General features: G+C 57.4%; 75 protein-coding genes and 5 tRNA genes (1 of these 80 only partly in view). 27 read left to right on the plus strand and 53 right to left on the minus strand.

Annotation, left to right across the window (positions count from 1 at the left end; all coding sequences use genetic code 11):
• Together infC and uvrA are read right to left on the minus strand one after the other, a co-directional pair.
• Positions 1 to 326, minus strand: partial view of a translation initiation factor IF-3 gene (gene infC / locus ACXIUA_RS05990; RefSeq protein ID WP_083290943.1) — the 5' portion only. The gene continues 223 nt to the left of window position 1, outside the view; the window shows 326 of its 549 coding nt (coding positions 1-326); its start codon is at positions 324 to 326; the stop codon falls past the left edge of the window.
• A gap of 260 nt (positions 327 to 586) precedes the next feature.
• A complete protein-coding gene (uvrA, locus tag ACXIUA_RS05995; protein WP_457976366.1) occupies positions 587 to 3,439 on the minus strand; it encodes an excinuclease ABC subunit UvrA in 2,853 nt (950 codons plus the stop codon).
• A 108-nt stretch (positions 3,440 to 3,547) separates the two neighbouring features.
• Here uvrA and ACXIUA_RS06000 point away from each other — a divergent pair, with 108 nt between their 5' ends.
• The 3 genes from ACXIUA_RS06000 to ACXIUA_RS06010 all read left to right on the plus strand — a co-directional run bounded on the left by ACXIUA_RS06000 (position 3,548) and on the right by ACXIUA_RS06010 (position 7,559).
• A complete protein-coding gene (locus ACXIUA_RS06000; RefSeq protein WP_070479114.1) occupies positions 3,548 to 4,168 on the plus strand; it encodes an MBL fold metallo-hydrolase in 621 nt (206 codons plus the stop codon).
• Positions 4,169 to 4,250: 82 nt separating this feature from the next.
• Positions 4,251 to 5,291 carry a DoxX family protein gene (locus ACXIUA_RS06005; RefSeq protein WP_256001392.1) on the plus strand — a complete coding sequence of 347 codons (1,041 nt, stop codon included), beginning with the start codon at positions 4,251 to 4,253 and terminating at the stop codon, positions 5,289 to 5,291.
• 72 nt (positions 5,292 to 5,363) lie between these two features.
• Positions 5,364 to 7,559, plus strand: a complete 2,196-nt coding sequence (locus ACXIUA_RS06010) for a HelD family protein (RefSeq protein ID WP_457976367.1) — start codon at positions 5,364 to 5,366, stop codon at positions 7,557 to 7,559.
• Positions 7,560 to 7,605: 46 nt separating this feature from the next.
• Here the strand turns inward: ACXIUA_RS06010 and ACXIUA_RS06015 are convergent, their stop codons facing one another.
• The 7 genes from ACXIUA_RS06015 to ACXIUA_RS06045 form a co-directional block, all read right to left on the minus strand.
• Positions 7,606 to 8,049: a universal stress protein gene (locus ACXIUA_RS06015; RefSeq protein WP_070362531.1), complete on the minus strand. Its 444-nt coding sequence runs from the start codon at positions 8,047 to 8,049 to the stop codon at positions 7,606 to 7,608.
• Between the two features lie 107 nt (positions 8,050 to 8,156).
• Positions 8,157 to 8,615 carry a universal stress protein gene (locus tag ACXIUA_RS06020; RefSeq protein WP_070362532.1) on the minus strand — a complete coding sequence of 153 codons (459 nt, stop codon included), beginning with the start codon at positions 8,613 to 8,615 and terminating at the stop codon, positions 8,157 to 8,159.
• An 18-nt stretch (positions 8,616 to 8,633) separates the two neighbouring features.
• A complete protein-coding gene (gene uvrB / locus ACXIUA_RS06025) occupies positions 8,634 to 10,733 on the minus strand; it encodes an excinuclease ABC subunit UvrB (RefSeq protein ID WP_457976368.1) in 2,100 nt (699 codons plus the stop codon).
• A 31-nt stretch (positions 10,734 to 10,764) separates the two neighbouring features.
• On the minus strand, positions 10,765 to 11,379 hold the full coding sequence (coaE, locus tag ACXIUA_RS06030; RefSeq protein WP_457976369.1) for a dephospho-CoA kinase: 615 nt from the start codon (positions 11,377 to 11,379) through the stop codon (positions 10,765 to 10,767).
• A gap of 67 nt (positions 11,380 to 11,446) precedes the next feature.
• Positions 11,447 to 12,910 carry a 30S ribosomal protein S1 gene (gene rpsA, locus ACXIUA_RS06035; RefSeq protein WP_070362535.1) on the minus strand — a complete coding sequence of 488 codons (1,464 nt, stop codon included), beginning with the start codon at positions 12,908 to 12,910 and terminating at the stop codon, positions 11,447 to 11,449.
• Between the two features lie 636 nt (positions 12,911 to 13,546).
• The gene (gene polA / locus ACXIUA_RS06040) at positions 13,547 to 16,216 is read right to left on the minus strand and encodes a DNA polymerase I (protein ID WP_457976370.1); all 2,670 of its coding nucleotides are present in this window, start codon (positions 16,214 to 16,216) and stop codon (positions 13,547 to 13,549) included.
• 41 nt (positions 16,217 to 16,257) lie between these two features.
• Positions 16,258 to 16,331: transfer RNA gene (locus ACXIUA_RS06045), tRNA-Leu, on the minus strand.
• Between the two features lie 144 nt (positions 16,332 to 16,475).
• On the opposite strand from ACXIUA_RS06045, the gene ACXIUA_RS06050 reads away from it, so the two are divergent.
• The 3 genes from ACXIUA_RS06050 to ACXIUA_RS06060 all read left to right on the plus strand — a co-directional run bounded on the left by ACXIUA_RS06050 (position 16,476) and on the right by ACXIUA_RS06060 (position 18,133).
• A complete protein-coding gene (locus tag ACXIUA_RS06050; protein ID WP_457976371.1) occupies positions 16,476 to 17,225 on the plus strand; it encodes a TSUP family transporter in 750 nt (249 codons plus the stop codon).
• A 165-nt stretch (positions 17,226 to 17,390) separates the two neighbouring features.
• Entirely contained in the window at positions 17,391 to 17,780 is a 390-nt protein-coding gene (locus ACXIUA_RS06055; RefSeq protein WP_070479193.1) for a TetR/AcrR family transcriptional regulator, read from the plus strand.
• Positions 17,777 to 18,133, plus strand: coding sequence for a hypothetical protein (locus tag ACXIUA_RS06060; RefSeq protein WP_457976372.1), 357 nt, complete (start codon positions 17,777 to 17,779; stop codon positions 18,131 to 18,133). The genes ACXIUA_RS06055 and ACXIUA_RS06060 overlap by 4 nt, the downstream gene beginning before the upstream one ends.
• A 57-nt stretch (positions 18,134 to 18,190) precedes the next feature.
• Here the strand turns inward: ACXIUA_RS06060 and ACXIUA_RS06065 are convergent.
• The 3 genes from ACXIUA_RS06065 to ACXIUA_RS06075 all read right to left on the minus strand — a co-directional run bounded on the left by ACXIUA_RS06065 (position 18,191) and on the right by ACXIUA_RS06075 (position 19,711).
• Positions 18,191 to 18,264 (minus strand) — tRNA-Leu (locus ACXIUA_RS06065).
• 57 nt (positions 18,265 to 18,321) lie between these two features.
• Positions 18,322 to 18,579, minus strand: a complete 258-nt coding sequence (locus ACXIUA_RS06070; RefSeq protein WP_070362538.1) for a HypC/HybG/HupF family hydrogenase formation chaperone — start codon at positions 18,577 to 18,579, stop codon at positions 18,322 to 18,324.
• A 7-nt stretch (positions 18,580 to 18,586) separates the two neighbouring features.
• Positions 18,587 to 19,711 carry a nickel-dependent hydrogenase large subunit gene (locus ACXIUA_RS06075; protein ID WP_457976373.1) on the minus strand — a complete coding sequence of 375 codons (1,125 nt, stop codon included), beginning with the start codon at positions 19,709 to 19,711 and terminating at the stop codon, positions 18,587 to 18,589.
• A gap of 51 nt (positions 19,712 to 19,762) precedes the next feature.
• Between ACXIUA_RS06075 and ACXIUA_RS06080 the strand changes: the two genes are divergently transcribed.
• Positions 19,763 to 20,098: a hydrogenase maturation nickel metallochaperone HypA/HybF gene (locus ACXIUA_RS06080; RefSeq protein ID WP_256001086.1), complete on the plus strand. Its 336-nt coding sequence runs from the start codon at positions 19,763 to 19,765 to the stop codon at positions 20,096 to 20,098.
• Here ACXIUA_RS06080 and ACXIUA_RS06085 read toward each other — a convergent pair.
• The 6 genes from ACXIUA_RS06085 to ACXIUA_RS06110 form a co-directional block, all read right to left on the minus strand.
• Positions 20,076 to 20,627 (minus strand): hydrogenase maturation protease, encoded by a 552-nt coding sequence (locus ACXIUA_RS06085; protein ID WP_083290945.1) that lies wholly within the window; start codon positions 20,625 to 20,627, stop codon positions 20,076 to 20,078. The genes ACXIUA_RS06080 and ACXIUA_RS06085 overlap by 23 nt on opposite strands.
• Positions 20,628 to 20,630: 3 nt before the next feature.
• On the minus strand, positions 20,631 to 21,863 hold the full coding sequence (gene cybH / locus ACXIUA_RS06090; RefSeq protein ID WP_084028583.1) for a Ni/Fe-hydrogenase, b-type cytochrome subunit: 1,233 nt from the start codon (positions 21,861 to 21,863) through the stop codon (positions 20,631 to 20,633).
• On the minus strand, positions 21,860 to 23,599 hold the full coding sequence (locus ACXIUA_RS06095) for a nickel-dependent hydrogenase large subunit (RefSeq protein WP_457976374.1): 1,740 nt from the start codon (positions 23,597 to 23,599) through the stop codon (positions 21,860 to 21,862). Before ACXIUA_RS06095 ends, cybH begins: the two co-directional genes overlap by 4 nt.
• A gap of 38 nt (positions 23,600 to 23,637) precedes the next feature.
• Positions 23,638 to 24,879: a hydrogenase small subunit gene (locus tag ACXIUA_RS06100; protein WP_457976375.1), complete on the minus strand. Its 1,242-nt coding sequence runs from the start codon at positions 24,877 to 24,879 to the stop codon at positions 23,638 to 23,640.
• Between the two features lie 167 nt (positions 24,880 to 25,046).
• Positions 25,047 to 25,865: a hydrogenase nickel incorporation protein HypB gene (gene hypB, locus ACXIUA_RS06105; RefSeq protein ID WP_070362542.1), complete on the minus strand. Its 819-nt coding sequence runs from the start codon at positions 25,863 to 25,865 to the stop codon at positions 25,047 to 25,049.
• 16 nt (positions 25,866 to 25,881) lie between these two features.
• Entirely contained in the window at positions 25,882 to 26,226 is a 345-nt protein-coding gene (locus ACXIUA_RS06110; RefSeq protein WP_070362543.1) for a hydrogenase maturation nickel metallochaperone HypA, read from the minus strand.
• Between the two features lie 47 nt (positions 26,227 to 26,273).
• Between ACXIUA_RS06110 and hypF the strand changes: the two genes are divergently transcribed.
• Positions 26,274 to 28,571, plus strand: coding sequence for a carbamoyltransferase HypF (gene hypF, locus ACXIUA_RS06115; RefSeq protein WP_457976376.1), 2,298 nt, complete (start codon positions 26,274 to 26,276; stop codon positions 28,569 to 28,571).
• Positions 28,572 to 28,594: 23 nt separating this feature from the next.
• On the opposite strand, the gene hypE is transcribed toward hypF, so the two are convergent.
• Positions 28,595 to 29,689, minus strand: coding sequence for a hydrogenase expression/formation protein HypE (gene hypE, locus ACXIUA_RS06120; protein ID WP_256006551.1), 1,095 nt, complete (start codon positions 29,687 to 29,689; stop codon positions 28,595 to 28,597).
• 240 nt (positions 29,690 to 29,929) lie between these two features.
• Here hypE and ACXIUA_RS06125 point away from each other — a divergent pair, with 240 nt between their 5' ends.
• The 6 genes from ACXIUA_RS06125 (at position 29,930) to ACXIUA_RS06150 (ending at position 34,710) form a co-directional block, all read left to right on the plus strand.
• Positions 29,930 to 30,199 carry a HypC/HybG/HupF family hydrogenase formation chaperone gene (locus tag ACXIUA_RS06125; RefSeq protein WP_457976377.1) on the plus strand — a complete coding sequence of 90 codons (270 nt, stop codon included), beginning with the start codon at positions 29,930 to 29,932 and terminating at the stop codon, positions 30,197 to 30,199.
• 36 nt (positions 30,200 to 30,235) lie between these two features.
• Positions 30,236 to 31,375: a hydrogenase formation protein HypD gene (hypD, locus tag ACXIUA_RS06130; RefSeq protein ID WP_070362547.1), complete on the plus strand. Its 1,140-nt coding sequence runs from the start codon at positions 30,236 to 30,238 to the stop codon at positions 31,373 to 31,375.
• Between the two features lie 87 nt (positions 31,376 to 31,462).
• Positions 31,463 to 32,017 (plus strand): hypothetical protein, encoded by a 555-nt coding sequence (locus ACXIUA_RS06135; protein ID WP_320072645.1) that lies wholly within the window; start codon positions 31,463 to 31,465, stop codon positions 32,015 to 32,017.
• 84 nt (positions 32,018 to 32,101) lie between these two features.
• The gene (locus tag ACXIUA_RS06140; protein ID WP_071573944.1) at positions 32,102 to 32,968 is read left to right on the plus strand and encodes an ABC transporter substrate-binding protein; all 867 of its coding nucleotides are present in this window, start codon (positions 32,102 to 32,104) and stop codon (positions 32,966 to 32,968) included.
• A gap of 6 nt (positions 32,969 to 32,974) precedes the next feature.
• Positions 32,975 to 33,916: an amino acid ABC transporter permease gene (locus tag ACXIUA_RS06145; protein WP_070362549.1), complete on the plus strand. Its 942-nt coding sequence runs from the start codon at positions 32,975 to 32,977 to the stop codon at positions 33,914 to 33,916.
• 2 nt (positions 33,917 to 33,918) lie between these two features.
• A complete protein-coding gene (locus ACXIUA_RS06150; RefSeq protein ID WP_457976378.1) occupies positions 33,919 to 34,710 on the plus strand; it encodes an amino acid ABC transporter ATP-binding protein in 792 nt (263 codons plus the stop codon).
• Positions 34,711 to 34,763: 53 nt separating this feature from the next.
• Here the strand turns inward: ACXIUA_RS06150 and coaD are convergent, their stop codons facing one another.
• From coaD to ACXIUA_RS06180, 6 genes are read right to left on the minus strand one after another with little or no spacing between them, the layout of a single operon-like run.
• Positions 34,764 to 35,273 carry a pantetheine-phosphate adenylyltransferase gene (gene coaD, locus ACXIUA_RS06155; RefSeq protein WP_457976379.1) on the minus strand — a complete coding sequence of 170 codons (510 nt, stop codon included), beginning with the start codon at positions 35,271 to 35,273 and terminating at the stop codon, positions 34,764 to 34,766.
• Positions 35,274 to 35,276: 3 nt separating this feature from the next.
• The gene (locus ACXIUA_RS06160) at positions 35,277 to 35,861 is read right to left on the minus strand and encodes an RsmD family RNA methyltransferase (RefSeq protein ID WP_457976380.1); all 585 of its coding nucleotides are present in this window, start codon (positions 35,859 to 35,861) and stop codon (positions 35,277 to 35,279) included.
• Positions 35,862 to 35,877: 16 nt separating this feature from the next.
• A complete protein-coding gene (locus ACXIUA_RS06165) occupies positions 35,878 to 37,980 on the minus strand; it encodes an ATP-dependent DNA helicase RecG (RefSeq protein WP_457976381.1) in 2,103 nt (700 codons plus the stop codon).
• A gap of 3 nt (positions 37,981 to 37,983) precedes the next feature.
• Positions 37,984 to 39,546 carry a DAK2 domain-containing protein gene (locus ACXIUA_RS06170; RefSeq protein ID WP_457976382.1) on the minus strand — a complete coding sequence of 521 codons (1,563 nt, stop codon included), beginning with the start codon at positions 39,544 to 39,546 and terminating at the stop codon, positions 37,984 to 37,986.
• Positions 39,547 to 39,557: 11 nt separating this feature from the next.
• On the minus strand, positions 39,558 to 40,202 hold the full coding sequence (locus tag ACXIUA_RS06175) for a uracil-DNA glycosylase (protein WP_457976383.1): 645 nt from the start codon (positions 40,200 to 40,202) through the stop codon (positions 39,558 to 39,560).
• Entirely contained in the window at positions 40,199 to 41,164 is a 966-nt protein-coding gene (locus tag ACXIUA_RS06180; RefSeq protein ID WP_457976384.1) for a thiamine-phosphate kinase, read from the minus strand. Before ACXIUA_RS06180 ends, ACXIUA_RS06175 begins: the two co-directional genes overlap by 4 nt.
• Positions 41,165 to 41,195: 31 nt before the next feature.
• Here ACXIUA_RS06180 and ACXIUA_RS06185 point away from each other — a divergent pair, with 31 nt between their 5' ends.
• Positions 41,196 to 42,167 (plus strand): DUF3515 domain-containing protein, encoded by a 972-nt coding sequence (locus ACXIUA_RS06185; protein WP_457976385.1) that lies wholly within the window; start codon positions 41,196 to 41,198, stop codon positions 42,165 to 42,167.
• Here the strand turns inward: ACXIUA_RS06185 and ACXIUA_RS06190 are convergent.
• Positions 42,164 to 43,237 carry a D-alanine--D-alanine ligase family protein gene (locus ACXIUA_RS06190; RefSeq protein WP_457976386.1) on the minus strand — a complete coding sequence of 358 codons (1,074 nt, stop codon included), beginning with the start codon at positions 43,235 to 43,237 and terminating at the stop codon, positions 42,164 to 42,166. The two genes, ACXIUA_RS06185 and ACXIUA_RS06190, sit on opposite strands and share 4 nt — an antisense overlap.
• A gap of 12 nt (positions 43,238 to 43,249) precedes the next feature.
• Complete coding sequence (locus ACXIUA_RS06195; protein WP_070479202.1) at positions 43,250 to 44,248, minus strand: NAD(P)H-dependent glycerol-3-phosphate dehydrogenase; 999 nt, start codon at positions 44,246 to 44,248, stop codon at positions 43,250 to 43,252.
• Positions 44,249 to 44,376: 128 nt separating this feature from the next.
• Here ACXIUA_RS06195 and ACXIUA_RS06200 point away from each other — a divergent pair, with 128 nt between their 5' ends.
• The 3 genes from ACXIUA_RS06200 to ACXIUA_RS06210 are packed head-to-tail and all read left to right on the plus strand — an operon-like array spanning position 44,377 to position 46,328.
• Positions 44,377 to 45,384 carry an NUDIX hydrolase gene (locus ACXIUA_RS06200; RefSeq protein WP_457976387.1) on the plus strand — a complete coding sequence of 336 codons (1,008 nt, stop codon included), beginning with the start codon at positions 44,377 to 44,379 and terminating at the stop codon, positions 45,382 to 45,384.
• A gap of 35 nt (positions 45,385 to 45,419) precedes the next feature.
• On the plus strand, positions 45,420 to 45,866 hold the full coding sequence (locus tag ACXIUA_RS06205; protein WP_070976395.1) for a YbjN domain-containing protein: 447 nt from the start codon (positions 45,420 to 45,422) through the stop codon (positions 45,864 to 45,866).
• Complete coding sequence (locus ACXIUA_RS06210) at positions 45,867 to 46,328, plus strand: hypothetical protein (RefSeq protein ID WP_256006542.1); 462 nt, start codon at positions 45,867 to 45,869, stop codon at positions 46,326 to 46,328.
• On the opposite strand, the gene leuD is transcribed toward ACXIUA_RS06210, so the two are convergent.
• Together leuD and leuC are read right to left on the minus strand one after the other, a co-directional pair.
• Positions 46,312 to 46,908 carry a 3-isopropylmalate dehydratase small subunit gene (gene leuD / locus ACXIUA_RS06215; protein WP_070362561.1) on the minus strand — a complete coding sequence of 199 codons (597 nt, stop codon included), beginning with the start codon at positions 46,906 to 46,908 and terminating at the stop codon, positions 46,312 to 46,314. The genes ACXIUA_RS06210 and leuD overlap by 17 nt on opposite strands.
• A gap of 19 nt (positions 46,909 to 46,927) precedes the next feature.
• Complete coding sequence (gene leuC, locus ACXIUA_RS06220) at positions 46,928 to 48,370, minus strand: 3-isopropylmalate dehydratase large subunit (RefSeq protein ID WP_457976388.1); 1,443 nt, start codon at positions 48,368 to 48,370, stop codon at positions 46,928 to 46,930.
• Positions 48,371 to 48,430: 60 nt separating this feature from the next.
• Between leuC and ACXIUA_RS06225 the strand changes: the two genes are divergently transcribed.
• A complete protein-coding gene (locus ACXIUA_RS06225; protein ID WP_070362563.1) occupies positions 48,431 to 49,123 on the plus strand; it encodes an IclR family transcriptional regulator in 693 nt (230 codons plus the stop codon).
• Here the strand turns inward: ACXIUA_RS06225 and ACXIUA_RS06230 are convergent.
• The 7 genes from ACXIUA_RS06230 to gltX all read right to left on the minus strand — a co-directional run bounded on the left by ACXIUA_RS06230 (position 49,104) and on the right by gltX (position 53,670).
• Positions 49,104 to 49,403 carry a hypothetical protein gene (locus ACXIUA_RS06230; protein ID WP_070362564.1) on the minus strand — a complete coding sequence of 100 codons (300 nt, stop codon included), beginning with the start codon at positions 49,401 to 49,403 and terminating at the stop codon, positions 49,104 to 49,106. The genes ACXIUA_RS06225 and ACXIUA_RS06230 overlap by 20 nt on opposite strands.
• A gap of 30 nt (positions 49,404 to 49,433) precedes the next feature.
• Positions 49,434 to 50,234, minus strand: a complete 801-nt coding sequence (locus ACXIUA_RS06235) for a carbonic anhydrase (RefSeq protein ID WP_457976389.1) — start codon at positions 50,232 to 50,234, stop codon at positions 49,434 to 49,436.
• A gap of 128 nt (positions 50,235 to 50,362) precedes the next feature.
• Positions 50,363 to 50,435, minus strand: a tRNA-Glu gene (locus tag ACXIUA_RS06240).
• A 39-nt stretch (positions 50,436 to 50,474) separates the two neighbouring features.
• A complete protein-coding gene (locus ACXIUA_RS06245; protein WP_457976390.1) occupies positions 50,475 to 51,734 on the minus strand; it encodes an alpha/beta hydrolase in 1,260 nt (419 codons plus the stop codon).
• Positions 51,735 to 51,817: 83 nt separating this feature from the next.
• Positions 51,818 to 51,890 (minus strand) — tRNA-Glu (locus ACXIUA_RS06250).
• A 28-nt stretch (positions 51,891 to 51,918) separates the two neighbouring features.
• Positions 51,919 to 51,990: transfer RNA gene (locus ACXIUA_RS06255), tRNA-Gln, on the minus strand.
• A gap of 180 nt (positions 51,991 to 52,170) precedes the next feature.
• Positions 52,171 to 53,670: a glutamate--tRNA ligase gene (gene gltX, locus ACXIUA_RS06260; RefSeq protein WP_070976385.1), complete on the minus strand. Its 1,500-nt coding sequence runs from the start codon at positions 53,668 to 53,670 to the stop codon at positions 52,171 to 52,173.
• Between the two features lie 91 nt (positions 53,671 to 53,761).
• Between gltX and ACXIUA_RS06265 the strand changes: the two genes are divergently transcribed.
• Positions 53,762 to 54,877 (plus strand): isochorismate synthase, encoded by a 1,116-nt coding sequence (locus ACXIUA_RS06265; protein ID WP_256001098.1) that lies wholly within the window; start codon positions 53,762 to 53,764, stop codon positions 54,875 to 54,877.
• Between the two features lie 6 nt (positions 54,878 to 54,883).
• Here the strand turns inward: ACXIUA_RS06265 and ACXIUA_RS06270 are convergent, their stop codons facing one another.
• From ACXIUA_RS06270 to ACXIUA_RS06300, 7 genes are all read right to left on the minus strand, one after another.
• Positions 54,884 to 55,675 carry a fumarylacetoacetate hydrolase family protein gene (locus ACXIUA_RS06270; RefSeq protein WP_083329507.1) on the minus strand — a complete coding sequence of 264 codons (792 nt, stop codon included), beginning with the start codon at positions 55,673 to 55,675 and terminating at the stop codon, positions 54,884 to 54,886.
• A 36-nt stretch (positions 55,676 to 55,711) separates the two neighbouring features.
• Entirely contained in the window at positions 55,712 to 57,175 is a 1,464-nt protein-coding gene (locus ACXIUA_RS06275; RefSeq protein ID WP_457976391.1) for a cell wall-binding repeat-containing protein, read from the minus strand.
• Positions 57,176 to 57,239: 64 nt separating this feature from the next.
• Entirely contained in the window at positions 57,240 to 58,256 is a 1,017-nt protein-coding gene (locus ACXIUA_RS06280) for a 3-isopropylmalate dehydrogenase (protein WP_256008511.1), read from the minus strand.
• A gap of 72 nt (positions 58,257 to 58,328) precedes the next feature.
• The gene (serA, locus tag ACXIUA_RS06285) at positions 58,329 to 59,915 is read right to left on the minus strand and encodes a phosphoglycerate dehydrogenase (RefSeq protein WP_070362573.1); all 1,587 of its coding nucleotides are present in this window, start codon (positions 59,913 to 59,915) and stop codon (positions 58,329 to 58,331) included.
• Between the two features lie 56 nt (positions 59,916 to 59,971).
• Positions 59,972 to 60,886 carry a hypothetical protein gene (locus ACXIUA_RS06290; protein ID WP_256008510.1) on the minus strand — a complete coding sequence of 305 codons (915 nt, stop codon included), beginning with the start codon at positions 60,884 to 60,886 and terminating at the stop codon, positions 59,972 to 59,974.
• The gene (locus ACXIUA_RS06295) at positions 60,852 to 62,735 is read right to left on the minus strand and encodes a DUF262 domain-containing protein (RefSeq protein ID WP_256008509.1); all 1,884 of its coding nucleotides are present in this window, start codon (positions 62,733 to 62,735) and stop codon (positions 60,852 to 60,854) included. Before ACXIUA_RS06295 ends, ACXIUA_RS06290 begins: the two co-directional genes overlap by 35 nt.
• A gap of 21 nt (positions 62,736 to 62,756) precedes the next feature.
• Positions 62,757 to 63,665, minus strand: coding sequence for a cation diffusion facilitator family transporter (locus ACXIUA_RS06300; RefSeq protein WP_070362575.1), 909 nt, complete (start codon positions 63,663 to 63,665; stop codon positions 62,757 to 62,759).
• Positions 63,666 to 63,764: 99 nt separating this feature from the next.
• Here ACXIUA_RS06300 and ACXIUA_RS06305 point away from each other — a divergent pair, with 99 nt between their 5' ends.
• A complete protein-coding gene (locus ACXIUA_RS06305; RefSeq protein WP_070362576.1) occupies positions 63,765 to 64,169 on the plus strand; it encodes a hypothetical protein in 405 nt (134 codons plus the stop codon).
• Positions 64,170 to 64,240: 71 nt separating this feature from the next.
• On the opposite strand, the gene ilvC is transcribed toward ACXIUA_RS06305, so the two are convergent.
• The 3 genes from ilvC to ACXIUA_RS06320 are packed head-to-tail and all read right to left on the minus strand — an operon-like array spanning position 64,241 to position 67,709.
• Complete coding sequence (ilvC, locus tag ACXIUA_RS06310) at positions 64,241 to 65,254, minus strand: ketol-acid reductoisomerase (protein ID WP_070362577.1); 1,014 nt, start codon at positions 65,252 to 65,254, stop codon at positions 64,241 to 64,243.
• 60 nt (positions 65,255 to 65,314) lie between these two features.
• Complete coding sequence (gene ilvN / locus ACXIUA_RS06315) at positions 65,315 to 65,833, minus strand: acetolactate synthase small subunit (RefSeq protein WP_070362578.1); 519 nt, start codon at positions 65,831 to 65,833, stop codon at positions 65,315 to 65,317.
• A gap of 1 nt (position 65,834) precedes the next feature.
• On the minus strand, positions 65,835 to 67,709 hold the full coding sequence (locus tag ACXIUA_RS06320) for an acetolactate synthase large subunit (RefSeq protein ID WP_256008507.1): 1,875 nt from the start codon (positions 67,707 to 67,709) through the stop codon (positions 65,835 to 65,837).
• 241 nt (positions 67,710 to 67,950) lie between these two features.
• On the opposite strand from ACXIUA_RS06320, the gene ACXIUA_RS06325 reads away from it, so the two are divergent.
• The 3 genes from ACXIUA_RS06325 to ilvD are packed head-to-tail and all read left to right on the plus strand — an operon-like array spanning position 67,951 to position 71,777.
• Positions 67,951 to 69,384 (plus strand): mechanosensitive ion channel family protein, encoded by a 1,434-nt coding sequence (locus tag ACXIUA_RS06325; RefSeq protein ID WP_457976392.1) that lies wholly within the window; start codon positions 67,951 to 67,953, stop codon positions 69,382 to 69,384.
• Between the two features lie 23 nt (positions 69,385 to 69,407).
• Complete coding sequence (locus tag ACXIUA_RS06330; RefSeq protein ID WP_070362581.1) at positions 69,408 to 69,935, plus strand: PH domain-containing protein; 528 nt, start codon at positions 69,408 to 69,410, stop codon at positions 69,933 to 69,935.
• A gap of 3 nt (positions 69,936 to 69,938) precedes the next feature.
• Entirely contained in the window at positions 69,939 to 71,777 is a 1,839-nt protein-coding gene (gene ilvD / locus ACXIUA_RS06335; RefSeq protein ID WP_457976393.1) for a dihydroxy-acid dehydratase, read from the plus strand.
• 13 nt (positions 71,778 to 71,790) lie between these two features.
• On the opposite strand, the gene ACXIUA_RS06340 is transcribed toward ilvD, so the two are convergent.
• Positions 71,791 to 72,606, minus strand: a complete 816-nt coding sequence (locus ACXIUA_RS06340; RefSeq protein ID WP_070362583.1) for a DoxX family protein — start codon at positions 72,604 to 72,606, stop codon at positions 71,791 to 71,793.
• A 165-nt stretch (positions 72,607 to 72,771) separates the two neighbouring features.
• Here ACXIUA_RS06340 and ACXIUA_RS06345 point away from each other — a divergent pair, with 165 nt between their 5' ends.
• Positions 72,772 to 73,233, plus strand: coding sequence for a MarR family winged helix-turn-helix transcriptional regulator (locus ACXIUA_RS06345; RefSeq protein WP_457976394.1), 462 nt, complete (start codon positions 72,772 to 72,774; stop codon positions 73,231 to 73,233).
• Positions 73,234 to 73,581: 348 nt separating this feature from the next.
• On the plus strand, positions 73,582 to 75,015 hold the full coding sequence (locus ACXIUA_RS06350; protein WP_070976366.1) for a YkvI family membrane protein: 1,434 nt from the start codon (positions 73,582 to 73,584) through the stop codon (positions 75,013 to 75,015).
• A gap of 77 nt (positions 75,016 to 75,092) precedes the next feature.
• Here ACXIUA_RS06350 and gatB read toward each other — a convergent pair whose 3' ends face one another.
• The 5 genes from gatB to gatC all read right to left on the minus strand — a co-directional run bounded on the left by gatB (position 75,093) and on the right by gatC (position 80,727).
• Positions 75,093 to 76,592, minus strand: coding sequence for an Asp-tRNA(Asn)/Glu-tRNA(Gln) amidotransferase subunit GatB (gene gatB / locus ACXIUA_RS06355; RefSeq protein WP_070479176.1), 1,500 nt, complete (start codon positions 76,590 to 76,592; stop codon positions 75,093 to 75,095).
• Positions 76,593 to 76,614: 22 nt separating this feature from the next.
• On the minus strand, positions 76,615 to 77,619 hold the full coding sequence (locus tag ACXIUA_RS06360) for a bile acid:sodium symporter family protein (protein WP_457976395.1): 1,005 nt from the start codon (positions 77,617 to 77,619) through the stop codon (positions 76,615 to 76,617).
• A gap of 90 nt (positions 77,620 to 77,709) precedes the next feature.
• The gene (locus ACXIUA_RS06365) at positions 77,710 to 78,741 is read right to left on the minus strand and encodes a 6-phosphofructokinase (RefSeq protein ID WP_457976396.1); all 1,032 of its coding nucleotides are present in this window, start codon (positions 78,739 to 78,741) and stop codon (positions 77,710 to 77,712) included.
• A 202-nt stretch (positions 78,742 to 78,943) separates the two neighbouring features.
• Entirely contained in the window at positions 78,944 to 80,425 is a 1,482-nt protein-coding gene (gene gatA / locus ACXIUA_RS06370) for an Asp-tRNA(Asn)/Glu-tRNA(Gln) amidotransferase subunit GatA (RefSeq protein WP_457976397.1), read from the minus strand.
• A gap of 2 nt (positions 80,426 to 80,427) precedes the next feature.
• Positions 80,428 to 80,727, minus strand: a complete 300-nt coding sequence (gene gatC / locus ACXIUA_RS06375) for an Asp-tRNA(Asn)/Glu-tRNA(Gln) amidotransferase subunit GatC (protein WP_457976398.1) — start codon at positions 80,725 to 80,727, stop codon at positions 80,428 to 80,430.
• A 189-nt stretch (positions 80,728 to 80,916) separates the two neighbouring features.
• On the opposite strand from gatC, the gene ACXIUA_RS06380 reads away from it, so the two are divergent.
• Complete coding sequence (locus tag ACXIUA_RS06380; protein WP_457976399.1) at positions 80,917 to 81,582, plus strand: amino acid-binding ACT domain protein; 666 nt, start codon at positions 80,917 to 80,919, stop codon at positions 81,580 to 81,582.
• Here the strand turns inward: ACXIUA_RS06380 and ligA are convergent.
• The gene (gene ligA / locus ACXIUA_RS06385; RefSeq protein ID WP_457976401.1) at positions 81,579 to 83,615 is read right to left on the minus strand and encodes an NAD-dependent DNA ligase LigA; all 2,037 of its coding nucleotides are present in this window, start codon (positions 83,613 to 83,615) and stop codon (positions 81,579 to 81,581) included. The genes ACXIUA_RS06380 and ligA overlap by 4 nt on opposite strands.
• Positions 83,616 to 83,677 lie beyond the last annotated feature (62 nt).

Below are 83,677 nucleotides of genomic sequence, written 5' to 3' on the forward strand. Positions count from 1 at the left end.
TGGTAGTCGTGCTCATCGATCTTAGGACGGAACTTCTGTTCCTTCACTACGGTCTGCTGCTGGTTCTTGCGGGCCTCGCGAGCCTTCTGATCCTGCTCATACTTGTATTTGCCGTAGTCCATGATCTTCGCCACGGGCGGCTTCGCCTTTGGCGCAACTTCGACGAGGTCAAGATCGGCCTCGTAAGCCAGTTTCCGAGCATCGTCGGTACGGACGATCCCTACCTGCTCGCCGGACGGGCCGACCAAGCGGACTTCCGGGACGCGGATACGATCGTTAATCCGAGCTTCAGCGCTGATGAGAACTCCTAAAACATAGAAACCAATGTGTGATCGCTACCAGACCACCAGTGATTCTGCGCAAAAGCACAAAACCCGCGCTATTACTAATAACGCGGGAGCTTTCCGTAGGCAACCAAAAAATGCTTTGGCTACCTTGACCCGTATCCTGATCACTATCGACCGGCATGGGGTGGGATTCACTCCACTTGTGGCCCAGGCACCTTTGTAAAGAATGCTCTGGGCGGTAGTGGTGAGAACTTTAATACATGAAGTTTATTCAAGCAAATCATGCATTCAAGCTGGATCTATTGCAATATCTCCTTCAAGAAAGCACCTGTATGAGACTTGCCATTACGTGCTACGTCTTCTGGCGTTCCCTGCGCGACCACCGTTCCACCGCCTGATCCCCCCTCAGGCCCCATGTCAATCACCCAGTCCGCCGACTTGATAACGTCCAGGTTGTGTTCGATCACCAACACAGTGTTGCCCTTTTCCACCAGGCCATTCAGCACAAGCATGAGCTTACGAATGTCTTCGAAGTGCAGCCCCGTAGTGGGCTCGTCGAGGATGTAAATTGTTCGGCCGTTAGTTCGCTTCTGCAATTCTGCCGCCAGCTTCACCCGCTGTGCCTCACCACCGGATAGCGTTGTCGCAGCCTGCCCAAGACGTACATAGCCCAGGCCGACGTCTACAAGCGTGTTGAGGTATCGATGGATTGACTGAATTGGCTCGAAGAACTCAGCTGCTTCAGAAATCGGCATATCGAGAACTTCGGCAATGTTCTTACCCTTATAGCGCACTTCGAGGGTTTCACGGTTGTATCGTGCTCCCTGGCACACCTCACACGGGACGTATACATCCGGTAGGAAGTTCATCTCAATCTTGATAGTGCCATCACCACGGCACGCTTCACAGCGCCCGCCTTTGACATTGAACGAGAATCGGCCAGCCTTGTAGCCGCGAACCTTTGACTCTTGTGTTTCCGCGAATAGGTTGCGGATCTTGTCAAACACCCCTGTATATGTCGCGGGGTTTGATCGTGGTGTACGTCCGATGGGACTCTGGTCGACTTGGACAAGTTTATCGAGATGGTCAAGGCCACTGACTTTCTTTACCCGTCCCGGGACTTGTCGAGCTCCATTGAGCTCATTCTGGAGAGTCTTAGCCAGAATCTGGTTTACCAGCGTAGACTTGCCAGACCCAGATACCCCAGTAACAGCTACCAACACTCCCAGTGGAATATCCACTGATACGTTCTTGAGGTTGTTCTCTCGCGCGCCCTCAATTCTCAGCTTGCGGTCTGCGTCTACCGGTCGACGCTGATCCGGGACCTCAATCTTTTTCCTGCCCGCAAGGTAGTCTCCGGTAATGGAGTTCTCTACTTCACGGATACCGTCGGGTTCTCCCTGGTAGACCACTTCCCCGCCGTATTCTCCGGCGAGCGGCCCGATGTCTACCAACCAATCAGCCTCACGGATCGTTTCCTCATCGTGTTCAACCACAACCAGCGTGTTCCCAAGGTCGCGAAGTTTCTTCAGAGTCTTAATCAGCCTCTGGTTATCCCGTTGATGCAAACCGATTGACGGCTCATCAAGCACGTACAGTACACCGGCAAGGCCAGACCCAATTTGCGTGGCCAGACGGATGCGCTGCGCTTCACCGCCCGACAGGGTGCCGGCTGACCGAGCGAGCGAGAGGTAACTCAGTCCTACGTCCAAGAGAAAGTGCAGCCGAGCTTGGATCTCTCGAAGTACCGCACCCGCGATCATCTCCTCGCGGTAACCAAGTACCAAATTATCAAGGTATTCGGACGCATCCTCAATGCTCAGTTCCGTAAGCCCGGCGATGGAGCGTTCACCATGCGTTGTTGAGTCGAGGCGAACGGCGAGAATCTCGGGCTTCAACCTAGCGCCCTTGCACGAAGGACACGGTACCTCTCGCGTATAAGCAAGCAGTCGGTCTTTCTGGGTATCGCTTTCGGCCTGCTCGAGCTTACGCTCCAGGTACCCAATGACGCCTTCATAAGCTGCGCTGAATGACCGCTGCCTGCCGTAGCGGTTCTTGTACCGCACGCTGATCTTGGTTTTGGAACCATTTACCAAATGCTTCTGCTGCGTTTTCGTCAGCGAGCTGAACGGAGCGTGAGCATCAAAGCCCTCCTCTTTTGCTAACGCTTCAATCAACTTGACGAAGTATCGCTTGTTCGGGCTGGAGTTCCATGGCTGGAAAGCATCAATTGCTGGTGCGTCTGGATCTGGAATAACGAGTTCTTCGTCAATCTTCTTCTGCGTCCCGAGACCGTCACACGTTGGACAGGCACCAAACGGTGAGTTAAACGAGAACGCGCGCGGCTCGTACTCCTCAACGTTAAGTTTGTGCCCGTTCGGGCACGCCATTTTTTCAGAGAAGATCTGGATCCGATCAGGGTTGTCCTCATCGAAGTCAACGAATTCGAAGCCAACGAGGCCGTCGGCAAGCTTAAGTGCTGTCTCCACCGAGTCGGTGAGACGCTGCTTTTGGCTTTGCTTCACTTGAAGGCGGTCGACTACCACCGAAATCGTGTGTTTGACCTGCTTCTCAAGCTTCGGTGGATCGCTGAGCTGGTACAACTCGCCGTCCACGCTCACTCGAGAGTAGCCCTGGGCGGCGAGATCCTTAAACAAGTCAACGAACTCGCCTTTACGCTTTCGTACTACCGGAGCAAGGACTTGGAACTTGAGACGCTCTTCCATCCCCAGCACGCGGTCCACAATCTGTTGCGGCGTCTGCCGTTCAATCACAGCGTCGCACTCTGGACAATGAGGAGTGCCAGCCCGCGAATAGAGTAGGCGGAGGTAATCGTAGATTTCGGTGATGGTACCTACAGTCGAACGGGGGTTACGGTTCGTCGATTTTTGGTCGATTGACACCGCGGGCGATAGCCCGTCAATGTAATCGACATCGGGCTTATCCATCTGTCCTAAGAACATCCGAGCATAGGACGAAAGAGACTCAACGTATCGACGCTGCCCCTCCGCAAAGATCGTATCGAATGCCAGCGAGGACTTACCCGATCCAGACAGGCCTGTAAATACGGCCATCTTGTCCCTCGGCAGAGACACATCGACGCCCTTCAGGTTGTGTTCCCTTGCTCCACGTACAACAAGACGGTCAGCCACCTAGATACCTCTTCCAGAAGATCGGTTCATTTTGTTCCGAACATACCAGCGTATACCACTTCGGTAATCACTGTTCTGGCGAAGAAGGAATTGACTAGGGTAGGCACCATGAATTCAGAATCAACTCCACTGCCCCAATTAACACTGCACCAGGTTTCCGTCGGCTCGATGGACAACAACTGCTATCTCCTCTGCGCAGATGGCCAGGGCCTGCTAATCGACGCCGCTGACGACGCGCCGGCTATCCTCGCCATGGCCGAACAGGCCGGAGTCAAGATCACGGATGTATTAACGACGCATCGCCACCACGACCACGTGCGTGCATTGGCTACAGTCCTGGAAGCAACGGGCGCTACACACTGGGCACCGTTCCTCGAGGTACCTGCCCTGCCTGCTCCTGTCGACCGCGAAATCCACGACGGCGACTCGATTTCGTTCGCAGGCCACGAGCTCCCAGTGGTAATTCTGCGTGGACATACCCCAGGTGGCGCAGCCGTGCGCGCCGACCTCAAGGGGGTGCCTAACCTCTTTGTTGGTGATTCTCTTTTCCCTGGTGGGCTTGGGAAAACAAATTCCGAAGGCGACTTCGTGCGACTCTTCCGCGATGTCAAAGAAAAACTCTTCGACGCATATCCGGATGAGACAATTGTGTGGCCGGGCCATGGTAAATCCACTACGCTTGGTGCAGAGCGTCCAGATTTAGATGTTTGGTGGAACCGTCGCTGGTAAAAGCGTAATCCGAATGTCGGACGTCACATAGAACATATATACAGCGACCGGTACGTTGCGAAAAGAAAAGAGGAATGCATTTATGATTCGAAAACTCGCAAGGCCAATGCTCGCGTCCGTCTACATCGTTGACGGTGTTCAGACGCTGCGTGACCCAAATGCCAATAAAGAAAGCACGAAGGCGCTTTTAGATAAGGTCCGCGGTGCCGTTCCGAGCGAGTACCGTGGTCTGATCCCGAGCAACCCGAAGACGGCCGCTCAGGTCGTTGGTGGCATTAAAGCAGGTGCAGGCAGCCTCTTCGCCATTGGCAAGCTGCCACGCACTTCCGCTGCACTGCTCGCTGCGACTGCAATCCCGTCGATTATCGGCCGTAATGCCTTCTGGGAGGCCGACGAGGCGAATGAGAAGCAGCGTCGTCAGACTGGCGCGCTGACCGATGTCGCTCTCGCCGGTGGTGTGCTCCTCGCGACTGTGGACACTGCTGGCAAGCCAGGGCTGCAGTGGCGCGCCCAGCAGGCTGCCCGCACCGCGAAGAAGAACGTACAGCAGGCACTGCCTACCCAATCTGAGACCGAAAAGGCTCTGGGTAAAGCAAGTAACTGGCTGTCCGATACTGCAGATCAAGTGGTCGACTACGTCGATAACAACAAGGATGACTGGAAGAAGCAGGCCTCTAAGTTTGCGGACCAGGCATCTGACGCAGCTGAGGGCTTCTGGCAGGATGCGCGCAAGCAAACCTCCTCGTTCCTCTCTGATGCGGGTGACTGGATGGAGGATGTTTCCGATAGCGCTCAAGACACCTACAAGGACTTGAAGCCAAGCAAACTCCAGCAGTTCAAGGCAAAGCGCAAGGTCAACAGCGTTGTTGGGGATCTCCAGGACAAGCTGGAGAGCCTCGAGCCAAGCAAGTTGGACCAGTTCAAGGCAAAGCGCAAGGTAAAGAAGAGCACCGCGAAGCTGCAGGACCGTGCCCAGGACGCGGTTGACTCCCTGCAGGATGCCTTCGACAACTTGGATGTTGCGCCGTCAAAGTGCAAGCAGTGGAAGTGGAAGCGTAAGGCTAAGAAGGCCGAAAAGCGCGCGAACAAGCTGGTAAAGAAGGTTCAGAAGAAGCTCAGCTAATCTGACTTTCTGTAGTACACCCCGTGGCCGCATAGTTGTGGTTGCGGGGTGGCTTTTACTTTGAAGGAGATTATGTTCACCGTGTCAGAGCAAGAGGTTGCTCGCGAACAGCACTACGTCGACGGTCTATTTTCTCGTCTTGACGATGAAGTATCGAAAGCCCAAGCCAAACTGGAAGCGGTGCAACGAGATGTCGACCCTGACAACCCAGATTCTGATGCGCTCGTCAGGCGCGAAACTGAATATCATGGGCTGAATGCAAAACTCGATGCACTCAACCTGGCAGAAGTTGGCTTAGTTTTTGGCCGAATTGATGTGGAGGACGAGTCTCCGGAGAATCTAGTCCCTAACAGCGACAATCTTGACCGACGCTATATAGGCCGGATGGGCATCGACGCCCCCGAAGACAAGTACCGGACGCTCCTCATCGATTGGCGGGCGCCCATGGCACGGCCGTTTTACCTCGCGACGACGGCGCACCCTTCAGGCGTGCAAACCCGGCGAAACATCCGTATGAGGGGTCGCACGGTGGAAACCATTGACGACGAGGTCCTCTCCGGCACAGGTACGGGTGTTGAAGCCTCGGGTGTCGGATCCGAGGCTGCGCTGCGGCGCGCCATGAATCGGCCACGCACTGCGCACATGCAATCCATCGTTGAGACAATCCAGCGTGAACAGGATGCCGTCATTCGTGACGCTACGCGTGGAGTGATGGTTGTCGAGGGTGGTCCAGGTACTGGCAAGACTGCAGTCGCTCTCCATCGTGTTGCGTATCTGCTCTATACTTGGCGAGCGCAGCTGGCGAAGACCGGCGTCTTGGTTCTTGGCCCCAATACCGTCTTTTTGGACTACATCTCGCGAGTTCTTCCGGAGCTCGGCGAGACCGGCGTAGTGCTTTCCACAATCTCAGACTTAATCCCCGGTTTTACCCCGGAAGGTAGCGAGTCGCTTGCTGCACGGGAAGTCAAAGGCTCGATTGAGATGGTCACGATTCTCAAGCGGGCTGTGCAGTCATATGAGACGGTTCCGGAGCGCGCGGTAACCCTTTCAATTGAGAACGTTCCTGTCGCTGCGACGCCAGCCATGGTGAAGGCAGCCAGAACCAAAGCACGACGGTCACGTCGTCCTCATAATGAAGCACGAGCCGTGTTTGCGGAACATCTTTGCGAACTTCTTGCGCAAGCACTTGCCAACACCATTGGTGCGGACCCTCTAGGCGGTGAGAATCTGTTGTCTGCTGCAGACGTCGATCAGCTCCACGATGACCTGGCTGAAGAATCCCAGGTCCGAGACTTTATTGACGCCCACTTCCCCACTCTGTCGCCTACAGAGGTACTACGTAATTTGCTTGAAGACCGCGACGCAATCGCAGCTGTCGCGTATGACTACGACGACTACACACAAGATGCCCTCTTTCGGGAGCCTGGTGCGGCAACGGCCCCGTCGGATGCAGCATTACTCGACGAACTGTCGATTCTTATTGGTAGTAGCCCAGCGGAGGGTATTCGTGACTCCGTTGACGATGCGTGGCAACAGCAGGTGGCCGAGGCAGAGGACGCGTTGGACGTCTTGGCTTCATCCGAGTCCACTGACAACGATGACGACCAGTTCGAGGCTGAGATCCTCTCTGCATCAGACGTCATTGATGCGGAAACGCTCGCGCAGCGCCAGGCGAGCACCGATATCCGTTCGACCGCAGAGCGCGCACGCGCAGATCGCACATGGGCCTATGGGCATGTGATCGTGGATGAGGCACAAGAGCTCTCACCGATGGAATGGCGGATGGTGTTTCGGCGCTGCCCATCAAAGTGGATGACATTAGTTGGAGACACCGCGCAGACTTCTTCGCCTGCGGGTTCAGACGACTGGTCAGCAACGCTGGAACCGTTTGTTGGCTCGCGTTTCCGCACGCATACCTTGAGTGTGAACTACCGGACTCCGTCGGAGATTATGGAGTACGCCGCGAAAGTTCTTCACGCGATCGACTCAGAGGCAGCGGTCCCTGAGAGCATTCGAAGCACTGGGCAACCCGTCGAGTTTTGGCCTTCCGGCACCACCCCAGAAACTGTCGCAACATACGAGGATGGGCGCACGACAGCGATCATCGACAAGTCAAATGTCGATGCGATGAAGGGACTCGAATTTGACCATGTAGTACTAATAGAACCCCAAGAAATTATCGACGCCTCTCCGCAAGGTTGGCAAGACCTCTACGTGGCGATGACCCGAGCAACTCAAAGCCTCGCTGTCATCGGTGAGATGCCATAGAACAACCTCCGGCCAGGCAGTTGGCCGGAGGTTGTTATATGAAGCGTTAGCTGACGGTATGTACGATCATGACGTCGCAGTCCGATTGGCGAGCAACGTCTGCTGGGACAGACCCCAGCAGGCGACCTGTCAGAGAGTTGATACCGCGGTTACCGACCACCAGCAGTTCCGCATTGTTGTCACGAACAATCGCCATCAGAGCCTCTACTGGAGTACCCGGACGGGTCGCAGTCTGCACGTCTTTTGCTCCGTGCTGTCGCGCATGTTCTGCTGCCGCTTCAAGATTTGCCAACGCGTCCTTGTCACCGAGGATGGTGACCGAATCTTGTCGCAGGCTCTTCGTCGCGTCCGCTTCCGTTTCGTAATACGCGGTACCGATCACTAGCGTGGCACCAAATGCACTCGCCATTTTTGCAGCACGCTCGACGGCGAGCAGTGAAGACTTGGACCCGTCGGACCCTACGACGATGGTCTTGTAGTAATTGGCCATAGCTGTATTCTTGAGACCTTTCCTGATTCAGCTGTCGCTCGCTGGATAACGGTGGCGCCAACAAGCACGGTCAAATTTATAGTACCTGGTTCTCGCGCGGATGAAGGCTAGTCATGGCCTTCAGCTCGGGTGTCAACGAGCATGACATCAACCGGCGCCTTCTTTGCCACGCTACCTGGGATGTTGCCGAAGACTCGACCGGCGAGGGACCGCATTCCTTTGTTTCCAACCACGAGGAGATCTACGCTGTATTCCTTTACTGATTCCAGCAGTACATTCGCAGGCTGGCCGCCACTGGAGACCAAGTTAATCTCTGGTGCCTGTTCTTCGACTGCGATCGCCTTCGCACGCCTCAAGATATCCTCGGCGCCCGATTCCGTCACGATATCGATCTTGCTCAGCTCCGCGTTGGTTGCGTTCAGCATCGAGCCCGACGCTGTGTAGTGAGCACAGATGACTGTGAGCTTCGCGTCATACACGCGGGCCAGGCTCGCAGCAGCACGAACCGCAACAAGCGAAGTTGGTGAACCGTCAGTACCGACAGCAATCGACTTATAGGTATGCATAGATTCCTCGAACCTTTCTTAGTTTCCTGTATCTTTCATACCACGAAGTTCCTTTCGGAGATCAGCAATTTCATCACGCAGTCTGCCGGCGAGCTCAAACTTCAACTCGCGAGCTGCTGCACCCATTTGCTTCGTAAGGTCGTCGATCAATGCTTGTACCTGATCAGAGGCCATCTCGGACACGTCTGGCTTCGATACAACTGCGGTATCCGAGGCAACGCCATTTTCAGCTTCACCGTCAGTGTTCTCATATACCTGATCCAAAATGTCGGCAATCTTCTTGCGCAGCGGCTGCGGATCGATCCCATGTTCTTTGTTGTACGCCAACTGAATTTCGCGACGCCGCTCTGTCTCACTGATTGCTTCCTCCATCGACTCAGTGACCTGGTCGGCGTACATGATGACCTCTCCAGATACGTTACGAGCTGCGCGCCCGATAGCCTGAATCAGCGACTTGGTCGAACGCAGGAACCCTTCCTTGTCGGCGTCGAGAATTGCAACAAGTGAAACTTCCGGCAAGTCGAGACCCTCTCGCAGCAGGTTGATGCCAACGAGGACGTCGAATTCTCCAAGCCTCAGCTGGCGGAGCAGCTCAACGCGCTGCAACGTATCAATGTCAGAGTGCAGGTAGCGCACCTTTACCCCGTTATCCAGGAGATAATCAGTCAAGTCCTCAGCCATGCGCTTCGTCAAGGTAGTGACCAGCACGCGCTCGTTCTTCTCCACCCGGACGCGAATCTCGTCAATCAGGTCGTCGATTTGTCCCTTCGTCGGTTTCACCGTGACCTTTGGATCGACGAGGCCTGTTGGGCGAATAACCTGCTCAACAAACTCGCCGTGTGCTGCCTCGAGCTCGTAATCGCCCGGTGTCGCGGACATGTACACCGTCTGCCCCACGCGCGATTCAAACTCATCGAAGGTCAACGGACGGTTGTCGACGGCACTCGGCAGCCGGAATCCGAATTCCACGAGGTTGCGCTTCCTCGACATATCGCCTTCAAACATTCCTCCAATTTGCGGGACGGTCACGTGAGACTCGTCGATAATTGTGAGGAAGTCTTCCGGGAAGTAGTCGATGAGCGTCGCCGGCGCCGATCCTGCCTCGCGCCCGTCCATGTGACGAGAATAGTTCTCAATGCCTGAGCAGAAGCCAACCTGCTGAATCATCTCGAGGTCATACTCGGTGCGCATCCGAAGTCGCTGAGCCTCAAGTAGTTTTCCGCGGTTCTCAAGGTCCTCTAAACGGTCTGCAAGCTCTTCTTTGATGGATTCGATCGCCTTTTCCATTCGCTCTTCAGTGGCCACGTAATGGGTAGCAGGAAAGATCCGAAGCTCATCTTCTTGGCTCAGCACGTCTCCCGTGAGCGGATGAATGTAATACAAGCTGTCAATCTCGTCTCCGAAGAACTCAACCCGAACCGCGACTTCCTCATACGCAGGAATGATATCGACGACGTCGCCCTTTACTCGGAACGTACCGCGTTTGAAGTCAATATCGTTGCGCTCGTACTGGATATCAACGAGTAATCGAAGGAAGCGGTCACGCTCAACCTCTTCCCCCACGCGCAGCACCACAGAGCGATCAAGGTAGGACTGCGGCGTACCAAGGCCGTAGATACAAGAGACTGACGACACCACCACTACGTCACGACGCGACAGCAATGCGGAGGTAGCTGAGTGACGCAGGCGTTCCACATCATCATTAATGGAGGAATCTTTTTCGATGTATGTATCCGTCTGAGCGATATATGCCTCTGGTTGGTAATAGTCGTAGTACGAGACGAAGTACTCAACCGCGTTATTTGGGAGGAGCTGCCGAAGCTCATTTGCTAGCTGCGCAGCGAGCGTCTTATTCGGAGCCATCACGAGCGTTGGGCGCTGCTGCTTTTCGATCAGCCACGCTGCCGTCGCCGACTTGCCGGTGCCGGTGGCACCCATGAGGACGACGTCTTCTTCTCCCCGGTTGAGACGTTCATCTAGCTCTGCGATCGCTTTAGGCTGATCACCCGATGGCTCAAACTCCGAGACGACTTCAAAGGGCTTTTCTCGACGCTCGATCTCGCCTACTGGTCGAAACTCCGAATGTGCCAGGACCGGATGTTCTGCTGCAAATGCCATGCAGCTCAGTCTAATGACTCAACCTGATTCCTCAACGTTGATGCTGCAACAATTCTCGTTCGACATAGTCGACCAAAGCATCCACCTGCGGAGCGAGCTCAGACAACGGACCGTTGTTGTCAATCACGTAGTCAGCGGCCGCGAGTCGATCGTCGTCATCAATCTGCCGTGCTATACGGGAACGGGCGTCTGCCTCCGCTAGACCGCGCGATTGGACCAGTCGCCTCACTCGCTCTTCCTGATTCACGTCGACTACAACGGTGAAGTCCATCTGACGGTGCAGCCCAAGCTCTACAAGCAGTGGCATATCGTACGCAGCAACCCGGGCTCCTTCAGCTTCAGCGGCGTCGAACTGCCGTGATGACTCCTTGCGAATCGCAGGATGCGTAATCGAATTCAGCTTCTGCGTCTGTTCCTCCGAGGCAAACGCCCGCTGCGCCAGCAACTTGCGGTTCAAAGCGCCGGAAGCGTCCACCAGGTCATCGCCGAATGCAGCAGCCACCTCTTTTAGCGCATCGCTTCCTGGTTGCAGAACATCGCGCGCGATACGGTCAGCATCGACTACGACGAAGCCACGCTCACGTAACAACGCGGCAACGGACGACTTTCCGCTTCCGATTCCTCCGGTAAGCCCAATTCTCAACATGCGTCACATAATAGGCGAAAACCCCTTCCTGGATTCCAGGAAGGGGTCGTCGATTAGCTAGTAAAGACTAGTTGCCAGCGAGCTTGTCGCGAAGTGCTGCGAGCTGCTCGTCAGATGCAAGCGAGCCACCTGCGCTAGCGGTCTCATCCGCTGCCGGAGCTGCAGCGTTGGACTGCGAGGAGTAGTTCGCCTGGTCACCCGCCTGCTCTGCCGCCTCGGCAGCAGCAGCGCGATGACGCTCGATCTGTGCAGTGTGCGCCTGGAAGCGGCGCTCGGCCTCTGCGTAGCGAGCCTCCCACTGCTGACGAGCCTCGTCGAAGCCCTCCATCCACTCGTTGGTCTCCGGATCGAAGCCCTCTGGGAAGATGTAGTTGCCCTGCTCGTCGTAGGAATCAGCCATGCCGTAGCGGGACGGATCGAACTCTTCGTTGTAGTCCTCGTCCGCCTGCTTCAGCGACAGCGAGATACGACGACGGTCGAGATCGATGTCGATGACCTTGACCATGACCTCTTCGCCAACGTTGACAACCTGGTCCGGTACCTCGACGTGGCGCTGTGCCAGCTCGGAGATGTGAACCAGACCCTCGATGCCCTCTTCGACGCGAACGAACGCACCGAATGGAACAAGCTTGGTGACCTTGCCCGGCACGATCTGGCCGACAGCGTGGGTGCGTGCGAACACGCGCCATGGGTCCTCCTGGGTCGCCTTCAGCGACAGGGAAACACGCTCACGGTCGAGATCGACGTCGAGAACCTCAACGGTAACCTCATCGCCGACGGTGACAACCTCAGATGGGTGGTCGATGTGCTTCCAGGACAGCTCGGAAACGTGAACCAGGCCGTCTACGCCGCCAAGGTCCACGAAAGCACCGAAGTTGACGATGGAAGAAACAACGCCCTTGCGTACCTGACCCTTCTGCAGCTGGTGCAGGAAGTCGGAACGAACAGCGGACTGCGTCTCTTCGAGGTATGCACGGCGGGACAGGACCACGTTGTTGCGGTGCTTGTCCAGCTCGATGATCTTTGCCTCGAGCTCCTGGCCAATGTATGGATCCAGGTCACGGACGCGACGCATCTCAACGAGCGACGCAGGCAAGAAGCCACGAAGACCGATGTCGAGGATGAGGCCACCCTTGACAACCTCGATGACCGTACCAGTAACTGGCTGGTCGTTCTTCTGCAGCTCTTCGATGGTGCCCCAAGCACGCTCGTACTGAGCACGCTTCTTGGAGAGCAGGAGGCGACCTTCCTTGTCCTCCTTGGTCAGGACCAGTGCGTCGATCTCGTCGCCGACCTGGACAACTTCGTCCGGGTCAACGTCATGCTTGATCGACAGCTCACGGGTAGGGATAACACCCTCAGTCTTGTAGCCGATGTCAAGGAGAACCTCATCGTGGTCAACCTTAACTACGGTGCCGGAGACGATGTCACCATCATTGAAGTACTTGATGGTTGCGTCTACAGCGGCGAGAAATTCCTCAGGTCCGCCGATATCGTTGATTGCGACCTGTGGTGCGTTGGAAGTGCGCATAAGTTAAATGTGCTCCGAAATTGAAATAGGAGATCGTATTTGGACAGGGGCATATCATCTCTTACCAGCGCGGAAAGATCCCGCAATATGAGCCGGTGATGCCCTCCTATTACGACACCACGAGACCTATTGCCCAGATATGCTCGTGCAAGAATATCGCCTTTGCCCAGCTCGCGCAAATATCAACACTCGGATAAATCCCCATCCGGTCGACCGTTAAGGCAAACAACACGCCCTTCACCGAACTCACCAACTGAGAACACCGTAAGTCTGCCGCACCGCCAATAAGACGCAAACTCGCTGGTCAACGCAATACACTCGCCATCCCACACCCCCATAATTAGTCAATATTTTGTTTAATGTAGTCCATTTTTGGCCAATTCTCTTACGTTCCCCACAGACGTCTGTTAGTGTTTTCATTGCCACGATCAAGGCGCAGCAGCGATAGATAAGGCCAATCTAGAGCTGTGAAACCTCGCGAGGTGAACCGTGGCACCGCTTCTCGGGGGAACTCGGGGGAAGAAGCGGTTGATGGGGGAAGGCAGTCCCAGACGGATTGAGAAGGAGGCTCTGGGACCGTCTCGGGGCTATAGAGCGGAATAATGGGGGCCGCTCTATAGCCCCACACTTCCCGCCCTAATGGCCAGCATCCTGCCAGTTCTCTCCGTATCCGGTAGAAACCTCGAGCGGCACGTTGAGCTCAATAGCGCGATCCATCTCCCGCTCAACAATCTCACGCACTTCATCGAGCTCACCAGGAGCGACTTCAACAACCAACTCGTCATGCACTTGCAACAGCACACGGGACTCGTAGTCAGCCAACGCTCGGTCAACGTGAATCATCGCTACTTTAATGATGTCTGCGGCAGTACCTTGAATAGGAGCATTCAGGGCCGCCCGCTCAGCATTTTCTCGGGCGACTCGGTTGTCACTGTTGAGCTCAGGCAGGTAGCGTCGGCGCCCAAACACAGTTGCAGTGTATCCATCCTTTCTGGCTTTCTCGACGACCGAGTCCAGATAGTGCTTCACCCCACCGAAACGGTGGAAGTAACTCTCCATGATTTCCTTGGCTTCACCTGGCGAGATCGAGAGCTGCGCGGCGAGACCATACGCAGAGAGCCCATAAACCAAACCATATGACATTGCCTTGACCCGACGGCGTAGCTCGGGCGTCACGGCGTCGATAGCAACATCAAATACCTGAGAACCGACGTAGTTGTGCAGGTCTTCGCCATCCTTGTACGCGGAGATGAGCCCCTTGTCCCCGGATAGGTGCGCCATCACTCGCATCTCAATCTGTGAGTAATCAGCGGTCAGTAGATACTCATACCCCTTACCAACGGTGAATGCTGCTCGAATCTTTTGACCTGTCTCTGTACGGACGGGAATATTCTGCAGGTTTGGATCAGTCGAACTCAGTCGGCCCGTTGAAGTCACGGTTTGGTTGAAGGTTGTGTGAATTCGGCCATCACTATGTACCGCCTTGATAAGCCCCTCGATTGTGGACTTCATCTTCTGATATTCACGATGTGCCAACAGATGATCAAGGAACGGATGCGGATTCTTTTCTGCAAGCGCCTCGATCTCCTTGGCTGCCGTCGAATACCCAGTCTTTGTTTTCTTGGTTTTAGGCAAGTCGAGTTTGTCGAAAAGAACGACAGAAAGCTGCTTCGGACTCGAAAGGTTGAGAGCTGGCTCGTCGACAAGCGTGCGGGCCTCTCCTTCTACCTGGGCAACCTTGTCAGTAAACTCCTTGCGAAGATTTTCAAGAGCTTCGACGTCAACAGCCACACCGACGTCCTCCATCCTGGCAAGAATGGGTACAAGCGGCAGCTCAAGGTCGGCATACAGCGCGTAAGAGTCGATTTCACGAAGTTCTTGAGCAAGATGTTGCGCCAGTTCCAGCACAGCAACGGCGGCATCAACCTGTGAAGTTTGATCCAACAGACTGAGTTGCTCTTGCCCTACGTCCAACTGTCGCTGCAAGTGACGCTGGTATACATCAGCCAGCGCATAGGTGCGCTGCCCCGGGCGAAGCAGGTAGGCAGCAATCGCTGTGTCATGCGCAATCCCGCTGAGTGTGATACCTCTGCCCCGCAGCATGTGATACATAGCTTTACCGTTGTGGAGGTACTTGGGGTCATCTGACTCCAACCAGTCCTTCAGCGCAACATCCTCTTCAGGGGTTAGCTCCGCTGTTTCGCGTTGGATGCCGTGCCGCTCCTTATCGACGATCCCAATCGCAGTAGCATCGCCGTTTGCCGGCAGCGGACTACCGTCCACATACAGCGCTAATCCTTGACCCCTATGGGAAGCGATCCATGCGTCCAACGGCCCTTCGTCGATCACAACTTCTGGAAGCTCCACAGGCAAATGCTCTTCGGCGTCCCCTTCCGTAGGAAGCGCAGAAAGCACACGTTCGCGAAGATTCGTGCCGAACTCCAAAGAATCAAATCGCTTCGCAATAGCACCGACGTCAACGGCCTTCAGCTCCAAGTCGTTTGGCGTAACAGGGAGCTCCACGTCGGTGACCATCTGCGTTAGTTCACGATTGAGCTGCACTTGCTCGATTCGGTCTCGGAAGTTTTGACCTGCGACTCCCTTGATTTCATCCGCATGACTAACAAGCTCCGCGAGTGACCCGTATTGCGTGATCCACTTTGTCGCCGTCTTCTCCCCGACCTTCGGAACCGAGGGGAGGTTATCAGACGGGTCTCCCCGAAGCGCTGCAAAATCCGGATACTGTGCCGGAGTCAGCCCGTACTTCTCCTCGACCTTGTCCGGAGTGAAACGTGTCATCGTCGAAACCCCGCGCATCGGGTACAGCAGGGTCGTTGAATCGTCTACCAGTTGTAGGTAGTCGCGGTCCCCTGAAACCAAGACAATTTCGAAATTCTGATCAGCGCGAGCCTGGTGCACCAGCGTCGCCACGATATCGTCAGCTTCAAAATTCTCCTTCGACAAACTGATGATTCCGAGGTCCTCAAGGCACTCCTGAATCAGCGGAACCTGCCCCTTAAACTCAGGCGGAGTGGATTCGCGCTGAGCTTTGTACTCCGGAAAACGCTCCGTTCGAAACGTCTTGCGCCCCACATCGAACGCCACACCAATATGCGTCGGTGCTTCTTGCGCCACAACGTTGGCGAACATCGACAAGAAGCCATACACCGCATTCGTTGTTTGGCCACCGGTCGTCGAAAAATTTTCAGCAGGCAGAGCGTAGAACGCTCGAAATGCCATGGAGTGTCCGTCAATGAGCAATAACCGTTTCTTCACGGCCCCTAGTGTAGACGTACGTCCCGACATGACGACTCAAACAAGAAAACCCGGCTCGTGGCCGGGTGTTGTGCCCCAGGTGAGACTCGAACTCACACTGGACGGGTTTTGAATCCGTTGCCTCTGCCAATTGGGCTACTGGGGCGACGTCGCAAAGTATATAGCAGGCAGGCGCTCCGGCGTGAATCGCAGCGCGAAGTCACCCAAATCGCCAGTTCACTGCGGGTATCTAGAATCTGTCAGGTAGGGTGATGAGCGCCGTATAAGGAGAAGAGCGCAGGAGGGCACAGTGACACCAGTTCTGATCGGGATTTTCCTGGCCATATTCGCCGGTGCAGCACTCCAACGAATTTCAGGAATGGGGCTCGGACTAATTGCGGCCCCCGCACTATCTGTCCTACTCGGCCCGGTCTCCGGCGTGCTCATGGTCAACGTATTAGCCACCGCCAACGCGATTGCCAACACCTATTCCATGCGCGAGCGCGTTGATTGGAAACGCTTCGCCCCTATCGCAGGAGCCCTTGTTTTGGGTGCGGCACCCGGCGCATTCCTCATACGGGCAGTTTCAACTAGCTTGCTTCTGATCATCGTTGGCGTTTTGTTGTTGATCGCGCTCGGCACAGTGACGTTGGGGAAACGCTACATACCGAATATTGAAGGCACCGTACCTTCTGTTATCGCAGGTTCACTTGGTGGTTTCATGAACACGTTGGCAGGCGTAGCTGGCCCATCAATCACCGTGTACGCACACGCGGCCCGCTGGCCCAAGGAGATCTACGCGGCAACACTCCAGCCAATCTTCCTGGTCAGCGGCGCACTCTCTTTCGCTATTAAGGAAATCACTGGTGCAGCAAACCTTTCAGCGGTAACGCCCGAAACGTGGGTGGTTGGCATTTTTGCGATGGTGCTGGGCATCGTCGTTGGCACCCGCATGGCACCACGGGTACCAGTGCAACTGGGATATCGAATAGCACTCGCCCTGGCGATCTTCGGCGGGTTCACCGCACTTGTGCGCGGTCTACTTGGTACCGAAGCATAATCCACTGACCAAGACTACTTTTAAACTGAGCCCCAAACCACAACAGCACCGGTTCCTTTCCAGTATCCGGTTGTAGAGCCATAAACACGCGCTTGGCGCGCGACACGGTATCTAATTAGCCTCAGATAATGGACAATTCATTCCAGAACGAATAGTATGTAAGCCATGGGTAGACCACGAGAGTTCGATGAAGACGAAGTCATCCGCAGGGCCATAAAGCTTTTCGGTGAACGCGGGTATACAGCACAGTCCGTTGACGCAACTCTTACCTACCTTGAGATAAATCGTTCGAGCTTCTATAAAATCTTCGGTTCCAAACATGGCCTGCTGAGAACGGCGCTGGAAGCAGTATGCCGAAACGCTAAGACAGGTGAAGTGACACTAGAAGCCAAGAGTCTTGTTGCAGTCACTCTCGTGGAAGTCGCGCCCGTAAGCCAAGAGCTACGCCCCTTGATTCTCGAAGCAAATTCCCTTTGCTTTGCTGGAGGCCCAGCAGCACTAGGCAAGCACTTACTCGACCGCGCAAGCGGCACTTCCAAAGGAGAAGCACAATGAGCAACAACAATCTCAAATTCACCGACGCTACTCTGGTTGTTGAGCCACTCGGCTTAGATAAGATTTGGTCGTTCAAAGGATCCATCGAGGTTCCCTGGGAACATGTACGCGGAGCTACACATGACCCGGGTATGAAGAACGAGCCGAAGGGTTTTCGCTGCCCAGGACTAAGGATGGGAGAAAAGCTTGCGGGAACGTTCCACTCAGATGGTGAAAAGCTGTTTTGGAACGTCAGCGGATTCGAGAATACGGTCGTAATCGAGTTAGCTGATGAGAACTTCGCCCGCCTCGTCCTCACAGTTGATGACCCAGTCACAACTGTTGAACACATCAACGAGTTGGCATCAGCCTGATAGCTAAGTTTCGTACAAAAGGAGCCTGGTCGAGGGAATCCTCGACCAGGCTCCTTGTGCCCCAGGTGAGACTCGAACTCACACTGGACGGGTTTTGAATCCGTTGCCTCTGCCAATTGGGCTACTGGGGCGTGCCTGCTCAATATAGCGCACGGCGCGAGCAGAACAACAATCGGACGCCGTTAAGGTCAGCGCACAGTAGAGCCGGGTTGGTTTGGTAGCAGATCAAACTCATCGATTGCCTCGAACGAGGCCTGCGCGTCATCTTCCGAAATGACGTCCATTGCGAATCCATTCTGGATGAGCACCCACTGCCCCACCTCAACTTCTGGAAGATATGCGAAGCAGCATGGCCGCTCCTCACCCTTCATATCGATGGCCCCCATCGGCATGGGGCTGGACAGGTCGCCAGTGCTCAGCACTTTCGCTGGAACTCCAAGACACATCGCTACATCATTTCCTTTCAATGTTGATGTTCATGGCGCCTTCCGGTGCCGAGGTGCACGGCAGGCAAGGATCCGCGCTACGGATCGCATACTCCATCTCTGCAGGAGTCGATGCCTCTGTGAGCATCCGAGCAAGCCATCCCTCATTTTGCGCGGTAGGGCTCAAAATCTGGCAATCGATCAGATTGCCGTCTTCCACAGTGTAGCGGTGCACCAACAAGCCTCGAGGACCATCAACGATGCCCGTTGCGATGCCATCGCGCAGTGAATTATCGACGACGACCGGCTCAGCCAACAGCTCAGGAACCTGCAAAAGCTTTTCGATATCGTCGAGTACCGAGCGCACAAGCGCAAACTGGGCGTCGCGCGCGCTCAGATGGGGGAATCGCGCAACTGGGCCTACCCGGTAGTCGCGCCAGTGGCCGTCGATAAGTACCTGGGGCCGCGGGGTGATAGCACCGGGGTGCTGCTCTCGAACGTGCTCATAGAAATCATGCGCTGGCAACACATGCAGCTCACCCTCGAAACGCGCGGCAATGCACTCTCCTAGTGGATCTGCTGCGCCGTCGGCATCACACGCGAAAAGGTCGGCAAGCTTTGGAGGATGCTGTTCCACAGGCTCAACCGGTTGGGAAGGCAAGAGACTACGGATCGTCGAGACGCCTTCAGCTGCGCGCTTGACCTCATCGGCATCGGCGTGTGCGTGCACTCCCCCAGGAATCGCAACATCGGGAAAGTGACCCGGACAACCGGCGGCACGCAGCACCAGCTTCGCAAACTTGCGGATCTCTAATCCGTGGTCAGGCAGCAGGCGCGGTGCGAGCGTGTCAAGGACCGAACCCGCATGAAGAAGGCGCCGGAGCTGCACGGCCTGCTCGCTCATCGAATCGCTCGACCCAACAAGTTGGTCAAGTGCTCGCATCCCCGCCAAGTGGTGCGTTACCGGGCACAGCCCACAGAGTCGCGTCACGATAGTCGGAACTTCGCTCGCGCGCTTGCCCACTAACAGCTTGTCTACGCGCGGCACGCCGGCGATGTCGAAGCGTGCCGTGCGTTCATTTCCCTCACCTTCGACAATGACTGTCGCTGCAAGCGGATCGATGACGGCGTCAAGAAATAATTTCTCTGACATTTTCCATGCTCCTTACTCGCGTTGCCTACCCCAATTGAACATAATGGGGGTATGCATGAATTGAGTCTACTTCGCGGGGTAATCGATGCGGTCAATGAGTCAGTGCCCGGCCGAAACGTCCTGGCGGTCGGCATGAAAGTAGGCACGCGCTCCGGAGTTGATGTGTATGCGCTTCGCCAAGCATGGGACCTTGCACGCGTCGATACCACCTGTGCTCACGCCCGGCTCGACTTGGACATTATCCCCGCGGCAGTCTGGTGCCCTCAATGTGAAGATACCGTCGAGATTGACGAATACTTCGCGCTGCGATGCCCTAAATGTGACACCCCCACTGCAGATCTGCGTGGGGGTGACGAGTTCCAAGTTACTTGGGTTGATGTTGAGTAGCTTCGGCTGTCCACTCCTTTAGCAGCTGCCGGGCCCGCTGCACTGCTTCTGGAATTGCAGCACTGATCTCCTCACTCAGCGATGTACGGAATTCGACGTCGCGCGCCGTGATACCCACAACCGCCACGTTGTCGGGTTCTTGACCTGTGAGGCGCGCGGCGCTCAACAGGTCCAGCAGTCCCACCTGGTGAGGCGATAGCTGCTGTTGCAATAGGCGCGGAATTTGATCACCGACGAGCACAGCCACATCACCTGGCTGGCCCTGTTTGAGCCCATCGAGCACCAGCAGGTAGTCGGCGTCCTGCACCATGGGTAGGATCTCCATGCCAGACGTTCCTCCATAGATGAAGTTCACGCCCTGGATCGGGTCCGCCTCAAGCTCGCGGAGGATGGCCAGCCCAACTGCGTCATCCGCCATGATCTCGTTTCCAATGCCAATGACGTTGATAGTGACGCCATCAAGCGTCACCAGCTCAGGCGATGGCACCGGGACATCTGGCGCAGGACGAAGCTTCCTCGTGACCGTCATACTCTACTCAACCTCAGGACCGTCAACCGGCTTCGTGCCCTTCGGCAACCAAACACCGCCGTTGATCATTGCAGACAGGCCACCGTGGCGCTCCGTCGCATCGGCACGGAACACAAGGTAGACGTGCAGAATGACGAAAGCCCAAATAATGAACATGATCAATGCATGCACCAAACGGAAGTATGGGATGCCGATCCATTCCACGGGTGCAGCCATGAGCCGCCAGAACCAGCTATCCTGCTTTGGCAAACCGAAAAGCGCAAGACCAGAGTAAATCTGCACCATGCACATGGCGTAAATGCCCGTGTACGCCGTCTGCTGGAGACCATTGTGGCCAACACGTGGTGGCGGTTCGTTCGTAAGGAGCAGGTAGTATTTCGTCTGCTCCCACATCAACTTCAGATCATCTTGGCTTCGCACTGGCCACAGTGCCCGCCACTTCATCTGTCGTGTTTGAGCGAACACCATAATGGCTAGGCGCCAGATAGACAGTGCGATCCACGCGAAGGCTGCAATGAAGTGGATGAGACGGTTCCAGCCCATGAGCATTCCGGCATCGTGAGCATTCGAAGGACCGAAGAATGGATCCATGATGTAGTAACCAGTGATCGTCATCATGATGATCAAAATCATGTTGATCCAGTGCTGCCAACGCAGTGCAACCGGCCACATCTCGATGCGGGTGTAGCCGCCCTTGGATACAGGACGCGGACGGACATGGTCGCCGATGCCGAATGCAATATAGCCTTTGAGTACAAATTCACCGGTCTTGTCGCCATCTACAGGTGCAACGGCGACACCCATGCATCGATTGCCGAACTTCGAAACTGTGTCGACGTTCTGCATCATCGTCTTCATCTCATGCTTATCCCATGCAGATGCTTGAACTACCGATGCAAGGTCTCCACGCATGACCGCTACGTCCTGGCGCTCGCCGAGCAACTTTGCGTTACGCACGACCGAAAGCGAGTACTTTCGGCTTGGCGTCGCGGGGCTGAAGCTCTCCACGGTGCCGTAGACGTAGTCGGGGTCAACAGCACGCAGCAGCGCCTGATCAACAGGATCTGGCGAGTTTGCCGGCTGCGACGATGCCAGGCGCAACAGTGTTTCCGCACCGATATCGTCTATCGGCCGTGATTCTGTGACGCTCAACACCAGATTTTTATCTGGAGCGATCTTGCGAGTCTCAGGCACGCCACCCGAGCTCGAAGAAGCACGGTTTAGCTGGGTGCTCATTGCGTGATCACCTTCACAAGTTCATTGCCTTCCGTGTCCAGCAGGTGCACAGCACAGGACATGCATGGATCAAACGAGTGGATGGTGCGAAGTACCTCTAGCGGTTCCTCTGGGTTGGCCAGCGGGTGCTTGCCATTCGCCAGAGATTCCTCGTATGGGCCCATCTTGCCCTCAGGATCACGACCACCGGCCAGCCAGGTGGTCGGCACGACGGCCTGGTAGCGCTCCGTCTTACCATCCTTGATCTTGGTCCAGTGGCTGAGAGAGCCACGGGCGACTTCCATCATGCAGAAGCCTTCTGATTCCTTCGGCCAGGAAGAAGGTTCCCACTTGCTGGAGTCGAAGACGTCGTAGTCACGCTTGCGCAATCCTTCGATGAACTCGGGCAGCAACACATTGGTCATGGCCTCAGAAGTCGTTACAGCTTCCAGAGCACGAGCCAGCGTACGGCCACCGGTCGAATTCAGCTGTTCGAGCTTAATGCCGAGCTTCTTCAGCGCATCATCAACGAGGCGCTTCGTGCTTGGCTCGTTCTGAGCATATGCGAGCAGGATACGGGCAACTGGGCCAACCTGAACGACGTGGCCGTCATAACGCGGCGCCTTAGACCAGGTGTACTCCTCGTTATCGCCGAGCCATTTATACGGCAATTTAGGACCGGTGTAATCGGCGATAGTGTCGCCCTCAAATGGGTGTTTGCCTTCGTTCTTGTCATCCTGTGCGAACCATGCCGAGGAAACGTATTCCTTGAACAGGTCCGGATTGAGCTCATGGACCTTGGAGTAGTCACCGTTGAGCAGTACACCCGGAGTGATGTCCGTGTGCGTGTACCCCATGGTTCGCTCCATGTGATCACCACGAACTGTTGCGCCAGCCATACCAACCGCGAGGAAGTTCGGGGCAGCCGCACCAATATCAAAGTAATCCTTGTACACGCCCATAATCGCCATTGCGTCAGGCAGGTACACACCGTTGATGAACTCATGGATCTCTGCGACCCAGTTCTTGATTTGGTCAATCGAAACCTGGTTGACCGTCTCTGACCTATCCTGGTCGATCGTGCAGGCCATACCCCCGACGAGGAAGTTCGGGTGCGGATTCTTACCGCCAAACACCGTATTGATGCGGATAATCGAGCGCTGGAACTGCAACGCATCGAGGTAGTGCGAAACCGCCATCAAGTTTGCTTCTGGTGGCAGACGGTAGTCCTCGTGGTCCCAGTAACCACCGGTGAAGATAGAAAGCTGACCGGAATCAAGAACCGAGTTCAAGGTGTCTTTCACCTGCTGGAACTTGTCGACGGAGTTGAGCTTCCAGTTCGAACCTATCGATTTCGCAAACTCGACTGCCTTCTCTGGGTCAGCCTTTGCTGCGGAGACAACGTTCACCCAGTCAAGGGCGTGCAGGTGGTAGAAGTGCACAACATGGTCGTGAATTTCCTGGCTTGTCAGGACGAGGTCACGAATAAGCTGCGCTTGCTTTGGGATGTGGCTTCCAATCGCGTCTTCGACGGCAACAACACTTGCCAGGGAGTGGACACCAGTGCAAACGCCACAGATACGGCCAACAAACGCCCAGACGTCGCGTGGATCTCGACCTTCTACAATCTTCTCAATGCCGCGGAACATCGTGGTCTCGCTCCAAGCGTTGGTGATGGTGCCGTCTTCGACTTCCATCTCCATGCGGAGGTGACCCTCGATACGCGTCAACGGGTCTACAACAACTCTTTCAGCCATTTTTAGTTGCTTTTCCTTTCAATCGTCGTGAACGCCGCTTACGCGGATGGGTTGGGTCGGTGGTGTCCATCAGTATCGGTGGTGGTCGCGAACGCCTGATCACCCTCTGCCATAAGTGCCGACATATCCTCGGGACCGTCTTCTTCGCCAAAGGCCGCAAGAGGCTGAACTTCGCCACTCTTGCGACGGATGCCAACCTCCTTGACTACGCTGAGTGCGCCGTGGACTGCGGTACCAGCGGCGGCGACACCAATGAGGCCGAGGCCGATCTTGCCAGCGGAAGCTTCTTGACCGAATGCACGAACATTCGGCAGTTCCTCGTAGAACGGAGTAAACCGGTCAAAGAAGTCCTTTTCCGTACAACCAATGCACGGGTGACCAGCGCCGATCGGCCAGCCGGACTTGAGGTTCCATTGGATGATCGGGCATGGCGAGAAGGTCGATGGGCCCTTGCAACCAACTTCATAGAGGCACCAGCCATTACGAGCGCCTTCGTCATCAAACGTGCGCACGAACTGGCCCGCATCGAAGTGTGGACGCTTCGGACAGGAATCGTGAATGCGCTGATCGTACGCAAAGAGTGGACGACCCTCTGCATCCACCTTTGGTGGCTCACCGTGGGTCAGCAGGTAGGTGATTGTTGCGGTGATAACTTCACCGATAGGCGGGCAACCAGCCACGTTGATGACTGGCTTATCCTTGATAATTTCGTCAACACCCACTGCCCCGGTCGGGTTTGGACGAGCAGCCTGTACTGAGCCATACACTGCACATGCACCTACGGAAAGGATTACGGTTGCGTTCTCTGCGGCTTCGCGGAGAACTTGCTCGGCGCTCTTGCCGCCGATCTGGCAGTATGCGCCACCTGCACCAGTTGGAACAGAGCCGTTGACCACCAGAATGTGCGGTTCCTTGTTCATCTCTTCCAGTGCCTGCTCGGCTGCGTGCCCTGATGCAGCCATCACGAGCTCGTTGTAGTTCATCGACAGCTGGTTCAAGACGAGGTCCTCAACTGTGGAGGAACCGGAACGAAGCACCGACTCCATACAGCCGGTGCACTCCTGTAGCTGAAGCCAAGCAACCATTGGCTTCTTTACATCACCGAGCGCCTCGGCAATTACCTCAGTCTCTTCAGCGTTGGCGCGTGAGGCAAGCGGCGCACCCACTGCAAACACTGCAGCCATAGAGCTGCACATTTTAAGGAAGTCTCGACGCTTCACCCCCTTCTTCGACAGGTTTTCCCAAAGCGTTCCACTCTGCCAAGTGTCTTGTAGAAGCATCGATTTTCCCTCTCATGCGAGAGCCATGTGCCGGCACATACTCCGGCCCATGCCCCTCAAATGAACGTGTACAGATTCCATCAGCGGTCAAGCTGCATGCTTAACGCATCTATAGGGCCAGGGTATCAAGACATGAAAGTAATTCCGGTGTCGTGAAGTCGGCAGGGCTAGAAATCTACCCCCGATTGGGACATAAGCCACTCATTCCACTCGTCTAACCCTTCCCCCGTTGTAGCTGAGGTAAGGATTACCTTCACTCCAGGATTCACCTTCTCAAGATTTTCCTTGAACAGATCGAGATCGAAATTCAGGTAAGGCAGCAGGTCAACCTTGTTTACGACGACCACTTCGACACTCCGGAACATGACCGGGTACTTCAGCGGCTTATCCTCCCCCTCGGTAACTGAGGCAACCATTACCTTATGATGCTCTCCAACTTCAAATTCAGCCGGACACACTAGGTTGCCAACATTTTCAATCAGCACCATATCGACATCATCGAGGTTGAGCCCCTTTAAAGCATGCGCAACCATCGGAGCATCGAGGTGGCACTCGCCCCCAAACCCGTTCCCGGTATTGAGCAGACTTACCTGTGCACCGAGGTTTTCCAAGCGCTCTGCGTCTAACGCAGTTTCGATGTCACCTTCTACAATCCCGAAACGGATTTTGTCCGCGAGCGCTTCCAAGGTTTTACGCAGCAGCGTCGTCTTTCCTGCTCCCGGGGAGCTCATCACGTTGATGCAAACCACGCCGTGCTCTTCAAACGCGGAACGGTTTGCGGCCGCTTTTACATCGTTTTCCGTGAAAATATCCTCAAGCACCGCGATGCGTTCACGTCCAGTGTCATACCCAGTGTGGTCTCCGTGCTCAGAGTGCTCCGCATCTACTCCCACGTGGAGGTGATCGTGTTCGTGGTGGTGCGTGTGATCATGCGAATGATCGTGGCTGTGAACAGTCCCGTCGTCGTGGCGGTGGAAACGTCCCATGCTTCTTTTCTCCTTCTTAACGGTCAGATGTCACATCAATGTCTACGACAGCGAATTCCTCGCCCGTAATCACACTCGTGGGAGCGTTGCATTCCTGGCATCGGACGTCGAGATACTCATTGGGGTCGAGTATTCTTCGATGCCCGTTGCTGCACTCGATCTCGGCTGGAACCCAGTCGATCCGCAGCTCCGACTTTTCCATGGGGCTCCCCTTTGTGACGAACCCCCAGGCATACTCGAGTGATTCCGGCACGACTTGTCGCAGCGCACCGATTCGGAGGTGCACCGACAGCACCGTTCGTCCGCGCGCTGCGCGCTGAACTGCTGACGCTAACTGATGACTTAATGCAACTTCATGCACAGCACCTAGCCTAGGCGATTATTCAAGAAGTTTGTAGAGTATGCAGCATGGGAGCACAGAGCAGAGTCCGCGTCTTTCTCGAAGGCATTGTCCAGGGGGTGGGAATGCGTCCGCACGTCGCGCGAATCGCACAACGCTTCGGCCTTACTGGACTTGTCGGCAACAACGAGCGCGGAGTCTTTATCGAGTTTCAGGGCGAACCATCAGCACTCCACAATGCGCAGAGGACGCTTATCGACGAGCTCCCGCCTCTCGCCCACATTTTGGATAGCCAAACGTCTCCACTCCCACTCGTATACGGCGAAACGGGGTTTCGGATTGTCGAGTCAGAACATGTCGAGGGAGAAAAGACACTCATCTCCCCTGACATGACAACGTGTGAAGCCTGCCTAGCCGATATTGATGACCAAGACAACCGGCGCTACCACTACCCATTCACCACTTGCACACACTGCGGGCCACGTCTCTCCATCATTACTTCGCTCCCCTACGACCGCGCGACTACCACCATGCGCGAATTCCCTATGTGCACACAATGCGAGGAAGAATACACGAACCCAGACGACCGGCGGTTTCACGCGCAACCAATAAGCTGCCCACATTGCGGCCCTACTTTGTGGTGTACGGATGCCAACGGTGCCGTCCTCGCCGAAACGCGAACGGATGCGCTTGCATTGGACCCCGGCAAATTCGACGAGCTCGTGCTCAAGGTTCAAAACGCCTGGGAATCTGGTGCGGTCGTCGCGGTCAAAGGGATTGGTGGCTTTCACCTGATGTGCGCGGCGGAAAACGAAGAGGCCGTCGAAAAGCTGAGGGAGCGCAAGCGCCGACCCGACAAGCCTCTCGCGGTGATGGTGCCAAATCTCGACGCCGCCAAATCCATTGCAACACTCAGTAAAGAAGCGGAGGATCTTTTGGCATCGCCGTCACATCCGATCGTGTCTGTTCCGCTTCACGAAGGAGCACTCTGCGAAGGTATTGCGCCTGGTTTGAGGGAAGTAGGCCTCATGCTTCCATATTCGCCACTGCACCATCTGTTGGTTGACCGACCTGTGGTAGCTACCTCGGGCAATCTCAGCGGCGAGCCTTTATGCGTCACTAATGAAGAGGCACTTCGGAAACTTACGCACCTCGCGGACATGTTTGTGCTCCACGATCGTGAGATTTATGTGCCCGTGGAAGACTCGGTCTACGTCGATACGACGCTTGTTCGGAGGTCTCGCGGACTGGCGCCGATTCCAATGTTGCTCGACACTGAGCGAAAGCCCACTGTCCTAGCGGTAGGGGGCGAACTCAAGAACACGGCGACTCTAGCCGTTGGGCGGTACGCACACGTCTCCTCGCATGTAGGCGATATGGGGTCATGGGATGCTCAGCGGCACTTCGAAAAAATGGTAAAACAGCTCTGCTCAATACAAGGCGCACAACCCGACGTTGTTGTGTGCGACATGCACCCTGGTTACCAAACTTCGATGTGGGCTCAGCGTTACGCTGACCAGCGTGGCGTCGAGCTCATTGAGGTCCAGCATCACCACGCACATGCACTGTCACTGTTGGCTGAGCATCAGCGACTATCGACGCCCGCCGTCGTCGCAGCTCTCGACGGCACCGGCTACGGAACGGACGGCACCATTTGGGGTGGCGAAATACTTCATGTAACCGACGATGGCAACGCCGAGCGGCTCTGGCACCTACCACCATTTTCCCTCGTCGGTGGCGACAAAGCGGTGCGAAATCCGTGGCGGATTGCGCGCGGTCTCGCATATAGCTGGCAGCTCGAAGGCCTCAGCGTGCCTCCTGAAATTGATCTAGACGAGTTGCGATTAGTCGACTCTCAGCTCAGCAGCGGGGTCGGCACCACTGCAACAACTTCGATGGGACGGCTCTTCGACGCGTTCGCATCGATACTCCAGGTTCAGCAATCGGTGAGCTACGAAGCGCAAGCAGCGATGGAGCTTGAGGCTCTCGCAGGCATGTCTCGCCTTTCGCTGGCAGAAGCGCTTGACGCAACCGAAGATATTCGATCGTTCCCGCATCTTGCACAATGGGTGATCAGCACGACTCAAGATGGGACACGCCTCTTCGAAGACATTGCCCGGATTGCACACGCAGGCATAGCGACACTCGTTGCTCGCTCGCTTATTGACGCCGCCCAAGAAGAAGCTACCGAGGTCATTGGCATCACGGGAGGCTGCGCCGTCAACCGCATTTTGATGACCGACATCTTGCAAGTATTCCGGCACCAACGCCCCTCATTGACAGTGCTAACGCATAAAAAAGTGCCCGCCACTGATGGCGGGCTCAGCCTCGGCCAGGCGGCCGCAGGAAGGCTCTGGTCGCGGTAGCGAACCCATGCAGCCTCAGGAACTTAACAGATTCGTGGCAACGGATCGCCAACCAGTTTGTCGACCATACGGGTACCACCAAAGCCGGTGACCAACACCACCGCTGCAGCTGGTTCCTCGACGATCTTTCCAACCACCGCCGCCCCTTCAGCGCCTGCTGCATGCAGCGCCGCGAGTGCTTGGTCGGTCTGGTCTTCCGGCACCACCGCCGCAAACGTTCCTTCGTTCGCGACGTAGAGTGGATCAATGCCCAGCATGTCGCAAGCGGCGCGCGTCATCGGCTGCACAGGGATCTTCTCGTCGTGCAGTGCAACGCCGTAGCCAGTTGATTCTGCAAGTTCGTTCATGACTGTCGCTAGACCACCACGTGTGGCGTCACGCATCCAACGAGTCTCGGGGGCATCGGCGAGCATCGCCCGCACCAAACTTGCGACCTCGCGCGAGTCGGACTCGATCGGTGCTTCGATTGCGAGGTCTCCGCGGGCCATCATGACCGCCATACCGTGGTCTGCGATCGGGCCAGAAACGATAATCCGGTCACCAGGCTTGACTTTTGCAAAACCGAGTTCCCGTCCAGCAGGTACTACGCCGATGCCTGCTGTATTGATATAAATCTTGTCCCCAGCACCCTTCGGAACTACTTTTGTGTCGCCAGTCGCAATCTGTACTCCGGCGCGTTCTGCTGCGGTGCGGAGATTCTGCGCGATCCGGCGAAGCGTCTCTACTTCAAGCCCTTCTTCCAGAATGAAACCCACCGAAATATACTTCGGCTCCGCACCACCCACGGCAAGATCGTTGACGGTACCGTTTACCGCGAGATCCGCGATGGATCCACCCGGGAACTCTATCGGGTTCACCACATAGCTGTCGGTTGTAAACGCCAGCGTCCCGCCGTTCAAATCGAGGTCCAACAGCGTCGAGTCTTCCCCCTGTGAGAGCAGATCGTTGCCGTACTCGTCGAAAAATACCTGCTCTAGCAGTGTCGCGCTTGCCTTTCCGCCCGCCCCGTGTGCGAGCGTGACATATTCATCCTTCAAGCGTCCACCACGACGACGCACTCGAGCAATGTTGTCATTGACCTTGGACTCATCTACATTGAGGCGGTTTTTAGGCTGCACAGCACTTTCCTTTTCTTATTTTCGCAACTAGCCACCGTGTGGAATTGCTACGAATAGTTCCGTGTGTGAATTCTACCGCCGGTACCGTGTTTTGGGTTTTCGGGGCTTGGAGGTTGTGGGTGACGCACATAGTTGGCTTGCTGGGTACTTTTAGAAATGCACAAATCATGGGCAATAATGTAAAACGGAATAAGCACGAAAAAGTGTGAAATTAATGCAATCGATGGAAGGCTCTGCTTTATGTGTCTGGGAGTACCAGCGCAGGTTGTCGAAATTAAGGATCCCACCCGCGCAACAGTCAGCATCTCGGGAGTAACCCGTGCAATCTCCACTGACCTTCTTGTTGAAGAAGGACTCGAGGTCGGCGAATGGGTGCTGGTACACGTAGGATTTGCGCTGTCAAAAATTGACGAGGATGAAGCCACGACAACCCTGCAACAGATTCAACAACTCGGCGCAAATACGTTTGAGGACGAGCTCGATTCGTTTACAACCTCAAGAATCGACTAAGCCACCGCCCCCTACGTTCCTAAGAAAGGACCCCACATGAAATTCGTCGATGAGTTTCGTGACCCAGCCGCAGCTCGCCAACTGATTGCAACCATTGAGGAACAGGCGAAGCAACTCGACCGTCCGATTAAGCTCATGGAAATCTGCGGTGGGCATACCCATACGATCTACCGCTACGGCCTGGAAAATCTTCTCCCCGACTCCATCGACCTCGTTCACGGACCTGGTTGCCCAGTCTGCGTCATTCCAATGGGCAGGGTCGATGACGCACTCTGGCTTGCAAACCAGCCTGACGTTATCTTGACCACGTTCGGCGACATGATGCGTGTTCCAGGCTCCGAGGAGTCACTGTTGCAGGCTCGTGCACGTGGTTGCGACGTTCGCTTTGTCTACTCTCCACTGGACTCTCTCAAGATCGCGGAGGAGAACCCGGATAAGCACGTTATCTTCTTCGCAATTGGCTTTGAGACGACGACGCCATCCACCGCTGTGACGCTAACCGCCGCCAAGCAACGCGATATCCCAAACTTCTCAGTCTTTTCTAACCATGTGACCATCGAGCCACCACTGCGTGCAATCGCCAACGGGGGTGTCACGGAGGTTGACGGCTTTATCGGGCCCGGCCACGTAGCAACTGTGGTCGGCACAAAGGCTTTCGATTTCCTGGCTGAAGAATTTAACCGGCCAGTCTCCGTTTGCGGCTTCGAACCTTTGGATATTCTTCAGGGCGTTGCCCAGTTGCTGGAGCAGTTTACGTCGGGCGACATTGCCGCGGGCAAGGCACGCGTCCAAAACCAGTACGCCCGCGTCGTGCGCCCAGAGGGCAACCCTTCAGCGCAAGCGCTCTTGGATAGGGTCTTCGATATACGGGACGAGTTCGAGTGGCGTGGCCTTGGAACCCTTCCCCATTCCGGAATGGCCATCTCTGAAGAGTTCGCCAAGTGGGATGCGGAGCGCATTTTCGATGTGCCCGGCAACCGAGTCGAAGACCCCGCGGCATGTGAGTGCGGGTCTGTCCTGACCGGCCACATCAAGCCGTGGCAGTGCAAGGTCTTCGGTACCGCCTGTACGCCGGACACCCCGATTGGTACCTGCATGGTTTCCCCAGAAGGAGCCTGTGCCGCATATTACAACTTCGGAAGAATAGATAAAATCACCACTTCTTCCCTCTCTTAGATCAGTAAACCCCCTGGTCAGAACTGCCTGGGGGTAAAATCTTTCGATTTGTTAGCGCAAAACTGTCCGAGTGGGTATTATTCACTCATGCGCAAACGTATCACGGCCGCGGTCACCGCGGCTTCTCTCATTGCAACGGCTTCGGTGGTTAGCCCTTCCGCACTTGCGGAAATCCCAGCCCCCGAAGCACCTGCTACAAGTTCGATAGACTCTGATAAAGACGCCGGTGAAGCTTCTAGCGCGTCCGAGGGCGAAAAGAAGAGCTCCCTGGATCAAGACCCAGAGAACGACCCTCTCTACATTCCGCCCGAAAAGAACCCCGTGCAGAAAATCTCCAGTTCTGAACTGTTCCTCAAATGGACTGATGACATGCCAGAGGGCGAGGGCAAGGACTTTGTTCAGGGATGGGCGAAGGGGTCGTCGATACCAAGCACCGCAAACCCGCTCGAATGGACTAAAGCTGAGGTACAGGGATCTTCGAATATGGTCCGTGGATTGTTCACTGGTAATTTTGCTCAAAGTTCTCAGGGCTCAAGCCAAGCGACAGCACCAGTGCTTCTCGCAATGTTGAGTGTGTTTCTGGTTGGACAAACGGTAGAGCTCATCATGCGTGGGCTGCGATCGCTTCCAACCCCACGCTAGAAACAATCCCAAACAAGGTCGAAAACAATGAACCAAAACAAACGCTTTGGCAAGGCGACGAGGGTCCTCAGCGCGTTCACGTTGATGATGGGCGTTGGTCTTCTCAGTGGCTGCGTAACCAACGTGGAAGGTGGCAACCCAGATGGCTGGGAGCCTATTGAGCCTGCTACCGTTCCTGAGATTGCGGCGATGGTCCCCGAGAATGTCTCGAAAGACGGCAAATTCTCAATTGGCGCCAACCCACCATTCGCCCCCTTCGAGTTCAAAGACTCACAAGGTAATTTGATCGGGCTGGAGCTTGACCTCGGGCGCGCGCTTGCCTCAATCATGGGTCTCGAATTCGATCCACAGGAGATGGATTTTTCTATGATCCTACCTGCGGTTCAGGCAGGCAGCCTTGACGCTGGCATGTCTGGATTTACTGATAACGAAGAGCGCCGCAAAAGCTTTGAGTTCGTTAATTTCCTCTTCGCAGGAATCCAGTGGGCTCAACTCACCGGTACGCATGTGAACCCAGAGGATGCTTGTGGTCTCACAGTTGCGGTTCAGCGCACAACCGTTTCCGAGACCGATGACGTGCGTCCGAAGAATGATGCTTGTATTGAAGCAGGAAAACCACCCATCACCATCCTGTCGTTCGACACCTCTGACAACGCGGCGCTCGCGGCACTGGTTGGCCGTGCAGATGCCTTTAGTGCTGACTCCCCTGTCACGTCTTGGGCGGTCGAACGCTCCGACGGGAAGCTCGAGCTCGTGGGTGACATGTTCGACGCAGCACCATACGGAATCGCGGTGCCAAAAGACTCAGGTCTGAGCACTGCGCTTGCCCACGCAATGCAGCATCTCATCGACACTGGCGATTACGAGCGCATTTTGGCGCAGTGGAACGTACGAACTGGCCTGCTCGATACCGCGCTTATTAACGAACAGCCCCTTACAGAATGGAAGTAACAGACCATGACCACACCATCTACTAGCCAAAGTCGGCCTGCCAGAATTGAAGCGAAACCGTTACGGCACCCAGGACGGTGGGCGCTCGCGGTCCTGCTCGGCGTCCTCGTTGTCTGGTTTATTATTGGCGCAGCCAAGAATGAAGCGTATGGGTGGGACACATACGCGCAGTACCTCTTCGATACTCGAATCGCGGTAGCTGCTCTACACACCATTGCGATTACGGTCCTCGCGATGCTTATTGGCGTGGTCGGCGGTGTGCTCCTTGCCGTGATGCGTATGAGTCCCAACCCGGTGTTTCGCACCGTAAGCTGGGTTTTCCTCTGGATTTTCCGCGGTACCCCCGTGTACGTTCAGTTGATGTTCTGGGGCCTGATCGGAGCAATCTACGACTCCATCAATCTCGGGTTTACGCAAATCTCCCTCGATCCGTTCACCTCTTCCGCATTTGCTCTCGCCGTCGTTGGTCTGGGCCTCAATGAGGCCGCCTACATGGCGGAAATTGTCCGCTCGGGTGTCTCCGCTGTTCCAGAAGGACAGATTGAAGCGTCGAAGTCGCTGGGCATGAGCTGGTCCCAGACCATGACTAGGACAGTTCTTCCCCAAGCGATGCGCATTATCATTCCGCCGACAGGAAATGAATTTATCTCCTTGCTGAAGACGTCTTCGTTGGTTGTTGCGGTTCCTTACTCCCTGGAGCTGTACGGTCGCTCGATGGATATCGCTGCAGCGCTGTTCCAGCCGGTTCCGTTGCTGCTTGTGGCAGCAACGTGGTACTTGGTAATTACCTCCTTGCTGATGGTCGCGCAGCACTACCTGGAGCGCTACTTCGACCGGGGAGCAACCCGCCAGCTCACTGCCCGGCAGCTCGCTAGCTTGGCCGACGCCGAAGGCACAATTCCAAACAACGTCGAGATCATTGAAGCTCCAGAAAGGAACCAACGGTAACCATGGCTTCTCCTACATCTTCTTCCCCCGCCCAAACGCCAATGATCCAAGCGATAGACGTATGGAAGTCCTTCGGCAGCTTGGAAGTACTCAAGGGCATCAACCTCGAAGTAGCTCCGGGTTCTGTTACCTGTTTGATCGGTCCTTCCGGCTCCGGTAAGTCCACGTTCCTTCGCTGCGTCAACCATCTTGAAAAGGTCACTGCTGGTCGCCTGTACGTTGATGGTGATCTGATCGGGTACCGCGAAAAGAACGGCACACTCTATGAGATGAGCGAGAAGGATGCCGCAGTCCAGCGCCGCGACATCGGGATGGTCTTTCAGAGCTTTAACTTGTTCGGGCACCGCACTGTACTCGACAACATCATTGAAGCTCCGGTCCATGTCAAGGGCGAGTCGCCGGAGAAGGCAAAGGTCCGTGCGATGGAGCTTCTGCGCATGGTCGGGCTAGAGTCGAAGGCGGACGCCTACCCGATCCAGCTTTCAGGTGGTCAGCAGCAGCGAGTTGCTATTGCTCGTTCGGTCGCGATGGATCCAAAGCTCATGCTTTTCGACGAGCCCACGTCCGCACTTGACCCGGAGCTTGTCGGTGAAGTGTTGCGGGTGATGAAGCAACTTGCGCAAGACGGTATGACGATGTTGGTGGTCACGCACGAGATGGCATTCGCGCGCGAGGTCGCAGATCACGTTGCTTTCATGTCCGACGGTCAGATTGTCGAGTACGGCACCCCTGAACAGGTGCTCGACAACCCTCAAAAGGAACGCACGAAGGCCTTCCTGTCGACGATTTTCTAGCTTGAGCGCCCAATCGGAGCCCGGTAGATCTTCTTGGTTGATCTTCCGGGCTTTTACTTTGCTTCGCGCAGGCGTTCGTTCATCGCCTGCATGACCGCCGGAGGTACCAGTCCCCCGATATCGCCTCCGAAGCGGGCGACTTCCTTGCATAGCGAGGACGAAATGTAGCCGTACTTCTCGTCAGTGAGCAAGAAGAACGTCTCAACACCGGTGAGGCGTCGGTTCATCTGCGCCATTGGCAGCTCATACTCATAGTCAAGTGACGATCGCAAGCCTTTCACCAGGGCAGTAATGCCGTGTGCGCTGGTGTAGTCAACCAACAACCCACCCCAGCTGTCTACTTTCACTTCCGGCATGTCGGCGACGGCTGACTGGATCAAGGCGACTCGTTCCGCCACTGTAAACATTCCAGTTTTCTTGGTTGGGTTCCCAGTTACCAGAACGACTACTTCGTCGAAGTGGCGTCGAGCCCGGTCTACGATATCCAGGTGCCCGTTCGTGAAGGGGTCAAACGACCCGGGGCACACCGCCACGTTACGGGCCGAAGCTGACGATTGGGCCATCACTCACTCCTCCTGAGCGCCTGAGGGGGCTGTATACACTGCCATATCGAACCGTGCGATCCCGTACAGGCGCTTCTTGAGTTTCTGTCCCGTAGGGGTAAACGCGGGCGGCCATGCGGTCTCGGGGCTTTCGCGGTGACGTTCGATGACGACCACGGCGCCGTCGACAAGTAGCTCCTGCAACGCAGTGACCATTTCAGCGACGGCTTCATCGGCAAGGTCGTAGGGTGGATCGGCGAGCACCATTGAAAAGTGCTGCTTGGGAGCACGCGCCACATACGCGGAGACTTTCACGGGCTCGACACGGGTGTTCGGGTGCCCGACAACGCGCGCATTGTGCTCAATCACCGCGACCGCTTTCGGGTCGTCTTCCACAAGCACCACTTCTTCAGCTCCACGCGAGGCTGCCTCCAGCCCTAGTGCGCCGGATCCGGCAAAGAGGTCAAGGACGTGCTGACCAGGGAACCCAAAGCGGACCTGCAGAGAGGAAAAGAGGCCCTCTCGCGCGCGGTCCGACGTTGGCCGTGTCCCCTCCGGTGGAACTTTAATCTTGCGCCCACGGGCTTCACCAGAAATGATGCGATTCATGGTACTCACTCTAGCTTTAGCTCTTTTCTAGGTACACAAAGTCCTCATCTTGGAGGTGTGTACTGAGCGCCCGTGCCTTCTCAAGGTCTTCTTCGACAAAGCGGGCCGCATCGCGGTACGCACTGGTAACGATCTCGTAGTCCTCAATCAAGTCGATCAATTTAAACGTGCGACGGATACCTGACTGCTCTGTTCCGAGCACGTCACCCTCACGGCGGTGGCGCAAGTCTAGATCGGCAAGAGCAAAGCCATCGCTCGTCTGAGCAACCTCCCAGACCCGCTGAAAGGCATCACTGCCTTCTTCTGCCTGTGTATGGAAAAGACACAGAGATTGATTACCGCCTCGCCCGACTCGGCCTCGCAGCTGGTGCAGCTGTGAAACGCCAAAGCTTTCTGATTCCCGTACCATCATGACAGTCGCGTTCGGCACGTCTACGCCAACTTCGATGACGGTCGTAGCTACCAAGATGTCAATGCCACCCGCTGCAAAATCGGACATCACAGCGTCTTTTTCCTCAGCACGCATCTTGCCGTGCAGTACGGCTACTTGCAGGCTTGGGAACTCGGTAGCGCGCAACCACTCGGCGGTCTCAAGGACGCCACCCTCGCCGTCAATGCGCGGGCACACAATGTAGACCTGGTGGCCAGCCGCGACATCTTCTCGCATCTTCTCCCACGCACGTGCAATCCACGTCGGCTTGAACTCCGGAACAACTGAGGACTGAATAGGCTTCCTTCCGCCTGGCAGCTCGTTGAGCACCGAGACCTCGAGATCACCAAAGACGGTCATTGCGATTGTGCGCGGGATCGGCGTCGCTGTCATGACAAGTAAGTGCGGAGTCTGCGCCCCCGACTTAGCGCGAAGTCGGTCGCGCTGCTCCACGCCAAAACGATGCTGCTCGTCGACAATGACGAAGCCAAGGTTAAAGAACTCCACGCTGTCTTGAATCAGCGCGTGGGTGCCCACGACTATGTCCGCCTCACCCGAGACAATCTTGAGGAGGGCATCTTGCTTCGGTGCCGTCGGCATGGAGCCTGTGAGTGGCACCACAGTCGTGTGCAGCCCGGCGCGCATGAGTGTCTCTGTAAGCGATCGTGCGTGTTGCTGCGCGAGCACCTCGGTAGGTGCGAGCAGGGCTGCTTGAGCGCCGTTATCAACCGCTTGGAGCATGCTGATCAGTGCGACGATAGTTTTGCCGGAGCCGACCTCTCCTTGGAGGAGGCGGCTCATTGGGTGGGCGTGAGTCAGGTCGGTGGAGATTTCCTGGATGACGCGTTGTTGCCCGCCAGTGAGTGGGAATGGGAGTTGTGTAATGAGTCGGGATTGTTCGCCGTTTGGTTGTTTGGGAAGGGCTGGAGCGTTGTGGTTGTTTGCGTCGGTGCGTCGCACGCTCATGGCGAGTGCGACGGTCATGGCTTCGTCGTATTTGAGGCGTCGGCGGGCGGGTTCGGGTCCTTCGGTGTCAGGTTGGTGAATGGTGCGGATGGCGCTGTCGCGGGCGATGTATCCGTCAGGGCTTGCGCCGAGTGGTTCGGGGACTGTGGGGAGGCTTTGCAGGATGGTGTGGACGGCTCCCATGATGGTCCAGGTGCTGACCTGTTTTGTTGCCGGGTAGATTGGGAGCCATTCGCGTCCGGAGAGGATTGCTTCGAGGTCGCCGAAGTGTTGGAGTTGTCGTAGTGCTCCGGTGGCTTGGGTGGGGCCGTCGAGTAGTACGAAGTCTGGGTGTTGGAACTGGATTTCGTTGCGGTACGTGCTGATTTTGCCGGTCATCATGACGCGGGTGTGTTCTTTGAGCACTCGCATGGCGTAGTTGGAGCCGAAGAATGTTGCGGTGAAGGTGTTGGTGCCGTCGTAGACGTGGGTTCGGTAGATGGGTCGGTTGGGGTGTTTTCTGTTGGGGATGCGTTGGGTAGCGGTGATTTCGCCGACGATGCTGAGTGTATCGCCTTCATTGATGGTGGCAAGGTCGGTCGCGGTGCCGTAGTGGAGGTATCGGCGTGGGTAGTGCTCGAGGAGCTCGCCGCAGGTGCTGTATCCAAGGTGTTTGGTGATTGCCTTGGCTTGTTTCAGGGGGATGACGAGGTTGAGCGGCCTGGGGTCGATGTTTCCTAGCACTTCCTATTCGACTCCGATCTCGGCGACGGCACCGAGCCCGTCTGCGGGGAAAACGATGACGTCGACGTCGAGTTTGTCGTCGAGTGCCGCGAGGTCTTCGGCGCGCAGTGATGCGGTATCGAAGAGTACGGTGACTTGTTCCCCACCGGGCTCGAGGAGGCGCTTGCAGGTCTTTTCGACGGCGGCTATCGCGTCGTCAGCGATCAGGAGTGTTTCGCCGTGTGCCATGGCGATGATGTCGCCCTTCGAGACTGCCCCTCCTTGCACGAGCCCGGCTTTAGGGGCGCGCTGGAGGACAGCGGTTCGCATTTCTCCGGCGGCCTCCGACATGGTGAAAGCTGCCGTCGCGAGTGGTTGGGCTGGGTCATGAACGGCGAGCGCCGCGATACCGGAAACAAGCCGCACGGTAGGAAGCAGGGTGATGCTTTGTTCGAAGGCGTGGGTTGCTTTCTCCACTGCGGCGAGGCTTCGCTGATCAAGCAGTCCGTTCGGCAGCAAAATAACTTCGCGAGCTTCGGTTTTGTGGACGGCGGCGAGGATGTCCGCGACAATATTCTCGCCCGGCGCGACTGTTACCGCACCTGCCTGCGCGTAGAGATCAGTAAGTGATCCGGGAGGCGTCACTGCGACAACCAGTCTTGTGGGAGTTTGCGTGACAGGTTCGTCCGGGAGCACTTCGAGATGCAGTTGTGTCACGGTACCGCGGGCGAACGCGCGCTCAATCACTGCGCCGGCCTCGGTGGAGTGAATGTGCACTTTGCCGCTGCGCTCGTTATTGCGAGCGATCACAAGGCAGTCGCCCATGGTGCTAAGTTCACCTTCAAGGACATCCATGTCGCCTTCGAAGAAGAACATGACTTCCAGGTTTGCCTTGCCACTTGCGTGTGAGATCACGTGAGAGGTTCCGTGTGTGGCAGGCTGCGCTACCTCGTAGGGTTGGCCGTCGAGTTCGTATACAAGTGATTCCAGGAGGATAACGAGGCCGGTGCCTCCTGCGTCGACGACGCCCGCTTCCCGTAGCGCTTCCAGCTGTGACGGGGTACGTGCGAGTGCAGTTTGCGCAGCGTCGGCGGCAGCCTGTGCGATGCTCAACGCGGGTGCTTCTCCCCCTGAATCCTGCAGCGCTTGCGATGCCGCAGTCGACGCTGCCCGCAGCACCGTGATCACGGTGCCCTCTACCGGCTCGGCAATTGCGCGGTCAACAAACTGCACTGCTTGGGCAAGCGCGTTCGCGATGAACTGCCCGCTTCGAGTATCTTCATCGGCGGTTTGCGCGACGCCTCTGATGACCTGGGACAGCACAACACCCGAGTTGCCACGCGCGCCGCGAATGGCGCCAACAGCAAGCGCTTCGGCTACTTCCTGCATCGACTGAGCATCAGACCTTTTCGACGCCTCTTCGACAGCCGCCGCCATCGTCTGCGCCATGTTGGAACCAGTGTCCGCGTCCGGGACGGGAAACACATTGAGCTGGTTGATCTCGTGTCGGCGACGTTCGAGTTCTGCCGCTGCCCGACGAGCCCAGGACAGGAGCCGTGGTCCATCGAGTGCAGTTGCTGTTTCCATGGTCAGACAGTCTACAGTGCCCAGTCGACAGGTGAGGCACCCTGTGCAATGAGCGCCTGATTTGCCCGACTGAATGGCCGCGACCCGAAAAACCCCCGGCGCGCCGACAGCGGCGAGGGATGTGGGGACTCAATCGTTGGCGTACTCCCGAGGAACTGTTTCGCAGTTTGTGCGTCTCTGCCCCACAGGATCGCAACCAACGGAGTATTCCGCTGAGCGAGCTTTGCGATTGCGTGTGCGGTCACTGCTTCCCAGCCCTTCCCGCGGTGTGACGTCGGCGCGCCGGGCCGGACTGTGAGTACTCTGTTGAGCAGCATGACTCCGTTTCGCTGCCAAGAGGTCAAGTCCCCGTCGGCTCGTGGGGGGATACCGAGGTCATCGTTGAGCTCCTGGTAGATGTTTACCAACGATCGGGGCGGTTTCACGCCTGGCTGCGTCGAGAATGAGAGACCCATGGGGTGGCCGGGCGTCGGGTACGGATCTTGGCCCAAGATGAGCACACGGACATCTTCAAATGGGGTCGAAAACGCACGGAGAATGTCTTTTCCGGCAGGCAGGTACGCGGGTTCACCGCGGAGAAAGTCTCCCATCGCGTGGATGGCAGGTTCTACTTCCGCCAGCGGTTCCTGCCAGGAAGGGTGGACGGGTAAGTTCATGAAAATGGCTCCCATTCATGGCGCGCGGTGTGTGCGACGCCGTCGATTTCCACGCCGACTTTGCGTGTGACCGTACCGATCGAACGATACCCCACGGGTGCGTCCCCATCGATCGTGCCCAGCAATGTGTGGTCTTCTCCCCCGTTGAGTACCCAGTCCCATGGGTCGACGCCTAGGAACTCACCGGCTTCTCGCAGCTGATCACTTGGGGCTACAGCGGCGCGCGAGATGTTAATCCCCACGTTCGAGGCCCGGGTTATCACGCCCAGATCGTGCAGTAGCCCGTCGGAGTTGTCTGTCATGGCTGTAGCCCCTGCTGCTCGTGCAACAACCCCGCGCCCAGGAGTCAGTTGCGGGCAGCGGTGCGCATGTACGATATCTGCAAGCCGTTCCGGGATTTCCCGTCCGGACTCCAGTAGTGCAAAGCCTGCAGCAGAATAGCCGATTTTCCCGTGCGCTATCACTCGCTGCCCCGGACGCGCTTGGCTCAAGCGCAGTGGCGGCAAACTGCCTCCTAACGAACCAATCGCGGTGATCGCGATCGACAGTTGGTTCCCACTCGTGATGTCCCCGCCGACGAGCTCGCTCGAGTATCGCTCCAATTCGAGATGGATCCCTCGTGCAAGTTCACTCACGACGGCAAGCGGGGTGTCCGGAGGCGCCGAGAGCGCGAGTAGCGCGGCAACGGGGCGAGCACCCATCGCCTCGATGTCGGCGAAGTTTTGCACGATGGCTTTGCGTCCCAGCAGGGCGGGGGTGGTCGTCGAAAAGCGAAAATGCTGTCCCTCGACGAGCATGTCCGTTGTTACGACCGCACGGCTATTCGGCGTGTGCGATTCGAGCACCGCTGCGTCATCACCGTTGAGCGGCGATGGCGATGCACCAACGATGGCGTCAATCGTTGCTTGTTCTCCCACCTCCCGGAGCGTCGGGCCGTGCGTGGGAAAGCCGACGTTACTCACCAAAGTGCGCCTTTCAGTAGACTTGTACGCCATGAAAGATTCCACTGGCGCGTTGCATGATTCACAGATTAACCGTACAGCGGTCTACATCAGTTTGGGCCTCGCAGTGGCGCTTGTTTTGGGCGTCATTGTGGGTGCTCGGTATTTTTTCCAGCAGGTGGCACTGCAGCCTGTGGCGATGACTGAGCTGCCTTCCCCCGAGGCTGATTCACCCGAGTGCGCTGCGCTCGTGGACAGCCTTCCTGAAAAGGTGCTTGGGCACAAGCGTGCGGAGCTCGCCGCCCCGGCTCCGGCAGGTGCTGCCGCGTGGCAGTCCTCTTCAACTCGACGCGTCACGCTGCGCTGCGGCGTGGAAATGCCCCTTCAGTACACCGAGTACACCCCGGTGTCCTCCCACAATGGTGCAGAGTGGATCAGAATTGACGACGCCACCCCAGGATCAAGCATGGTCACGTGGTTTAGCGCGGACCGTTGGCCGGTAGTCGCCGTGACTACCGACGCGGAAGGACTCGGCAGGGCAGATACGCCAGTGGACGAGATTAACGTGAGTGCGCTGCCGCAGCGCGATCTTCCTCGCAACCCGGCGCCGCTCTCTGAGCTGCAGCCAGCGACGCATTCAACGGACGGGAGTGGAGCAAACGCATGCGGCGGATTGCTTGCTGCACTTCCTGAATCGCTCGCCGAAGGCTATAAACGGCTTCCTGAGAACAATGTGGCTTCGCCGCAAACTGCAGTCTGGACGCAGCTTGGCCACGAACCGATTGTGCTGCGTTGTGGTGTGAACGACCCGGAGCACTACGAGGCCGGAGCGACCTTGCAACAGATCAACGGGATCCCTTGGTTTGAGGACACCATCACTGCAACTGGCACCACCTCGTCGACGTGGTACGCGCTCGGGCGAGAGGTCAACGTTGCGGCCTTTGTGCCCTCAGGTGAGGGCAATGAGGTCATCACCACGCTGACCGAGCTCGTCGAGAAGCACGTCCCCGAACGCAAGTCTTAGTCCGTTGCGCCGTCGGCTACCTGCAGCGCAGTGCGGACCAGAGTGTCGAGCAGTTTCGGATAGTCGATGCCGCTTGCGTTCCACACCTGTGGGTACATCGAAATTGCGGTGAACCCCGGCATGGTGTTGATCTCGTTGAGCACAGGCCCCTTGTCGGTGACGAAGAAGTCCACGCGTGCCAATCCCTTACAGTTCAGTGCATTGAATGCACGGACTGCTTGGTCCTGCAGGGTAGCTATCAAAGAGGCGTCGTAAGGCGCGGGGATTGTTGCTGTAACCCCCTCTTCCATGTACTTCGTTTCGAAGCCGTAGAAGCCTTCTGCAGAAGCATCAGTTCCGTTGAGTTTGGCCGGCACGGAAGCCTCGATGCGGCCATCGGGAAACTCCAGAACTCCGACCTCGACTTCGTCGCCGACCTGCTCCGATTCGACGATCACTTTCGAGTCGCACTCGTACGCTTGATGCAGTGCAGCATCGAAGTCTTCCCACGTGGTCACCTTGGACACACCAATCGACGATCCACCGTTGGCGGGCTTGACGAACACTGGAAGGCCTAGGCGCTGCTTATCCTCATCGAGCAGCAGTTCACCTCCGCGGAGAATCACTTCCGGAGTCACTGTAATTCCGGCAAGTGCCACGAGCTTCTTCGTGTACTCCTTGTCCATGCCACTCGCAGATGCCAAGACGCCTGGCCCCACGTACGGGATTCCCGAAAGCTCGAACATGCCTTGGATAGTGCCGTCTTCACCAAACTGCCCGTGCAGGACCGGGAAAACAACGTCGACCTGTGCGACGGTCTCGCCGGTGGCGACATCAGTAAACTCACCGCGGCGCGAAGGGTTGATGCTCAACGCGATCTCTGCCCCACCAAGAACTTCGGGAAGCGCCTCTCCGCCAACGGGGTCGATTTCCCCGCGCACCCAAGTACCATCCCGGCGAATACCTACCGGAAACACCTCGTACACCTCGGGGTCGAGGTGGGCCATGATGGAGCCGGCAGAAATACAAGAAATTGAATGCTCGGTGGAACGACCACCGTAGACTACTGCAATACGAATCACAGCTGACACATTACCTGGTGTCTACTCCGACTTTTTCGACCGACCCATCAACGCAGCAATCGTCTCCTCCACCGTCACACCCTGGTGACACACGGCGAAAACGGCTTGAGTCAGCGGCATGTCCACGCCGTGACGCTCAGCAAGCTGATAAATGCTGCGTGAGGAAATAACCCCCTCGGCAACCTGGCCCTTCGTTGCAGCCTTCGCCTCTTCAATCGTGGCGCCCTTACCCAGCGCAGAACCGAAAGTTCGGTTACGAGACAGTGGCGAAGAACACGTGGCAACCAAGTCCCCCATGCCCGCCAGGCCTGCGAACGTCCGGGCGTCGGCCCCCAACTCCTGGCCTAGACGCGTACTTTCAGCCAAACCACGGGTAATAAGCGTTGCCAGCGTGTTCTCCCCTAGCCCCTGGCCAGAAGCCATGCCACAGGCGAGCGCGATGACGTTCTTCGTCGCACCTCCGATCTCACAGCCGACAACATCAGTGTTCGTATACGGGCGCAGGTACGACGTCGCACACGCAGCCTGCACGAGCTTCGCACGGTTGATGTCACTGCAGGCGATGACGGTGGCCGCCGGCTGTTCCTCAGCAATCTCGCGGGAAAGGTTTGGCCCGCTGAGTACCGCGATTCGGTTCTCCTCTGCACCGGTAACCTCAGCGATGATCTCCGACATTCGCATGTATGTGCCGGTCTCAATACCTTTCGAAATGGACAACAGCGTAGTGTCAGTACGCAGCAGCGGGGCCCACACTTCCAGGTTCTGGCGCATGGTTTGGCTCGGCACAGCAAAAATAGCGATATCTGCAGCCTGCAGTGCCGCTTCCGCGTCAGACGTTGCGAAGACCCCGTCCGGCAGCGCAATCCCCGGCAGGTAATCGGGATTCTCCCGAGTCTCCTGCATGGTCTTCGCCAGCTCGTCCCGGCGTGCCCACAACTGCACCATGTTGCCGGCATCGGCAAACACTTTGGCCAAGGTTGTCCCCCAGGAACCTGCACCCATTACCGCTACGTTTACCACTTGTGCCACCGCCATTCCTGTCTGCATGAACCGTTTCACGCTAGCACTTTTCTACCGCCAATATCCACAATCAGCCCGCTGACCTGTCGCTGCAGCGAAAACCTGCAAAGTGCGTAAAGATAGAAAGTATGTCACGTTCAACGAAGCTCCACGAACAACACAAAGACCAATTCGGAGAAATGTTCATTACCGGACGCCACCAAGAAGTCCCCCGCCATCCGCATCGGGAGTTCAAGAAGACAACGCTCGCTGCGGGTGCCGTGCTGTGGCGTGGCGATCTCGAACATCCGGATTCTATAGAAGTCGCTTGTATCCACCGCCCACACTACGACGACTGGTCGCTCGCCAAAGGCAAGGTGGATCCGGGCGAGTTCCTCGTTACCACCGCCGTTCGCGAAATCCAGGAGGAAACTGGCTACGAAGTCCGGCTGGGAAAGCTGATTGGTAAAACCGTGTATCCAGTCAAGAACACGACGAAGGTTGTGTACTACTGGACCGGCAAGGTAGTCAGCGGCGAGTTCACTCCTAACAATGAGGTCGACGAGATCCGCTGGCTCAACATCGACGATGCGACACAGCTGATGAGCTACAAGCTCGACAGGCAAGTATTGCTGAAAGCTGCGAAGCGCTTCGCCACCCCCGCTGACACCCGAATTCTGTACGTGCGCCACGCTCGTGCGAACTACAAGGAGGCCTGGAAGCACGACGATAGTCGTCGGCCGCTCGATAAGAAGGGCAAGCGCCAGGCGAAGGCGCTTGTGCCGCTGCTGCAGGCGTTCGCTCCTGAGTCTCTGTATTCTGCCGAGCCGTTGCGTTGCGAGCAGACACTGATCCCACTTGCGAAGGCACTCGGTAAAGACATCACGATCGACGCCACCTTCGGTGAAATCGCGTGGCAGGAGAACCAGGTAGCCGCCCGCGCAGATTTTGATGCGCTCATCAAACGCGGTGGCACACACGTTGTGTGCTCGCAGGGCGGGGTCATCCCTGAGATGATTGCTGCGCTTTCGGCCGACGGTCGTCTGCCGATCGATTCGCCGATCCTGGCGAAGAAGGCGTCGGTATGGGTACTGTCCTTTAACGATGGGCAACTCATCGGCGCCGACTACATGCCATCTCCACTACCGGTGCTCTAAGGACACTTCGCCTAGAAAAAGAAAGGACTGCCCAGTTGCAGCCAGTTACCCAAGAACGAATCGAAGCGGCACTCGATGCGCTTGAATTGCAGTATTTCCGCAGTTCCGAGGACGGCCTCACCCGCACCGCGTTTCCGTCGATCATGTGCTTCTTTGAAGTCAAGGACATCGGATTCAAGATCACCAGCCAGTGGCTTGGAACCGCGAAGATGAATGCAGATAAGAGCAATCTTCGTCTCAGCATCAATGAGTTGAACCGCTCACTGCCCCTCGTTCGTGCACATCCGATTCAGCGCGAGGACGGTGCTCTGGTTGCGCTATTTGAGGCACCGTTTTTCTCCTCCGACGGTTTCAGTGACGAGCAGCTGCAGTCAATGTTGCAGTTTTACTTCTCCATCATGCACTACGCGGTGGAAGCGCTCGACGAAAACTTCGCGCATCTCAAAGACAAGCACCCGTACAAGCAGGAGAAGGAGCAGTAAATGCAACAGCTACAGCCGTTAAGTCTTGATCGTCTTCGCAAATTGTTTGACGAGCGCGGTTGGGAGTACCGGGAGCCTACGCAGTACAACTCTCTCATTACAGCATTTTCCGGTATCGGCTTTGAGATGAAGCTGGTCGATACAAGCCTGCATTTCGTCTCTACTGTCTCAATCGATGCTGTCGACGCAAGTCGTTTCGACGAAGTGCTCACGTGGTGCGAGGACTACAACAACGCCCACGCATTCCCATCGCTCGTCGTAATGAAAGACGAGAAGCGCGATGTCTCCGCTCTGGGCGTTGCGTATGTCATGCCGGGCTATTGGGAGTACAGCGACCAGCAGTTCGCGGACCACGTTTCGTCTGCTATTCACGGCATCACAACGTCGGTCCGCGACTTCTTATCGACGTTCGCACCTTCGGCTCTCGAACGTCTCGGCACCCCTGCTACCGAGGAGAAGTAGCGGGGTAAAACGGGCGACGCTGCTGTTCGTATTCCTCGATGGCTTGCTCGTTTCGCAGCGTCAGCCCAATATCGTCGAGGCCTTCGCTCAGGCGCCAACGCGTGTAGTCGTCTACGTCGAACGAGTAGGTACTCTCCCCGACTGTGACGGTGCGGTCCGGCAATGAAACAGTAGCGACAGTGCCTGGTGCCTGCTCGAGCTGCTTCCAGATCAGTTCGATGTCAGACTCCGACATGATGCCAGCTAGAAGGCCCGCCTTGCCCGCGTTGCCTCGGAAGATATCAGCAAACCGTGGGCTAAATACCGCCCGGAACCCGTAGTCCTGCAGAGCCCACACCGCGTGTTCGCGGGAGGAGCCAGTGCCGAAGTCGGGGCCGGCGAACAGTACCGACCCTTCCTTGTATGCCTCGTTGTTCAGCACAAAGTCAGGTTCGTTGGTACGCCAGTTTGAAAACAGGCCATCTTCGAATCCGGTACGGGTCACCCGCTTGAGGTAGCGGGCGGGAATAATCTGGTCGGTGTCCACATTTGACCGCGTCAACGGAACTGCGACGCCACTGTGGGTTGTGAATTTTTCCATGATCGTGTTCAGCTCCTGACTACTGTGCGTTGGCGGTGGAAGGAATGTCTGCGGGTGTGGCAAGGTGGCCGAGTACTGCTGTAGCAGCCGCAACTTCGGGCGAAACTAGGTGTGTGCGACCACCAGGTCCTTGGCGGCCTTCGAAGTTTCGGTTGGACGTCGAAGCGCTGCGCTCTCCAGGGGCAAGCTGGTCGGGGTTCATACCCAGACACATAGAGCAGCCCGCGGTTCGCCACTCTGCACCGAACTCTTCAAAGATTTCGTGCAGGCCTTCTTCTTCCGCCTGCTGCTTGACCTTGGCAGAGGACGGCACGACCAGCATGCGGGTCCCCTCCGCGATTTTTTGGCCGCGCACAACCTCTGCAGCCGCGCGCAAGTCTTCGATGCGCGCGTTCGTGCACGATCCCAGAAAGACTGTATCAATCTTGATGTCACGCAACGGCGTGCCAGGGGTCAACCCCATGTACTGCAATGCTTTTTCCGCGGCCTGCTTCGCACTGTCGTCTCCGAAGTCCTCAGGGTCAGGAACAGAGGCGCTCAGCGGCAAGCCCTGGCCGGGATTGGTACCCCAGGTGACGAACGGGGTAAGCGTCGAGGCGTCGATCTCTACGACGGTGTCGAACTTCGCGCCGGGGTCAGTTGGCAGCGTCTTCCAGTACGCCACTGCGTCGTCCCAGTCCTTCCCCTTCGGCGCGTAGGGACGTCCCTTAACGTACTCAAATGTCGTCTCATCGGGTGCCACCATGCCGGCACGGGCGCCTGCCTCGATGGTCATGTTGCAGATGGTCATGCGCGCTTCCATGGACAGCTTTCGGATCGCCTCGCCACGGTATTCAATGATGTGCCCTTGGCCACCGCCAGTACCAATCTTGGCGATGATTGCCAGGATCAAATCTTTCGCACTCACACCAGGTTGCAGCGTTCCACTGACCTCAATCGCCATCGTCTTGAACGGTGCCAGCGGCAGCGTCTGGGTCGCCATGACGTGCTCTACCTCAGAGGTACCGATACCCATGGCGATCGAACCGAACGCGCCGTGCGTCGACGTATGCGAGTCGCCGCACACAATCGTCATGCCCGGCTGGCTAATGCCCAGCTGCGGACCAACGGTGTGGACGATGCCCTGTTCCTCATCGCCCATTTCGTGCAGCACAACGCCGAACTCTTCACAGTTCTTTCGCAGCGTCGAGACCTGGGTGCGCGAGGTCGGGTCGCTAATTTCTGTCAGCTCGCCAGAAACGATGCCCGTGGTTGGCACGTTGTGATCTTCGGTAGCAAGGTGCAGCTCTGGGTGGCGCATGCGGCGCCCGTTGAGGCGCAAACCATCAAATGCCTGCGGTGACGTCACCTCATGCAGGAGTTGAAAATCGATGTAGAGAAGATCAGGCTGACCGTTCTCTCCACGGGTGACCACGTGATCACGCCACACTTTTTCCGCCAGCGTTAATGGCTTTTGGCCCATCTTGCTCCTCCTCAACAGTCGCAACCACCTCCCACCGAGTGAGATGGTAGAATCCATGACGTGAGACAGTATAGCGAAGACTCTGGAATTAAAGTGCTCGATCGCTCGATTTCCATCGTACGAGCGGTCGCAGGCGGCGACAAAACCCTCGCCGAGCTCAGCGAAGCAACCGGACTACCCCGAGCGACGACTCACCGAATAGCCACTGCACTGGAAGTGCATAACGTCCTAGCAAGGACAGAGGACGGACAATGGACGATCGGCCGCGCACTCTCCCACTTTTCAGGGCACTCCTCCCCCCGTTTGCTCTCTGCCGCCGCACCAATCATGCGCAACCTCGTTGAAGTCACTGGCGAGTCCGTGCAGCTCTACAAGCTCAGCGGAGACACTCGCACCTGCATCGCGGCAGAAAAGCCCGAGAGCGGCCTCACCTACACAGTTCCCGTGGGCTCGCAGCTCTCACTCACCGCAGGCTCAGCTGCCCGTGTGTTCGCCGCCCACTCACTTATCGACGCCTCTCCGTTTCCCTCGCAAGACCTCGAGGCGATCCGTGTAACCGGACTCGCTGAGTCAATCGCAGAGCGTGAAGTTGGGCTGGCGAGCCTGTCTGCGCCCATCACCAACCCAGACGGATCAGTCATCGCTGTCCTTTCCGTTTCCGGGCCGGCCGAGCGGCTCACCCCCACCCCAATCGAAAAGTGGGGCCCCGAGCTGCATGAGGCTGCTCAGGAGCTCACCGAGGCCCTGCGGTAACCCTTGATTGCTGGCGGCGCTGCCCGCCAGCAACAAGTCCAGCACGCTTCGCTCTCACCGTTCTCATTCCGAGATACACCCAGGCGGCCACAGCACACCCCGACAGAACCGCCGGCAACGGTTGGTGCAGCAACGTATTCGACGTCGTGGCCGCTGCAAACGCTGCGAGGTTGAGCCACACGTCATACACAGGGGCGATGAACTGGTGGTTCAACACATGCAGGGCTGCGATGATCAGCCCGCACGCGAACGTGATGGAGAGCAACACTGTAATCAGCACGTGACCAGCGTACTCCCTATCACTACTTTGTTAGCTCGTGGCGTCCAACGTGAGCTCACGGCCATTTTGGTCCTGAACAGGACGAGCATTCTTGCCGATCAGCGATTCGAATGCTTGCAGTTGCTCAGCTGAGGCAGTTACCGGCTGCGTCATTACGATCCAGCGAACGTTTTCAGAGCAAGGTGGCGTCGTCAAAGAGCCTCCATACGTGATGTACTCATGTGATGCTGGAAGAGCATTCGCGATGTTGATCTCCTCCTGAGAGATATGTGAGGTATCCACGTTCTCTGGCGCATTATCAAGCAGATACTGCACTAGCTCGTTCGGTGCACCTTCCTCAAGCAGAATTCCGAGGACTGTAATGTCACCTGCCGCATTCTTGTGTACAAAGTGGATCTCGCCAGGAAGCTGCTTACCGTCGAACTCGTGCTCTGCAGGAGTGTGCATGTGCAGCTGCGCGAGCTCCAGATCTTCACCGTCGAGAGTTACCTTCTGCGTTGTCGACGGCGTGTACTGCAACGTGTGTCCGTTATTCAGAACTTCACCCGTGCTGGCAGCATATGCAAACTCTATGTCTGCCAAGTCTTCAGGGGTAGCGTCACTCAAGTTGATTGGGCTTTGCTCCTTGCCATTTCCACAGACCTCGAATTCGGTCGAAAGGTCGCCCCAGTGCTCTGGAGCACCGTCTCCTTCGTACCCCCAGTGCGCTTCACTGGCCGGGGCGGCCTCTGACGATGTGGATGGTGCGCTCGTGCCAGCTTGCGAGCAGCCGCCCAGCAGCAGTGCGCTAGCAGCCACCGCTGCAAGCGCGGCAGAATGAGCTTTTCTCATGATATGTTCACGTTCCTTTCATCTTGGAGTTTGGTCCTCCGATGGTACGCGAACTGCGCAGCCTGTAAACTACATGCCTTTGAAGCACAAAAAGAAAGGCAGCCAGTGCTTGCACTGACTGCCATTTGTACCCCGTACGGGATTTGAACCCGTGTTACCGCCGTGAGAGGGCGACGTCCTAGGCCGCTAGACGAACGGGGCGCGCTCGCTTTTTGCGACTCGTTAACAATAAACGTCGCCCTATGAACTCTCCAAATCTGCAGGCCACGCGCCGCTTTCCCGCAACGCGCCCTCGATGGTTGGCCATGACGCTCGCAGCATATGCTCAAACACTCCCCACGTATGGGTTCCCTCAACGATTTCATGCCACGTCACGTTGAGCCCTTGCTGCTGTGCTGTCTCAGCGAAGTACTTCGAGCATGCATACGAAGTTGCTTCGATTACCATGGGCGCTCCGAGCCTCTTTGACGATGCCTCCTCGTCAATCGCGCCGGGCACGCCCTGTGCAGCCCCCAGCCATAGCGTGGTCCCGCGTAGTCGCTCCAGGTTAAGAATTGGCGAGTGCCGCCACCACGCCCTGTTCGACGACGTCCCCCACATGTTGACCGGGTTCCCCTTGTTCATTGTCACCCCTGACGATGTGTAGATACCGCCGAGCACGCCGGTGGTCGCCGGGCAGCCTGAGTAGGATGCGGCCGCCACGAACCGATCCGGAGCATTCACGGCGATGTCCAGCGCAGGGCCACCAGACATCGAGATGCCGGCGATGGCGTCGTGCCCGTTGCCGTGGAACTGGGCGTCGATAAGTGGCGGTAACTCACGAGTCATGTAGGTGAGCCACTTGTTCGTACCTGTAGCCGGGTCCTCTCGATACCAGTCGGCCTGCATTGAAGACACTGACCCCTTCGGTGTCACCACATTGACGAGCTTGCCAGCGAAGAACGCTTGATAGTCCGAGGAATTCGCCCAGCTGTAGCCGCCCGCAGCGCCGTCTGCCCCCATCATGAGGTAAAACGTTGGTCGAGGCGCAGTGCCACGCGGCAGCAGCACATCATTCGTCACCTCTCGCTGCATCGACGGCGACCACACCGTGAGTTCCCACAAGTCCCCTTCAACTTGGCGCATAGACCGCAGCTCAGCGGGCGGCGCTTCATACGCTGGAAACGTTGCTGATGCATCTCCTCTCGACGAACCAGTGGAGCTTCCCGGATACAGCTGGTACATCGATGACCCCAGCTCTCCCCTGCCTAACGCTACCAACACCGCTGCGGGGATGGCGAGCAATGGCACTGCGGAACTCAGGCTGAGAACCGCCAACACCACGCTTGCGGCATCAAGCACGCTCGACCCTGACCGCGAAGGCTCGCCTGTGAAGATCGACGACAGCGGATTGTTCTGGGCTGAACTGGCCTCCGCTTCAGCTGGCGGTACCTGCGCCTGGGCAAGCATCACTACCACCGAGACTGCTAGGACACAGCGTTTTCGTACAGGGATCGGCATAGAGAAACTGTACCAACCATACTGACGGACCGACCAAGGTAAACAAAGCAAAACAGCCAGTGCAACGCACTGGCTGTTACTTGTACCCCGTACGGGATTTGAACCCGTGTTACCGCCGTGAGAGGGCGACGTCCTAGGCCGCTAGACGAACGGGGCATTAGGACACAGAACCAAAGTTCTGTAGCTGGCCTACCTGGACTCGAACCAAGAATGACGGTACCAGAAACCGTTGTGTTGCCAATTACACCATAGGCCATTGTTTTTCTTCACTCACAAGACTAAACTGTTTCTTTCGTTTTGCCTTGCTCGCTCTGAACAACGATGACTACTATAACCATAAAGCCCAATACGACACAAATCGCCTGGTCATAATAGAAAAAGAGGTATCGCAAACCATGCGATACCTCTTCGACTTCGCCAATGCTCGTTAGGCCCGTTAAGCCTCCGGCGCAGTGTACGGAGTAACCTCACGCGCAGCGCGCAAGCGCGCCATCGTGGACTGCTTACCCAGCAGCTCCATCGACTCGAAGAGTGGTGGAGAAACCTGCTCCCCGGAGATTCCAACACGGAGCGCACCGAACGCAACGCGTGGCTTCAACTCCAGTTCTTCGATCAGCGCGGTGTGCAGAGCCTTCTCAATGGACTCAGTAGTCCAGTCATCTTCAGCAATGGCGTCGAGTGCCGCAATGCCGGCGTCGAGAGGCTGGACAGCAGTGTCCTTGAGGTTCTTCTTCGCCGCTTTCTCGTTGAGGACAAGATCTGCATCCGGAGTAACAAGGAACTTCAGCAGTCCATACGCATCTGACAGGACCTTGATACGGGTCTGAACCAACTCGGCGGCGAGTGCGAACTTGTCAGCCGGGTAGTCGGCTGGGAAGTCGGTGAACTCGGTCAGGTAATCACGCAGGCGCTGTTCGAAGTCCTTTGGCTCAAGCAAGCGAATGTGGTCAGCGTTGATCGCCTCTAGCTTCTTCTGGTCGAAGCGCGCAGGGTTACCAAGCACATCAGAAACATCGAACGCCTCGACAAGCTGATCAACGCTGAAGATGTCTTCATCAGAAGACAGCGACCAGCCCAGCAGCGCGAGGTAATTGATCATGCCCTCCGGGATGATGCCGTTGTCGCGGTGATTAAACAGGTTCGATTCCGGATCGCGCTTGGAAAGCTTCTTATTGCCCTGCCCCATCACGAACGGCAGATGCGCAAACTCAGGAGTGAACTCAGCGACGCCGATACGCTGGAGCGCCTCATACAGAGCAAGCTGGCGCGGAGTCGAGGAAAGCAAGTCTTCACCACGCAAGACGTGCGTGACCTGCATCAGCGCGTCATCAACTGGGTTGACCAGCGTGTACAGCGGCGCACCGTTCGAACGTGCAACAACGTAGTCTGGCTGCGTCTGCGACTTGAACGTCACTTCGCCACGCACCAAGTCGTTCCAGGTCCAGTCCTTGTCCGGCATGCGCAGACGCCAAACTGGCTTGCGGCCTTCAGCCTCGTATGCAGCGATCTGTTCTTCGGTCAGGTCGCGGTCGAAGTTGTCGTAGCCAAGCTGGGGGTCCCGCCCTGCCGCCTTGTGCCGCGCCTGAACCTCCTCGTTCGTGGAGTACGCCGGGTAGACCTCCCCGGCTTCGATCAGCTTGTCCAGGACTTCCTTGTAGATATCCATTCGCTGCGACTGGCGGTAAGGCTCGTGTGGGCCGCCTACCAAAACGCCTTCATCCCAATCCAGGCCCAGCCACTTCAAGGAGTCGATGATTGCCTGGTAGGACTCTTCCGAGTCACGTGCGGCGTCGGTATCTTCAATGCGGAAAATCAGCGTGCCGCCACTGTGTCGTGCCTGTGCCCAGTTGAACAAGGCCGTACGCACCATACCGACATGGGGCGTACCTGTTGGAGACGGACAAAATCGGACACGCATCTTTGCTGGTTTATTCATGTGCTTTATCGTAGCGCCCCTGCCCCATCAAGGCGCATATGGCAGGCCCTTAGTACGGGCTACGGGACTGCGCCTAGTAAAATATGACCACATGTGTTCAGCCCGCCCCACCACTGCGCCCGACTTCCTGCTTTCCCGAAGCACCGGTTCAGTGCGCACGCAAGGTGCCAATCAAACGTTCTCAGACGCATGGAAAGCTATCGACGCCCTCGAGTCCGGCGACGTCGAGATGGTGGTAGGCGCTCTCCCATTCGATAAAGACACGCCCGCGGCGCTGACAGTGCCCGAATCCATAGTCCGGGAATCTGGCACGCTCGAGCCTCATCCTTACTATCGAGTCGGCCCAGGCTCAAAGCTGCACGCGTCGCTTATCGACGTCGATCCCACCCCGGAAGAACACCTGCGCCGGGTTGAAGCAGCGGTCTCCACGATCCAGGGGTCCATGTTGGACAAGGTGGTCCTTGCTCGTGCAGTGGACATCGCATTCGATCCACCCGTCGATCCTCGCCTGGTCGCCGCGCGCCTGATTGACCTTTCTTATACCCGCGACGGGTTCATCGCAGACCTCACACCGAGCGGGCGTGTCGGCCACTTCTTCGTGGGCTCATCACCTGAGGTTTTGGTGCGCCGCAAAGGCAATATCGTGAGTTCGTATCCGCTAGCAGGATCAGCTGCCCGTGTCCCACACGACCCTGCGGCTGATGAGGCGAATGGTCAGGCACTCTTTGCTTCCGCCAAGGATCGCGACGAGCACGCGTACGTGGTCGAGCACATCCGCGAGATTCTGGCGCCACTGTGTTCCCAACTCGACATTCCAGACGGACCACAACTGGATAAGACTTCAGAAATGTGGCATCTTGCCACCCCAATCCGCGGCGTTCTGAAAGACCCTGCGCCAACAGCGCTCGACCTTGCGCTTCGCCTCTACCCCACCCCAGCTGTTTGCGGTACCCCGCAAGCCGCGGCGGAGGCGCTCATCACCACCGCAGAGACCGACCGAGGGTTCTATGCTGGCACCGTCGGCTATACCGACAAGAACGGCGATGGCGAATACATGGTTGCGATCCGCTGCGCGGAGGTCAACGCCGCGGGCACTCAGGCTCGCGCCTGGGCTGGCGGCGGGCTCGTCGCAGATTCCGTCCCGCAAGATGAGCTCGACGAGACCACAGCCAAACTGCGCACCATCATGCGTGCGCTCGGCCTTTAGCCCCAACTAGGCGCGCGCCACCGGGTTAGTCAGCGAGCCGATACCTGGGATCTCAATCTCAATCACGTCGCCCGGGACCATTTCCGCGGTCCCCGCAGGTGAGCCAGTTGCGATGACATCGCCCGGAAGCAACGTGAATGACTCGCTGACCCACTCGACGATTTCGCCGATCGACTTAATCATCTGGTCCGAGTTGGAATCCTGCTTTGTCGCAGTCTCCCCCTCATGTGTGAGGTGCGCCTTGATCGGCAGCGAATCAAAATTGAAGCGCTCAAGATCTGTCTCAATCCATGGCCCTAGCGGAGCGAAGGTATCCATGCCCTTCGCGCGTGCCCACTGCCCATCGGAGAACTGGAGATCACGCGAGCTGACGTCGTTAATAATGGTGACACCACGCACTACCGACTTCCACTGGTCCGCTTTCACGTTCTTACACGGCACGCCGATGACGAGTGCAAGCTCTCCCTCGAACTCAACGCGGGTAGCGAACTTGGGGATGCGAATTGGCGCGCCGGGACCGACAACTGCTGTCGGCGGTTTGATGAAAATCGTCGGCGGCAAATCATCCGCGGTCTGTTGAAAGACTTCCTTGACGTGGTCCGCGTAGTTGCGGCCGACTGCCACAATTTTCGACGGCAGCGTCGGTGCAAGCAGCCTCACCTCTTCAAGCTTCCACTCTTTGCCGGTGAACTCGGGGTCGGTGAATGGTGTACCAGCAATGGCACGCGCGGTCGTCGCCGCTTCATCAATGACAGCGAAGGTCATGCCTTCGGGTGTAGCAATTCGTCCAAAACGCATAGGGACGAGCATACAACCCCGAAGGCTGCTCGCACTTTATTGGTAGCTCACGAACCACGGCCGAGGTTGGACGTCGTTGTATGTCTGCTCCGGGCTAAAGGTTGGGGTGTCCTCGTCGATAAAGTTCTTCCACGCCATGAAGTAATCAGGACTCAAACCTTGACGCAGGACGTTCCAAGTATCAAACTTCTGTTCCGGCACGCCGTGGCCGTCCGCATGGAGCACCCACGCCAATTCCGGCTGGTCAGTGCGGATATTTTCACGATCCGGGTACATGTCCAGCCTGAACTGGTGCAGGATGAGCATCTTTTGTGGCAGTTTGTGCTCTCGAACGAGGGCCGCAAGCCAATCAGCAACAGCATTAATCTCGCCCGAAGTTGCCGACCCGATACGGGACAATGGCTGCTCGCCGGGATTCAGCTTCCACTCGGCATCGAGTGCCAACCCCACGTTCGGCCGAAGCAGGAGCTCTTCGTAGAGTCGAGCCTGGTGAAGGAAATCACCCTGACCGGGCTGGAGGTCGAGCACCGCGTAGCCACCAGCCTCAGTGATCGCGTCGATGTATGGTACGAGGTCCTCGATCGCTGTCTCGTTGGAGTAGTCGCCGTCAGCGCCGGGAGATTGCGAAGCCACCGTGACAATAATCTCGAACGCAGGGATCACCGGCTGCCCGTCCAACGGTTGGTACTGTTGCGCATACGATGTTGCTAGCTGCGCCGCTTCAGCGGGAGGCTGCTCCCCCATAACGCCGAGTGCTGGGCCCGATGGGTGCCCGTACAGCGCAATCATGCGCCGTCCGGGAAAGACAAGACCGCCACCTCCAGGTAATTCACCGTGCGTCGCGAGCGTGATCTTGTCCCGGTACATTTCGGTGTTGCCCCATTGCAGTCCAAGGGCGAGCGTGTCTTGCTCCAGCACTGTGCGCATGGCGTCTGAGGTAACACGCGGATCCGGGAACTGCAAGACTTCGAGTTCCGCACCTGCCGCCCGCGCGGACACGGCGGCTCCAAGCGACGTCTCCTCCGTCACCATGACCGGTGGCAGTGTGAGTGCCCCAGGTTGCTGTGGCTGCGTAGCCGCAACTGTGGCGATATCACGCTCAGGGTTGTCGCTTTGCAGCGGCTCCACGCCCGCTTCCTCTGATGGCGTGATGACTTCGGTGGCGCCTAGTCGTTGAATCTCTGCATCAACGGCCTCGTCTGTACCTGGCCAACGCACTAACAAAGGGATGCCACGTTCCAGGGCGATTGCCGCACCAAGCAGTTGCGACTCCCGCTCCTTACCCGCGACAACCACAGCGTCCGACGCTGGATACAACCGCTTCGAAACTTCCGCGCCGGTCCCGTCTGGGTCTTGAATAACCTCGGCACCGGACATCTCCAAGGCTTGCGCGCCCTGCGCTCCTTTTTCGGCGTCGCCAGTTGCGCACGCACTCAAGCTTGCCGTTGCGACACCGAGCGCAACGATGACGCTGCCAACACGATGCCGGGTCGAAGCCATCTTCAATGTCTCCCGCCTTTCCTACACGGAGGTCCTGTTTGAATCTGGCCTCAACCCTACGTGGTTACCTCAGCGCGGCAGCAATCCGGTCGCCAACCTCAGTCGTCACAATGTCAGCCCCTTCGCGGCCCGTCACTTCCTTTTCCACGGCCGCTTCAATTTTCTGGGCATTGTCTTCATCGCCGAGGAAGCGCAGCATCATCGCGACGGAGAGAATCATCGCGCACGGGTCGGCGATACCCTGACCTGCAATATCCGGTGCAGAACCGTGGACTGGCTCAAACATCGAAGGCGTGACCTTTGCCGCGTTGATATTGCCCGAGCACGCAAGGCCCACACCACCTGCAACTGCGCCGGCCAAGTCAGTCAAAATATCGCCGAACAGGTTATCCGTCACAATGACGTCGTACTGCGAAGGGTCGCTGACCATGTAAATAGTCGCCGCGTCGATGTGGTGGTAGTTCGTGGTCACCTCTGGGAACTCCTGCGCGACCTCGTCGAAGACTCGCTGCCACAAACCACCAGCGTTGACCAGGACGTTCGTCTTGTGCACAAGAGTCAACTTCTTGCGGCGCTGCTGAGCAAGCTCAAAGGCGTAGCGCACGACGCGCTCAACACCGTAATAGGTGTTTTGAGAAACTTCGGAGGCAACCTCATGCTCGGTACCTTCGCGCAGCGTGCCACCATTGCCGGCATAGAGCCCCTCGGTTCCCTCGCGGACAACTACAAAGTCAATGTCACCCGGCCGTGCCAGCGGCGAGGTCACACTCTTGTACAAGCGCGACGGGCGCAGGTTGACATAGTGATCCAGCTTGAAGCGCAGTGGCAACAGGAGCCCGCGCTCAAGCACACCAGCGGGAACCTTTCGCGGGTCCCCGACTGCGCCGAGCAGGATTGCGTCATGTTCACACAGCGCCTCGAGGTCACCGTCGGTGAGTAGCTCGCCGTTACGCAGGTATCGACGCGCGCCAAGGTCAAAATCCGTGGTCTCTACGTCCGAGCGAACAGCATTCAGAACTTTGAGCCCCTCTGCCATCACTTCAGGGCCGATGCCGTCCCCACCAATAACAGCAACCTTCATTTTTGGGATTCCTTTCTCACCAGACGGACAGTGCGTTTAGTGTAACACTGTCCGCCCGTGAGGGAACCGCCTTTAGGAATCCAAATCGAGCTGGATCGAAGTGGCGTCGATAGACTGCGCGATCTGCTCCTCGAGCTGCTCTGGAACTTCCTTATCCACGCGCAGGATGAGCACTGCACCGTCGCCCTTCGTGGTGCGAGTCAGCGCGGCAGCATCGATATTGATATCGTGCGCACCAAGCTGCGAACCCACCTTTCCGAGCGCTCCAGGGACATCGGTGTAGCGGAAGAACAAGTTGCGGCCTTCCGCACGCATGTCTACACCGCGACCATTGATGCGAACGATCTTCTCAACGCCCTCCAGGCTCGTCAGCGCGCCAGTCACCGTAGCGGTCTGCCCTTCTGCCCCAACGGCCTGGACCTCGAGCGCGCTGCGGTGCGTCAGTGCTTCAGTCTCTGTCTCGACCGTATAGCTCAATCCGCGGGCCTCAGCGATAGCAGGTGCGTTCACAAACGTCACAGGCTCATCGACGATGCCCGAGAACAGACCGCGCACAGCAGACAGGCCCAACAGGTTGACTTCCTCCGTGGACAGCTCACCGCGAGCCGTCACCTTCAGCGATACCGGAGCCTCTTCCAGTAGCTTGCCTGCAAGCAGCCCAAGCTTGCGCGACAAGTCGAGCCAACGAGCTACCTCCTCGCCCGCGTTGCCACCAGCAACGTTGACAGCATCAGCGACGAACTCGCCGGCCAGTGCCTTCAACACAGAATCCGCAACGTCAGTACCCGCGCGGTCCTGCGCCTCAGCCGTAGATGCGCCAAGGTGCGGCGTTACGACGACCTCTTCGAGTTCAAACAGCGGCGAATCCGTGCACGGCTCGGTTGCATACACGTCGAAACCTGCACCACGAATGTGGCCAGACTTGATGGCGTCGGCAAGCGCCTGCTCATCAACGAGGCCACCGCGGGCCGCATTGATAATGATCTGTCCCGGCTTGGCCTTCGAAAGCAGCTCCGCATTGAACATGCCTGCAGTTTCTTTCGTCTTCGGCAAGTGGATCGTCACAAAATCTGCACGAGCCATCAGCTCCTCGAGCTCGACGAGCTCGACACCCATCTGCGCTGCACGCGCAGGGTTCGCGTAAGGGTCGTATGCGACGATCGTGGTTTCGAACGCAGACAGACGGTGCGCGAACAGCTGGCCAATGTGCCCGAAGCCGACAATGCCTACGGTCTTGCCGAAGATCTCGGTGCCTTTAAACGCCGAGCGCTTCCACTCACCATTACGCAGCGTGGAATCAGCTGCCGGAATCTGGCGAGCGGTAGAAAGCAGCAATGCGATTGCGTGCTCACAGGCTGAGTGAATATTCGAGGTCGGGGCGTTAGCAACCATCACACCGTGCTCGGTTGCCGCCGGAATATCAACGTTGTCAAGACCGACACCAGCACGGCCGATAATCTTAAGGTTTGCACCTGCTTCGATCACCTCACGATCGACCGTCGTTGCTGAGCGAACAAGCAGCGCGTCCGCGGCGGGGACTGCCGCGAGCAGCGCCTCACGGTTTGGGCCATCTACCCACTGGACTTCCACCGCGTCGCCAAGTGCGTCAACGGTTGACTGGGAAAGTTTATCGGCGATGAGGACAACAGGTTTCGACATAAGAATGGGGTCTCCTGAGAATCAAACAGAGTGGATACCCCGAACACCTTAATAGGTCAGTTACCGGTTGTCCTGCGGTTAGCCTGATACTTTTCTTCCGCTTGCGAAATCCTGCGCGATAGCTCGTCGCTGGTCCCGAAATCGGTTCCAAGTGCAACGAGAGGGCCGTCCGCTAACCCTGCAAGAGCAAATAGTGTTTCAAAGGATGCTCTCGGGTCCGGCTCGTCCACGAAGACAACCTTCGCCCCAAAGCTGCGCGCATTCGCGATCGCGGCAATCGAAGTATTCGCCGTCGCCACAACCAACGGAGCCATATCGGCATCCCTGCGGGAGAGAATCGGGAATGGTCTTGCCTGCGCCCCCTTCATCACGGCAGGGTCCGCCCACGCGGCTCTCAGCCAGGTCGGCTCACGCGAGCGCAACTTCGCCACTTCCTGCGCAGCAGACTCGGGTGAGGATATCAATCGTTCCTCAAACATCAGCGACGTCATCGGGCCTAAAGCTCCCCGCCCACCCGGGTCGCGGTACACACGCATCCGTCCAGTGGTTTGCGCCAGTGGCACATCACCAACCGTAAGCACCGTATAGGTATGTAAACGCTCGGTTTCTTGCAGAATCTCGTTGTGTCGGTTCGGGTCGTAGACCAACATCGGGGCGTGGGCAACAACGGCGATTGAGGCAGCTCGCAGCTGTGCTTCTACTGAAGGATCCGACACCACTAGCGTCTCGGAAGCACGGAAGAAATACTGCAACGATGCAAGCCCCGTCCGGTCTGCTAACACGACAGGATGCTGCTCAAACATCGCTGATACATGGCGCGACTGGTTGACTTTCCTCGCCTCTCCCAGCGGGCCTAATTGTTGCTCTGGCGAGCAAGCAACAAGCAGCGTTGCCGCGCACAACAATGCGAGGCAACGCTGCCGTATCCCAACCTGCTTAATCCTCTTCGCCTTCCGGCTCTTCCTGCTCAACTTCTGGCGCCTCAAACTCAGGATCTTCAGCAGCTGGTGCAGGTTCTGCTTCTGGTTCGGGCTCTTCAGAGAAATCAACCTCTGACTCAAGTGGGCCATCAATATCGCGGATCACGGCCTTATCAAGCGCATACTCGACAATCCCGACGAAACGTTCGCGACGATCCGCCAAGAACTCCGTCCACTGAGAGTTCAGCAAGAAAATTGGCGTCATCTCATGGCCTTCGAGGACTTCATCAAACTCGTCGTCGTCCATGAGCGACTTCGACTGCAGGCGCGGAATGTAGCGCTTCGGCTGATTGTCCTCAATCAGCACATCCGTGCGCTTGCCCATCGGGGTGCGGTTGAGCACCGACTGCGCAACGACTGGGTCAGCGCCAATGTCGTCACAAAACGCAGGAGGGAACACAGTGTTGAAGTACGGCTGCAGCTCCGCAAACGTCTCCCGGTTGAACGGCTTTCCTGTCCTCCAGTCGAGCGCGCCGCGTGCCATCAGCAGTGCGTACAGTCCGCGGTAGACACCGCTTTCCTCCGTCGCCGTAAGCAAACGAGACTCCGAGAACGTGGCGTCGGACACTGTACGTGGCGTCGCGTCAGTCTCTTGCAGCACCCACGGGGTGACCTCGGTAACGTCGAGGCCCGCACGGATCGTCGGTGCGTGCGCACCGTAGAGCTCTCCAAACACCCCCGACCAGTACCAGCGGTTGAGACGGTCCTTCGACTCCTGGCTACGGTCCCACTGCGGATGCTCTGCCAAACGCGCCAAAATCGTAGCCAGTGGCACAATCTGCGAGGTGTACGGGACCTGATCCACGCTGAGAATACAACGCTCAGCCATAAACTCAGCCGCCGCCTTAAACGCATCCGCCATTTCTTGCGCATGCTGGCGGTAGTCATCGAGGGAAAGGTTCAAGATGTCGCCGCGGTGTCCAACAGCGTGTCCATGCCGACTCGTCAGCAAAAGTGACATCGCGCGGAGGAATTCAATGCGCCCAATGTCATCCAAAGCTGGGTACTCGCGCAACTGCTTTTCGACGCCCCGCCAATGCTCAGCAAGCAAAAAGTCAGGATCTTGCGTAGCAAACATGGCCGTCAGCAACTCGAAAACATCCATCTGGACACCCGCCGAGTTTGCGTGGGCGAAGATTTGGCCAACGCCAATCTGCGAGGTCTCCCGGTCAATGCGGATCACTGGAACATCGTAGGCCGGCATCCAGCGCATGACTTCGTTCAGGAAGAGCTTGACCGCGTCGCGCATTTCATGATCCTCGGCATCCGCCGCCATGTCTAAAAGCAGGTCATTGCCCTCTTTCCAGAGCAACAGCGACACCGGCACGACACCGTGCTTCAGCATGTCCTCCCGGTTCCGGATGCCCTCCGGAATATCCGGTCCAAAGTGCGAACGGATCTGGCCTTCTTCGTCAACAGCGAAGACTGCTTCAACCGGCATTGGATCGGCAGAGACGGCCGTCCGCACATCCACAAAGAACTGGCGGTGAATGCGTCGACCAAGGAAGTCTACGGTCGGGACGATGCCGTCGCCCTTAAATGCGTGGTACAGCGAAGTGAGGCGCTGCTGGCCGTCGAGAAGCAACAGCCCCGGTTGCGGTTCCTTGACGCTCGGCTCGAGCCCTTCGAGCGGGCGCGGGCGAAATCGCATCGGTGTCCCGCGTGTATCCAACGCGAGGAACGAGCCGATTGGATAGCCGCGCAAGACTGAGGTAACCAGGGTGCGAATGCGGTCAACATCCCAGATATACTCGCGCTGAAAATCGGGTAGCTGCAGCTCTCCGCGCTCAGCCCGCGCGAAGAGATCCTTGAGTGAATAGCTTGGCGTAGTAAAACCCATAAGTCATACTTTAGAACAGAATCAACAAACATTCTCGTGGCCGCGGTGTTCGGGCAGCTCCACCTGGATCGTGGAATGCTCAATCCCCAGCTCACGCAATACTTCTTGGGCGTCGTCGAGAACACGGGCTCCTTGCTCACCAGGGTGCTTAACCACGTGAACCGTCGCCAATACGGACACCCCATCGAGCGACCACAGGTGCAAGTCATGGATATCCACCACACCGGCAATTGCTCGCAGGGCCGGTTCGACGCTCTCAACATCGAATCCCGGAGGGACCTGCTCCAGTAGCACCTGGAGGGAGTGACGGAGCAGCGACCACGCCCGTGGCAACACCAACGCCGCGATCAAGAAGGAAGCGATAACGTCCGGCAGCTGGCTGCCAGTAAAAGCAATCACCGCACCGGCGACGAGCACCGCAACCGAACCGAGCATGTCCACAAGTACGTGCAAAAACGCGCCCTCAACGTTGACGGAGTTTTCCCTTTGGCTATGCAGCACCCACGCAGATACCGCGTTTGCGACCAAGCCAATGAGGGCGATCACCATCATCGGTGCCGTGTCAATCTCAGTAGGTGCAGAGATTCGACGAATGGCCTGCACCACGATCCAGACAGAAATCACAAGCACCGTCAGCGCGTTGGTCGCCGCGGCCAGTACTTCAACGCGCCGATATCCATACGTGGCCTTCATCGAGGCTGCCCGCTTCCCTATCACCACGGCGATCACCGCAATGATCAGTCCAGCAGCGTCCGACAGCATGTGCATGGCATCGGCCATCAGCGCCATCGAACCGGTGAGCCAGCCACCGATCAATTCTGCGAAAAAGACCACGCTGGTGACTCCCAGCGCGATCAGCAGGGCACGCAGTGGCGCGTCGCCGACGTGATCGTGGTCGTGAGTGTGAGCGTGGTCCTGGCTATGCGACATGCCGTAATTCTAATCCACCTTTTAATATCGGTAAAGCGGGCAACTTCGGAAGCAATCAGAACGATTTTTGCTAGCCTGGACCAAAAAGAAAGGAAACACGTGACTCAGCAACCACACGAAACCCCAAACAACCCCCCACTCGAGATACCAGAGGAGCGACGCCACCTTCCCGCTCCATCCGAGCCAACTCCGCAGAACGGCGGTTGGTGGAAGTGGCTCCTTGGCATCCTCGTCTTCCTCCTTCTCGCATGGCTACTGTGGTCCCTGTTCGCCGGCGGCCAAAGTGAAGAAGAATTCAACAACAACCAGCCCAGCGTGACGGCAACTGAAACCGTCGATATCACCACCACGATGACAGAAGACACCACGGAAACGGTTGAGCCTGCTACCGAGACGAACACTGACGCTTCCGAACCGACAGTGCCGGAAGAAGTCACTACCACAGTGAATCTCGACGAAGTCCTTAGCGACGCACCCGAATCCGAGACGGCACCAGCGCAATAGCGCAAAGCACAAACAAAACTGGGAGCGGCCCTTCTGTTGGGTCGCTCCCAGTTTTTACGTTATGAGAAAGCCTAGGCGGTCTCATTCAGCGGGTTCTGCACCCAGCTCATCATCGAGCGCAGTTCCTTGCCGGTCTTCTCAATCGGGTGCGAGGAGACCTTGGCGCGCAGGTCCTCCAGCTCCTTGTTACCGTTCTTCACGTTCTCAACGAGGCGCTTGGTGAAGGTGCCATCCTGGATATCACGCAGCACGTCACGCATGCGGTCCTTAACGCCCTCGTCGATGAGGCGCGGACCAGACAGGTAGCCACCGAACTCTGCGGTATCGGAGATGGAGTAGTTCATGTTCGCCATGCCGCCTTCGTAGATCAGATCCACGATCAGCTTCATCTCGTGCAGGCACTCGAAGTACGCCATTTCTGGCTCGTAACCAGCCTCGACGAGGACATCGAAGCCCGTCATGATGAGATCCTCCAGGCCACCGCACAGAACGGCCTGCTCTCCGAACAGGTCGGTGACGGTTTCAGCTTCGAAGGTCGTCGGGATGACACCGGCACGAGCACCACCGATTGCTGCAGCGTACGAGAGTGCCAGGTCGCGGCCATTGCCCTCCGGGTCCTGCTCGACAGCAATCAGGCACGGCACGCCCTTGCCTTCTGTAAACGTACGACGCACCAAGTGGCCCGGGCCCTTCGGCGCAACCATGCCCACGATGATGTCGTCCGCTGGTTCAATCAGGTTGAAGTGGATGTTCAGGCCGTGACCGAAGAACAGGGCGTCGCCAGCCTTCAGGTTTGGCTCAATATCGTTGCGGAAGATTTCTGCCTGGGAAGTATCCGGTGCCAGCAACATGATGACGTCCGCCCATGCGGAAGCATCAGCGTTGCTCTTGACCTCGAAGCCAGCCTCCTTGGCCTTTTCCGCGCTCTTCGAGCCCTCACGCAGGCCGATCACAACATCGACGCCGGATTCACGCAAGTTCTGCGCGTGCGCGTGGCCCTGCGATCCATAGCCGATTACTGCAACTTTCTTTCCCTGGATGATGGACAGGTCTGCATCCTGGTCGTAAAAAACTTCAATAGCCATGAGTCGGCTCACCTTTCTTTATGCGTATGGAGAAATATATCGGAGTTAATAGCGTCGCGCTTAGGATTGCGATGCCATTGTTTCGGCGCCGCGCGAAAGCGCGACATCACCGGAACTCGCAAGCTCGCGAATTCCGAAAGGCTCGAGTACTTCAAGCAACGCCCGCAGCTTTGCGGGCGTGCCCGTCGCTTCAATCACGAGGGACTCGGGCGAGACGTCGACGACACGTGCGCGGAAGATGTTCGCGGCATCCACGACCTGCGGCCTGTTACTGTTGTCCGCGCTCACCTTGACCAGCATCATCGATCGGGCGACGGTGGCGTCGTCGTCAAGCCTCTGGACTTTAATAACCTGGACGAGCTTGTTGAGCTGCTTCTGGATCTGCCCAACGGAGTACTCGCTCGCATCGACCACGATGGTCAGCCGGTTGATGCCTTCGGTCTCAGTGCTTGCCGACACAAGCGAGACCATGTTGTAGCCACGGCGCGTAAACAGAGCGGATACGCGCGTAATGATGCCATCGACATCCTGCACAAGCACCGACAGCCTATGCCGAGTGATTGTTTGCACTGGTGCCATCTTATTTCGCTCCCTCTGTTTCATCTTCGAGTGTCGTCAACACTTCGTGAATTGCTTCTGGGGTTTCCGCGGCGGATTCCTCCATGTCGAAGAACGGCCGCATCCCGAGCGCGTACTGCATGTCTGAGTTCGAAGCGCCCGCAGCGACCATCGGCCAAACCTGTGCGTCCTCGCCGACGATGAACTCAACTACGACCGGCCGATCATTGATACCGCGCGCCCACTCAATCGCGGGGACGACGTCCTCTTCCTTCGTGACGCGAACAGCCTGCGCCCCGAGTGCCTCAGAGAGCTTCACAAAGTCAGGGACGTATGCCTCTTCCCCACCGAGCTTGGTGTGCGAGTAGTTGCCTTCATAGAACAACGTTTGCCACTGGCGGACCATGCCGAGGTTGCCGTTGTTAATCAGGCAGACCTTGATTGGCAAGCCCTCCATCGCCGCGGTGGTGATCTCCTGGTTCGTCATCTGGAAACAACCATCACCGTCGACGGCCCATACCTCTTTATCGGGCATCGCAGCCTTCGCACCCATAGCGGCTGGCACCGCATACCCCATGGTGCCGGCGCCGCCGGAGCTCAACCAGTGACGAGGTTTATCGAAGTCCAGGAACTGCGCTGACCACATCTGGTGCTGGCCAACGCCGGACGCGTAAATCGCATCCTTTCCGACGGTCTTCGACAGCATCTCGATCACAAACTGCGGAGAAAGCTTCCCATCGTCTTGCTTGTCGTACCCACGCGGGAACCGCTCCTGGAGATCCTGAAGCCGCTCCATCCAGGCGTCTATCTTCGGCGCCGGAGTATTCGGCGAGCCTGTAAACGCTGCAGTGAGCTGAGCAAGCACCTTCTTCGCATCACCGACGATCGGCACATCAACTGGACGAATCTTCCCGATCTCCGCCGGGTCGATGTCAGCGTGAATCGTGTCTGCGTGAGGCGCGAAGGTGTCAACGTCACCGGTCACGCGGTCATCAAACCTGGTTCCGATTGCGATCAGGAGATCCGCTTCCTGCAGGGCACCAACCGCCGGCACGGTGCCGTGCATGCCAGGCATGCCCATGTAGCACGGTTGGTCCTGCGGGAATGCGCCCAACGCCATCAAGGTAGTCACCACTGGGATGCCAGTGGCCTCGACAAGCTCAAGCAGCTCCTTGTTCGCAGCAGACTTGACGACGCCACCACCGATATACAACACCGGCCGCTTCGCCTGCGAGATTCGCTCCGCAGCCTTCATTACCTGTTCGCTGAGTGGCTCGTCAGCGGGAACATACCCAGTCTCGAGCAGTTTCGGCGGCCACGAGAACTCCATGAGCTGTGCCTGAACATCCTTCGGGATGTCCACGAGCACCGGACCCGGACGGCCACTAGATGCGATGTGGAATGCAGTTGCAATCACACTCGGGATCTCGTTGACGTCCGTGACCATGATGTTGTGTTTCGTAATCGGCATAGTGATGCCACGAATGTCCGCCTCTTGGAACGCGTCGGTTCCGATCATTGACGAACCTACCTGGCCGGTGATGGCGACCATCGGCACAGAGTCCAGATAAGCGTCACCGATCGGTGTGACAAGGTTTGTGGCCCCCGGCCCGGAAGTGGCGATGCACACACCGACCTTTCCGGATGCCACCGCGTACCCTTCGGCAGCATGGCCTGCACCTTGCTCATGTCGAACCAGCACGTGCCGCAGCTTCTTCGCTGCAAACAGTGCGTCGTAGAGAGGAAGCACCGCGCCACCGGGGAGGCCAAAGACAATCTCGGTACCTAGCTCCTCAAGACTGCGAACGACAGCGTCGGCACCGGTGATGAGCGGCGCGGTGCGCTCATCACCAGGCTGCGTCGATGCATTCGTCGGGGGCTTGTGTGAAGCAACCACGATGTCGAGCTCCTTAGTGTTTCAATTAACAGCAAATATCGAATCAGATCTAAAACAAAAGCCCCCGACCAAGCCGTGTGGCTGTCGAGGGCGCTTGAGTTCGCGACTGACTAGGCAAGCAGTCCGCTACGGCAAGCGCCGGTGCGGAATAAGAATGACTAGTACACGCGAAATGATCATGCGTTGAATCATACACATTCCACAGGGAAATGTGAGGGATTCGGATTAATATTCAAAAACTATGCCGTTGTCATACATAGCCGAACAGATCTGGCGCTGGTTCGCCGAGACTGGCATCAATCTCGCGCTCCTGCTCACCCTCGCATTTTTAGTACCACGAGCAGGGCGTTTCCTTAACCGTCACGCTGAGCGGCAGGTCAAAGAGTCTGGTGAGACGGACGAATCGAAGGGCCGCCTAGCAATCGTGGGCGTCGGGGTATACATCGCCCAGATGGTTGCCTACTTCTTGATTTTCGTCTTTGCACTGCAACAACTCGGCTTTTCACTCGCCGGTGCCGCGATCCCCGCAACGGTTGTATCGGCAGCCATCGGTTTTGGCGCACAGAACATCATCGCGGATTTCCTGGCGGGTTTCTTCATCCTCAGCGAAAAGCAGTTTGGTGTGGGCGACTACGTCGCATTTCAGGGCAACGGGATTGACGTCTCCGGTGAGGTCATTCAGATTACAATGCGCGCAACTCAAATCCGCACCATCGAGCAATCGACCATCTCTATTCCGAACTCGACGGCACGCATATGCATCAACCAATCCAACTACTGGTCCAGCGCGGTCGTCGTCATTCCTGTCCCACTGCTCGGTTCAACGTCTGCGGAAGAAGCGTTGAAGAGGACCCTCGCCGCGGCGCAGCGCGCGATTGCGCAACCCGACATTGCCGACGCCACCATCGACGAGGTCGAAGTACAACCCGCAGTAGCGGTGAACGCCCCCGCAACTGTCGGAAGCTCATGGACCGTGGATATGCGCGTGATGGTTCGCACTCAACCATTGATGCAGTGGAAGGTGGAGCGCGCAATCCGCATGGCGATCCTCGACGAGTTTTGGAACGAGTACGGCGCGGCAACAACATTCGAGGGCGCACTGGTGCAAGGTTTGGAACAACCGACCAGGCACTTTGATGTGCAAACGCCCACAGAGCGTATTCCAGAGTCCTTTCCTCAGACGCAGAAGCTGCCCGCGACAAGCCCAGTGGCCCAAGATCCGGCAGCAGTTGATGACTTGACACTTACAGATGATGACGCACCTGAACCGAAGCGCGTATTCCGCGGAATTATGCGTATGTCCACAGCGTTCCTCCTCGCGGGGTTCGCCATTTTGCTCATTGTCCGCGGCCTTATGTTGCAACCCGCGGAGGAAAGCAACGCAAATTCCGGTGTTTGGGCGCCACCTGCCCGGCCGGTTGCATCCACGAGCGCCCCCATGCCTGCCACCCAAGAAGAGATCCCCACGTCCGACGTCACCACTACTATTCCAACAGCCACGCCAACCACCGAAGCAACCACGCCTTCATCCACAACGACCGAGTCGGAATCATCTGATTGGACGTCCGAAACATCCACATACGAACGACCGGAACCGGCAGCCACGCCAGCTACTCAGGAAGAGACGGCGACGGACGAAGTGGACGTCGATAAGGAGCAACTCCCGCAGCCGTAACAAGATTGGCTAGCATAACTTGCATGACTGACTCGCCCACCACCTTTCGCCCTAGCAAACAACACGTCATTGCGGTTGTCCTCATGACAGGCATCGCGTTGATCGGAATTTCCTGGGCTCCGCTCCTTCTTGGCTGGCTGCTGATCATTCCGCTCGCGTGGTTGCTCTGGATCTTCACCGCCTCCACCACGATCAGCGAACGCGGCATTGCTCTGCGGTACATGGTGAAGCCAAACGTGACCATCGCCTGGTCTGACCTGGCGGGAATTGCATTTCAGGGTGCGAAGGCGAAGGCCACAACTCTTGACGGAGCATCGCACACCATGCCCGGTGTGACCTTTAATATGCTACCGGAACTTGCAGAAGCTTCCCGGGGCCGAATCACGGACGTCATCACGCAGGCGCAGGAAGCCGCCGACGGAAAATATGAAATCATCAACAAAGACGGCAATAAAGTATTAATGTCGCGAGAAGCCTACGACGAATACGTCAAGGCACACCCTGATCTGCCCGGGCCACGGCCCGAGCCCGCGCCACGTACAAAGGAGTAAGCCGTGATCCCTCTCCGCTCACGAGTCACAACCATTGGCCGCCAAGCTGCAGGCGCACGTGCACTATGGCGAGCAACCGGTACAGAAGAAAATGAGTTCGGCAAGCCGATTGTTGCCATCGTCAACTCATACACGCAGTTCGTTCCTGGCCACGTGCACCTCAAAGAGGTAGGGGAAATTGTTGCGGAAGCTGTACGCGCCGCCGGCGGTGTGCCGAAAGAATTCAACACCATCGCCGTCGACGACGGTATCGCCATGGGTCATTCCGGCATGCTCTACTCCCTGCCCAGCCGCGAGATCATCGCGGATTCGGTGGAGTACATGGTCAACGCCCACACCGTCGACGCAATGGTATGCATCTCCAACTGTGACAAGATCACACCGGGCATGCTGAATGCTTCTTTGCGGCTCAACATCCCTACGGTTTTCGTCTCCGGCGGCCCGATGGAATCAGGCAAGCCAATTAACGTTGGTGGCGTCGAAAAGCCAGCCTCCGACCTTGTTGACGCCATCGCGCTTTCCGCAAACGATGCTGTCTCCGATAACGAACTCGATGCCATCGTCGAAGGCGCCTGCCCTACCTGTGGATCGTGCTCCGGCATGTTCACCGCTAACTCCATGAACTGCCTTACCGAAGCGCTCGGCCTTGCACTGCCTGGCAACGGCACCACTCTGGCCACGCACACAGCGCGCCGTGAGCTGTTCGAAAAAGCTGGCGCCACCATCGTTGACCTGTGCAACCGCTACTACGGAGAGGGCGACACCTCAGTGTTGCCGCGCGAGATCGCAACCGTGCACGCGTTCCGCAACGCAATGGCCCTCGACATGGCCATGGGTGGATCGACGAACACGATTCTGCACATCCTTGCGGCCGCGCAAGAGGGCGAGGTGAACTTCTCACTCGCGGATATCGACGACCTGTCCCACCACATCCCGTGCCTGTCAAAGGTTGCTCCAAACGGCACAGCCCACGTCGAAGATGTCCACCGCGCCGGAGGCATCCCAGCAATCCTCGGCGAGCTCCACCGCGGCGGACTGCTACACGAGGACGTGCACTCAATTGTCTACGACTCCCTCCACGAGTGGCTCAAGGACTGGGATATCCGTGGCACCGGCGTATGTGAAGAAGCCATCGAGCTCTTCCACGCCGCGCCGGGTGGCAAGCGAACCACGCAGGCATGCTCGCAGTCAGCGCGGTGGCCGAGCCTGGATACCGATGCCATCCGTGGCGTGATCCACGATGTCGACCACCCGTTTACTTCTGACGGCGGCTTGGTCGTCCTGCGTGGCAACCTTGCTCCGGACGGCGCGATCCTCAAAACTGCAGGTGTTGAAGAAGGTCTCTGGGAGTTCTCGGGACCGGCGCATGTTGTGGACTCGCAAGAGCAGGCGGTGTCGATGATCTTGGCACACGAAGTACTTGAGGGTGAGGTTGTCGTGATCCGCTACGAAGGACCCGCGGGTGGGCCAGGCATGCAGGAGATGCTTCACCCCACTTCCTTCTTGAAGGGTGCCGGACTGGGCACGAAGTGCGCCCTGATTACCGACGGCCGATTCTCCGGCGGCACGTCAGGACTTTCCATCGGACACATCTCACCCGAGGCTGCCCACGGTGGCCTCATCGGCCTGATCGAAAACGGCGATACCGTTTCGATCTCAGTGTCTCGGCGCGAGCTCACCCTCGATGTCGACGAAGACGTCCTGGAAAAGCGCCGTGAAGCAATGGAAGCCTCCGAGCACCCGTGGACACCAAATCGTGTCCGCGAAGTGTCGAAGGCTCTCAAGGTGTACGCAAAGATGGCAACGTCCGCCGACAAGGGCGCCGTCCGCCAGCTCGACTAGCGGGCAGTCGTGGTTAGGCGAGCGGGTTTACCCCGGCGCCGAACCACCACAGCGCACCAGCTGCGGCTAACCCAAGGACTGCGAAAATCCAGGAGCTTGCTAGTGGTCGGCGCGCCCACGAGCGGGTCGCGTCGACGCCGTACAGGCCAGGGCCAGCAAACTGCAGCGCGAGCACCACACCGAAAAGCACTGCTGCCAAGACTGTTGCTGGTTCCCACTCGAACACGTTCAGGCCAACTCCGCTCACAACAATGCTGTGTAAAACGGCAAAGCCAGTAACTGCGATGCCCACCATCGCTGCAACTGGCGTCAACAGCCCTAGCAGCAAGAAGACACCTGCGGCGAGCTGCAACGTCGGCAGGATGATAGCCAGGCCGTCGGTAAATGCGTAGCCCTGCGCAGCAAATTCTGCTTCCAGCCCACCGATACCAGCCGAATCGCCTAGACGGAAGAACACCGCAATCGCTTGCAGGATGAGCGCGAGCCCGATGGTAAGGCGCGCAATCAGCAAGCCAAAGTCGAGCGTACCGCGCTTTGCGTGCTCAACCTTCTCCTCTTCCAGGTCAGAGTCAGCGGCAACATCTGGTTGCGCATAGGTCGTCGGCACCGAATCGAGCGTGTTGTTGGCAACAACCGTTTCGGTCGCCGGTGTGGCATCGAAGCCGCCCGGAGCGTCGGCGTTTGGAAACACCTCAGTGGGAGCAGCCTTCCCCGTCATCGAATAGATTCCCTGAGCCGAGTCGCCTCGAGCCGATCCCTGAAACTCAGGAATGCCTTCGAGTCCACTTACATCCTCGGGTGTAGCATCGCGCAAGTTTTTATCAGTCATGCCTAGCAATCTAGAACAAATCTGCCCGATTACGAGGCTGTACGTCGGCGCGCCACAAAACTTCTTGCGCTAAGAGACGCCACCTTCGTTCAAACGTAGCCCCGGAAGCTGGGACTCTGAACAAAATTAGGTTGAAATCTGTTGTAGTTACTAACATCTCATCACATGCATCGATTCAGTTGGCTTGATGAACACGACACTGAAATTTGGCTCACTATGTGGGCAATGATCTCGTGGATCCCTGCCCGCCTTGACGAAGCACTCAAGGCCAATGAAAGCATGAATCTGTCTGACTACCTTGCACTGGTAGAGATCGCACAAGCTGACGATCAGAAGATCACGATGAGCCAACTCGCGAAGGCAACACAGATGTCTGCATCACGCTTGTCCCATATCGTCGCACGTTTGGAGAGACGTGGGCTCGTGGCGCGAAGCCAAGACTCGACGGACCGCCGCACCAACATCGCCACGCTCACCAAAGACGGCGTCGAATTCATCGTGCGGTCCACGCCCGGTTACCTTCAGAAGCTCCGCGAGCTCGTATTCGATTCCATTACGCCGGAAGAGGCCGACCAACTCAACCGAATCATGAAGAAGATCGTCTCCAAGGCAGGACCAGACCATTAAGGCACGAGCCTAGCCAAGGTAACAGTTCTGTAACGCTTTGGCGTGCATCTCATACTTTTTGACGCCAGCTTCTCCCTCCACACGTCCCCGCACCTCCCCCGTCTGACCACCTGGCAACTTCTCCCTTACTACCAGGCGGTTTATTCGATAGTCGCAACCCACGCCCACCACGGCCGAACGCTTATCAGCGCCACCCCCAGAGCCTTTAACACTACTGTTCCGTCCGTTTTATGGTGTGCGCTGGAGAAATGCCTTTGATACCATCAACTCCCGTTCGGTGGACGTTGCAATAACGCCACCGCTAAGTTTTTATATCGATTTCTACATATTCAATAGGGACAAAGTTTTATGCGTAAATCTATCCGTGTGGCGCTCGCGTTCGTGGGGTTGCTCGTCGGAGCTGGCTTCGCATCCGGCCAGGAAGTGATTCAGTACTTCCTCGCGTACGGCTACTGGGGCCTTGTCGGCTCGATTGTTGCTGGCATCATTATCGTCGTCGTTGGCTCGACGCTCTTCCAGTTGGGTTCTTTCTACCTCGCTGACGACCACAGCGCCGTCTTTAAGAACGTATCAAAGCCACTTGTATCGAAATTTATGGACGTCGCCACGATGTTCACCCTTTTTGCGATCGGCTTCGTCATGGTCGCCGGTGCAGGCTCGAACCTTGACCAACAGTTCGGGCTCCCAACTTGGGTGGGCGCGGCCATCATGACCGTCCTGCTTGTCCTTTCAGGGTTCCTGGACGTCGACAAGCTCACGAACGTCATTTCCATCATCACGCCATTTCTTATCGTCGCGGTGATCGTGGCGCTGATGATCACGCTGGTGCACATGCCAGACAACATCAGCCAAATCAACGAGCTCTCCATGCAGAACGCACCTGCTACAGGTGTGGGCAACAACTGGTTGCTCTCCGCTGTCAACTACGCAACGCTTTGCATCATCATGGCTGTTTCGATGATCCTCGTCATTGCGGGCTCGCAGCTCAACCCTCGCGAAGCCGGCATTGGCGGATTGCTTGGCGGGTTCATCTTTGCGGCCCTACTGGTCATCCTGAATTTCATCATTTTCATGAACATGGAAGGCGTCTACGGCGCCGACTTCCCACTGCTCATGGTGTTTGACAACATGCACCCAGCGGTCGGCTTCGTCGTCTCGCTGCTGATTTACTTGATGATCTACAACACCGCGGTAGGCATGTTCTACGCCATGGCGCGGCGTCTCGCTCATGGCCGTCAGGAAAAGTTCCGACTGATCTACTTCATCGTGGTCGGCATTGGCTTCGCGCTGTCTTTCATCGGTTTCTCGGCCCTCGTTGGTTGGGTCTACCCTGTCGTTGGCTATCTCGGACTTGTGCTCTCGATCGTTATGATTATTTCCTGGTTCAAGGATCGTGGACGTATCGCGGCAGAGACCAAACGACGTGAGCGCCTCGCAGAGCTCGCAGAAACCGCGCTGGACCCAGCAGAAAGCGAACTGTCCGCGAAGGAGCGCGAAGAGGTCGAAGACCTGGTCACCGAGTCTCACGTTGGTGACACACACCTGTGGCAATCCGTCCAGGAGGAAGTCGCTGCGGATCTCCACGCTGATCCAGAGAATGAGTTCTCGCTCGACGACGCACCGGCACTCGACCCCGACTCCGAGGAGTACGACGGTGCACCTGGTGACGCCGACTCACACGACGACCCAATCGACTGGGAGGCCTACTCAGAGATGTACGAAACTGGCACGTTCCCAGCCGTCACCGACGAGGACGTCAAGAACGCATCGAAGGGCAAATAGATCCGTTTCGTTGCAGTACATAAAGGAGCCCCCGCGCCGGTTCGAATCGGCGCTGGGGCTCCTTTATGCGATGTAGCTTAGGACAGCTTCTTCGCGATCAGCTTGTTCACCTGACCAGGATCAGCCTTGCCCTGCGTTGCCTTCATCACGGCACCGACAATCGCGCCGGTTACCTTCTTGTTGCCGGCTCGGTACTTCTCAACGATGTCCGGGTTGGCAGCCAACGCGTCGTCGACAGCCTTTTCGATAGCGCCATCATCACGCACGACCTCGAGGCCACGAGCAGCGACAACCTCATCAACATGGCCCTCGCCAGCAATCACGCCGTCGATAGCCTGGCGACCCAGCTTGGTCGTCAGCTTGCCTTCTTTCACCAACTCGACCACACGAGCAACGTCCTTTGGCGTCACTCCAACTGCGTCAAGGTCCTTGCCGAGCTCGTTTGCCTTGCTCTGAATGTACGACACCCACCAAGCACGCGCCTCGTCAGGAGTCGTACCTTCCTCGACTGTATCCACAACCAGATCCAACGCGCCAGCGTTCACCAAATCGCGGAACTCCTTCTCAGGCAACTGCCACTCTTCCTGGATTCGCGCCCGGCGCACCCACGGAAGCTCCGGAAGCGTCTTGCGGATCTCCTCCACCCACTCAGGCTTCGCGATAACTGGGGGCAGGTCTGGGTCGTTGAAGTAGCGGTACTCAGAGGCCTCTTCTTTTGGACGCCCCTTCGACGTCGAGCCATCTTTCTCCTGGTAGTGGCGAGTCTCCTGCACAATCTCTTCGCCGTTGACGAGCGCCTGTGCCTGACGCATCATCTCGAAGCGGACGGCCTGCTCAACCGACTTCAAGGAGTTGATGTTCTTCGTCTCCGTACGGGTGCCGAACTTCTCCTGACCGATCGGGCGCAGCGAAACGTTCGCGTCACAGCGCATCGACCCCTGGTCCATGCGTGCATCAGAGACACCGAGAGCCTTCACAAGCTCGCGGAGCGCGCCAACGTACGCACGAGCGACCTCGGGAGCACGCTCCCCTGCACCGATAATCGGCTTCGTCACGATCTCAATGAGCGGAACACCAGCGCGGTTACAGTCAACCAACGAGGCCGTCGCACCCGTGATGCGCCCCGAGGCAGACCCGAGGTGCGTCAGCTTACCGGTGTCTTCTTCCATATGCGCGCGCTCGATTTCAACGCGGTACTCAGTACCATCATCGAGCAGGACGTCCAGGTAGCCGTCGTACGCGATCGGCTCGTCGTACTGCGAAATCTGGTAGTTCTTCGGCTGATCCGGGTAAAAGTAGTTCTTACGCGCGAAGCGCGAGCTTTCCGCAATCTTGCAGTTCAGTGCAAGGCCGATCTTGATTGCCCACTCAACACCCTTTGCATTAACGACGGGCAATGCGCCAGGCAATCCAAGCGACACAGGGTCGACGTTGGTGTTTGGCGCCGCACCGAAGTGGGCTGAAGATGTCGAGAACATCTTGGTCTCGGTTGCTAACTCAACGTGTACCTCCAACCCCATAACCGGGTCGAATTTTTCCAGTACTTCGTCGTAATCCATCAGGTCGTACGCAGTCATAGTGCTCTAGTGTAGTGCTCTCCTAGTTCTCCGTGTCGCTTGGCGCGCCCATAGCACGTTTCCGCTGGTCTACGGAGCGACAGATGAACGCAAATACCGCACCGGAGAGGTTGTGCCATACAGAAAACACTGCCGCTGGAAGTGCCGCGACTGGGTTCATGTACTGTGCGGCAAGCGTGGCGGCTAGGCCGGAGTTCTGCATCCCAACCTCGACAGCCATTGTTCGAGAAGCGGTTTCCGGCTGACGCGTGACCTTTCCAGTCAGGTAGCCCAGCAGGTACCCCAGGATGTTGTGGATTGCTACACACAGCAGCACCAAGAGACCAGCCTCTGCAAGTTTCTCACGGGAGCCCTGCACGACAATCGCCACGATCATCGAGATCGCAATCACAGAGACCCACGGCAGCGCAGGCAAGATGGCGTCAACAAGCTGAGGCAGCACGAGGCGCACGACGAGACCGAGCACGATTGGAACGATGACCATCTTGACGATCGAGAGCGCCATCGCAGCCGCGCTTACTGGCATGTGCTGACCTGCGAGCCAGAGTGCCAGCAGCGGAGTCATGATTGGTGCCAACAGCGTCGAGATCGACGTCATCGTCACCGACAGGGCAACGTCACCACGCGCAAGATAGCTCACCACATTCGAGGAGGTGCCGCCGGGGGCACAGCCCACAAGGATTACGCCCGCCGCGATTTCCGACGGCAACCCGAGCACCGCGGTAATAGCTACCGCGATTGCAGGCATGATGACGAACTGCGCAACTACGCCGATTAACACCGGAAGCGGACGGGAAAACACCAGGCGAAAGTCAACCGGGCGCAATGTCAATCCCATCCCAAACATGACGATGCCCAGAAGCCACGTGGTCCACCCCGAAATCGGAGCAACAACACCTGGGGCGACGGCACCAAGCCCAAATCCAATCAAAACCAATACAGGGAAGCCTAGCGTCGCGAGGTATGCCGCACGATCCTGACTATTCCCACTATTCGGTTTTACTTTCTCACCTACCGAAACACTCATAGGTGACACTATAGACACAAAAATGGGGCGCCCGTGCTAGTTTGCGCAAAAACTTTTTACACTAGCCGGGCGCCCCGCAAGAAAACGAATCTATCCAAACATGCTGCGCGCAGTCTTGTAGCGGTGTTCAGGCACCGTCTTGAGCTGCGCAACCGCCGATCCGAGCGGCACTAAGTCGATATCTTCGCCATGGAGCGCGACGCAGGAATCAAAGTGCCCCTCATGAGCAGCACGTGCCGCATGTACGCCGTAGCGGGTAGCAAGGACTCGGTCGTACGCCGTCGGGGTACCACCGCGCTGAATGTGGCCGAGCACCGTGGTGCGGACATCATAACCAAGGCGACGCTTGATCTCGTCGGCGATAATCTGGCCCATCCCGTTAAACGTCTTGTGACCGAACTCGTCTTCTTCGCCAAGGCCCGCATCCATCGTGCCTTCCTTCGGAATTGCACCTTCGGCGACGACGATGATGCCGTACTTCTCGCCCATCTGGAAGCGACGCTCCATCGCCTTGCAGATATCAGCGATATCGAACGGATCCTCAGGAATGACTGTGTAGTGTGCACCACCAGCCATGCCTGCATGGAGTGCAATCCAGCCGACATGGCGCCCCATCACTTCAACAATCAGGATGCGGTTGTGGGATTCTGCCGTGGTGTGGAGACGGTCAATTGCATCGGTTGCGACCGAGACGGCGGTGTCGAAGCCGAATGTGTAGTCAGTGGCGGCAACATCGTTATCAATCGTCTTAGGCACGCCGACAACTGGAATACCGTTATCGGCCAACCACTTCGCTCCCTTGAGCGTGCCTTCGCCACCAATGGCGATCAGCGCGTCAACGCCGGCGTCTTCCATGTTGGCCTTAATGGTGTCAATCCCGGCCTTAAATTTGTCAGGGTGGAGACGACCAGTGCCCAAGATTGTGCCGCCGCGCAGCAAAATCGAGTCGATAAAGGCGTCATCGTAAAGGTCAATCCTGCGGTCTTCCATCAGTCCGACCCAGCCATCGAGGTACCCGACAACTGTCGAGCCATATTCCGCGCTGGCAGTTCGGACGATTCCGCGAATGACGGCGTTCAGCCCTGGGCAGTCGCCGCCGGAGGTAAGAGTGGCAAGTCGCATACACACAACCCTAGCGCTTCAAACGCAAAAGGGCTTATTCGTACCGCCCAAAAATTCAATACGCGCAGGTCACGGACGATAAATTGATGCTCTTATTTCGGTGCAGTTTTCCCGATACCGCCGCTAAGGTGTTATCAAAATGAAGAAACCCCCGAGGCACGAGGCCCCAGGGTTCAACAGATGGATGTGCCTGTTTATGCGCTTAACGCCCAGCTTCGAAAGCTGCACCAACGCGGTACAGGCGCTCATCCTCGAACGCAGGTGCAATGAGCTGCAGACCAACCGGCAGCCCAGTGTCGCTCGCGACTCCGGCAGGAACGCTCATGCCAGGCAGACCTGCCAAGTTCAGCGGCAAGGTGAAAAGATCAAAGTTGTACATCGCCAACGGGTCATCGACCTTCTCCCCAATCTTGAACGCCGTCTGGGGTACGGCCGGACCAGCGATGACATCTACCTTCTCAAACGCGCGACGAAGATCCTGCGCGATGAGTGTACGTACACGCTGCGCCTGTAGGTAATACGCGTCGTAGTAGCCGACGGACAGAGCATACGTGCCGAGAATGATGCGGCGCTTCACTTCCGGGCCGAAGCCATCGCCGCGCGACGACGCCATAACCTCCTCTGCAGAGTGCTTCCCGTCATCGCCCGTGCGGAGGCCGTAGCGCATGCCGTCAAAACGCGCGAGGTTCGACGAGACTTCCGACATCTGGATGATGTAGTACGCCCCCATAACGTCGTCGAAGCTCGGGCAGTCAACCTCCACGATCTCTGCGCCCTGGCGCTCAAGCTGTGCGAAGGCGGCGTCGATACGCTCAGTAACCCCTGTCTGCGTGCCCGGACGCGAAAACTGCTTCACGCGCCCAATCTTCACCCCAGACAGGTCCCCCGAAGCACCCTGCTCGGCGGCTGCTGCGAGCTCCCCCACCGGGGTATCCACACTCGTGGCATCGAACTCGTCGTGACCACCGATAACTTCATGCAGCAACGCCGTATCTAGGACGTTGTTCGCACATGGTCCAACCTGGTCCAGCGAGGATGCACAGGCAATTACTCCATAGCGCGAAACACCACCGTACGTGGGCTTCACGCCGACAGTCCCAGTCAGCGACGCAGGCTGGCGGATGGAGCCGCCGGTGTCGGTACCAATGCCCAATGGCGCCTGGCCAGACGCAAGCGCAGCAGCCGTACCGCCACCGGAACCACCCGGGACACGCTCAAGGTCGTGCGGGTTGCGGGTGACCTGGTACGCAGAGTTCTCAGTGGAAGAGCCCATCGCGAACTCATCGAGGTTTGTCTTGCCCAAAATCGGGATCCCAGCCTCGCGCAGCTTTCGTACAACAGTCGCATCGTATGGACTGCGGTACCCCTCCAGCATCTTCGATGCTGCGGTAGTTGGAGCGTCGGTGGTGACCAGCAAGTCTTTCAATGCTAGTGGCACGCCAGCGAGCTTCGAAGCAGGTGGCTCACCCGCAGCTACCTGAGCATCAACCGCGTCGGCTGCAGCGAGCGCCTCCTCGGCGCCGACATGCAGGAATGCCCCGAGTTTCTCGTCAGTCTCAGCAATACGATCCAAGAACGCCTGGGTGACCTCACGCGACGTCAATTCACCGGACTGAATCTTCTGGGCAAGCACGTGAGCCGGAAGCGAAACGATGCCTTCAGTTGGAAGCGTGTACTCAGTCATGCTTACTCACTTTCTCCGAGAATCTGCGGAACTACGAAGCGCTCTTCATCAACCTCTGGGGCCTGGTCAAGAGCCTGCTCCTGCGTCAACGTCTTCTTTTCGACGTCCGGCCGCATGCCGGCGTCAATCGCATGGGGGTGGCTCATCGGCTCTACCCCATCAGTGTCGACCCGTTGCACCTTCGAAACAGCGTCAACAATGGTGTCGAGCTGCTGGGCGATCTGGTCAAGCTCATCCTCCTGCAACGCAATTCGCGCAAGGCGTGCGATGCGGGAGACCTCATCGCGTGAAATCTCAGCCAATGTGAAGTCCAATCTTTACCGTAGGTTAGCCACTAAAACGTGTTCATTCTACGTTATCCCTAGAAGCCACACCGCACTAGGCAACACCACGCGCCGAAGCGTCGCCTTTTCACTATATTTTTACAACTGAATGCATATATTCATGCAATTGGCAGCATTTAGCCGGTCTCCAATGCTATAAAAGAGCCTATGTCTTACCTCGTACGAGTGACCTTGCCCGACTTACCCGGCAGTCTTGGCGAACTCGCAGAAGCCTTCGGCGTCATCGACGCAAATATTCAATCCGTCGATATTGTCGAGACTGATCCGAGTGGCACCGTCACTGACGACATTGTTGTCAGCCTGCCAACCGGAACGATGGTCGACGCATTAATCACCGCCGCTTCCGCCATCGACGGTGTCGAAGTGGATTCAATTCGCCCCTTCGATGGGCGCGTCGACCGCAGCGGCCACATCAGGATGCTGGCAAAGATCGCAGAACTCGACAAAAGGCCAAAACAAGCCCTCGATGAGCTCACAGTCATGATCCCGCAAGCCATGACCTCGTCGTGGGCTGTCGTGTTGCAGCACACTCCGGAGGGGCTTCAGCGTTTGTGCGCATCCCAGGCCGCGCCCGAAGATGACCAGTCCCACCCCACCATGCCACCCCTCGAGCATGCGCGAGTACTTGTTCAAGACAACGACGCCTGGACGCCCGAAGCGTGGTGGCAGCTCGACACCGCGCTTGCCATCACTCCGCTGGGCACCTCTGGCTACATCCTCGTCGTCGGGCGTATCGGTGGACCCGACTTCCTCGCATCAGAGGTGGCGCAAATCGGAGACCTGGGAACCATCATCGGCTCCATTTTGTCCTAGTTCTCCACCCCTTCTGGCCCCTGCTCAAGCAAACGCGTGAACTCGTCCTCACTTAATATCCTGAGGCCGAGGTCGCGTGCCTTTTGCTCCTTAGACCCGGCATTTTCCCCTACAACCACATAGTTGGTCTTCTTCGACACAGACCCCGAGGCCCTTCCTCCACGCGAGACAATTGCCTCCTTCGCGCTATCTCGTGAGTACCCTTCCAGCGTTCCCGTCACAACCACGGTAATCCCCTCGAGGGTTTGCGGTGCCACGTCGGCGGCATCGATCTCCATCGTCACGCCAGCGGCAGTCCACTTTTCGACGATGTCGCGGTGCCAATCAACGCGAAACCACTCCTGGAACGATTCTGCAATGATGGCGCCTACTCCGTCTGTTTGCGCGAGGTCTTCCAGCGGGGCGTCGATAAGTACTTCCATGCTGCCGTATCGTGAGGCGAGCGCCCTGGCGGCGGTCGGACCAACGTGCCGGATGGAAAGCGCGACGAGGACCCTCCAGAAATCGGCATGCTTCGCCATGGCAAGGTTCTCCAGGAGTTTCCTGCCTGAAGCATTCACGGAACCTTTCTTTGTCGTGTACACCGCTGACTTCTTCAGGTCCTCCTCGGTGAGGTCAAAGAGATCGCCTTCGTCTTGGATGACGCCGTTGTCGATCATGTCCTGCGCACCTTTTTCGCCCAGCGCCTCGATATCAAAGGCCCCGCGACTGGCAAGGTACTTCAAACGTTGCGCGAGCTGTGCCGGACAGGAACGAGTATTCGGGCAACGCCAGTCAGCATCGCCTTCCTTCGCAGGTGCCAAAGTCGCCCCACAGCTCGGGCACTCCGCGGGGAACACGAACTCGTGCTCTTCCCCGGTGCGAAGGTCTGCGACGGGTCCCAATACCTCTGGGATAATCTCGCCAGCTTTTCGCACTACGACCGTGTCGCCGATCAGCACACCCTTGCGGCGAACCTCAGTTGGGTTGTGGAGCGTTGCCATGGCAACAGTGGTTCCTGACACGAACACGGGCTCCATCACCGCGTACGGCGTAACGCGCCCGGTTCGTCCGACGGACACCTCGATGTCAAGCAGTTTCGTCGTAACCTCCTCCGGAGGGTACTTGTAGGCAATCGCCCACCGTGGCGCCCGCGACGTCGCCCCCAGCTGTCGCTGTTCCTCTACCGCGTCGACTTTCACAACGAGGCCATCCATCTCGTGAATTGCATCGTGGCGGTGCTGCTCCCAATATCGGACAGCTTTCACCACATCGTCAACGCTAGCTGCGCGCTTTGTGTATTCAGACACTGGCAACCCCCAAGCTGCCATCTGCTCGTAGGCTTCGTGCTGGGTCTTCGGGGCAAACCCCTCGCGCGCACCGATGCCGTGACAGATCATGCGAAGTTTGCGCTTCTTGACGTCCTCGGGGTCTTTCTGCCGCAACCCACCTGCTGCAGCGTTGCGCGGGTTCGCGAACGGTTTTCCGCCCTCTTCAATGCGCGCCGCGTTCAAATCTGGGAAGTCCTCAGGCCGAATGAAAACCTCGCCCCGGACCTCGACCAGAGCGGGGACTTCACCTTTGAGCTGGTGCGGTATATCCTCGATGACTTTTGCATTAGCCGTAATATCCTCGCCAACGCGCCCGTCGCCACGCGTAGCTGCTCGGACTAGCTCACCATGTTCATACACGAGGTCAATCGATAGCCCGTCAATCTTCAGCTCAGTGAGGTACGGGCCGGGAGTTTTTGCCAACCAGTCCCGCAACTCGGCTTCCGAGAACACGTTATCCAAACTCATCATTCGCTCAAGGTGCTCGACATCAGCGAATGCGCCGTCTGTTGGGGCACCAACCTGCATGGTTGGCGAGTCTGGCACTGCTAACTCTGGATGCTCTTCCTCAAGCTTGACCAAGCGTTGGAAAAGCTCATCAAACTCGGCGTCACTAATGACGGGTTGGCTGTTGTAATACAGGTCCCGGTGGTGGCGTACTTGGCTAGCGATGTCATCCCAGAGTCGACGCACTTCAACGTCATTAGCAGGCAATTCGTTCATGTTTTCGTTCATAACGTGCAAGTCTAGCGCCTCTATCGGACACGGTTAGTAAGGTAATGAGC

This window comes from Corynebacterium sp. UMB8791, assembly GCF_054166365.1.

Coding starts and splice junctions, on each gene's coding strand:
- ACXIUA_RS06000 (WP_070479114.1), top strand. CDS start 3,548: ATGAATTCAGAATCAACTCCACTGCCCCAATTAACACTGCACCAGGTT.
- ACXIUA_RS06005 (WP_256001392.1), top strand. CDS start 4,251: ATGATTCGAAAACTCGCAAGGCCAATGCTCGCGTCCGTCTACATCGTT.
- ACXIUA_RS06010 (WP_457976367.1), top strand. CDS start 5,364: ATGTTCACCGTGTCAGAGCAAGAGGTTGCTCGCGAACAGCACTACGTC.
- ACXIUA_RS06015 (WP_070362531.1), bottom strand. CDS start 8,049: ATGGCCAATTACTACAAGACCATCGTCGTAGGGTCCGACGGGTCCAAG.
- ACXIUA_RS06020 (WP_070362532.1), bottom strand. CDS start 8,615: ATGCATACCTATAAGTCGATTGCTGTCGGTACTGACGGTTCACCAACT.
- uvrB (WP_457976368.1), bottom strand. CDS start 10,733: ATGGCATTTGCAGCAGAACATCCGGTCCTGGCACATTCGGAGTTTCGA.
- coaE (WP_457976369.1), bottom strand. CDS start 11,379: ATGTTGAGAATTGGGCTTACCGGAGGAATCGGAAGCGGAAAGTCGTCC.
- rpsA (WP_070362535.1), bottom strand. CDS start 12,910: ATGCGCACTTCCAACGCACCACAGGTCGCAATCAACGATATCGGCGGA.
- polA (WP_457976370.1), bottom strand. CDS start 16,216: ATGTCGGGACGTACGTCTACACTAGGGGCCGTGAAGAAACGGTTATTG.
- ACXIUA_RS06055 (WP_070479193.1), top strand. CDS start 17,391: ATGGGTAGACCACGAGAGTTCGATGAAGACGAAGTCATCCGCAGGGCC.
- ACXIUA_RS06060 (WP_457976372.1), top strand. CDS start 17,777: ATGAGCAACAACAATCTCAAATTCACCGACGCTACTCTGGTTGTTGAG.
- ACXIUA_RS06070 (WP_070362538.1), bottom strand. CDS start 18,579: ATGTGTCTTGGAGTTCCAGCGAAAGTGCTGAGCACTGGCGACCTGTCC.
- ACXIUA_RS06075 (WP_457976373.1), bottom strand. CDS start 19,711: ATGTCAGAGAAATTATTTCTTGACGCCGTCATCGATCCGCTTGCAGCG.
- ACXIUA_RS06080 (WP_256001086.1), top strand. CDS start 19,763: ATGCATGAATTGAGTCTACTTCGCGGGGTAATCGATGCGGTCAATGAG.
- ACXIUA_RS06085 (WP_083290945.1), bottom strand. CDS start 20,627: ATGACGGTCACGAGGAAGCTTCGTCCTGCGCCAGATGTCCCGGTGCCA.
- cybH (WP_084028583.1), bottom strand. CDS start 21,863: ATGAGCACCCAGCTAAACCGTGCTTCTTCGAGCTCGGGTGGCGTGCCT.
- ACXIUA_RS06095 (WP_457976374.1), bottom strand. CDS start 23,599: ATGGCTGAAAGAGTTGTTGTAGACCCGTTGACGCGTATCGAGGGTCAC.
- ACXIUA_RS06100 (WP_457976375.1), bottom strand. CDS start 24,879: ATGCTTCTACAAGACACTTGGCAGAGTGGAACGCTTTGGGAAAACCTG.
- hypB (WP_070362542.1), bottom strand. CDS start 25,865: ATGGGACGTTTCCACCGCCACGACGACGGGACTGTTCACAGCCACGAT.
- hypF (WP_457976376.1), top strand. CDS start 26,274: ATGGGAGCACAGAGCAGAGTCCGCGTCTTTCTCGAAGGCATTGTCCAG.
- ACXIUA_RS06125 (WP_457976377.1), top strand. CDS start 29,930: ATGTGTCTGGGAGTACCAGCGCAGGTTGTCGAAATTAAGGATCCCACC.
- hypD (WP_070362547.1), top strand. CDS start 30,236: ATGAAATTCGTCGATGAGTTTCGTGACCCAGCCGCAGCTCGCCAACTG.
- ACXIUA_RS06135 (WP_320072645.1), top strand. CDS start 31,463: ATGCGCAAACGTATCACGGCCGCGGTCACCGCGGCTTCTCTCATTGCA.
- ACXIUA_RS06140 (WP_071573944.1), top strand. CDS start 32,102: ATGATGGGCGTTGGTCTTCTCAGTGGCTGCGTAACCAACGTGGAAGGT.
- ACXIUA_RS06145 (WP_070362549.1), top strand. CDS start 32,975: ATGACCACACCATCTACTAGCCAAAGTCGGCCTGCCAGAATTGAAGCG.
- ACXIUA_RS06150 (WP_457976378.1), top strand. CDS start 33,919: ATGGCTTCTCCTACATCTTCTTCCCCCGCCCAAACGCCAATGATCCAA.
- coaD (WP_457976379.1), bottom strand. CDS start 35,273: ATGGCCCAATCGTCAGCTTCGGCCCGTAACGTGGCGGTGTGCCCCGGG.
- ACXIUA_RS06160 (WP_457976380.1), bottom strand. CDS start 35,861: ATGAATCGCATCATTTCTGGTGAAGCCCGTGGGCGCAAGATTAAAGTT.
- ACXIUA_RS06170 (WP_457976382.1), bottom strand. CDS start 39,546: ATGGAAACAGCAACTGCACTCGATGGACCACGGCTCCTGTCCTGGGCT.
- ACXIUA_RS06175 (WP_457976383.1), bottom strand. CDS start 40,202: ATGAACTTACCCGTCCACCCTTCCTGGCAGGAACCGCTGGCGGAAGTA.
- ACXIUA_RS06185 (WP_457976385.1), top strand. CDS start 41,196: ATGAAAGATTCCACTGGCGCGTTGCATGATTCACAGATTAACCGTACA.
- ACXIUA_RS06200 (WP_457976387.1), top strand. CDS start 44,377: ATGTCACGTTCAACGAAGCTCCACGAACAACACAAAGACCAATTCGGA.
- ACXIUA_RS06210 (WP_256006542.1), top strand. CDS start 45,867: ATGCAACAGCTACAGCCGTTAAGTCTTGATCGTCTTCGCAAATTGTTT.
- leuD (WP_070362561.1), bottom strand. CDS start 46,908: ATGGAAAAATTCACAACCCACAGTGGCGTCGCAGTTCCGTTGACGCGG.
- leuC (WP_457976388.1), bottom strand. CDS start 48,370: ATGGGCCAAAAGCCATTAACGCTGGCGGAAAAAGTGTGGCGTGATCAC.
- ACXIUA_RS06235 (WP_457976389.1), bottom strand. CDS start 50,234: ATGAGAAAAGCTCATTCTGCCGCGCTTGCAGCGGTGGCTGCTAGCGCA.
- ACXIUA_RS06245 (WP_457976390.1), bottom strand. CDS start 51,734: ATGCCGATCCCTGTACGAAAACGCTGTGTCCTAGCAGTCTCGGTGGTA.
- gltX (WP_070976385.1), bottom strand. CDS start 53,670: ATGAATAAACCAGCAAAGATGCGTGTCCGATTTTGTCCGTCTCCAACA.
- ACXIUA_RS06265 (WP_256001098.1), top strand. CDS start 53,762: ATGTGTTCAGCCCGCCCCACCACTGCGCCCGACTTCCTGCTTTCCCGA.
- ACXIUA_RS06270 (WP_083329507.1), bottom strand. CDS start 55,675: ATGCGTTTTGGACGAATTGCTACACCCGAAGGCATGACCTTCGCTGTC.
- ACXIUA_RS06275 (WP_457976391.1), bottom strand. CDS start 57,175: ATGGCTTCGACCCGGCATCGTGTTGGCAGCGTCATCGTTGCGCTCGGT.
- ACXIUA_RS06280 (WP_256008511.1), bottom strand. CDS start 58,256: ATGAAGGTTGCTGTTATTGGTGGGGACGGCATCGGCCCTGAAGTGATG.
- serA (WP_070362573.1), bottom strand. CDS start 59,915: ATGTCGAAACCTGTTGTCCTCATCGCCGATAAACTTTCCCAGTCAACC.
- ACXIUA_RS06295 (WP_256008509.1), bottom strand. CDS start 62,735: ATGGGTTTTACTACGCCAAGCTATTCACTCAAGGATCTCTTCGCGCGG.
- ACXIUA_RS06300 (WP_070362575.1), bottom strand. CDS start 63,665: ATGTCGCATAGCCAGGACCACGCTCACACTCACGACCACGATCACGTC.
- ilvC (WP_070362577.1), bottom strand. CDS start 65,254: ATGGCTATTGAAGTTTTTTACGACCAGGATGCAGACCTGTCCATCATC.
- ilvN (WP_070362578.1), bottom strand. CDS start 65,833: ATGGCACCAGTGCAAACAATCACTCGGCATAGGCTGTCGGTGCTTGTG.
- ACXIUA_RS06325 (WP_457976392.1), top strand. CDS start 67,951: ATGCCGTTGTCATACATAGCCGAACAGATCTGGCGCTGGTTCGCCGAG.
- ACXIUA_RS06330 (WP_070362581.1), top strand. CDS start 69,408: ATGACTGACTCGCCCACCACCTTTCGCCCTAGCAAACAACACGTCATT.
- ACXIUA_RS06340 (WP_070362583.1), bottom strand. CDS start 72,606: ATGACTGATAAAAACTTGCGCGATGCTACACCCGAGGATGTAAGTGGA.
- ACXIUA_RS06345 (WP_457976394.1), top strand. CDS start 72,772: ATGCATCGATTCAGTTGGCTTGATGAACACGACACTGAAATTTGGCTC.
- ACXIUA_RS06350 (WP_070976366.1), top strand. CDS start 73,582: ATGCGTAAATCTATCCGTGTGGCGCTCGCGTTCGTGGGGTTGCTCGTC.
- gatB (WP_070479176.1), bottom strand. CDS start 76,592: ATGACTGCGTACGACCTGATGGATTACGACGAAGTACTGGAAAAATTC.
- ACXIUA_RS06360 (WP_457976395.1), bottom strand. CDS start 77,619: ATGAGTGTTTCGGTAGGTGAGAAAGTAAAACCGAATAGTGGGAATAGT.
- ACXIUA_RS06365 (WP_457976396.1), bottom strand. CDS start 78,741: ATGCGACTTGCCACTCTTACCTCCGGCGGCGACTGCCCAGGGCTGAAC.
- gatA (WP_457976397.1), bottom strand. CDS start 80,425: ATGACTGAGTACACGCTTCCAACTGAAGGCATCGTTTCGCTTCCGGCT.
- ACXIUA_RS06380 (WP_457976399.1), top strand. CDS start 80,917: ATGTCTTACCTCGTACGAGTGACCTTGCCCGACTTACCCGGCAGTCTT.
- ligA (WP_457976401.1), bottom strand. CDS start 83,615: ATGAACGAATTGCCTGCTAATGACGTTGAAGTGCGTCGACTCTGGGAT.